Here is a 110571-nt window from a genome sequence, read left to right as displayed (position 1 = left end):
GCCAGCGCGCCATTGAGCCAGCGCACGCGCAGTTCGGCATCGACCGAGGCCACCCCGGTCGCCAGTTGCCCCGCCCACATCTGCCATGGCTGTCCGCTCATTGCACCATCTTGATGGTTGCCCCAATTTGGGGCAACAGGAGCGCGGCGTCTCCCGCCCCCCGTTGAAACGACGAAGGGGAAGGCTCGCGCCCTCCCCTTCGCAGGCTGTGCACGGCGCGTGCGTGCTTACAGCGCGTAGTACATCTGGAATTCCAGCGGATGCGTGCTGGCGCGGTAGCGGGTGACTTCCTGCATCTTCACGCCGATGTAGGCATCAATGAAGTCGTCGGTGAACACGCCGCCGGCCTTGAGGAAGTCGCGGTCCTTGTCCAGCGCTTCCAGCGCCTGGTCGAGGCTGGAGCACACCTGCGGGATGTTCTTCTCTTCTTCCGGCGGCAGGTCGTACAGATCCTTGTCGGCCGGCGCGCCCGGGTCGATCTTGTTGAGGATGCCGTCGAGGCCGGCCATCATCAGCGCGGTGAACACCAGGTAGCCGGAGTTCATCGGGTCGGGGAAGCGCACCTCGATGCGGCGGCCCTTGGGGCTGGCGACGTAGGGGATGCGGCAGCTCGCCGAGCGGTTGCGTGCGGAGTAGGCCAGCATCACCGGCGCCTCGAAGCCCGGCACCAGGCGCTTGTAGCTGTTGGTGGTGGAGTTGGCGAACGCGTTGATCGCCTTGGCGTGCTTGAAGATGCCGCCGATGTACCACAGCGCGGTCTGGCTGAGGCCGCCATACAGGTCGCCGGCGAACAGGTTCTCGCCGTTCTTCGCCAGCGACTGGTGCACGTGCATGCCCGAGCCGTTGTCGCCGACGATGGGCTTGGGCATGAAGGTGACGGTCTTGCCGTTCTGGTGGGCCACGTTCTTGATGACGTACTTCATCGTCAGCAACTCGTCGGCCTTCTTCACCAGCGTGTTGAACTTCACGCCGATCTCGCACTGGCCGGCGTTCGCCACCTCGTGGTGATGCACCTCGACGGTCTGGCCCAGCGACTCCAGCACCTTGCACATGTCGGCGCGCAGGTCACCCAGCGTGTCCACCGGCGACACCGGGAAGTAGCCGCCCTTCACCCCGGGACGATGGCCCATGTTGCCGTCTTCGTACTTGAAGCGCGTGCTCCACGCGGCCTCGTTCGACTCGATCTCGTAGAACACGCGACCCATGTCGTTCTGCCAGCGCACCGAGTCGAAGATGAAGAACTCCGGCTCCGGCCCGAAGAAGGCGGTGTCGGCGATGCCGGTGGACTTGAGGTAGGCCTCGCCACGCTTGGCGATCGAGCGCGGGTCGCGGCCGTAGGCCTGCAGGGTGCTCGGTTCCAGCACGTCGCAATGCAGGATCAGCTGGGTGTGCTGGCTGAACGGGTCGAGGTAGGCGGTGTCCGGATCGGGCATCAGGATCATGTCCGACTCGTTGATGCCCTTCCAGCCGGTGATCGACGAACCGTCGAACATCTTGCCGTCCTCGAAGGTCGACTCGTCGATGGCGTGGGCCGGGAACGTGACGTGGTGGTGCTTGCCGAGCATGTCGGCAAAGCGGAAGTCGACGAACTCGACCTCGTGTTCAACGATCAGGTCGAGCACTTTCTGGGCGGTCATGGCGGAACCTCGGTGGTGGTTGATGTCCGGTTGATAGCAAGGGCCATGCCATGCGCCCGGGGCCTTTGCGGACAAGGGGTTGCACATCGGAAGCAGCTCAAGAAACTCCAATATGGTGCAAAACCGAATCCCGTTGCACCACATTGGAAACCCAACAAGGGCCGGCACCTGCCGATCGGCGCTACCGCACCCCGCCAGGCCAGGACTCCGGGAAGTCACGAATCCCCTCTAAGCTACGCCAGTTTGCCGCGGCCTGTACGCGGCCCCCACCGACGGAACGCACCCGTGACCGACCTGCTCAACATCATCCTGCTCGGCATCATCGAAGGCATCACCGAATTCCTGCCGATCTCCTCCACCGGACACCTGCTGATCGCCGAACACTGGCTGGGCGCGCGTTCCGACCTGTTCAACGTGGGCATCCAGGCCGGCGCCATCCTGGCCATCACCCTGGTGTACTGGAAGCGCGTCTGGCAATTGCTGACGCAGTGGCGCGACCCGGGTACGCGCGACTACCTGTCCAAGCTCACGGTGGCGTTCCTGATCACCTGCGTGCTGGGCCTGGTCGTCACGCACTACGGCTTCAAGCTGCCGGAAACGGTGACGCCGATCGCCTGGGCGCTGATCATCGGCGGCTTCTGGATGATAGGCGCGGAAGCGCTGGCCGCGCGCCAGCCGGACCGCCGCGAGGTGACCTGGACGGTGGCGATCCTGGTGGGCATCGCGCAGATGGTGGCGGGCGTGTTCCCCGGCACCTCGCGCTCGGGCGCCACCATCTTCGCCGCGATGTTGTTCGGCACCAGCAACCGCGCCGCCGCCACCGAGTTCGCCTTCCTGGTCGGCATCCCCACCATGTACGCGGCCACCGGCTACGAGCTGCTGAAGGTATGGAAGGGCGGCGGCGCGGCGCACGAGGACTGGACCGCGCTGGGCGTGGGTTTCCTCGTCTCGCTGGTCGTCGGCTTCATCGCGGTGAAGTGGCTGCTGGGCTACATCCGCACGCACCGCTTCACGGCTTTCGCGGTCTACCGCATCGCGCTGGGCGCGGCCTTGCTCCTGCTGATGCCGGCAGGCGTCTGAGCGGCACCACTGTCGACATCGCAGGGCGTCTGGGCGGCGCCCTTGGGTGGCAGCGCCATGCCCAGCTTGCAGGCCGGCAGGTTGGTGCGCTCGAACAGCTCGTGCACCCACTCCAGGAAAGCCTGCACGCGCGCGGAAAGATGCTTCTTCTGCGGATAGACCAGCCACACCGGTGAGCCGGTGCAGATGGTGTCTTCCATGATCACCTGCAGCTTGCCCATGCCGATCGCGCAGGCGGCCAGCCAGTGCGGCACCTGGATGATGCCCAGCCCGGCCATCGCCGCCTGGATCACCGACTCGCCGTCGTTGATCAGCAGGTGCGCATCGATGTCCAGCGCGATGCGGCCGTCCGGGGTGTCGAACTGCCACTGGTAGGCACGGCCGCTGGTGGGGTAGACGTAGTTGATGCAGCGGTGCTGCGCGAGGTCGGCGATGGTGACCGGCGTGCCATGGCGCTCCAGGTAGCTGGGCGCGGCGCACAGCACGTTGCTGAAATAGCCGAGCTTGCGCGCGATCAGGTTGGAATCCTCCAGCTCGCCCATGCGGATCGCGCAGTCGATGCCTTCCTCGATCAGGCCGAGGTTGCGGTCGCTCATCGACAGCTCCAACCGGATGTCGGGGTAGCGCGCCTCGAAATCCGCGAGGTTGGGGATCAGCGCGGCGCGACCCACCGACACGTTCACCGCCACGCGCAGCTTGCCCTTGGGTTTGTTGCGCGCGTAATTCAACGCATCCACCGCCTCGCCGAGGTCAGCCAGGATCGCCTTGCAGCGCTGGTAGAACGACTCGCCGTCGTCGGTGAGCCGCAACGCCCTCGTGCTGCGGAACAGCAGACGTACGCCGATCTGCTCCTCCAGCCGTGACACCGCGCGGCTGACACCGGACGGCGTCATGCCCAGTTGCACGGCGGCAGCCGCGAAACTGCGCGCTTCCACCACGCGGACGAAGCTCGATATTGCTGAAAAATCTTCCATGCCTGTCATTGTGCCGCCATTCGTGACTGCTCGTCACTAGTGGAGTTCACGAAATGGGGTTTTTCTGTACCCATCGGTATACCTATTATTCGCCTCCCCCATCGTGCTGCATCGCCGCACGACCCCACTCCAGGGAGAGTGAACATGAAGAAGAACCTGATCCTGTCCGGCCTCGTCGTTGCGACCGTCGCCGGCAGCTGGGCCTTGCTCGGCGAGCATGGCGGCAGCCACGCCCAGGACATCGGCACCGGCACCGCCCTGCCCGAAGTGACCGTGGCCCGCGCCCTGCTGCGCCCGGTGAGCAGCAGCGCCGACTTCACCGGCCGCGTGCAGGCAGTGGACAGCGTGGAGCTGCGTCCGCGCGTAGGTGGCTATGTGGAATCCGTGGCGTTCAAGGAAGGCGCGCTGGTGCACAAGGGCGACGTGCTGTTCCGCATCGACCCGCGCCCGTTCCAGGCCGAAGTGGACCGACTCACCGCCACCCGCACCCAGGCACTGGCCGAGCGGGCGCTGGCCGAAACCGACGCCCAGCGCGCGAGCCGCCTGCTCGACCAGCGCGCGATCTCGCAGCAGGAGGCCGACCGCCTGGCCACCGCCGCGCAAAGCGCCAGCGCGGCACTCGCCGCCGCCGATGCCGCGCTGGCCACGGCCAAGCTCAACCTCGGCTACACCGAGGTGCGTTCGCCGATCGACGGGCGCGTCAGCAACGTGCGCATCACCTCCGGCAACCTGGTCGGCAGCGGCGACGTGCTGACCAGCGTGGTCTCGGTGAACCCGGTGTACGTGTACTTCGACGTGGACGAGCACACCTGGCTGAAGCTCGACCACCTGCGCGCCAACGCCACGCACGACGGCAACAGCCCGCGGATCGAAGCTTCGATGGAGCTGTCCGACGAGGAAGGCTACCCGCACAACGGCCGCATCGACTTCGTCGACAACCAGCTGCACACCGACTCCGGCACCATGCGGTTGCGCGCGGTGTTCGACAACAAGGACAGCCTGTTCACCCCCGGCCTGTACGCGCGCATCCGCCTGCAGAGCGGCCAGCCGCAGCCGCGCCTGCTGATCGACGACCGCGCCGTGGGCACCGACCTGGGCAACCAGTTCGTCTACGTGGTCGACGCCCAGCACAAGGTGCAGTACCGCAAGGTCAGCACCGGCGCCTTGTTCCACGGCTTGCGCGTGATCGACAGCGGCCTGCAGCCCAATGACGTCGTGGTGGTGAACGGCCTGCAACGCGTGCGGCCCGGTGCCGAGGTGAATCCGCAACAGGTGGCGATGGACTACCACCTCGATACGCAGGACAAGGCGGTGGTGGACGCTGGCGCGCATGACGATTCGCATACCGCGATGACCGCGCCGCCCAGGCACGAACCGCAAGGCTGAGCCCCCTCCCCTGCGTGCAGCAGGGGAGGGATGGGGTGGGGTGAAGCCCACCAGCAAAAGCCCCCCTCCCGACCTCCCCCTGCGATGCAGGGGGAGGAGCCAAGAGCCGCCCCTGGCAAGGCTCCCAAGGATTTCCCATGAAAAACATCGCCCAGTTTTTCGTCGACCGGCCCATCATGGCCGCCGTGCTTTCGCTGCTGTTCGTCATCACCGGCAGCATCGCGGTGTTCCAGTTGCCGATCAGCGAATACCCCGAAGTGGTGCCGCCCACCGTGGTGGTGCGCGCCAACTATCCCGGCGCCAATCCCAAGGTGATCGGCGAGACCGTCGCCACGCCGCTGGAGGAACAGATCAACGGCGTCGAAGGCATGCTCTACACCTCCTCGCAGGCCACCAGCGACGGCGTGATGACGCTTACCGTCACCTTCGCGCTGGGCACCGACCTCAACACCGCGCAGGTGGAAGTGCAGAACCGCGTGTCGCAGGCGCTGCCGCGTTTGCCGGAGGAAGTGCAACGGCTCGGCGTGACCACGCAGAAGAGTTCGCCCGACCTCACCATGGTGGTGCATCTCACCTCGCCCGACCAGCGCTACGACATGCTGTACCTGTCGAACTACGCGCGGCTGCACGTGAAAGACGTGCTGAACCGGTTGAACGGCGTGGGCGACGTGCAGATCTTCGGCGCCGGCGAATACTCCATGCGCGTCTGGCTCAACCCGGACCGGCTGGCCCAGCGCGGCCTCACCACCGGCGACGTGGCGGACGCGATCCGCGAGCAGAACGTGCAGGTGGCGGCCGGTGCGCTGAACGCACCGCCGGTGCACGGCAACGCCGACTTCCAACTCAACATCAACACGCAGGGTCGCCTCAGCACGGTGGATGACTTCCGCAACATCGTGCTGCGCACCGACGCCGATGGCGCCGTGGTGCACCTGGGCGACGTGGCGCGGGTGGAACTGGGCTCGGACCAGTACGCGCTGCGCAGCCTGCTGGACAACCAGCCGGCAGTGGCCATTCCGATCTTCGCACGGCCCGGCTCCAACGCCATCCAGATCTCCGACGAAGTGCGCGCCACCATGGCGCAGCTGAAGAAGGAGTTCCCGCAGGGCATCGCGTACCACATCGTGTACGACCCCACGGTGTTCGTGCGCGGCTCGATCGAGGCGGTGGCGCACACCCTGCTGGAGGCGATCCTGCTGGTGGTGCTGGTGGTGATCCTGTTCCTGCAGACCTGGCGCGCCTCGGTGATCCCGCTGATCGCGGTGCCAGTGTCGCTGATCGGCACCTTCGCGGTGATGTACGTGGTGGGCTTCTCGCTCAACGCGCTGTCGCTGTTCGGCATGGTGCTGGCGATCGGCATCGTGGTGGACGATGCCATCGTGGTGGTGGAGAACGTGGAGCGCCACATCGAGCTGGGCCAGTCGCCGAAGGAGGCTACGCGCAAGGCGATGCACGAGGTCACCGGGCCGATCGTGGCCACCGCCCTGGTGCTGTGCGCGGTGTTCATCCCCACCGCCTTCATCAGCGGCCTCACCGGCGAGTTCTACCGCCAGTTCGCGCTGACCATCGCGATCTCCACGGTGATCTCGGCGTTCAACTCGCTGACCCTGAGCCCGGCGCTGGCGGCGATCCTGCTGCTGCCGCACGGCGCGCCGAAGGACCGCCTCACCCGCGCCATCGACCGCCTGTTCGGCTGGCTGTTCCGTCCGTTCAACCGCCTGTTCCATCGCGGCGCGGAACGCTACGTGGAAGGTACGCGCAAGCTGCAGGGCAAGGGTGCGGCCGCGCTGGTGGTGTACGCGGCGTTGATCGGCCTCACCGCGTTCGGCTTCTGGCACGTACCCACCGGTTTCGTGCCGACCCAGGACAAGCAATACCTGGTGTCGTTCGCGCAACTGCCCGACGCCGCCTCGCTGGACCGCACCGAGGACGTGATCAAGCAGATGAGCGCGATCGCGCTGAAGCAGCCCGGCGTGCAGAGCGCGGTGGCCTTCCCCGGCCTGTCGGTGAACGGCTTCACCAACAGCAGCAACGCCGGCATCGTGTTCGTCACGCTGAAGCCGTTCGAGGAACGGCGCAGCGCGGATCTTTCCGCCGGTGCGATTGCCGGTGCGCTGAACGCGAAGTTCGCCGCCATCCAGGACGCCTACATCGCGATCTTCCCGCCACCGCCGGTGATGGGCCTGGGCACGATCGGCGGCTTCCGCATGCAGGTCGAGGACCGCGGCCAGCTCGGCTTCGACGAGCTGTACAAGCAGACACAGAACCTGATCGCGGCGAGCCGGAAGGAACCCGCGCTGGCCGGCCTGTTCTCCAGCTTCCAGGTGAACGTGCCGCAGGTGGACGTGGACGTGGACCGCGAGAAGGCCAAGGCCGAGGGCGTGAACCTGGGCGACGTGTACGAGACCATGCAGGCCTACCTCGGCTCGCTCTACGTCAACGACTTCAACCGCTTCGGCCGCACCTACCAGGTGAACCTGTCCGCCGAACCGTCGTTCCGCCACGACCTGGAGGACATCAGCCAGCTGAAGACGCGCAACGCGCACGGTGACATGGTGCCGCTGGGTTCCTTCGTCAGCGTGACGCACGGCGCCGGCCCGGACCGCGTGCAGCACTACAACGGCTACCCCACCGCCGAGATCAACGGCGGCCCGGCGCCGGGCTACAGCTCGGGCCAGGCACAGGCGGCGATGGAGAAGCTGGCGCAGCAGGTCCTGCCGAACGGCATGAGCTTCGAGTGGACCGACCTCACCTACCAGCAGATCCTCGCCGGCAACACCGCGATCCTGGTGTTCCCGTTGTGCGTGCTGCTGGTGTTCCTGGTGCTGTCCTCGCTGTACGAGAGCTGGTCGCTGCCGCTCGCGGTGATCCTGATCGTGCCGATGGTGCTGCTGTCCGCGATCGCCGGCGTGTGGCTGTCGGGCGGCGACAACAACATCTTCACCCAGATCGGCCTGATCGTGCTGGTAGGCCTGGCCTGCAAGAACGCGATCCTGATCGTGGAGTTCGCCCGCGAACGCCAGCATGAAGGCATGAGCCGCCACGAGGCGGTGCTGGAGGCGGCCAAGCTGCGACTGCGCCCGATCCTGATGACCTCGATCGCTTTCATCATGGGCGTGGTGCCGCTGGTGACCTCGCACGGCGCCGGCGCGGAAATGCGCCACGCGATGGGTGTGGCGGTGTTCTCCGGCATGCTCGGCGTCACCCTGTTCGGACTGATTTACACCCCGCTGTTCTACGTCGTGATTCGCGCCCTGGTGGAACGCCGCGAAGCGCGCAAGCACGCGCAGGCGAACGGCTTGCCGGCGCTGGAGGGTCATTGAGATGAAAAGCTTGCTTCGCAATACCGCGTTGTTCGCCGCCCTGGTGCTGGCCGGTTGCGCCAGCATCGGCCCCGACTACAAGGCGCCGGCCACGCCCGCACCGCAACTGCAGGGCATCGACGCGGCGCGCGAAAGCGCCGCGCAGTTCCAGGCGCAGTGGTGGAAGCAGTTCGGTGACCCGACGCTCGACGCGCTGATCCGGCGCGCCGCCGCCGGCAACCTCGACCTGCGCATCGCGCAAGCGCGGCTGGCCGAATCGCGCGCCCTGCTCGGCGGCGCCAAATCGCAATACCTGCCCGACGTGCAGGCCGGCGTTTCGTACAGCCGCAGCCGTGAGCAGACGCCGGGCTTCGATACCCAGCGCAGCACGGTCACCGCCTACCAGGCCGGCTTCGACGCCAGCTGGGAAATCGACGTATTCGGCGGCGTGCGCCGCTCGGTGGAAGCCGCGCGCGCCGACCTCGGCGCCAGCGAAGCCGGACTGCAGGACGCGCAGGTGAGCCTGTTCGCCGAAGTGGCGCGCAACTACTTCGACCTGCGTGGCACGCAGCAACGGCAGGCGATCGCCAACCGCGACATCGCCAACCAGCAGGACACGCTGAAGCTGATCCGCGCCCGCGCCGAAGTGGGCACGGCCTCCGACCAGGACGTGGCCAGCGCCGAGGCGCAACTCAGCGCGGCGCAGGCGCAGCTGCCCCTGCTCGACATGCAGGCGCATGCCGACGCGTACCGCCTCGCCGTGCTGCTGGGCGAACAGCCCGGCGCGCTGGACATCGACATCTCGCCACAGACCTTCAAGCCGATCGACGCCGTGCTGCCGATCGGCGCCGCCGGCGACGTGCTGGCGCGACGGCCCGACGTGCGCATCGCCGAGCGCGAATACGCCGCCGCCACCGCACGCATCGGCGTGGCCAAGGCGGATTTCTTCCCGCACCTCTCGCTGGGCGGCTTCCTCGGCTTCCTCGCCGGCCGCAGCAACGACTTCGGCGGCCCGTCTTCGCGGGCGTGGTCGATCGCGCCCAGCATCACCTGGAACGGCCTCAACGTGCAGCGCGTGCGCAGCGAACTGCATGCCGCCGAAGCCCGCACCGATGCCGCGCAGGCCAACTACCAGCGCACCTTGCTGGAGGCCATGGAGGACGTGGACAACGCCGTGGTCGGCTACAACCTGCAGCACGACCGCGTCGGGAAACTGGCCGCGCAGGCGCAGCAGAGCCGCCATGCCGCCGAGCTGGCCAGGGTGCGCTACGAACAGGGCGCCACCGGCTACCTCGAACTGCTCGACGCCCAACGCGTGCAACTCGCCGCGGACGATGCGCTGGCGCAGGCGCAGGCCGCCATCGACACCCGCGCAGTGGCGCTCTACAAGGCGTTGGGCGGCGGCTGGCAGGCCTGCGGCGACGACACGCATTGCACAGCGGTCGCCACGCCGGTGGCCGCCGTGCCATGAGCACTTGTATGCCGCACTCCAGGATCGCCAAAGCTCGTCATCCCGGCGAAAGCCGGACGAGCGCGCTGCGCGAAGAACGTCCGCAGGACGGCTCCGGAGGAGCGAGCGCAGCAAGTCATCCAGTGTCTTTCGTCGCGTTCCAATGGCACTGGATGACCAGACATTCGTCTGTTGAAAACCCGGCTTTCGCCGGAATGACGAGTCCGGAGTCCGGGGTATTGCCGTGAGCACGACGCGCCCCCGGCCGGCTGCGGAAGCGTCGCAGCCATCGCCCGTGCACCGCGTGGCCCTGGTCACCGGCGCAAACCGCGGGCTGGGTTTCGAAGTGGTGCGCCAGCTCGCCGTGCGCGGCTACAGCGTGCTGCTGGGTGCGCGTGACCTCGCCAAGGGAAAGCAGGCGGCCAGGCAGATCGGCGGCGACGTCGTCGCCGTACCGCTGGACGTCACCGACGCCACGCAGGTCGCCGAACTCGTCGCGTGGATAGAACGCGAACACGGCCGGCTCGACGTGCTGGTCAACAACGCCGGCGGGCACGCCGACAGCAGTGCGCGCGCCGAAAGCGCCACGGCCGCCGACGTACGCGCCGCGCTGGAAACCAACCTGATCGGCGCATGGCAACTCAGCAGTGCGCTGCTACCGTTGATGCGCCGGCATCGCTACGGCCGCATCGTCAACGTCACCAGCGGCTGCGCCAGCGTCACCGCACCCGACGCCATCGGCTATCCCGCCTACCGCGTCTCCAAGGCTGCGCTCAACGCCTATACCCGCGCGCTCGCCGCCGAGCTGGCCGGCAGCGGCATCGTGGTCAACGCGGTCTGCCCCGGCTGGCTCGCCACCGGCCTCGGCGGCCCCGGCGGCGGCCCGGTGGAACGCGGCGCCGCCAGTGTGGTCGCCGCCGCCTGCCTGCCCGAACCCGGCATCAACGGCGCGTTGTTGCGCGACGGTCAGCGCATCGCGTGGTGACCTCACTCCTTGCCTGATGCGGCATGCTGCGAATACAGCGCATGCCAGCGGCCGTCCATGTAGACGAACACGTCCGAGGAATACAGCTTGCCCCGGGTCGCGGGCACGCTGCTGACGAAGCTGAGGATCGCGGTGTCACCCTGCATCACGACCTGTTGCTCCACGGGATGAGCCTGCTGCCACGCGGCCACTTCCTGCTTCATCTTTTCCTGCGCCTGCGCGTCGCGGTTCTTCGCCGCGTGCGCCACGATGGCGGCTTTCGGCGTCGCCTTGCCGTCGGCGCCTATCGAGCGGTAGGACGGCAGCAACATGCCGTCCAGCCACGCGGCATCGCCGTGCGTCTCGGCTTCCAGCCAATGCTGGTCGACGGCTTTCACGGCCGCTGCCGTGTGCGCGGTTTCGTCCGGGTCCGCGGCAATGGTTGCCGTGGCCCACGCCAGCAACGGCACGATGACCAGAAGCGATGGAATGATCGGATGGCGCATGGCTTGCTCCCGCAGTTGATGGAGCCCGCAGCCTGCGCGATGCGGCCACCGCTTGCCGCACCGCGATGACAAGCGTGCGCAGGGCGATGACAGGCGGTCGGCGCACGCGGACAAGCGGCGGAACCGACACACGCCCGCGGCACGTCATGCTGCCGCCCATCCGCTCGTACAGGCCACTCGTCACACCTCTGCGCCGCTCGTCATCGCGATGGCGACGACGCGCAACGGTCGCGCCAGTCTTTAGCTGTCGAACCGACGGAGGCCCTCGATGCTTGTTTCCATCTTGTCCGCACTGCTCGCCACAACGACGGCTGCGGCACCGGCAAAGGCACCCTCCGGCCTGGACGCACTGGCCTGGTTCGCCGGCGACTGGCAATGCACCGGCCGGTTCGCCGACGGCCGCACCATCCGCTCGCACGAAAGCTTCGACATGGCGCTGGACGGACACTGGCTGCGCATGCGCCACGACGACGTGGCGCCGGGTCGCTATCGCGCCGAGGAATGGTGGGGCCCTGCCCCTGGCGCAAAGGGCTACATCGTGACGGTGTTCGACAATGGCGGCGGCCTGCGCCACTACGCCTCGGCCGGCTGGAACGGCGATGCGCTGGCGCTGGAAAACACCGCCGGCACCGGCTACATCGACCGCTTCGATTTCCGTCGCCTCGACGCCGCCACCTACCAGGTGGATTACAGCCACCGCGACAAAGCCGGTGCGTGGCGCACGGGCGACACGCTGCGCTGCACGAAGCCCGCCACGCCGCCACGCTGAAATACACGATGGCGCACCACCGTGCCGATGGACACTTCCGCGCGCCACGCCGCGCACGCACACTGCGCCGGTCGCGTCGGCAACGCGGCGAGGCGCAAACGATGGCCCGATTCCTTCCAGCACGCATGCGCGGCGCAGTCGTGGCGTTCGGCTTCTGGACGCTGCTGGCGCTGTCGTACGCGCTCAGCTCCGGGTTGTCCTCGATCGGCGAGGGCAATCCGCCGGCATGGCCGCGGCAACTGACGTGGAGCCTCGCCGACTACTGGCTGTGGATGCTGCTCGTGCCGCTGGTGGGCTGGCTGGGCCGGCAGGGCGCCACGCGCGGATGGCGGCGTTTCCTCGCCGTGCACGTGCCGGCCAGCCTGGGCGTGGCGCTGGCGCAACTGTTCGCGCACCTGCTGCTGTACTGGTGGCTGTGCGGCCCGGGCCGCATGCCGGTGCACACGCTGGGCGATTACCTGCGCATGCAGTTTGCCTACAACTTCCACTTCGCCCTGCTCACCTACTGGGTGGTGCTGGCGGTGCTGCGCGGGCTGGAGTCGCGCCGCCACCTGCGCGACGAGCGGCTGCGCAACGCGCGGCTCGAAACGCAACTGGTTCAGGCGCAATTGCAGGCGCTGCGCATGCAATTGCAGCCGCATTTCCTGTTCAACACGCTCAACGCTATCTCCGCGCTGGCGCTGGCCGACCCGCTGCAGGCGCGGCTGATGATCGCGCGGCTCAGCGACTTCCTGCGCCTCACGCTGGAGGAACGCCACGCGCCGCAGGTACCGCTGGCGCGCGAACTGGAGTTCCTGCGCTGCTACCTCGACATCCAGCAGGTGCGTTTCCAGGACCGCCTCAGCACGCGGCTCGACGTGGACGACGACACGCTGCACGCCGCCGTGCCCAACCTCATCCTGCAGCCCCTGGTGGAGAACGCACTGCGCCACGGCCTGCTGGCCAAGGCCGAACCCGGCAGCCTGCACGTGGCCGGCCGCCGCGACGGCGAGGTGCTGGTCCTGTGCGTGGACGACGACGGCCTGGGCCTGCCGCCCGAGGGCGCCAGCGAAGGCATCGGCCTCGCCAACACGCGCGCGCGGCTGGCGATGCTGTTCGGCGACGGGGCGCGGCTCGACCTGCGGCGGCGCGACGGCGGCGGCACGCGGGTGGAATTGCGCCTGCCCTTCCGCGAGCTGGCCGCATGAGCGCGCCGGCCATCCGCGCGCTGCTGGTGGACGACGAGGTGCTGGCGCGCCTCGCGCTGCGCCAAGCGCTGGCCGCGCACGCCGACGTGGAGATCGTCGGCGAATGCGGCCATGCCGACGAGGCGCTGCAAGCGCTGGCGGCGCTCGCGCCCGACCTGCTGTTCCTCGACATCCGCATGCCGGGCATGGACGGCTTCAAGCTGCTGCACCAGCTCAAGCCGCAGGCGTTGCCGATGGTGGTGTTCGCCACCGCCTACGGCCAGCACGCGCTGCGCGCGTTCGACGCCAGCGCGCTGGACTACCTGCTCAAGCCCATCGACCAGGCGCGCTTCGACCAGGCCATGGCGCGCGTGCGCCGGCACTGGCAGGGCTTTCAGTCGCCCGCCGCGACGGCGCCGCATGCCGCCCACCTGCAGCGCGTCAGCGTGCGCGTGGGCGAGCACATCCGGGTGATCGCCACCGAGCGCATCGACTGGATCCGCGCCGAGGGCAATTACGTGGAGATCCACGCCGACGGCGCCAGCCACCTGCACCGCGAAACGCTCAGCCACCTGCTGTCCGCGCTCGACCCGGCGCGCTTCCTGCGCATCCACCGCGGCACGGTGGTCAACGTGGAACGCATCCGCGAGGTGCATCCGCTGTTCAACGGCAACGCCGAGATCGTGCTGCGCGACGGCACCCGGCTGGACCTCAGCCGGCGCTTCCGCGCCGGCGCGCGCAGCGTGCTGGGCCTGCCCTGACCGTTCGCCACGCGTGCACGGCCGCTGGTCACGCGCCGCTGCCGCTGGTCACGAAACGGAAGAGGCGCGACGCGTCCGCGCGCAGGCTGCCGGCATCGCCCACCTGCAAGGAACGTCCATGTCCCTGCGTCATCTCGTTCTCGCCGCCTGCCTTGCCGCCCCGTTCGCCGCTCACGCACAAGCGCACGGCGAGCTGGTCGGCCCCGGCGTGATCTCCACCGGCCTGCAGGAAACCTCGGCCGCCGTGACGCCGGACGGCGACACGCTGTACTTCATGCGCTCGGACTTCGCCGAGCAGGACGACACCATCCTCGTCTCGCACCGCGCCGACGGGCACTGGGGCACGCCGCAGGTGGCTTCGTTCTCCGGGCAGTGGCACGACTCCGAGCCCACGCTGTCGCCGGACGGGCGACGCCTCTACTTCGTCTCCAACCGCCCCGTGCAGAGTGGCGGTGCGCCGGTGACGGCGGCGATGGACGGCCACCGCTTCACCGGAACCAACCTCTGGTACGTGCAGCGGCAGCCCGACGGGCATTGGGGTGCGCCGGTGCACGTGGACGGCGCGCTCAACGACGGCGCGATGATCTACAACCCCTCGGTGGCGGCCGACGGCGACATCTACTTCTCCGCGCACCGCGCCGATTCCGGCCCCGCCTACCAGATCTACGTGGCGCGCCGCACCGCGCAGGGCTACGCGACGCCGCAGCGGGTGGAGCTCGGCGACGTGGCGCACAACCGCATGGACCCGGCCATCGACCCGCAGCAACGCTTCCTCGTCTATGCCGGCAACGAGGGCGATTCGCTGGGCAGCGCCGACATCTACATCGCGTTCCGCGAGGCGGATGGCCGCTGGGGCAAGCCGCTGCATCTGTCCGGCGAGGTCAACAGCCCGTCGCTGGAGAACGCGCCTTCGCTGGGGCCGCATTTCGGCGAGCTGTACGTGTCCAGCAACCGGCGCGACGAAGTGGCCTTCCCCAAGCCGCGCGATACCGCGGCAACGCTGCAGCAGCGGCTGCAGGAACCGCTCAACGGCTCGCGCAACCTATGGCGCTTCGACATCGCCGACGTGCTGCGCGCGCACGGCATCGAACGTTGAGCGTCGCCGCGAACGGAGATCCCGCCATGGCCCGCCCTCTCGCGCTTGCCGGTGCCCTCGCGTTGGCGACGGCTCTTGCGCACCCGTCCGCCGCCGCCGACGTCGCGACGGCTGCACCGCAACCCGTCACGCTGGACGGCATCCTGCACGCCGACAGCGACGACACGCTGGCCTTCACGCCCGACGGCAACACGGTGTTCTTCGACCGCAGCGAGGGCCGGCGCAAGACCATCATGGTTTCGCACAAGGCCGGCGGCCGCTGGTCGCAACCCGAGGTCGCGGGCTTTTCCGGGCACTGGTTCGACCAGGATCCGGTGATGGCGCCCGACGGCAGCTACCTGCTGTTCGATTCGGATCGCCCGCCGACGTCCGGCGCGCAACCGCTGGTGCAGGACTATTTCGTCGGCGGCCGCGCCGCGGGCTCCAACCTCTGGCGGGTGGACCGCCACGGTGGCGGCTGGGGCGAGCCGGTCTGGCTGGGCCCGACGGTGAACAACGACGTGTTCGTCGATTTCGCCAGCATCGCCGCCGACGGCAGCCTGTATTTCATCCGCTGGGACAAGCAGGCCAAGACGATGCACACCTGGCGTGCGGAACAGCACGGTGGCCGCTACCTGGCGCCGGTGCGCGTCGGGCTGGGCGACCCCGATGTTTCCACCCACGATCCCGCGATAGCGCCGGACCGGTCCTTCATCGTGTTCGACTACGGCAAGACCAAGGGCGGCCTCGGAAGGCTGTGCATCGCCTTCCGCGAAGGCGACCACTGGAGCCGCCCGCTGGACCTCGGCGATGCCGTCAACAAGGACATGCCGTGGGGCGCGCACATCGCACCGGACGGCCACAGCGTGTACTTCACCGGGCAATCCGGCCTGTGGCGACTCGACCTGGCGCCCTGGCTGCAGCGGCACGCGGCCGGTGCGACCCGGTAACTAACGCTGCACCATGTGCCCGAACCACTCCCAGCCGCGCACGTGCTCCGCGATCAGCTTGACGCTGGTGAGCATGGGCACCGCGAGCAACGCGCCGGGGATGCCCCACAGCCAGCCCCACACCAGCAGCCAGACCAGGATGGCGATGGGGCTGAGGCGCATGCGGCGGCCGAGGATCAGCGGCGTCACCAGGTTGCCCTCGAACGCGGTGAGCCCGGCGAAGCACAGCGCGGGCAGCAAGGCGTGGGTGAGGTCGTCGAAATGCGCCAGGCCCACCAGCAGCAGCACGCTGGTGGTGACGATGGCGCCCACGTAGGGAATGAAGTTGGCGAGCATCGCCACCGCGCCCCACAGCAGCGGGTCGGGCATGCGCAGCTGCCACAGCAGCGCCGCGGTGAGCGTGCCCAGCGAAAAGTTGATGAGCAAGGTGGTGAGGATGTAGCGCGACACTTCCTGCTGGATGCCGCGCACCACCGACACCGCCTGCCGCTTGTGGCTGAAGCCGGGCGTGATCTCCACCAGGCGGCGCAGCAGCAACTCGCCATACACGAGGAAGAAGAACACCAGCAGCACCACGGTGAGCACCGCCGCCAGCACCTTGGGCGCGGTGGACACCACATCCCACGCGCTCACCGCCACGTCGACCGGCTCCGGCCTGGCACGCACGGGATGGCCGTTGACCAGGGTCTGCGTGGCGCGGTTGGCCGCTTCCAGCGGCTGGGTGAAGTGTTCGAGCTTGGGCACGAAGCTGCGGATGGTGGTGGGGGCGTCATGGAACCATTCCAGCGCCGGCGGCGTGAGCAGGCCGATGCCGGTGCCGATGCCGCCGATCAACGCCAGCATCAGCACGCTGGCGCCCAGCCAGCGCGGCAGGCCATGGCGGGCGACGCCGGCCACGATGGGGTTCAACGCCAGGCCGATGAAGGCCGCCAGCACCAGCGGGATCAGCAATGCCTTGCACAGCGTCACCGTATACAGCAGCGCCAGCAACAGGAAAGCATTGAGCAGCACGCGGATGGCGCGGAGATGGCGGCGCGTGCCCAGCACATTGCGGCGTTCGAAGCGGCCATGCGTGGGCGGTGCCACGATTTCACCCGACTCGGCAGCATCGGGCGTATTCATGCGGAAGCATCATCCGCGGCGTCGGCGCCCAGCGTCGCGAACAGGCGCACGCCTTGCGCCACGGCCTCGGCGAGTCCGCCGCGCAGCAGCGATTCCAGTCCCGGCACGCGCAACGGCGATGCATCGAGGCTGCCCAGCAGGAAACCCGCGCCGCCTGCCGCACCCAGCATCAGCGCCGGATGCCGCTGCCCGCGCGCCAGCAACGCCGCCGCGGGCGTGGCCAGCTCCGCGCGATGCGCGGCCACCCGTGCCTGCGCCGCGCGCACCTTGTCGAGTTGCCTGAACAGGCTCATGGCTTGCCCTCCCTTGCGCCTTCGCTGTCCGGCCCGGCGCGTTGCACTGTCTCGCGCATCATCGCATTCCATTCGTGGCGCGTGGCGGGCAGGCTCATCCAGTGCATGCAGCGGCGGAACAGCGCGACTGCGCCCGCGAGCAGCAGCACCTGCAGCAATGCCAGCGCCAGCAACGCCCAGATCCACGAATGGAACCACGACGCCAGCAGTGCGCCGACCAGGCCCAGCAAGGTCAGGCCCAGGGCCACGGCCGCCACGGTGGCGGCCAGCGCGGCCACCAGCAGCCACGACACCGCGCTGCGCGCCAGCCCCAGCTCGGCGGCGAGCAGGTGCAGCTGCGCGCCGGACAACCGTCGCACCGCACGGGCAAGCCCGTTCAATTCGTCCAGCAGAGACGAGGACGGCGCCGGGGACTCCGGCGCCGTCGCGCGATCCTGCCCGCGCGCGGGTTCCTCCTGCATGCGGGGTCAGCGCCGCAGCAGGCGGCCGAGCAGCCAGCCCGCACCCAGTGCGATGGCCACGGACTGCACCGGCTTCTCGCGCACGTAGTCGCGCACCTGCCCCAGCCACTCGTCCGCGCGATCCATCGTGGCGTCATAGGCGGCGCGGCCGCGCTCGCTGGCGTCGGCGAACTTGTCGCTGGCCTGGTGCGCGCCGGCGGCGACCTTGTCGGTGGCGCGGTGCAGGCTGGCCTCGATATGGTCGGCGGCGCGGCCCACCGCTTCCTTGGTGCCCGCCACCGCGCTGGACGTGGCCTGCTTGATGCGCTCGGCCCCGTCGTCGATGCGGCTGGAGCCGCCGTTGTCGGTAGTCGCCGGATGCTGGTTCATGTTGCCTCCTTGAAGCCATGCCATGGAATGTCGATTCACTTCGCGCGCCGCAGGAACGCGACGATCGCCAGGAGCAGGAACGCGACGAACAGGACCTTCGCGACCAGCGCCGCCACGCCCCCGATGAAACCGCCGAAGCCCAGCGCAGCGGCGACGACGGCGACGATCAGGAAAATCAGCGCGTAGTGAAGCATGGCCTTGCCCTCTTGAACGAATACCGACCACGGCATGCCGGCCGCGTGTCGCCATTCATCCACAACGGGCGCGTTCCGGACGTGAAGGCGCGGGCCCGCGGCGCCTCCACGCCTGCATTCACAACGGGGCGATCGTGTACGTGCCCATCAACTCCGCCTCCGCCAGCACGTGGCCGCGCATCGCCTCGCGCAACTCGGCCAGCGTGAAGCCGCCGCGCAGGTCCAGCTTCGCCACGTCCAGCGCGTGGATGCGGAAATGGTAGTGGTGCACGATGCTGTCGTTCCACGGCGGGCACGGGCCGTCGTAGCCGAGGTAGTCGCCGCCCATGTCGGCGTCGCCCGCGAACCAGCCGGTGTAGTCGTTCAAGCCCTGCACGCTGCCCGGCGGGCCGATGGGATCGCGCTTGCCGCGCGGCGTGATGCCGTCGCAGCAGGAACCCTCGCCCAGTTCGCCGCATTCCTCGGGAATGTTCGCCATCAGCCAGTGCACGAATTCCACGCGCGGCAGGTCGGCGGGCACCACGCGGCCCGCCTTGTTCACATCGTCGCCGCGGCTGGGCACGTCGGTGTCGATGCAGGTGAGCACGAAGGAGCGCGTGCCTTGCGGCGCATCCCTCCAAGCCAGGTGCGGGCTGCGGTTGTCCGACAACGCCACCGGGTGGCCGGGCTTGCCGAAGGCGTTGGCGGTGGGGATGGGCTGGTTCTCGCTGAGGTTGTCGCTGCGCAGTTGCATGGGGACTCCGGGATCGGGGATATGTGTCGCATGAAGAGGAAGTTCTTTCTGGATCGTGATTTGCGCTAGCTTGATGAATTAGTGAATACGATACAGATCAAAATGTAAAAAACCATTGAAACCATGGGAAGTATTGGTAGTTTCATGTAACTACCAATTCGCCAATTTCGAAGAGCCTCTTCTGGACTTGTTTTGTAAATTTCTTGCGAATTGAATTTGACATTCATGGCATACAAAATCGCACCGCGATTTGTATTTAGCGTTACCGCTGACACTTTAATATTACTACCCTCTGGGAGTTTAGAAAGTACAGCACATGGCGCACCACCACCTGAATAGGTTGCTCCACAATATAATCCTTTCCCATCGATTTGGCTTAAGCCAATACGCCCGATGGGAAGATATGAAGAAGGCCCGGATATATCTGTCGTTTGGCTGAAGCTCGACAGATTAGGCGCGAACTCCCTAACTTTCATTAGTTGATAAGCACCCACCATTAAGAAAATGGTCAGTCCAATTGAAATTTTTACCAGCAATGATCTTGTCATAACGCCCTCTTCCAAGCGAAAAACCCGATCCAGAGTGAACTGACCATTCTTTGCCTGTCATCCCGGCGCAGGCCGGGATCCAGTGGCGATCACGCATGACCGAGCCATGCCGTCACTGGATTCCGGCCTGCGCCGGAATGACGAGCAAAAACTAATCCTTCGCGTCGTACGTCACGCGGTAAACCGCACCCGCCAGATCGTCGCTCACCAGCACGCTGCCGTCGGGCAGCGGCTGCACGTCCACCGGGCGGCCCCAGGCCTGTTCGTCCTGTTCGAAGCCGGTGATCAGCGGCTGGTAGCTGGCCACCTTGTTGCCATCGAGTTGCACGGTCATCACGCGATAGCCGGATTTCTTGCTGCGGTTCCACGAGCCGTGTTCGGCGATCAGGATCGCGCCCCTGTAGCTGGCCGGGAACTGTTTGCCTTCGTAGAAGCGCATGCCCAGCGAGGCCACGTGCGCGCCGAGTTTCAGCACCGGCGGCGTGTAGTCCTTGCAGGAATGACCCTTGCCGAACTCGGGATCGAGGGTGTCGCCCTGGTGGCAATAGGGAAAGCCGAAGTCCTCGCCCACGTGCGAGAGGCGGTTCAATTTGTCGCTGGGCATGTCGTCGCCCATCATGTCGCGGCCGTTGTCGGTGAACCACAGCTGGTGCGAACCGGGACGCCAGTCGAAGCCCACGGTGTTGCGGATCCCGTAGGCGATGTCCTGCGCGCCGCTGCCGTCGGCATTCATGCGGGTGAGCTTGGCGAAGTCCTTGCCCTTGTCGCAGACGTTGCAGGGCGCGCCGATCGGCACGTAGAGCTTGCCGTCCGGGCCGAAGGCGATGAAGCGGCCGCCGTGATGGGTCTCGGTGGGCAGCTTGTCGGTGACCAGTTCGGGCTTCGGCGGGTCGTCGAGGTGGTCCTCGATGTCGCGCAGCACGTAGATGCGGCTCACCGCGGAGACATAGAGGTCGCCGTCGTGGAAGGCCACGCCGATCGGCATTTCCAGGCCGCTGGCGATCACCCGCACCTTGTCGGCGTGGCCGTCGTGCCGCGTGTCGGTGAGCGCGTAGACCTTGCCCACGCCGAACGAACCCACGAACACCGTGCCCTTCGCGCCCAGCGCGATTTCGCGCGCGTTCGACACCTGGTCGGAATACACCGCGATGTGGAAGCCCCTGGGCAGCGTGAGCTTGTCCAGCTGCACCGCGCCGAACGCGGGCTGGGCAAGCAGCAGCGGGGCAAGCAGGGACAGGAGCGATCGCAGGCGCATGGCACGACTCCGGGTCGACGGGTTGCCAAGCGTATACCCATGCCGTGCGGCGCGCCGACCCTGCTAACGTGCGCCAGCATGAGCGAACCGGATCAACTGCAAGGCGACGATCTCAAGCGGCTGGTGACCATGCGCATGCCGTTCGGCAAGTACAAGGGCCACCTGATCGCCGACCTGCCCGGCGCCTATCTCGCATGGTTCGCGCGCGAGGGTTTCCCGCGCGGCGAACTCGGCCGGTTGCTCGCGCTGATGCTGGAGATCGACCACAACGGCCTGAAGCGTTTGCTTGATCCGTTGCGGGAGCCGTAGGGCAGCGTGAGCGTTGCGGGTGAACCCCTCTCCCGCCTGCGGGAGAGGGTGCCCGACCTGCAGGCGCAGGATGCGCCTGCGGAACAGCGAAGCTGGCCCCGCAGGGGCGAGCGACAGGGATGGCGCGAGTCAGGGCGGGAGAGGGCTCGGCTTTCGCAAGATTGCAAAAGCGCCCGCTCCCCCAACCCCTCTCCCGCAAGCGGGAGAGGGGAATTGCGCAAGATCAGGCCTTCCCCAGCGTGCCGTCCGCCAGCGCGTTGAACCGCGTCGCGATGTAGTCGTCGGTGAAGCTGGTCATGTCGCGGCCGCGGATGAAGCCGCAATGGCCGCCGTAATCGGCGATGTCCAGCTCCACGTTCGGCGGCAGGCGCAGTTGCTCGAACGCGTCCACCGGGATCACCGGGTCGTCGCGCGCGGTGAGGATGGTGGCGGGAATCTGCATAGCCAGCATGGCCTCGCCGGCCACCGAGTAGCCGTCCAGGTACTGCTGCAGCGTCTTGAAGTCGGTATGCCGCAGCACCATCGCCTCGGTCAGGCCGCGCAGGTCCTGCTTCAGCTCGGACATCTCGAAATACTCGTGCTGCGGAAAGGCCTTCTGCTTGGCCTGCAGCGAATGGCGCCACTTGCGCATGAAGTACGCCTGGTAGAACCACGGCGCGGATTCCTCCAGCGAGAACAGGCCCTCGCTGGGATCGATGATCGGGCACACCGCCAGCACGTAGCCCAGCGGAATGCCGACGCGCGAGGTTTGCAACGCGGCGCGCAGGGCGAAGTTGCCGCCCAGCGAAAAGCCCATCAGCGCCATCGGGCGCGCCGGCCAGCGCTCGGCGATGTCACCCAGCGCATGCACCACCTCGTCGATGCGACAGGAATGAAACAGCGCCTCGTTGAGCCCGTGGCTGTCGCCGTGGTCGCGGAAATTCAGCCGGAAGATGTCCCAGCCATCGGCGAGCAGCCGGCTACCGGTCTGCAGCACGTAGGTGGAATCGACGCTGCCTTCCCAGCCGTGGAACAGCACGGCGAGTCCGCGCGCTTCGGGGCGGCTCTTTTGCGCGGTGAACGCGCCGGTGAGGCGCACGCCGCCGCCGCCATCCACCATCACCGCTTCGGCGCCTTCCTGCACCGCATGCGCGGTACGCGGCAGCAGCAGCCGGCGCACGCCGCTGGAGGAAAGCATGGTCTGGACATGCCCGCTGGTGAGCGGCCAGGGCGGACGGAAATCCTTTCCGCGCGGCAGGTTCATGCAGCGCGATCCTCCAACGCCGCGGCGATGCGTTCGCGCGACAGCTCGGCCATCTTGCGGCGCGCGTCGGGGCTGGCCGGCACGGGCTGCAGGAAGTGCACCTCCGCATCCATCGGCGCGCTGCCGAGCAGGCGCAGGAAATTGCCCATGAAGCTCTCGTGTTCGCGGAAGCCGGCGTCGACGATGCGCCTGCCGTCGCGCGCGAAGCGCAGCGCCACCGGCTGCAGTTGCGTCCCGGCATCCAGTGCGGCCTGGAAGATGCGCGCATGGAACACCTTGAGCACGCCGTCGTGGCCGGTGCCGCCCTCGGGGAACACCGCCACCGAACGGCCGGCGCGCAGGCGTTCCACCATCACCTGCATCACCGCGGCCAGCGAGTGGTTGCTGCCGCGACGATGGAAGATCGTGCCGCCGCTGGCCGCCAGCCAGCCCACCAGCGGCCAGCGCGCGATCTCCGCCTTGGCCACGAAACAGACCGCGCGCTGCGAATGCAGCAGCACGATGTCGATCCACGAGGTGTGGTTGGCCACGAACAGCACCGGGTCGGCCAGCGGCTGGCCCATGCGCACCGAACGCAGGCCGAAGATGCGCAGCAGGGCGGTGGACCACCAGCGGATCAGCTTGTGCGCGAACGGCTCGCGACCGTCCTTCATCACGCTGTTGCGGTTCCAGCTCATCACGAACGCGGCCAGCAGTATCGCCAGCACGATATGCAGCAGCAGCAACGGCACGCGCCACAGGTAGCGCAGCGGTTGCAGTGGGTTGCGCGGGGGCGCGGCGGGGGCGTCGGTGCTCATCAGTCGGCTAGTTTAGCCTCAGTCGGCGACGGGTTTGACCATGCCGATGCGCATGTTCCGCGACCGGCCGCTCAGCTGCCGAGGCTGGCCTCGATCAGCGCGCGCGCCACCTTGCCCAGCGCCTTCGCGGGGCCGCCGCGGCCGAAGGTCTGGCCGGACACGTAGCTGCCTTCGATCAGCAGCAGCAGGCCGTCCGCCAGGGTTTCCGCGTCGGCGGCGCCCATCGCGCGGCACAGCTCGCGCAGGCGCTTGCGCAGGGTGCGCTTGCTCTCCACCGCCACCTTGTGCGCGGGGTGCTCGCGCCCGGGGTATTCGATCACCGCGTTGGTGAGGCCGCAGCCGCGGTAGCCGTCGCTGGAGGCGCGCGAGGCCAGGCCGTCCAGGTAAGCCAGCAGCTGGGCCCTGGGGTCGCCGGGATGTTCCACCGACGGCGCCTCGAAGACGCGGCAGAAGCGCTCGTTGTAGTCGCGCAGGTAGTCCGCCGCCAGTTCGTCCTTGGATTCGTAGGCACGGTACAGGCTGGGCTTGGTGACGCCGGCGCGGCTGACGATCTCCTCCACGCCGACGGCGCGGATGCCCTCGCGGTAGAACAGTTCGAAGGCGGTGTCGCGGATGCGGTCGGCGGCGCGGGCAGGTGCTTCGGCGGCTGGTGCAGGCTTGGCTCGGGTGGACATGATCGGTGCTCGTTGACAATGTTACCGATCGGTACGTATGCTGCGCGAACCAAACCGTACCGATCGGTAACATGACTATAGCGCACCCCCGCCTTCGCGGCCAGAACTACGCCTTCGTGGTGGTGGCCGTGGTGTTCCTCGCCCTGCTGGTCTCCGCCGGCATGCGCGCCACCCCGGGCGTGCTGATGCTGCCGCTGGGCCGCGCCTTCGGCTGGAGCCGCGACAGCATCTCGGCCGCCGCCGCGGTGGGCATCCTGCTGTACGGCCTGATGGGACCGTTCGCGGCGGCGCTGATGCAGCGCTTCGGCATCCGCCGCGTGCTGATGTCGGCACTGGCGGTGATGGGCCTCGCCGCGGCATCCAGCGCGCTGATGACGCAGCCATGGCAACTGGTGGCGAGCTGGGGCGTGCTGTCCGGCATGGGTACCGGCTGCGTGGCGGTGGTGCTGAGCGCCACCGTGACGGGCCGCTGGTTCAGCACGCACCGCGGCCTGGTGATGGGCCTGCTCACCGCCAGCACCGCCACCGGCACCCTGATCTTCCTGCCCGGCCTCGCGGCGCTCTCGGAATACGCCGGCTGGCGCGCGGTGGTGCTGCTGCTCGCCGCGCTGTGCGTGGCGCTGATCCCGCTGGTGCTGTGGCTGCTGCCGGAGCGCCCGGCCGACATCGGCCTGACCCGCTACGGTGCACCGCCCGGCGAACCCGCCGACATCGGCATGCCCTCCGGCAACCTGCTCGCGCTCACGCTGGGTGCGCTGCGGCGGGCCAGCGGCAGCAGCGCGTTCTGGTTGCTGTTCGCCACCTTCTTCGTCTGCGGCTTCACCACCAACGGCCTGATCGGCACGCACTTCATCGCGCTGTGCGGCGACCACGGCATCCCCGAGGTGCGCGCGGCCAGCCTGCTGGCGATGATGGGCATCTTCGACCTGCTGGGCACCACGGCTTCGGGCTGGCTCACCGACCGCGCCGACCCGCGCAAGCTGCTGTTCGCCTATTACGGGCTGCGCGGCCTGTCGCTGATCTACCTGCCGTATTCGGATTTCTCGCTGCAAAGCCTGTCGCTGTTCGGCGTGTTCTACGGGCTGGACTGGATCGCCACCGTGCCGCCCACGCTGCGCCTCACCACCGAGGCCTTCGGCGAGCGCGACGCGCCGGTGGTGTTCGGCTGGGTGGTGGCCGGCCACCAGGTCGGCGCTGCCGTGGCGGCCTTCATGGCCGGCGTGCTGCGCGTGCAACTGGGCAGCTACCTGATGCCGTTCGTGATCGCCGGCGCGAGCGGTGTGGTGGCGGCCTTCCTCGCGTTGCGCATCCGCCGCGCGCGCAATGCGCTCGCGCCGGTCGCCGAGGCGGCCTAGCGCTCCAATTGCGCCAGTGGGAGCGACGACGAACGTTTCACCGTGCGCAGCACGAAGCTGGAATTCACGTCGGCCACGCCGGCGTCGTTGAGCAGGCGGTCGAGCAGGAAGCGCGAGAAGTCCGCGAGGTCGGCCACGAAGACGTGCAGCAGGTAATCCATGTCGCCGGTGAGCGCATGGCAGGCCACCACCTCGTCCCAGCCGCCGATGCGCTCCACGAAGCGCTCGATCATCGCCGCCTCGTGCTTCACCAGCTGCACGCGCACGAAGGCCTGCAGGCCCAGCCCCACCACCTGCGGATCGACCTGCGCGGCGTAGCCCGTGATGACTTTGTCCGCCTCCAGCCGCTGCAGGCGGCGCAGACAGGCCGAGGGCGACAGGTTCACCCGCTCGGCCAGCTCGGCATTGGTGATGCGGCCCTCGGTCTGCAGCACGGCGAGCAGGCGCAGGTCGATGCGATCCAGTGTGGTCATGCACGATACCTCGACGCCATTACCCTTGGGCGCACGAATATTGCGTCCATGGCCCGCCACTGCGCAACATCACAAACTTCGTGCGGCAACTCCGCCGTATGCTCTTGTCATCATCCACGCGATCGGCAAGCCCGGAGCCCGCCATGCAAGACACCACGCCCCGCAAGGTCGAACACCAGCAGACCGACCGCGGTTACATCCCGGTCTACGCGACCGGCGTGGTCGAGCAGCCGTGGGACAGCTACACGCGCACCGACCACGAGGTGTGGGACACCTTGTACAAGCGCCAGCGCGAACTGCTGCCCGGGCGCGCCTGCAAGGAGTTCCTCGCCGGCGTCGAGCGTTTCGGCCTGGGCGACGGTGGCATCCCGAAGTTCTCCGAACTCAACAAGGTGCTGGCCGAGGCCACCGGCTGGGAGCTGGTGGCGGTGGAAGGCCTGCTGCCGGACGAGGTGTTCTTCGACCACCTCGCCAACCGCCGCTTCCCGGTGAGCTGGTGGATCCGCAAGCCGGACCAGCTCGACTACCTCAGCGAACCCGACCTGTTCCACGACCTGTTCGGCCACGTGCCGCTGCTGCTCAACCCGGTGTTCGCCGACTACATGCAGGCCTACGGCCGCGGCGGCATGAAGGCGTTCCGCATCGGCCCCGAGGCGTTGATGAACCTCACGCGCCTGTACTGGTACACGGTGGAATTCGGCCTGATCGACACCGGTGAAGGCATGCGCATCTACGGCGCCGGCATCGTCAGCTCCAAGGGCGAATCCATCTACTGCCTCGACTCGCCCGCACCGAACCGCATCGGCTTCGGCCTGGAGCGCGTGATGAGCACGCGCTACCGCATCGACACCTACCAGCAGACCTATTTCGTGATCAACAGCTTCGAGCAGCTGTTCGAAGCCACCCATCCCGACTTCACGCCGATCTACGCGAAGCTCAAGACCGAGCCCGCACATGCGGCCGCCGACATGCTGGAGGGGGACCGCGTGTTCAATCGCGGCACGCGCGAAGGGTTCGCCACCGGCGCGGATACCTGAGCTGCATTTGCACACGCGCGAATCGAGCCGGCCCTGTGCCGGCTTTTTCGTATCGCGGCCTTGCATCGGATCGGCGACGCCTCCATGCGATGGACTTGTCCACCCGCCATGCAGGGAAACCATGCTCGTCGAATCGCTCGCCAGCCTCGACCTTGCCTCCATCGACACCCTGATCTTCGCCGGCGGCGGCAACCGCTGCTGGTGGCAAGCGGGCGCGATCTCGCATCTGCTGGCGCAGCACTGGCGATTGCCCACGCAACTCGTGGGTACCAGCGGCGGCGCCGCCGTGGCTGCCGCCTTCCTCACCGCCGGGCCGCAAGCTGCGCTTGCGAGCTGCCAGCGTCTGTATGCCGGGCAGGTTCGCATGTTCGAATGGCGCGGCCTGCTGCGCGGGCGACTGCACTATGCGCATCGCCGCATCTATCCGGCATGGCTGGCCAGTTTCGTCGATGCCGAGCATTTCCAGGCGCTGCGGCAGTCGAGGCATCGTCTGCAGGTGGCGATCACCCGGCCGGCGCGCTGGCTGGGACTGCGCGGCTCCATTGGAATCGCTACGCTGACCTACCTCGCGGACAAGTTCCTGCGCGGGCCATTGCATCCCAGGCTGCCGCGCCGACTCGGCCTGCGACAGGAATTCCGCGCGCTGCACGATTGCAGCAGCCTCGGCGACGCCCACGCATTGCTGGCGGCTGCAGGCGCCGCACTCCCTTTCATCCCTGCGCGATGCATCGATGGCGAATACGCCTTCGACGGCGGCTACATCGACAATGCGCCGCTGCCGCCGCAAAGCGACAGCGAGAAAGCGCGAACGCTCGTGTTGTTGACCCGCCACTATCCGAAGTTGCCTTCCCTGTTTCGCGTCAACGGGCGCAACTATTGGCAACCCGGCACGCGTGTACCTGTGGGCATGCTCGACTGCACGGTGCGCGCCACGGTGCTCGACGCATGGGCGCTGGGGGAGCGCAACGCGCAGGAAGCGCTCATGAGCGGCAGGCTAAGCATCGCGTGAGCGCGGCCGATGCCCCGCGCTTATCCAGGTGACAGGTGACGCTTCATTCAGCACCACCCTCGAGAGGCGCCTCATCGCTGACCGAACGGATGAAGCGCGCCGGATTTCCTGCCACGAAGCTATTCGGCGGTACATCCTTGGTAACGACGGAACCAGCAGCCACGACCGAGTTCTCGCCCACCGTCACTCCACCGATGATGATTGCGCCAGCCGCGACCCACACGTTTCGCTCGATCACGATGCGCTTTCCGACCGTGACGGATCTGCGCTGCGACGGGGCCAGCGGATGGCCTGCCGTGATGATGCTGACATTCGGTCCGATCATCACGTCGTCCCCGATGTGGATGCCGCCGAGGTCATAGAAGGTGCAGTTCTGATTCACGAAGACATTCCGGCCGACGCGAATTTCGTCGCCGCCGGCCGTGTAGAAAGGCGGGATGAGCATGAAGCTCTCGTCCACCGTCTGGCCTGTGAGTTCGCTGAACACGGCGCGGACTTCGTCGGCGTCGTTGAACGTCAAGCGGTTGAGCACGGCGGTGATCTGCGCTGCCCGTTTGACGTTGGCCACCATCTTCGCCGATTCCGGCGTTCGCCGGTGGACTACCTTGATGCGATGGTCGCCTTCCATTCGGTGCTCTGTATCCACGCTGCCCGCCATCATGGAATGATTTCGAAATATCGGTCCTGGGTCGAATGCAGAGTTCGCTAAAGCACGGTCAAATCTCGTGCGAGCCCGGCATCAATGCCCGTGCGCATCCACCCACGGCCGCACGATGCCTATCCACAACTCGTAGCCACTGCGATTCATGTGCAGCCCATCCTGAATGAACCATTTGGCTTGCGGCTGGCCGTCCTGGCCCAGCATCGGCGTGAAGATGTCCAGGTAGGCCACCTGCTTCTGCGTGGCTGCGTAAACGCGCACCAGGGCGTTCGCCTCGCGGATCTTCGGCAGCAGAGCCTTGCGCGCCATGCTGGGCTTGATCGCGATGAAAGCGATCGGCACATTGGGGTCGACCGCGCGTGCCTTGCGCACGAAGGCCGCGAAATCGTCGCGCACCTGTTGCGGGCTGTTGCCCGCCTCGATGTCGTTGTCGCCCGCATACATCACGATGGCGCGCGGGTGGTACGGCGCCACGATGCGATCGGCGAAGAACGTGCTGTCGGCAATCTCCGAACCGCCGAAACCGCGGTTGATCGTCGGCACTTCGGGGAAATCGCTTGCCAGCGTCTTCCAGAAGCGGATCGACGAACTGCCGATGAACAATACTGCGCCGGCTGGTGGCGGCTGTGCGCGGTCAGCCTGCTCGAATGCCGCGATATCGGCATTCCACTGCGTGTGATCGTTGGTCGTGCGCGCGAAAGCGCACAGCGGCAGCAAGGCGAACAGCAGGATCAGCCAGCGTTTCATCGTGTCTCCCTTGGAGTGTTTCGTGCGAGTTCCGACACTTCCAGCACCTGCGCGATGCGCGTGCCGTCCCAACGATAGATCAAATGCTGCGCCTGCACGCAGGGCGCCACCACGTCGGGCTGGAACGCGGCCACGCATTCGCCGCCACGGTCGCGCACGCTGTCGTAGACGATGCCGTTGGAGCCGCCCTCGCGCAGCGTGCGCGCGAGCCTGACGCTGGCTGTATAGACGCTTGCATCGTGTTCCTTCTTCCAGCCGCCGCGGACGTCGTGCAGGCGACTGTCGATGCGGGTGCGGTAGCAACGCATCTGGACGTCGCAGGCCGGCTCGCGGGTGGCGGCGAGGAAGCGTTCGCGGTGGTAGACGGTTTCCTCCACCGCCGTGGCCACGCTGTGCGCGGCGTAGAACACGCCCCAGCTGCCGTCGGAAAAGCGGCTGCCTTCCGGATTCAAGTGCGTGAACGCGGCCATCACCGGCGTCGAGCCCGGGCCGCTGATGCGGTGCTCGCGTGGCACCAGTTTCAAGGCGCCCGCTTCCTCGCGCAGGCGCGGATTGGTCAGCGCCTCGATCGCGAACACCGCGTCGAGATCGGCGGGATCGGCGATGCGGTCGTACACGCCCACCGGCGGAAAGCGGCTGGGCACGATGCGGTAGGCCTGGCTCCAGCGGATGCGGCGGACGGGTGGAAGATCGGCGGGCATGTGCGCTCCATGGCGTCAGGTAACTCCCTCCCCTGCTTGCAGGGGAGGGCTGGGGTGGAGTGCTTGTCCATGCAGCAACAGAGATCACCCTTTCCCAACCTCCCCCTGCATGCAGGGGGAGGAGGCAAGCATGACGATTCGCGATCTCGCGGAGCGCGATCGGTAGCCCGACACCACTTCAGCCGCGCTGCGCGTCCAGGTACTGACGCACCACGAACAGGTCGGCCACATTGCCCGACAGCATGCGTTCCAGCGCGGAGTGCCCACCGAACAGCGGTGCGGTATTCGGCTTGCGCAGCCACGCGTCGGCCTGCGCCGGATCGGGGAAAAGGATCTGCAGCGCCTTCCAGATGCCCAGCAGGTAGCTGATGCGCTCCAGCGTGTCGCGGCCAAGGCCGCCGGTCTGCTCGCGCTTCCACTTGTAGAACGTGGATTCGGGCGGATCGCCGAGCAGCTTGCGCTGTTCGGCAACGCGCAGGTCCCAGTGCCCGGCAAGACGGAAGAAGCTGCGCAGCGCGGGCGCGGCCAGCGCCGCGTCCGTTGGCAGGTAGCGCGGTGCGGCTTCGGCGATGCGACCGGCATGTGCGTTCATGTCGAAACTCTCCATGTGAAGCACATTGGCAATTTACTGTAAAACAGCAGCCTCGTCCAATGAAACCGCATTACCCGCGGTGATTGCCCGCCTGCCCGCAATCGCCCACCTGCATCCCGCGCAGGCCGAACCTGCCCGGATGCAGGTACACGCAAACCTTGCCGCCGCGCTGCACGGATTCGCAGAAGGAGCGCGGGACGTCCACAGGGTCCTTGTCGATATCCCTGGTTCCGACAACAGGCGCCGCCGACGGCCCGGACCTTATCCCGTCACCGTATCCAGAATCCCGTGGAAGAGCGAGGCACCGGCGATATTGCCGGTCCGCAGCGTCAGGAACCCCATGGCATAGCCCATGACGGCATGGTTGCAAAGTGCCGAGGCCAAGGTGAGTGCGATGTCCCCCCTCGCCATTGCATAGTCATTCGACAGATGCCATAGCCCGAAAAGCATCGCCTGGGCCAGCAAGGCAACGTTGTTGCTCATGAGTGTCCGAAAGCGTCCGAGCATGGCGCCCCGGAAAAGAAACTCCTCGGAGAATCCGTTCTGCAGCATGTTTCCGCCCAGGTTCCTGAATACACCCAAGGGTGGTGCGCTCCTGGCCACAAGGGCGAAGCACAGTCCTGCAACCGGTACGGCCAGCCAAGTCAGGGGGATCCGTCGTGAGCCGGGGTTGAATGGGCCGAGTCCCATGGCCCGCCATGGCACTCCGAGCAGCATGAGGGCGACGGCCGCGATCCCGAAGTAGTCGAGTACGTTCACGCATCCCAGGGCGATATCGCCGGGCATGACGCGGCCGAATGCAGCAAAGAGGGTGTGGTGAAGCGCCACCCAGTGCGGCACCACGCCGCCCGCGCCGTTCGAGGCGGTGAAATCGCCGCGGAAACTCATGGCAAGCGGCAATGCGAGACACAACCCAAGCTGCAGCGGAAGAAGCCTCCCGCGTACCGGGAAATCGCTTGCCGCGGGTGCCCATCGCGCCGTCAGCCAGCACAAGCCGCCGAGCACCAGCGCCTGCACCGCACAAGCAACGGCCATGAGCGGCATGCGCACGGCCATGTATGCCTCGGCAACGATCAAAAGGACGCTGACCGAAGCCACCAGCGGCCCCGGCTTGGAGAATTGCGTCATACCCGCGCCCCCCCTGTCCATGGCCGCCAATTATCCCCACTTCCCCGGCGGAACAAGCCAAGGACATGGAGAGCATCTTGGGCAACCAGGTCGCCCCGCGCAACCACAGGTGTGTTCCGCACGTGCACCTGCCTGCCGGCGTCTTCAGTCCTTGTCGAAATCCGGCTCCGGCCCACCCTCGGCGATGAAGCGGTCGATGCGCTGCTCCAGCACCGGCAGCGGCACCGAGCCGGTGGAGAGCACGGTGTCGTGGAAGGCACGGATGTCGAACTTGTCGCCCAGCGCCTTCTCTGCCTTGGCGCGCAGCCGCAGGATGGTGAGATAACCCAGCTCGTAGCTGTCGGCCTGGCCGGGCCAGCTGATGTAGCGGTCCACCTCGTTGGCGATTTCCAGCGGGCTGAGCGCGGTGTTGCCGGTGAGGTAGTCGATGGCCTGCTGGCGCGTCCAGCCCAGGTGGTGGATGCCGGTATCGACCACCAGCCGGCAGGCGCGCCACATCTGGTAGGTGAGGTAGCCGAACTGCTGGTAGGGCGTCTGGTAGATGCCCATCTCGTTGCCGAGGTATTCGGAGTACAGGCCCCAGCCCTCGCCATAGGCGGAGATGTAGCCGTCGCGGCGGAAGGCGGGGAAGTTGTGCTGCTCCTCGGCCAGCTCCAACTGCAGCGAATGGCCGGGGTAGCTCTCGTGCAGGGTCAGCGCGGGCATGTTGTACAGCGCGCGCGACTTCAGGTCGTAGGTGTTGACCAGGTACGCGTCGGCGCCGCCGCGGCCGGAGGTGTAATACGGCGCGATGTCGGCCGGCACCGGCACGATGGTGAAGCGCAGGCGCGGCAGGTGGCCGAAGAAGCGGGACATCTTGCCGTCCACTTCCTTCGCCACCCACGCGGTCTTGTCCAGCAGTTCCTGCGGCGTCCTGGCGTAGAACTGCGGGTCGGTGCGCAGGTAGTTGAGGAAGTCGGCGAAGCTGCCCTTGAAGCCGGTCTGCTTCATCACGTCCAGCATCTGCGCGTGGATCTTCGCCACCTGGTCCAGGCCGATCTGGTGGATCTGGTCGGGCGAGAGGTCGAGCGTGGTGTATTCGCGGATCTGCTGGCGGTAGTACGCCTTGCCGTTCGGCAACGCCTCGGCGGCCAGCGTGCTGCGCGCCTGCGGCACGTACTCCTCGTCGAAGAATTTCAGCAGGTTCGCGTAGGCGGGGATCACCTGGTCGCGGATGCGCTGCAGCGCCTCGCCGCGCAGCGCCTGCGCCTGGTCGTCGGGGATGCTCGCCGGCATCTGCTCGAACGGCGCATAGAAGCTGCTGGCCGTGGGGTCGGTGAGATCCGCCACCGCGGCGATGGATTTGTCGCGGCCCGTGAGTACCGCGCGTGGCACGCTGAAGCCGCGCTTGAGGCCCAGCCGCATGTTGTCGATCTGTTGCTGGAAGTAGTGCGGGACCTGGCCGAGGCGATCGAGGTAGCGGCGGTAGTCGTCCGCGCTGCGCAGGCGGTCGCCGCCCAGGTCGTCGCCGAGGTCGCTCCAGAACGCCGAATCGCTGTTGAACGGCATCTGCCAGTTCATGAATTTCTGGTCGGCAACGAAGTTGCGGATCTGCTCGCGGTACACCGCGTAGTTCACGCGGTCTTCCGGCGAAAGCTGGCCTGGATCGATGCCGTGGAGCTGCTTGAGCACGTTCAACCAGTAATCGAGGCGCTGCCGCTGGCTGGCGGCGTCCACGGCATCCAGGCGGCCGTCGTTCGGCTGCGCTTCGCCCGAGGCACTGATGCCCGCCTGCCCGGTGCGCCATGCCCATTCGTCGGTGTAGATCTGCTTGAAACGCGCATCGGCGTCCTGCCCCGCCCATGCCGGTGCGGCCAGCGCCATGCCAAGCGCCAGCCACTGCAGGTTCGTAACGATCTTCTTCACTGCGAGGGTGTCCCGTTCGGTTGCTGCGCGGAGATGGCAGTCGCCGTCGCGACGGCGTCCTCCACGCTCCAGTAATCAAGCGCCTGTGGCGGAAGCTGGGGCAGCGCCGCGCGCAACAGCAAATCATGCACCGTGTCCTTGAGGCGCGCCACCCGCAGCACGGTGCCGCGCGCGCCCAGCCATGCGGCGAAATCCGCCAGGGCCTCCAGCGCGGTGCTGTCCAGGTCGGGCGATTCCTCCAGGCTGAGCACCACCATCCGTGCGCCGGGATGGCTGGCGACCTGCTGCCGCGCCAGTGCCAGGATCGATTCCGCGTTGGCGAAGAACAGCGGCTCCTCCGGCCGCAGGATCAGCATGCCTGGCGGCGGCAGCGCGGACGGGTGTTCGCCGATGCCCACGAAATCATGGCTGCCGGGCAACTGGCCCAATTCGCTGAGGCGAGGCGTGGCGAGCTGGCGCAACAACATCACCAGACTGAAGGCGATGGCCACCAGCAAGCCGTTGAGGATGCCCAGCGCCAGCACCGCGACCACCGCGGCCAGCGCCACCAGCCGGTCGCGCCGCCACTGCAGATAGGGCTTGAACACCGACAGCCGCCACGACTTGCTCACCGCATGGATCACGATCGCCGCCAGCACCGGTTCGGGAATCCGCTCGATCCAGCGCAGCAGCAGCAGGACCAGCAGCAGCAGGGTGGCCGCGGCGACCAGCCCGGCCAGCCGCGAACGCGCGCCGACGGCCTCGTTCGCCGAGGTGCCGGAATAACCGGCGCCGACCGGCATGCCGTGCAGCAGGCCGGACAGCGCATTCGCCATGCCGATCACCAGCAGGTCGCGGTTCGCGTCCACCGGGTCGCCGTGCTTCAGCGCGAACGCGCGGATCGCGCCATACGATTCCGCGTAGAGCACCAGCAGCAGGGCCGCGGCCAGCTCGATGCTGGGTAGCCACTGGTTGCTCGTGGGCCACGTCGGCCAGCCCCAGGCTGGTGCGAGGTCGATCGCGCCGGTGAGCGCCACGCCATGCGCTGCCAGCCAGTTGGAGGCGGCCACGCCCAGCACGATCACCAGCAGGCTGCCGGGCAGGCGCCGCACACGCTCGCACAGGAACAGCAGCAGCAGCGCGACCACGCCCGCGCCCATCGTGGCCGGCTGGACGCGGCTGGCCGACTGCAGCAGCGTCGCCAGCAACAGCGGCACGAAGTCGCCATGCAGGCCCGGCAATCCGCACAGGTTCGGCAGCTGCTTCAACGCGATGACGCAGGCCAGCCCGAAGGTGAAGCCGCGCAGCACCGGCCGCGCGATCAGCTGCGACAAGCCGCCCAGGCGCGCGGCGCCCGCCACCAGGAAACAGCCACCGGTGAGCAGCACCAGAGTCGCCGCCACGGCTGCGCGCGAAGCCGCGTCCGGGCCGGCCAGCGCCAGCGTGCCGGCAGCCAGCACCGCGGCCGAGGACGAGGTGGCCGAGACGATGGCATAGCGGCTGCGGCCGAGCAGGCCGTAGCAGACCAGGCCGACGAACAACGCGATCACGCCGGCCTGCGGCAGCAAGCCGGCGATGCCCGAGTACGCCACCGCCTCGGGCAACAGCAGCCCGGCGATCGACAGGCCGGCCAGCACGTCCGCGCCGCGGCTGGCGCCCGGCGCGGCGGTGGCAGCCGGTGCCGCGTTCATTCGATCGTCCCGCTCCAACCCGGCAGGTAGGCCGTGTCCTGGCTGTGCGCGAACAGCAAAGCTTGCTGCATCGCCTTTGCACCGATCTTGCCGCCCGGCAGTTTCAGGTGGCGGCGATAGAAATCCGCCCACAGGAATTCCGCATAGGGCACGGCGTCCTTGGCGCAACCGCCGGCCATGCGCACCCGCGCGGCGAGCGTGCGGTAGGGGTCATCGGCCATCTGGGTCAGGCTGGTCGGGATCGCGGCGTAGTCCACGCGGGTGCCGTGCTGGTCGTACGGATGGGCCCAGCGGTTGAACTCCATGGTGCGCCAGAACACGTCCGGGATCAGCCATGAGAAATCGCGCTGGATCATCACCGGCACGTTCTTCACGCCCTCCTCCAGCAAGGCCAGGCCGAGATGGTGGTGGTCGACGATGTAGACCAGTTTCTTCGGCCCCAGCACGCCGGGGAACCAGTGCGTGGCGAGCAGCTCCTTGCGCTTCTTCTTGCCCAGTTCCTTCCACTGCGCGCGCTTGGCCGCGACCTCGGCCTTGCCCACGGTCAGCTGGGTCGGGCGCAACCTGGCCGGGGCGACCGACAACAGGGGATGACGTACGGCTGCCGACATCGCTCGATTCCTCCACGGACGTTGTGCCGCGAGCGTACCCGAGCCCGCGCGCCGACGGGGCCTCCGCTGCACGAAATTTCCTGCGCCGGCGCGGCTATTCCAGGCCGGTGTAGCTGCCGCCCACCGACTGCAGGTAAGCCTCGAGGTTGCGGCCCGGCCGGTCCTCGAAGCGCTCGCCAGAGGCGTTGCAGAGCACGATGCGATCCGGGCGGAAATTGCGGAAGCCTTCGCGCAGCCGGCACCACGCGCCCAGCGTCCACTTGCCACCCCAGAACGCCAGGCACAGCGGCTCGACCTCGCGCGTGCTGGCGTTGCCGGCCTCGTCGCCGTACTCCATCCGCAGCACCTGGCGCGCCTCGATCGCCGCGTGCAGCAGGTCGATCCGCGCGGCGAAATCGGCCTTGCCCTGGTCGCGCCACACCGGCGCGTAGATGCGCGTGCGCGCGGCGCGCTCGCGCAGCTCGGGAGGCAGCACCGCTTCGATCTTCAGCAACGCCGCCTGCGCGCCGGCGGCCAGCCGGTCGCCCGCGAAGGCGCGCACGAAGCGCGTGCCCACCACCAGTGATTCGAGTTCGTCGGCAGTGAACATCAGCGGCGGGATGTCCGAGCCCTTGCGCAGCACGTAGCCCACGCCGGCCTCGCCCTCGATGGGCACGCCGGAAAGCTGCAGGTCGGCCACGTCACGGTAGACCGTGCGCAGCGAGACGCCCAGCGTCTCGGCGAGGTTGCGCGCGGGCAGCGCGGTACGGCGCCCGCGCAGGGCGTGGATGATGAGGAACAGGCGATCGGCGCGACGCATCCGGACATGGTGGCTTGCCTGCACATCGATCGCCAGTGCCCGCTACTCGCCGTCCCAGTAATCGCAACCGTCGGCGAGCCGGCCGGCATGGCGGAAGCCCTGTGGCTTGCCGTCCGCGTCCTTGCCCGCGGCGTGCATGACGGCGAACTTGCCCGAATCCGGGTATTCGCAGATCTCCGGCGTCTGGCTGCTCGACACGGCGAGATAGCGCAGCGTGGTGTCGCCGGTATTGATGATCTGGTGCGCGGTTTCCGGACCGCCGGGCGGGCAGCCGATCACGTCGCCCGCGCGGATCGGCCAGGTCTCGGTACCGATGCGCACTTCGCCCGTGCCCTCGATCACGAAGAACATCTCCTCGTTGACGCGATGGCAGTGGAACGGAAACGCGCGCTTGCCCGGCGGCACCACCGTGAGGTTGTAACCGAGTTTCTGTGCGCCCAGCCGATGCCCGATCGGCGCCATGCCGCCGGCGAACTTCGCCGGCATCGGCCCGCCGCCGTATTGCTTGTTCAGCACGTCGAGCGGGATCGGTTCAAGCTCGTCGATGTTGAGGATGGGCCTGCTCATGATCGGCTCCTCAAAGATGCCGCGTCTCGGCGGGCGGGTTCATCCAGTTGTTCGCGCGGCCGTCGCACCAGCGCACGGGCGCATCGATCAGCTCCTGCGGCTCGACGTCGTCGAGGCAGGCGAGGTTGACCGAGACGTAGTCGCCACCGATCTGCTCCACGTAACCGCGTCCGAACGCGCGCACGCCGCAGTTCCGGCAGAACAGGTGGTGCGCGCTCAGCGTGCCGAACTGGTAGTCGGACAATGCGTCCTCGCCGCTCAGCAGGCGGAAATCCTGCGGCTTGATGCTGACGCCCCACCAGCGCGTCTTGGCGCAGATCGAGCAGTTGCAGCGGCCGGTACCGCTGGCCAGGTCGAGATCGGCTTCGTAGCGCACCACGCCGCAGTGGCAACTGCCGTGGTAGGTCTTCTTCATGGCTTGTCCCTCGTGGGCGAGACGATGTGGCGCAGGCCGGTCAACGCCGCCAGCAGCATGCGCCGGCGCTTCGCGGCGTGCTTGCGCACGTTGCTCGATGGCAGGCGGTACTGCCCGTCCAGCAGCAGGCCATGCAGGTAGAGCGGCCGATAAGCCATCAGTACCCTGTCGATTGCAGATTTCTTTGTCATGGCGTGGGCTCTTTTTGAAAGTGCGGCCATGGATGGCCGCGGTTGGACTTGCAGAACCGAACTGACTTCCTGAAACAGGGACTTGATCGAAGCGGCGCTCACGGACGAGCGCATGAATCAGGCCGCCGCCGCCATGGTGCCGGCCAGCCACGGCGGCGGCAGCGCGTGTTTGTAGAGACGGAACCAGTGCTCGCGGTCGCTGGCGTTGTAGAGATCCAGCGTGCGGATCACCTCGCGCGCGAACTCCACGCTGCCGAGCTGGCTGGCGGTGAGCGTGCCGCCGTCGCTCACCGCGAGCACGGTGGCGTCGTACTGCTCCGCGCCGCGGTAGTCGGGCACGTGCAGGTCGATGTGTCCGGCGTGGTTGCCGGTGTGCCGGCAGTGGTCGAGCAGGCCGGCGCGAGCCAGCGCCAGCACGCCGCCGTCGATGCCGGCCACCGGAGCACCGGCTGCGTGCACGCGACGCGCGGCGGCTACCGCGGCCAGGCCTTCGCCACGCGTCCACAGGTGGCCGCCGGGCAGGATCAGCAGCGCGGCGCGGGCAAGGTCGAGCTGGGCCAGCGTCAGCTCGGGCTGCACCACGAGGCCTGCCATCGAGGTCACCGGCGCCGTCGAGAAGCCCACCGCCTGCACCTGCCAGTCGCCGGGGCGGCGGATCTCGCACAACGCCAGCGCGGCCTGCCAGTCGGCGTAGCCGTCGAAAACGAGGAAATAAACCGTATCGCGCATATCGTTCCCTCCTTGATCGGAGGTACAGCTTGCGCGGGTGCTGCTGACACCCTTGTGTCAGCAGGCCAGAGCCTGTTCAGAGGCTCCCCATGGCTCGCGCCGGAAGCTGTTTGCGCGCAGGCCAAGGAAGAGCGAAGGAGTGGACGTCCGTCCACGACTGAGCGATGACGCTGGCCTGCGCGCAAACAGACCCGGCCCTTCGGGTTGCCCTGGTTTGGCCGCCATGCGGCAGCGCGAGGCTGGACTTGCCAGCCAGGCAAGCGCTGCGCCCCGCACTACCACCTGACAACCAAACCAAGGCAACGCGGGTCATGGGGAGCCTCTGCACAGGCTCTCAGGCATGGCGCGATTCAGCCGAAGCCCGGACAATGCGCACACCACCCCGCCCGCCACCCTGCCACGGACACCCCATGAAACCCGTTTCGCTCATCCAGTTCCTGATCGAGGAACGCCGCGCCGGCCACATCAACACCGAGCTTTCGCTGCTGATCGAAGTGGTCGCCCGCGCCTGCAAGCGCATCGGCGTGGCCACCGGCAAGGGCGCGCTGGGCGGTGTGCTGGGCGCGGCCGGCACCGACAACGTGCAGGGCGAGGCGCAGAAGAAGCTGGACGTGATCTCCAACGAGATCCTGCTGGAAGCGAACGCCTGGGGCGGCCACCTCGCCGCCTGTGCGTCGGAGGAGATGGAAGACCCGCAGCCCATCCCCGACATGTACCCGAAGGGCCAGCACCTGCTGCTGTTCGATCCGCTGGACGGCAGCTCCAACATCGACGTGAACATCTCGGTGGGCACGATCTTCTCGGTGCTGCGTTGCCCGGACGACGTGACCGATCCGAAGGCCGAGCACTTCCTGCAGCCGGGCACCACCCAGCTCGCCGCCGGCTATGTGGTGTACGGCCCCAGCACCCTGCTGGTGCTCACCTTCGGCCACGGCACGCACGAGTTCACGCTGGACCGCGAGATCGGCAGCTTCATCTTGAGCCGCCGCGACATCCGCATCCCGGAACAGACCGGCGAGTTCGCCATCAACATGTCCAACCAGCGCCACTGGGAAGCGCCGATGCAGCGCTACATCGGCGAGCTGCTGGCCGGCAAGGACGGCCCGCGCGGCCGCGACTTCAACATGCGCTGGGTCGCTTCGATGGTGGCCGACGTGCACCGCATCGTTACCCGCGGCGGCGTGTTCTTCTACCCGCTGGACGCCAAGATCAAGGACAAGGGCGGCAAGCTGCGCCTGATGTACGAGGCCAACCCGATGGCCTTCATCGTCGAGCAGGCCGGCGGCGCGGCCACCACCGGGCGCGAGCGCATCATGGAACTGCAGCCGGCCGGCCTGCACCAGCGCGTACCGGTGTTCCTCGGTTCCAGCCAGGAAGTGGCGCAGGCCACGCGCTACCACCGCGAAGCGGACAGCGCGCAAGGCTGACGCTTCGCCGCCTGTTCCGCGCCCCGCGTGCGCCACAAGCCGGTCATAGGCTTCCGGCACGTTCAACTTTCCCCGCAGGACGCCACCGATGCCGTTCCGCCGCCTGCTCCTGCCACTGCTCGCCACGCTCGCGCTGGGCGCCTGCACCCACGCGGCCAAACCCGTGCCTGCGCCGGTCGCACCGCTGCCTCCGCCACCGCCGCCGAAGCTGAAGATCGGCCTGGCGCTGGGCGGCGGCGCGGCCAAGGGCTTCGCGCACATCGGCGTGATCAAGATGCTGGAAGCCAGCGGCATCCATCCCGACGTGGTGGCCGGCACCAGTGCCGGCAGCGTGGTGGGCGCGCTGTACGCCAGCGGCATGGACGCGTTCCAGCTGCAGGAGACCGCGTTCGGCCTGGACGAGGCGAAGATCCGTGACGTGAAGTTGTTCTCCGACGGCCTGGTGCAGGGCCAGGCGTTGCAGGATTACGTGAACCAGCTGGTGCACAACCAGCCCATCGAGCGACTGAAGCTGCCGTTCGCGGCGGTTTCCACCCAACTGGAGACCGGCCAGCGCACGGTGTTCGTGAGCGGCAACACCGGGCAAGCCGTGCGTGCCTCTTCCAGCATCCCCGGCGTGTTCGCGCCGGTGGAGATCCGCGGCAGGCATTACGTGGACGGCGGCGTGGTGAGCCCGATCCCGGTGGATGCAACGCGCCAGCTCGGCGCGGATTTCGTGATCGCGGTGGACATCTCCGCCAAACCCGGCGGCACGAATCCGCAAGGCATGTTCAACATCATGGGCCAGTCCATCACCATCATGGGCCGCGAACTGGCCAAGCAGGAAATCGCCCGTGCCGACGTGGTGATCCGCCCCGACCTCAGCGGCATCGGCCCTGCCGACTTCGAGCAGAAGAACCTGGCCATCCTCGCCGGCGAGAAGGCCGCGCTGGCGGCGATTCCGGAGATCCGCGCCAAGCTTGCCGCGCGCGAGGCCGCGTTGGTCGCCGCCAAACCCTGACGATCCGCACATGGTGCGCCGCCGCCTGCGGTTGTAGCGTGGCGGTTTCCCCCGCACACGGGTTTGCACCATGCCGAAGTCATCGCGTCTTCTCGTTTCACTGGCCTTGTCCGCCACGCCCCTGCTCGCACTGGCGGCGGTGGACACGCCTGCCGTCCAGTCCGCTCCAAAGGCCGGGCAGCCGTTGCCCAAGCTCGACCGGATCCAGCGCATCGGCGACGTGGCGCTGTCGCCCGATGGCTCGCACCTGGCATGGGTGCAGGAAGGCAAGCAGCCGGTGATCGAACTGGCCGACGCCGATGGCCGGCACGCACAGGCTCTGGACCTGGGCACCAAGCTTGCCGATTGCAGCAAGGGCGACCTCGCCTGGTCGCCGGATTCGCACCAGCTCGCCTTCATCGCCAACTGCAGCCACGACCTCACCAATACCGAGGCGATGCACACGGACGTCTACCTCGCCGACGTGGCCGGCAAGGGCGCGCCGCGCGAAGTGGCCAAGCTCGCGGGTTATGCACGCGCATTGGCATGGACGGCCAACGGCCAGTCGCTGGGCTTCCTCTACGTGCCCGGCGCCACCCGCCACGCCAGCGCCACCGCCGCAGGCAAGCCCCAGGTGGGCGTGATCGGCGAGGAGCCCGAGGAAATCCAGCGCGTCGCCAGCCTGGACGTGGCCAGCGGCGCCGTGCACACGCTCACCCCGGCTTCGATCTACGCCTACGAATTCGGCTGGTCGGCCGACGGCTCGCGCATCGCCTACACCGCCGCGCCCGCGCCGGGCGACAACAACTGGTGGGTGGCGAAGCTCTACGTGCAGGACGCGAAGGAAGGCGCCGCGCCGCGCGTGGTGGTCGATCCTTCGACCGTCACCGGTTCGCTGCACGGCCTGCAGATGGCATTGCCGCGCTGGTCGCCGGACGACTCGCGCATCGCCTTCATCGGCGGCCTGATGAGCGACCAGGGTTCCACCGGCGGCGACCTCTACAGCGTCTCGCCCAGCGGCGGCGAACCGGTCAACCTCACTCCCGGCATCACCGTGACGCCGGAATGGTTCGCCTGGGCAAGCAAGGATGCGCTGACGGTGAGCCAGAACGCCAAGGGCAAGGTGCAACTGGCCCGTTACGACATCCATGGCGAACAGGCCACCGCGCAGGCGCCCTACTTCACCGTGCCCGCGATGATCGGCGCCGGTGGCGCGGTGCTGTCGGTATCACTGTCCGCCGACCACCAGCGCGTGGCCTTCGAGCAAAGCTCCTACGACCGTGCGCCGGAAGTGCACGCCGGCAAGCTCGCCGGCACGCCACCGCCCGCCGTCACCTCGCTCAATGCCGGGCTCAAGCCCGCCTGGGGCAAGGCGGTGTCGGTGGAGTGGAAGAACGAGGGTCGCGACGTGCAGGGCTGGCTGCTCTACCCGACCAACTACGACCCGCACAAGACCTACCCGATGATCGTGAACGTGCATGGCGGCCCGGCCTGGGGCGTGCTGTCCAGCTGGCCCGGCATGGGCGCGATGTATGCCAGCGAAGGCTATTTCCAGTTCATGCCCAACCCCCGCGGCAGCTTCGGCCAGGGCGAGGCCTTCGTGCAGGCCAACCGCAAGGACTTCGGCTACGGCGACCTGCGCGACATCCTCGCCGGCATCGACGCGGTGGAGAAGCTGGCGCCGGTGGATGACCACCGCCTCGGCCTCACCGGCTGGAGCTACGGCGGCTTCATGAGCATGTTCGCGCCCACCCAGACACAGCGCTTCCGCGCCGTGGTCGCCGGCGCCGGCATCTCCGACTGGGCGAGCTACTACGGCGAGAACCAGATCGACCAGTGGATGATCCCCTACTTCGGCGCCAGCCTGTACGACGACCCGGCGGCCTACGCCAAGAGCTCCGCGCTCAGCTTCATCAAGCAGGCGAAAACGCCGACGCTCATCATCGTCGGCGACCGCGACGAGGAATGCCCCGCGCCACAGTCCTTCGAGTTCTGGCACGCGCTGAAGACCCTCGGCGTGCCGGCGCAGCTGGTGGTGTACCCGAACGAAGGCCACCACTTCGCCAACCCCGAACACACCCGCGACCTGCAGCAGCGCTCGCTGGCGTGGTTCGCCAAGTACCTGCCGGCGACGCGCTGAACGATGGCAAGGCCGGCTTCTTCCAGACACGAAGAAGCCGGTCAACCCATCCAGAAATCTATTCACCAATCAAACCATATTCCACATAACAAATTGATATTATGAATATTTGACTTGAATTATCTATTCAAGTATCTATTCATATATGGTCAACCCAACCACCCTCACCGAGCGTCTGCTCGACACCCTGCGCCTGCGCCGGGTGGCCAGTTCACGGGAGCTGGGAGCGGCACTGGGCACCAGCCAACCCAGCATTTCGCGAGCCCTGGCCGCCGCCGGCTCGCGCGTGGTGCGCGTGGGCCAGGCGCGGCGCAGCCGTTATGCCGCCGTGCGCGAGGTGCGCGGGCTGGGCACGCACTGGCCGCTGTACCGCATCGACGAGCGCGGCCAGCCGCGTGAATTCGGCGAGCTGACGGCACTGCACGGCGACGGCTGCCTCGTCGCCACCGCCACGCCGCCCGACTGGTTCCAGGGCGAATTCGCCGATGGTCTGTTCCCCGGCCTGCCGTGGTTCCTCGACGACCAGCGCCCGCAAGGTTTCCTCGGCCGCCAGTTCGCCCAGCGCTGGTCGCGCGAACTGGGCCTGCCCACCGACGTGCTGCGCTGGAACGGGGACGCCGTGCTCACCGCCCTGCTGCTGCACGGCGACGACGCCCCTGGCGACTTCGTGCTGGGCGACACCGCGCTGGAACGCGCCCTGCGCAACGAACCGGAGGCCATCCCCGCCGCCGCGCGCGGCGAGTACTACGCGCAACTCGCGCAAGCTACGCTTGGCGGCGAGCTGGTGGGTTCTTCCGCCGCCGGCGAGCAGCCCAAGTTCACTACCTGCGTGCGTGAAGCCGACGACAGCCTGCGCCACGTGATCGTGAAGTTCGGCGAGCCCGCCGACGCCCATCCCGGCGCGCGCCGCTGGGCCGACCTGCTGGTGTGCGAACACCTCGCCGCCGAACTGCTCGCGGAACACGGCCATGCCAGCGCGCGCACCGAACTCGTCCAGTCGCAAGGCTGGCTGTGCCTGGAAACCACGCGCTTCGACCGCATCGGCGCACATGGCCGGCGCGGCTTCGTGAGCCTTGCCTCGTGGAGCGACGCCCGCGACGGCGAACGCGACGACTGGGCCGCCGCCGCGCAACGCATGCAACAAGCCGGCTGGATCAGTGCCGATGCGCTGGAACAGGTGCGCCTGCGCTGGTGGTTCGGCCGCCTGATCGCCAACACCGACATGCACTTCGGCAACCTCGGCTGCTTCCTCGGCGACACGCTGCCGCTGCCGCTCGCGCCCAGCTACGACATGCTGCCCATGCTCTACCGGCCCGCCAGCAGCGGTACCGTGATGACGCGTGCGTTCGACCCGCCACCGCCTACGCCCGCTGCACTGGCCAGCTGGTGCACGGCCGCAAGCTGGGCCGCGCTTTACTGGCAGCGCGTGGCACGACATCCGCTCGCAAGCGACGAATTCCACCGCATCGCCGACGCCAACCACGCCGCCGTGCAATGCCTGCGCCAACGCTTCGATACGGAAGTCACATGAACCTTGCCCTGTTCGACTTCGACGGCACCCTCACCACGCACGAGACGATGCCCGACTTCATGCGGCAGGCGACGTCGCCGCTGCGGCGCGCCTTGGGCATACCGGTGTTCGCACCGATGCTGGCCGGCTACAAGCTGGGCCTCGTCAAGGGCACGACGATACGCAACGCGGTGGCAATTTTCGGCTTCCGCGGCGTGCCTGCCGCGCACATCCACGCCGCTGGCGAACGCTTCGCCGTCGAGTACATTCCCAACGTGCTTCGCACCGAAGCCATGCAACGCCTCGCGTGGCATCAGGCGCAAGGCGACAAGGTGGTGCTGGTTTCCGGCGGCTTCGATTTCTACCTCGCGCCGTGGTGCAGACAGCACGGCCTCGACCTGATCTGTTCCACGCTGGAAACCCGTGGCAACCGCCTCACCGGCCGCTACCAAGGCGCCCAATGCGTGGGCGAGGAGAAAGCGCGCCGCGTGCGCGAACGCTACGCCCTCGCCGCCTACGACCAGTGCTACGCCTACGGCGATACGCACGAGGACGAAGCGATGCTGACACTGGCACAGCGGAAGTTCTATCGCGGGCTGGAAATCGCCTGACCGTTCAGAACAGCTCCCCCTGCGGCGACGGCTTGCGCGGGGGAACGAAGCGCGAGGTGTCGAGTCGCAATTCACGCGCACGACCAAAGCCGTGCCTGCGGCAAGCCAACTCGAAGCGCTTGCGCAGCAATTCCGCGAACACGCCCTGGCCGCGCATGCGCGTGGCGAAGTCGCTGTCGTAGTCGCGGCCGCCGTTCATCTGCTGCACCAGGCTCATCACGTGTGCCGCGCGCTGCGGCGCGTGCAACGCCAGCCACTCGCGGAACAGCTGCTTCAGTTCCCACGGCAGGCGCAGCACGGTGTAGCCGGCACAACGCGCGCCGGCTTCGTGCGCGCGCTCAAGCACCGCCTCCATGTACATGTCGTTGAGCGCGGGGATGATGGGCGCGACGAGCACGCCCACCGGCACGCCGGCTTCGGCCAGCGCGGCGACGGCCTTGAGGCGGCGATGCGGTGCGCTGGCGCGCGGCTCGAGCTTGGCGGCGAGGTGGTTGTCCAGCGAATTCACCGAGACGAACACCTGCACCAGCTTTTCGCGCGCCATCGGCGCGAGCAGGTCGAGGTCGCGCTCCACCAGGGCGTTCTTGGTGACGATGGTGCAAGGGTGACGGCATTCGGCCAGCACTTCCAGCGCGGCGCGGGTGAGCCGCCATTTTTTCTCGATGGGCTGGTATGGATCGGTGTTGCTGCCGATGTTGATGGGCTTGGGCACGTAGCCCGGCTTGGCCAGTTCGGCGCGCAGCACATCGGCAAGATTGGTCTTGGCGCGCAGCTTGGTCTCGAAGTCCAGCCCGGGCGAAAGGTTGAGGTAGCTATGCGAGGGTCGCGCGAAGCAATACACACACCCGTGTTCGCAACCTCGGAACGGATTGAGCGCCTGTTCGAAGGCAATGTCGGGCGAATCGTTGCGGGTGATGACGCTGCGCGCGCGTTCCTCGGTGACGCAGGTTCTCGGGCGAGGCGCGGCTTCGTCCAGCAACCGGCTTTGCCAGCCGTCGTCTTCGGCATGATGGCGGATGGTCTCGAAGCGGCCCTCCGGATTGGAGGCAGCGCCGCGTCCCTTGATCGCCTGCGATGGAATGGATGAATCGCCCATCCGCGCAGTGTGCCGCGCGCGCATCTCAGCACGCGCGACACTTGCATGCCTGCATCAACCGATCGGCAATACCGTGCGTTGCTGGCTGTCGTTGATGATCTCGGCGGCGGACAGGTAGAACGCGAGGATGGCGGTCAGCAGGCCCATGTAGCCGCCGGCCTCGTGCAACCCCGCCATGCCGGTCCATTCGCCCGCGGCGAGCAGGAAGAAGGTGATCCACAGCGCGAGGAAGATCAATTGCAGCGCGCGCGGCGCACGCAGCGTGCCCAGCCACATGTAGAAGGTGAACACGCCCCACAGGAACAGGTACCAGCCGACGAAGGCGGCGGGCACCTTGTCGTGCAGGAACAGCACGAACAGCGCGAACGACCACCAGAACGCGCCGTAGCTGAGGAAGGCGGTGGCGCCGAAGGTGTTGCCACGCGGCAGCTCCATCACGCCGGCGATGGCCTGGGCGGTACCGCCATAGGCCAGCGCGCAGGCCAGCACCATGCCCATGGCGTCGCCGCTGAACCAGCCGGCATTGATCATGCTCAGCAACCAGGTGGTCAGCGCGAAGCCGGCCAGGCCCAGTGGCGCGGGGTTGGAAAACTTCGTTTGCGTGCTTGCGTCGCTCATCGTGCGATTCCCCAATGGAAGGATGGCGATGATGGAAGCCATGTACAACGCGCGACGGGCCATCCACGCCGCGCCTCGGCGCGTGTGACCACGGGCAAGCCCGCGTTGGATCATCCATGCTGGCGCCGGTGTCGCCTGGCACCGGCGCCGTCAGGGTCAGAAGTGATACAGCGCGCTCAGGCTGACCTGGTTGCCGCTGGTGGTCTTGGTATCGACGCCGTTGGTAGTGCTGTCGAGCCAGCCATACAGCCACTCGACGCCGAGTTCGTAGTTGCCGGCCGCATAGGTGAGATCCATGCCGGTCTGGCGGCTGCGCAGCAGGCCGGTGGAGCCGTTGCCCATCCAGCGGATCACGTCGTCCTTGTTGGGCTTGCTGGAGGCGTAGACCGCGCTGAGGTTCCAGTTGGGCGTGAAGTTGTAGCCGGCCTGCAGGTAGCCGCCGGTGTCCTTGATGTCGCCGAACTGCGACAAGTCGCCGAACACCTCGCCCAGGCCCTTGCCGGTGTAGGCATTGGCGCGGAACACCCACGGGCCGGGCTTCCACTGGCCGCCCACTTCGTAGCCCACGCTCTTCACGTTGGACTGCACCGGTGTCGCCACGGTGCCGCTCACGCCGCGCAGGTCCACGGTGCTGTAATGCGCCACCACATAGGCCAGCCAGTCCGAACCTTGCGCATGCAGCCGCGCTTCCACCTGCGGCCGGAAGCCGACGTTGCCGGCGGTGAGGTAGTTGATGTTGTTGACGGCGGCATCCGGCCCGTTCCACGAACCTTCGAACGCGCCCACGTCCAAACGCCACTGCACGCCGCCACCGCCGTGGTTGAGATCCTGCATCCAAACCACACCGGGATAGCGCCAGCCGATCATGCCGGTACCGAAGCCCAGCGGGAACGCGATGTGCGACAGCGAGGCGGTGACGTTGTCGAGCGGGAACAGCAGATCCCACTGCTGGCCGATGCGTATCGTGCTGCCGCTGTCGGGGTTGACCAGGTCCATGTAGGCCTGGCGCAGGCGCGGGATCGGCTGCTGCTGCGCATAGGCGCCGGTGCCATTGTAGCCGCCGAAGAAATCCATCTCGATGCGACCGCCGCCGGTCCAGTCGCCGGCCAGCTGCGCACCGCTGAAGTCCAGCCAGAAGCGCGTGTTGCGCACGTCCACGCCGCTGAGCGTGCCGTTGGTGGAGGTGGACGACGGGTATTCCGCGTTCTGACCATTGCCGTAGACGAAGCTCTTGTTCTGGCTGAAGGCCGAGGCACTGATGAAGCCGTGCAGCGCCACCGACAGGCCCGGCGCACTACTGAACACCGGTTTGCCCGTGTTGGTGGCGGGCGCGGCGACGACGTTCTGCGTCCCGGCAGCGGGTGCGGGCTGGCTCGCGGCTTGCTGCTTCTGCGCCTGGATCATCGCCTTGAGCTGAGCCAGCTCCTGTTCCAGCTGGTCCACCCGCTGTTCCAGCTGTTGCTCGCGCGCGCTTTCGCCAGCGGTGCCGGCGGTTTGCGCCATAGCCGCCCACGGCAGCGACAACGCGATGGCAACGCCCAGCGCCAATGGCGCACGGCAACGACGAACGAGTGTCGGGCTCATGGCAGGCTTCCCCTCGGAATGGTGGAACCGAGCATGTCCATGCTTGCGCGCGCGCGGCTATTCGCCGATGGTCTTAACTTCGACCAAAGTCGATACACGGGGCACTTCGGCACTCTGGCGACATCGCTACACTCGAAGGCCTACCTACGCCGCCCGCACCCGCGCCTACAGGAGATCCGCATGTCCACGATCCATCCCGTCGATCCCGCGTTCGCCGCCAAGGCGCGCATCCGCCTGGACGACTACGAGCGGCTGTACACCGAGTCGGTGAAGGATCCCGAGGCCTTCTGGGCCAAGGCGGGCGAGCGGCTGGACTGGGCGAAGCAACCGACCCGGATCAAGGATGTCTCCTTCGATCCGAAGGACCTGCACATCCGCTGGTACGAGGACGGCACGCTCAACGTGGCCGCGAACTGCCTCGACCGCCATCTCGCCGAGCGGGGCGACAAGGTGGCGATCATCTTCGAGGGCGACGACCCGAACGAATCGCGCACGCTCACCTACCGCGAACTGCACGCCGAGGTGTGCAGGTTCGCCAACACGTTGAAGCACCTGGGCGTGGCCAAGGGCGACCGCGTGGCGATCTACCTGCCGATGATCCCCGAGGCCGCGGTGGCGATGCTGGCCTGCGCGCGCATCGGCGCGATCCATTCCGTGGTATTCGGCGGCTTCTCGCCCGACTCGCTGGCCGGGCGCATCGCCGACTCGCAGTGCAAGCTGGTGGTGACCGCCGACGAGGGCGTGCGCGGCGGCAAGAAGATCCCGCTCAAGGTCAACGTGGACGAGGCGCTCAAGCGCCCCGGCACCAACAGCGTGGAAACCGTGGTGGTGGTGCGCCGCACCGGCAGCGCGGTGCCGATGCAATCGCCGCGCGACCGCTACTGGCACAACCTGATGGACGGCCAGAGCGCGGACTGCCCGGCCGAGCCGATGGAGGCCGAGCACCCGCTGTTCATCCTCTACACCTCCGGCTCCACCGGCAAGCCGAAGGGCGTGCTGCATACCTCGGCCGGCTACCTCGTCTACACCAGCTACACCCACGAGTGCGTGTTCGACCTGCGCGACGACGACGTCTACTGGTGTACCGCCGACGTCGGCTGGGTCACCGGCCACAGCTACGTGGTGTACGGCCCGCTGGCCAACGGCGCCACCACGCTGATGTTCGACGGCGTGCCGAACTACCCCGACTTCAGCCGCTTCTGGCAGGTGGTGGACAAGCACAAGGTGTCGCTGTTCTACACCGCGCCCACCGCGATCCGCGCGCTGATGCGCGAAGGCGAGGCACCGGTGAAGAAGGCCTCGCGCGCCTCGCTGCGCGTGCTCGGCACGGTGGGCGAACCGATCAACCCCGAGGCCTGGGAGTGGTACCACCGTGTGGTCGGCGAGAGCCGCCTGCCCATCGTGGACACCTGGTGGCAGACCGAAACCGGCGGCATCCTGATCACCCCGCTGCCTGGCGCCATCGCCACCAAGCCCGGCTCCGCCACCAAGCCGTTCTTCGGCGTGAAGCCCGCCATCGTGGATGCCAACGGCGAAGTGCAGCAGGGCGCCTGCGTGGGCAACCTGCTGATCACCGACTCCTGGCCCGGCCAGATGCGCACCGTGTACGGCGACCACCAGCGCTTCATCGAAACCTATTTCAGCGCCTACCCCGGCAACTACTTCACCGGCGACGGCGCGCGCCGCGACGAGGACGGCTATTACTGGATCACCGGCCGCGTCGACGACGTGATCAACGTCAGTGGCCACCGCATCGGCACCGCCGAAGTGGAAAGCGCGCTGGTGGCGCACCCCAAGGTGGCCGAGGCCGCGGTGGTCGGTGCGCCGCACGAGATCAAAGGCCAGGGCATCTACGCCTTCGTCACGCTGATCGCCGGCGAAAACGGCAGTGACGAGTTGAAGAAGGAACTGGTGGCCTGGGTGCGAAAGGAGATCGGCCCGATCGCCACGCCGGATTTCCTGCAATGGGCGCCTGGGCTGCCGAAAACCCGCTCGGGCAAGATCATGCGCCGCATCCTGCGCAAGATCGGCGAGAACCAGCCCGACCAGCTCGGCGACATCTCCACCCTCGCCGATCCCAGCGTGGTGAAGAACCTCGTCGAGGAACGCCTGATCAAATGAGCCGGGGTTCGGGATGGCGGGATTCGGCAGAGCCGGCTTTTCCGAATCCCGAATCCCGCCATCCCGAATCCCGTCCATGACAGACATCCTGATCGCCGACGACCACCCGCTGTTCCGCGACGCCCTGCAGCGCGCGGTGCTCGCCGCGCTGCCGCGGGCGCAGGTACGCAGCGCCGAAAGCGTGCACGGCCTGTACTCGCTGATCGAGCAATACCCCGACGCCGACCTGCTGCTGCTCGACCTGCACATGCCCGGTGCACGCGGCTACTCCGCGCTGGCGCACATCCGCGGGCAATACCCCGGCCTGCCGATCATCGTGGTATCCGGCCACGAGGAGGCGCAGGTCGCGCGCCGCGCGCTCGCCCACGGCGCCGCCGCCTACATCCCCAAATCCACGGCGGGCGACGAGATCGTCCACGCCATCCGCGCCGTGCTCGACGGCGACGTGTGGCTGCCACCCCAGCTCGTCGGCGGCAGTGCCGAACTGCAGCCCGACGAAGCGGATATCGCGGCCCGCATCGCCACGCTCACTCCGCAGCAGTTCCGCGTGCTCACCATGATCGCCGAAGGCCTGCTCAACAAGCAGATCGCCTGGGAACTCGGTGTCTCCGAAGCGACGGTGAAGGCGCACATGACGGCCATCATGCGCAAGCTGGGCGTCAACAACCGCACGCAGGTCGCCCTCGCCGCCAGCCATCTCGCCGTGGAACCGGGCGCGACGCAGCCATTGCTGGTGGACGAGGAAGGCGAGTGAACCTGTATCCGGCTTGCCCGACGGCAGCGGCCGCACCTTGATGCTCTCCTGCACGGCCGGGTGCCCGCTGGCGTGACCCCGGCCAGGTGTCGCGCCAGGCCGTTCATCCAGGCGCGGTGACCACGCTATTCGCCGCTGCGTAGCGCGCGCTCCAGCGTCCATGCTTCCCTTTCCTGCTTCCTGACCAGCGCCGTCAACAGCGCCCGCAACGCCGCGGGCCTTACCGGCTTGTGCAGCAATGGATAGCCCAGCGCCCGCGCGCGCTGCTTGAGTTCGCTGCTGCCGTCGGCAGTGATGAGGGCGGCCGGGGGCAGCGTGCCGCACTCGGCGCGCAGTTGTTGCAGGGCCTGCAGGCCATCGGTGTCGTCGGCGAGATGGTAGTCGGCAAGGATGAGATCCACCGGGCCGCGCTGCAGCTCGGCGCTGGCGGCGGCCACGTCGCGGGCGGTGCGGCAATCCACGCCCCAGCGGCTCAGCAGGATGCGCATGCCGTCGAGGATGGCTGCGTCGTCGTCGAGGCACAACACGGTGAGCGGCAGTTGCTCGTCGCTGGCGCCAGTGGAGCGGCGCACGCCTTGCCGGCGTCCGGGCGCGGCGGCGATGGCCCACGGCACGATCACCGCGAAGCAACTGCCGTGGCCGGGTCGCGAGCGCAGGTCGAGCCGATGGTCGAGCATCGTCGCGATGCGGTCGCAGATCGACAGGCCAAGGCCAAGGCCTTTCTCGCCCCAGGGCGAGGGCTGCTCCAGCCGCTGGAACTCGCCGAAGATGCGCGCGCTCTGCTCGGCAGGAATGCCGGGGCCGCTGTCCCACACCTCGATGCGCACCATGCCGCCGACGCGGCGGGCGCCCAGCAGCACGCCGCCGTGGCGGGTATAGCGCAATGCGTTGGAAAGGAAGTTCTGCAGCACGCGGCGCAGCAGTTGCGGGTCGCTGCGCACGGCGAGCCGGGTGGGCGCCACGCGCAGACGCAAGCCGCGCTGTTCCGCCAGCGCGGCGAACTGGTTCTGCAGCGAATGGAACAGCTCGGCCAGTGCGAAGTCGGCAATCTCCGGCCGGTACGTGCCGGTGTCGAGTCGCGAGGTGTCGAGCAAGGCATCGAGCAAGTCCTCGGCGGCGCGGAAGGCGGCATCGATGCGTTCGGCCAGCTGGCGCGATTCCGCATCCAGCTGCGGTTGCTGACGCAACGCGGAGGTGAACAGGCGCGCGGCGTTGAGCGGTTGCAGCAGGTCGTGGCTGGCGGCGGCGAGGAAGCGCGTCTTCGATGCATTGGCGGCTTCGGCGGTGCGCTGCGCCTGTGCGGTGGCGGCCAGTGCCTCGCTCAGCTCGGCGGTGCGCTGGTCCACGCGCTGTTCCAGCGTCTCGTTCGCCTCGATCAGCGCCTGCTCGGCGCGCTTGTACGCGGTGACGTCGGTGTAGGTGGTGACGTAGCCGCCAGGCAGGGCACGTCCGCGCATTTCGATGGTGCTGCCGTCGGCGCGCACGCGCTGGAACACGTGCGGCGTGCCGGCGCGCAGGTGGGCGATGCGTTTCGCCACGTGGCCGCCCACCTCGCCGGGACCGCACTCGCCATGCTCGGCGTTCCAGCGGATCAGGTCGGCCACCGGCACGCCCACGTAGACCATGCCGTCGGGGTAACCGAACAGCTCCAGGTAACGCCGGTTCCACGCCACCAGGCGCATGCCGGCATCGACCACGCTGATGCCCTGCGAGACGTTTTCCAGCGTCGAGGAAAGCAGCTCGCGGTTGAAGCGCAGTTCCTGCGAGGCCTCGTCCATCAGCGCCATCGCCTCGGCGATGTCCAGGCCCGAGCCGGAGAGCATGCCCATCAGGATGCGCCGCGCGCTGGCCGCGCCCATCGCACCGGCAAGCAGGCGCTCGGTGTACTGGATCAATGCGCGATCGGCCGCTTCGCCGGGCTGCAGCGGATGGCCGCGGCGCTGTTCGTATTCGGCGAAGGCACGTTCGGTGCCGCGCTGGCCCACGATGCGCGCGGCGATGGTCCGCAGGTCGGCCACCGCCACGCGGCCACGCCAGTCCCCCGCGCCATCGCGGCTGGCCGCATGCGGGGCGACGAACAGGGCGGCGTGCAGGCGCTCTTCCAGATTCGGTCGCCAACGCAGGGAAACGAAGACCAGGCTGGCCACGTTGGCCAGCAGCGACCACAAGGTGCCGTACAGCAGCGGATCATCGCTGCCCAGACGGAACAGCATAAGCGGATGCCATCCGCCCCAGCCGGGTTGGCCGTCCAGCCGCCAGCCGTTTGCATGCTGCATCGCCGGCAACAGCAGGATCCAGGCCCATACCGCGAAACCGGCGACCAGGCCGGTGGCCACACCACGCCGGCTGGCACCGCGCCAGTACAGCGCCGCCACGATGGCCGGCGCCAGTTGCGCCACGGCGGCGAAGGCGAGCAGGCCGGTGGCGGCGAGGTTCTCCGCATCGGCCACCGTGCGGTAGTAGCCATAGGCCAGCGCCACCAGCACCACGATCGCCACGCGGCGCACGCGCAGCACCAGCCGCGACACGTCGTCCAGGTGCTCCAGTTGCAGCCGGCGCACGCGCAGCAGCGCCGGCATCACCAGGTCGTTGCTTATCATGGTGGACAGCGCCACCGCCGACACGATCACCATGCCGGTGGCGGCCGAGAAGCCACCGACGAAAGCCAGCATCGCCATGCCGTGGCTGCCCAGCGCCAGCGGCAGGTTGAGCACCCACGCATCGGCCATCCCGTCGCGCACCGCGGGCAACGCCATGCCGGCCGCCACGATGGGCAGCACCGCGAGGCTGATGACCAGCATGTAGAGCGGAAACATCCAGCGCGCGCGATGGAGGTCGCGCGGGTCCTCGCACTCCACCACGCCGATCTGGAACTGGCGCGGCAGGCAGAACATGGCCAGCAGCGCCAGCAACGTCTGCATGAGATAACTCGCCGACAACAGGTTCTCGCCCGGATGCCGCGGCAGCAGCTTCGCGCTGGCCAACAGACCCGGGCCGTGATGCAGGGCGAACAGCGCCAGCGCCACGAACGTGACCAGCTTGATGAGCGACTCCAGGGCAATCGCCAGCATCATGCCGTGATGGTGCTCGGTGGCGTCGATGCTGCGCGTGCCGAACAGGATGGCGAACGCGGCGAGCAAGCCGGCGCACCACAGCGCAGGATCCGTCATGACCGGCCCGGGCACGCCGGGTGCGCTGCCGCCCAGCACCGCGAACGACATCGCCACCGCCTTCAGCTGCAATGCGATGTACGGCAGCACCGCCACCACCGCGATCACCGCCACCAGCGCGGCCAACCCGTGCGACTTGCCGAAGCGCGCACCGATGAAGTCAGCGATCGAGGTGATGTTGCGCTGCTGCGCCACTTCCACCAGGCGGCGCAGCAGGCCGAAACCGAACACGAACAGCAGCACCGGACCGAGGTAGATCGGCAGGTAACCCGGGCCATGGCGTGCCGCCGTGCCCACCGCGCCGTAGAACGTCCACGACGAGCAGTACACCGCCAGCGCCAGCGCATAGACGATGGGCCGCAGTCGCGGCTGGCGCGGGTACAGCGGTCGCCGGTCGCCCAGCCATGCCACGCTGTACAGCAGGCCCACGTACAGCAGCGCGACGAGCAGCAGCAGCCAGCCTGCGATCAAGCGCACCCCCATTCTTCGACGATGCGAACCGCCGGCTTGTGCGCGACGGTGCGTGTCCGCCAGCATGCACGCATGCCATCGGCGGATTCCCAGCGGTGAAATTAGCAGAGCCCCTGCAGGCTGACGAGGTTCACGTCTGGCGCCTGTGCCGGCCCGCGGACAGCGGGCGCGGCCCGCTGCAGGCCTTGCTCGCCCGCTACCTCGGCATCGATGCGGCTGACGTCCGGCTGGTGGAAGGTGGACACGGCCGCCCCGCGCTGGACGCATGCCACGGCGATACGCTGGACTTCAACTGGTCGCACAGTGGCGAACAGGCCCTGGTCGCGCTGGCGCAGGGGATCACCCTCGGCATCGACCTGGAGCGGCAGCGCAGGCGTGCCAATGCGCTGGGCATCGCGCGGCGGTTCTTCACCCGGGGGGAAGCGGACTGGCTGGCTACGCTGGACGAGGAAGCACGATCCACGGCTTTCCTCGCGCTCTGGACGGCGCGCGAAGCCGTGCTGAAGGCGCTGGGCCATGGCCTCGCGTTCGGACTGGACCGGCTGTCGTTCGACTACGGCGCGGAAGGTCTCGTGCTGCGGCAACTCGACGGCGACGACCCTGTCCTGTGGCAATTGCACAGCCTGGACTGCGGCGACGACGTACTTGCCGCCCTGGCTTGGCGCGGTGCGCCACGCCGCATCCGCACGTTCATGCTTGCCGACGGCGACTGATCACGGCAGTGTTGTATCCCTTTCTTCACGACAGGTCGCCGGCATGACCCTGCTCAGCGTCAACCTCAACAAGATCGCCGTGCTGCGCAACTCGCGCGGCGGCGGCGAGCCCGACATCTGCCGCGCTGCGCAGACCTGCATCGAGAACGGCTGCGGTGGCATCACCGTGCATCCGCGGCCGGACATGCGCCATGTCCGGCCCGGCGACGTGCGCGCGCTGGCCGCGATGCTGCGCGGCCGCGTGGAATACAACATCGAAGGCAACCCGTTCGCCGCGCCACGCGGCGATTACCCGGGCCTGATCGAGCTGGCGCGTGAAGTGCGCCCCACGCAGGTGACCCTGGTTCCCGACAGCGACGGGCAGATCACCTCCGACCACGGCTTCGACCTCGCGCGCGACCTGGAACGGCTGCGCCCGCTGGTGGACGAGCTCAAGGCCATCGATTGCCGCGTCAGCCTGTTCGTGGACGCTGGCCCGCAAGACTTCGCGGCGGCCAGGGCGATCGGCGTGCAGCGCATCGAGATCTATACCGGCCCCTACGCCGAGGCCTTCGCCGAGGGCGAACCCGACGCCGTGCTCGCGGCTTGCACCGCCACCGCACGCATGGCGCAACAGGCGGGTCTCGCGGTGAACGCGGGCCACGACCTCAGCCAGGCGAACCTTGGCACGTTCAAGGCTGCGATCCCGGGACTGGCCGAGGTGTCGATCGGCCATGCGCTGATCGGCGAAGCACTGTACGAAGGGCTGGCCACCACGGTGCGTAACTACCTGCAGATCCTGAGATAGGGACGCATCCTGTGTGCGGCGGCAGCTCGACATGGCGCCGTCGCGTACTGCGTACTCAAGCGGGAGGTGCCATCGCGGGCGCCACATCCGCATCCAGATGTCGCTCCCCAAAAACGCAAACCCCCGCACCAGGCGGGGGTTTGCGCGGGTAACGCTTTCAGATTCGCCGATTCACTGGCCGTTGCTGTCGGTGAACCCGATCTTGACCAGGTTGTACTGCTTGGCATCGGCCAGCACGGTAGCGACGTACTGGTAGGCGACGGCATCAGCGGCCTTGATCTGGATTTCCGGCTGCTTGTCCTGTGCCTGCTGGGCGATCACCGCGAACTGCGCCTTGAGGCCCAGTTCGTCGACCGGCGTACCGTTCCAGGACAGGGAACCCGACTGGTCGATACTGAGGTTGACCGGCTCCGGCGGGTTCAGGTTGGTCGGCGGATTCGGATTCGGCTGCGGCAGATCGATCTTGATCTTCAGCAGCGGAATCGGTGCCGTCACCATGAAGATGATCAGCAGCACCAGCATCACGTCGATCAGCGGCGTGATGTTGATGTCGGCCATCGGGCCGCCCGAGCTATTGGTGGAGAAAGCCATGACTCGTTACTCCTTGCCCGGCGTAGGCGCCGTGGTCATGAAGCCGACGTGCACCATGCCCATGCTCTTGGCATCGCTGATGGACTTGAACACCGTCTTCCACTCGATGCCCTTGTCGGCGCGGATCTGCAGTTCCGGCTGCGGCGTTTTCTGCGCTTCCACCGCCAACTGGGACTTCAGCTCCGCTTCGCTGACCGGATGATCCTGGAAATACAGCGAGCCGTCTTCCTTGATGGCCAGATCCAGCGGCGGCACGTCATACTTCGTTTCGTCGCTCTTGGGAGCCGCAACCGGCACCGTGATCGTGACCGGATGCGACATCAGCGGTGCCGTGATCATGAAGATGATCAGCAGCACCAACATCACGTCCGCAAGCGGCGTGACGTTGATCTCCGAAACCGGACCGCCGGTATTGCCTCCGACGCTCATTGCCATGGGTCAAACCCTCACTTGCCTTCGACGCGCGAACCGGTCGCGAAGAAATCGTGCAGGTCGTGCGCGAATTCGTCGAAACGGGCGAAGATGATGCGGTTCGAGCGGTTGAAGAAGTTGAAGGCGAGCAGCGCGGGGATGGCGGCGCCCAGACCGATGGCGGTCATGATCAGCGCTTCACCCACCGGGCCGGCCACGGCGGTCATCGAGGCGTTGCCGCTGGCGGCGATGCCGGTCAGTGCGCCATAGATACCCATCACGGTACCGAGCAGGCCGACGAACGGAGCCGACGAACCCACGGTGGCGAGCAGGGTCTGGCCACCTTCGAGGCGCAGGCTTTCGCGAGCCACGGCCTGGCGCAGGGCGCGGTCGACGAACTCGGAGCGGGTCAGCGATTCAGCCAGGCCGCCCTTGTTGGCCTGCTGGTGGTGGGCCACCGCCGAGGCAGCGTCCAGGGCGATCTTCGAGAACGGTTCGCCCTTGGGCTGGGCTTCCAGCTCACGGATCGCATCCTGGGTGGAGGCGTTGTTCCAGAAGCCGTTGATCACCTTGTCAGCGCGGCCGCGCACCATCGAGTTGCGGATGGCATTGGCGATGATGAAGTACCACGACAGGAAGGACATCACCACGAGGGTGATGAACACAACCCAGCCCACCCAATTGAAGTGGGTCACGAGGTTGGCGAAGCCCATCTGCTTCATGGCTTCGGCGTTGGAGTTACCGGCCACCTGGGCGGCATCGGTCGTTGCAGGAGTCTGTAGGAACATAACGCTACCCTTGGGAAGTCAAGCGTGAACTGTGGGTGGTGACAGTAACGGGGATTACAGTTGATTGAGGTTGAAGGTGACTGGGACGCGTGCGTAACCCTCCACCTTCTGGCCGTTCTTGACCTCGGGATTGAAACGCCACTTCTGCGCCGTTTCGATCGCTGCGCGATCAAGCTCGTGGTATCCGCTGGACTTGTCGACCTTGATGTCCTTCGGCGAACCGTCGATGCCAACCAAGATCAGCAGGATCACCGTGCCCTCGTGCCGCTGGCGGATGGCCTGTGGCGGATAGCGCGGCGTGATTCGGCTGTTGTAGCTGAGATCCGAACCAGCAGAGATGTCGGCCGGCGGGGCCGGCGGAGCCGGGGGTGCCGGGGGCGCAGCAGGTGTCGCGTTCTGCGATACCTCTGCCACCGGCGGCGGCGGCTCCGGCGGCGGCGGATTCGGCGGCGGAACCACCTGCTTGATGATTTTCGGTGGCGGTTGCTTCGGCGGCTCCGGCGGCGGCGGCGGCGGCGGCGGCGGCGGCGGCGGCGGCTCGATGAAGTTCACCTGCACGATCTGCTCTTTCTTTTCGTGCTTCTGCCCCTGAGGCGCCAAGGGCGCGAGCAGGATCAGAAACGCGAAGGCGTGCAGACCAATGGCAAATGCCAACGCAAAGGTTCGTTTCCAACTGAACCCTTCTTCGCGTTCTGTATCTTCGGTACTAGAGGCCATCTGTCACTATCTGGAGCTGGGACGGAGAAAGCGTCGCCGCAGGCTCGGTATGTTCCGTCTGGCATATGGACGAAACGCACCGCTGGGGTTACGCAGGGAAGGTTTCAACGGTACAACAGCATCTGGCTTTTGTATAGCGCTGGCAGGACGCGCAGATGGACGTCCATCTGTCACACCTTACGACTTTGGTCTGGCTATCACTTGCCGGACTTTTGCAGCCAATCCTGGGCCTTGGCCGCGGTCTCCGGATCCTGTGCGGCCTGCTTCATCGCAGCGACCGCTCCGGCCTTGTCCTTGAGCTGGCGATCCGACTCGGCAAGCATCATGTAGGCGCGGCCCTTGTGCTTGACGCCCTTGGCGATGGCCTGGGTGAGGACCTTGCGCGCGTCGGAGAACTTCTGTTCCTGGAAGTAGGCACCGCCCAGCGACATGTCCACTTCACCGTCGGTGGCCAGCGGCGAACCCTTCTCGTAATAGCCGATGGCCTTGGCGTCGTCCTCGCCGATCATGGCGGCGTCGCCGGCCAGCTTGTAGTTGTCCGCACTGGGCTTGATCGCACCCTTGGCCACGCCGTCGTCGAACGCAGCCAGCGCCTTGGCGCTGCCGCTCTTGGTATCGCCGCCGTTCTGCGCCTGCAGCAGGTAGGCCTTGACCAGGTTGATCCAGTCACCCTCGTCCTTCAGCGCGCCATTCGCGCGACCCTGCTCCAGCACCTTGATCGCATCGGCGTAATCCTGCTGCTGCAGCAGGACGGCACTGGCGTTGTGCAGCATGCCGCTGTCGCTGGGGTTCTTTTCGTACTCCGCCTGCGCCATCTTGGCTGCATCGGCGCCCTGGCCGGACTCGGCGTAGCTGGCCATCAGGATCTGGTTCCAGGAATCCTGCGGCTTGTCGGTGAGTGTCTTGGCCTTCTGGATGGCAGCGATCGCATCCGGGTACTTCTCGAGACGGTAGTCGTCCATGCCGGCCAGGCCATAGGAATCGGCCGTTTCGCGCTTGCCCTCGGCGCGCCACTTGGCAATGGTGTCCAGCGAGGCCTGGTACTGCTGGTCGGCGGCGTACATCTGGGCCAGCTCGAACATCAGCTGGAAGTAGGTGTCGTTCGGCATCACGCCGTTGTCGATGGATTTCTGCAGCAGCGGGATTGCGCCCTTGATGTCGCCGGCGTTGTAGGCCACGTTGGCCAGGCCCTGCAGTGCAATCGCCTGCGCGTACTTGCTCTTGCTGCCGTCGACGATGGGCTGGAGGAGCTGCTGGGCCTTGGCCTTGTCGCCGCTGTTCACCGCATCCAGGCCTTCGTTGAGCGCCTTCTGTTCCTTCTCGCTGGTCAGGTCGAGCTTCGGTTCCGCACGCGTGGCATTCGGGTAAAGCGACGGCTGCTTGTCTTTCGACGCACTCGCCGCATGGGCGGGACTGGCGGCAAAGGTGAATGCCAGCGCGGTGCCGGCCAGCATCGTGAACAAGGGCGTGTGCTTCATGACGATCCTCGGTGTGTCCGGAGTTTTTACGCTATGCATCTTGCGCAGGGGATCGTGGAGACTACCCTGACCAATGTGTGAATGACAAGCTGCAGCGCGACAATAAAATCCATTCCAAATCAATGATTTGGCGAGGCACTTCCATACGTTGGCGAATCGTCGCGCGGCACGGGCGATTTGGGTCGGCGCGGTTCAACGAACCGCGCCGACGGGATCTCAGATATCGAGGTTGGCCACCTTGAGTGCGTTCGCTTCGATGAAGTCACGGCGCGGCTCGACGGCTTCACCCATCAGCATGGAGAACATCTGGTCGGCAGCGAAGGCATCCTCGATGCCCACCTGCAGCATGCGGCGGGTTTCCGGGTTCACCGTGGTCTCCCACAGCTGCTCCGGGTTCATTTCGCCCAGGCCCTTGAAGCGCTGGATGGTGCGACCCTTCTTGGCTTCGTCCAGTAGCCAGCTGCGCACGTCGGCGAAACGCGCAACGCCACGCGAGGCGTTGCCGCGACGAACCACTGCCTCGGCCTGGATCAAGCCGGCCAGTTGCTGGCTCACGTGCAGGATGGGACGGAATTCGGCGCCGGCGAAGAACGGTTGCGGCAGCAGCAGGGTATGGCTGAGTCCGTGTTGTTCGCGCACCACTTCGATCGCTGCCGGATGATCATCCTGTGCAGGGCGCAACGAAAGCTTGTAGCGCGGCTTGCCCAGCCCGCTGGCGGCGAGGCGGGTAGCGATGCCATCCAACCAGGCCTGCATGGCGGCCGCATCGGCCCACAGTTCCGGCGTGATCGGCGTGTGTTCCAGCAGCGCGGAAAGTACGCTGGTGTCGAAACGGTGGCCGAGGCGCTCGATCTGGTCCAGCGCTGCCTGGTAGTCGCGCAGCAGCTTCTCCAGCACCGTGCCGATGATCGCGGGCGCGACTGGATCGGCCACCAGTTCGGCGTTGTCCACCGCGCTGGAGATCAGGTAGGCGTTGAGCGCTGCGTCGTCCTTCAGGTACAGCTCCTGCTTGCCCTGCTTGAGCTTGTATAGCGGCGGCAGGCCGATGTAGACGTGGCCACGCTCGATCAGCTCGGGCATCTGGCGGTAGAAGAAGGTCAGCAGCAGGGTGCGGATGTGCGAACCGTCCACGTCCGCGTCGGTCATGATGATGATGTGGTGGTAGCGCAGCTTGTCCGGGTTGTAGTCCTCCTTGCCGATGCCGGTGCCGAGCGCAGTGATCAGCGTACCGACTTCGGCGGAGGACAGCATCTTGTCGAAGCGCGCCTTCTCCACGTTGAGGATCTTGCCCTTCAGCGGCAGCACGGCCTGGGTCTTGCGGTTGCGGCCCTGCTTGGCCGAGCCGCCGGCGGAGTCACCCTCGACCAGGAACAGTTCGCACAGCGCGGGATCCTTCTCTTGGCAGTCGGCCAGCTTGCCTGGCAGGCCGGCGATGTCCAGCGCGCCCTTGCGGCGGGTCATCTCGCGCGCCTTGCGGGCGGCCTCGCGGGCGCGCGCGGCGTCCACCACCTTGGAGGCGATGGCCCTGGCCTCATTGGGATGTTCCAGCAGGAACTCGCTGAGCTTTTCGTAGACCGCCTGCTCCACCACCGTCTTCACTTCGGAGGAGACCAGCTTGTCCTTGGTCTGCGAGGAGAACTGCGGGCCGGGCACCTTCACCGAGAGCACGGCGATCATGCCTTCGCGCATGTCGTCGCCGGAGAGTGCGACCTTGGCGTTCTTGGCCAGCCCCTCCTTCTCGATGTAGCCGGTGAGCGCGCGGGTAAGCGCCACGCGGAAACCGGTGAGGTGGGTGCCGCCGTCGCGCTGCGGGATGTTGTTGGTGAAGCAGAACATCGTCTCGTTGTACGAGTCGGTCCACTGCATCGCCACCTCCACGCTGATCTTGTCCTGCTGGGCGTACAGGCTGATCACGTTCGGATGCAGCGACGTCTTGAGCTGGGCCAGGTGCTGCACGAAGGAACGGATGCCGCCTTCGTACACGTAGGTGTCGTGCCGCCCTTCCCCGCGCTCGTCGCGCAACTCGATACGGACGCCGGAATTGAGGAAGGCCAGTTCGCGCAGGCGCCGGGCCAGCACGTCGTAGTGGAACTCGGTCAGCTTGAAGATCTGCGGGCTGGGCAGGAAGCGCACGGTGGTGCCGCGCTTGTCCGAAGTCCCCACTTCCTTCAACGGGTACTGCGGCTCGCCCAGCACGTATTCCTGCTGGTATTCGTGCCCGTCACGGCAAATGCTGAGCCACAGGTGGTCGCTGAGCGCATTCACCACCGACACACCCACGCCGTGCAGGCCGCCCGAGATCTTGTCGTCATCGAACTTGCCCCCGGCGTGCAGCACGGTCATCACCACCTCGGCGGTGGAGCGACCCTCTTCCGGATGCGTGTCCACCGGAATGCCGCGGCCGTTGTCGGTGACGCTGACCGAGCCATCCTCGAGGATGGTCACGGTCACGTGGTCGCAGAAGCCTGCCAGCGCTTCGTCGATGGAGTTGTCCACCACCTCGAACACCATGTGGTGCAGGCCCGTGCCGTCACCCACGTCGCCGATGTACATGCCGGGGCGCTTGCGGACCGCTTCCAGGCCCTTCAGCACCTTGATGTTGCTGGAGTCGTACTGCGAATCGTTGGTGGGTTCGTTCATGCGGCTACCGGTTCCTGTGCCTGCGCAGGCGTGGATGGCAGGCAAGCTGCCGTCCCTGCGGGGAATTGTCGATTATAGCAGGGGTGTCAGTTGCCCCTGTTCCACGTGGAACATGCGATGCGGCAACCCGCGCAAGGGTTCGGGCAAGCCGGTGCCGCTGACCAGCACCTGCGCTCCGCTATCGACGAGTTGGCCGATCACGGCTGTTTGATGCGCCTCGTCCAGCTCGGAGGCGAGATCGTCGAGGCAGATGATGGGCGAGTCGCCATGTTGGTCGGCATAGAGTCGTGCCTGCGCCAGCATGCAACCCAGGGCCGCGAGCTTTTCCTGGCCACGGGAAAGATGTTCGCGCTGCGGGGCATGCTCGAAGGCCAGCGACCAATCCGCGCGATGTGCGCCCAGGCTGGTATGGCCGCGGGCGAGATCCCTGCCCCGCTGTGCTTCCAGCTGTTCGCGAAGGTCCTTTTCCTCGGCCCAGCCTCGTCGGTAACGCAGCTCCGGCCCGCCGAGCTCGGGCAGCAAGGCGGTCAAGCAGGTCTGCAGGTGGGGCCGCAAGCGGTCAAGGTATTCGCAGCGCTGGTCATCCAGCCAATCCGCAAGCGTGGCCAGTTCGGTTTCCCATGGGGCATACAGCGGTGAACCAGGCTCGTTTCCCGCACGCAGCAAGCTGTTGCGTTGCTTCAAGGCACGTTGATAGCGGCGCCACGCATCCAGGAACGCATGTTCCACGTGGAACACGCCCCAATCGAGGTAGCGTCGCCGTTCTTCGGCCGCTCCGGCAATCAAGGCATGCGAGCCGGGTTCGAAGCAGGCCACCGCGCATTCGGCGATCAGTTCACCCAGACTGACGTTCTCTCCTTCCAACCGGGCTTCCCAGCGTGAGGCCTCTCGACCCAGTCCCAGCCGCATCACACGGTCTCCCGACTGGCGCAGTTCGGCGAAGACCGCCAGACGCACGGCACCGCGCGCCAGCAATGCCTCGCGCGCCCCGCTTCGGAAGGAACGGGCATGCGACAACAGGAAAACCGCTTCCAACACGCTGGTCTTGCCCGCCCCGTTGGCGCCCACGAAGACATTGATGCCGGGCGCCAACGCCAAGTCGACTTCCCGCAGGCAACGCAGGTTCTGGATACGCAGGCGATCCAGCCTCATGCCGACGACTGCCCAAAGCAAGAACGCCGGAGCGTCTGGCGACGGCTCCGGCGTTGCTTGAGGTCACGGTGTTTGCCGAGGGGCATCTGTCAGAGGCGCAAGGGCATGATGACGTGGCGAGCCTGCTCGCTGTCGTGTTCCTGCACCAGACAGCTGGACTGCGCGTCACGCAGGCTCAGTCGGGCCTGCTCGCCACGCAGTGCGGAAAGCGCATCCAGCAGATAGCCCACGTTGAAGCCCACCGCGAGGTCGGAGACATGGGTCTCGGCTTCCACCTCTTCCACAGCTTCTTCCTGCTCGGGGTTATGCGCCACGATGCGCAGCTTGCCCGGCGACAGCTCCAGCTTCACGCCACGGTATTTCTCGTTGGAAAGGATCGCCGCACGTTGCAGGGCACCGCGCAGCACTTCGCGATCCAGCGTGGCGGTCTTGTCGGCGCCCAGCGGGATCACTGCCTCGTAGTCGGGAAAACGACCGTCGATCAGCTTGGACGTGAAGGTGACGCCGCCGCGGCGCACGCGCAGGTGGTTGCGACCAAACTCCAGTTCCACCGTACCTTCGCCCGGCTCCAGCAGGCCGATCAGCTCGTTCACGCCCTTGCGCGGGATGATGATCTGCCGGCGTGCCTTCACCGAGGTGGTCAGGCTGGTTTCCTTCATGGCGAGGCGATGGCCATCGGTCGCCACGCAACGCAGGCTGTGTTCCTGCAGGTCCAGCAGCATGCCGTTCAAGTAATAGCGCACGTCCTGGTTCGCCATGGCGAACGCGGTGCGTTCCATCAGGTCGCGCAGGGCTTCTTCCGGCAAGCTGACCTTCTCCACCAGTTCGATCGAATCGATGGTAGGAAATTCGCTGGCAGGCAGGGTCGTCAGCGTGAAACGGCTGCGTCCGGCATTCAGGGCAACCCGGTCGCCGTTGAGCTTGAGCTCGACGTTGGCGCCATCCGGCAGTGCGCGCACGATATCGAAGAACTTGCGTGCAGGAATGGTGATTTCGCCTTCGACCAGCTTGTCAGCCGACGAGGTGGCGATCATCTCCACCTCCAGGTCGGTGCCGGTCAACGACAGTTGGCCATCGGCGACTTTCACCAGCAGGTTGGCCAGTACCGGCAGAGTCTGGCGGCGTTCCACCACGCCCACGACCTGCTGCAGTGGCTTGAGCAGAGCTTCTCGTTGGATGCTGAATTGCATGACGGCGCGACCCCTATGCCTGCTGTTCTGTCTTTAAAAGAAAGTTGGTTGTTGCTGTAGACGGCGTGGATAACTTTTTTCCGTCATTTATTCGTTTTGAATCAATTGCTTGGCTGATATCTTGGGTGTGCGGAAAGCAGTGCCTTCAACGTGGGCGATTTGTGGATAACTTTGCAGCCTCGTCCATCCACGCATTATCCACAGCTTCCCACCCAGCTTATCAAGAACTTGTGCTTCAGCCTGCGGAAAAACTCAACCGGTAAGGATACGGATCAGCTGCTCCCAATCTTGCCGCATGCGGGCATCGCCCTCGCACAGCTTCTTGATCGTGCGGCAGGCGTGCAGGACGGTGGTGTGGTCGCGTCCACCGAAAGCCTCGCCGATCTCGGGCAGGCTGTGGTCGGTCAGTTCCTTGGAGAGTGCCATCGCGATCTGCCGCGGCCGCGCCAGCGAACGCACGCGGCGTGTGGAGAGCAGGTCCTGCAGACGGATGTTGAAGTACTCGGCCACCATCTTCTGGATGTTCGGCACCGTCACCGCCTGCGCATGGGTGGCCAGCAGGTCGCGCAGCGTCTCTTCGGCGAAGTCCGTGGTGATCGGCTTGCCGTAGAAGTTCGCGCGCGCCGCCAGCGTGTTGAGTGCACCCTCGAGGTCACGCACGTTGGAGCGGATGCGTTTGGCCAGCAGCATCGCCACGTGCTCGTCCACCGCCACGCCCTTGTCCTGCGCCTTGGAAAGCAGGATCGCCGCGCGCGTCTCGAAATCCGGCGGCTCGATCGCCACGGAAAGGCCCCAGCCCAGGCGCGACTTCAGGCGCGGCTCCAGCTTGTCCACTTCCTTGGGGTAGCGGTCGCAGGTGAGGATGATCTGCTGCTTGGATTCGAACAGCGCGTTGAAGGTGTGGAAGAACTCTTCCTGGGTGGTGTCCTTGCCGGCGAAGAACTGGATGTCGTCGATCAGCAGCGCATCCACCGAGCGGAAACGCAGCTTGAACTGGTCCATGCTCTTGGTGCGCAGCGCTTCGATCATCGCGCCCACGAACTGTTCCGAGCGCAGGTACAGCACCTTGCAGGCCGGGTTGTTTTGCCGCATCAGGTTGCCTGCGGCGTGCATCAGGTGGGTCTTGCCGAGGCCGGTGCCGCCGTACAGCAGCAGCGGGTTGTAGGCGCGCCCCGGGTTCTGCGCCACCTGCATCGCGGCGGCCTTGCCCAGCTGGTTGGACTTGCCTTCCACGAAGGTCTCGAAGGTGTAGTGCGGATCGAGGTTGTGGTTGAAGGCCGGTGCCGGCGCCGGTTCGGCCACCGCGCTGGCAGCCGCGGGCTTGGCGGCCGGCTGCTTGGCCTGGTGCGGTACGCTGGAACCGACATCCAGCCGTACCGGCAAAGCGCGGCCGGCCAGTTGGGCCAGCAGGGTGCTGATCTGCGGCAGGTAGCGCTCGCGTACCGTTTCCAGGGTGTAGGAGTTGGGGGCGAAGAGCGCCAGTCCGGTCTCGTCCTCGCGGGCCTGCAACGGCATCAGCCAGGTGTGCAGATCCTCGGCGCTCAACTCGCCTTCCAGACGCCCAAGGCAGCGCCGCCACAACTCACTCATGAAGTCTCTCGTCCACAGGCTTGGGGCGCTTGCGCGCGGGGTGGATCGACAAGTCTAGCAGCAGGCTCGGGCGCGTCATCCCCAAACCATCCACATAGGCGCCCACAAGCTGCGGTACGACATCGGATTGGGGCTGGAACGCCTTGATTTGACAGCACGCTGCAGTGCAATGCATACTTTGCGGCCTTTTTCCCAACATTCATTCCCTTCGGAGCCTCGCCATGAAGCGGACCTTCCAGCCCAGCAAGCTCAAGCGCGCCCGTACCCACGGCTTCCGTGCCCGCATGGCCACCGCCGACGGTCGCAAAGTCATCAACGCCCGCCGCGCCAAGGGCCGCAAGCGCCTGATCCCGTAATCGGCGCGACCGCCATGCGCCCTGCCGGCTTGCCGCGCGAACTGCGGTTGCGTGTGGCCGGCGACTTCGCAGCGTTGCGCACCAGCAGCGGCCGCCTCGGTGGCCGCTGTTTTCATTTGCGCTATCGGCCGAACGGCCTGGCGCATGCGCGGCTGGGCCTGGCGATTTCCAAGCGGGCGTCCAAGCTCGCGGTGGAACGCAACCGCCTGAAGCGCCTGCTGCGCGAATCGTTCCGCCGCGTGCGCGACCAGTTGCCGCCGGTCGACGTGGTGGTGATGGCGCGCGACCAGGCCGTGCAGTTGTCCGGCGTGGAGCTGCTGGCCGAGGCCGACGCGCTGTGGCGCCGCCTCGCCGCGGTCCGGCTGGAACCGGTCGAGCCGGCATCCGATGTCATCCCACGCCATTGATGCCGGCCGAGGCCGCCGCCACAATCGTGCGTTGACCTTCCCTCTTCCCCTGTGGCCGCGTGCCGCGTGGCATCGTCCGGATCCGTGAGCCGATGAACCAAACACGCAACTTCCTCCTGTTCGCCCTGCTTGCCGTGGGCTACTTCCTGTTCATGGCCTGGGAGAAGGACTACATGGCGCCGCCGCCGGCCCCGGTTGCCGCCGCCAGCACGACAGAAGCACCGGGCGCACAGCCCGGCACCGCGCCAAGCGTCAGCAATGCCACCGCCGGCAGCGGGCCTTCGTCGCTGATCACCGTCACCACCGACGTGTTGCAGCTCACCATCGATACGCGCGGCGGCAGCATCGTGCGTTCCGAGTTGCTGGCTTACCCGGAGACGCCGCGCACGAAGAAGGACCCCGACCCCGCGTCGGTCACCCTGCTCGACAACAGCGATGCGCACTACTTCGTGGCGCAGAACGGCCTGGTCAGCAGCAGCGATGCCGATGCGGCCGACCAGCCCAACCACCTCGCCGTGTTCCAGGGCGTGCAGGCCGACTACAAGCTTGCCGCGGGCCAGAACGAACTGGACGTGCCGTTGACCTGGCAGGACGCCAAGGGCCTCAAGGTCACCAAGACCTACCATTTCGCCCGCGGCAGCTACGTGGTCGCGCTCGACCAGAAAATCGACAACGCCGGCAGCACGCCGTGGCAGGGCAACGCCTATACCCAGTTGCTGCGCGCCGAACCGCCGCATGACGGCAACTGGCTGACCACCATGTCCAACCCGGTGGCACGCAGCTTCCAGGGCGCGGCCTGGTACACCGGCGAGAAGTTCGAGAAGCTGCCGTTCAAGGATTTCGCCGAACCCAAGGACAAGCTGGACGCGTCGTTCAAGGGGGGCTGGGCCGCGATGCTGCGCTTGTACTTCTTCGCCGCGTGGATCCCGCCGGCCGACGAAGTCGCCGGCTACTCCACCGACACGGTGAACCCGGGCAGCGCCCACCCGCGCTACCTCATCCGCGCCATCGGTCCCACGATCAACGTGGCGCCGGGGCAGAGCGCGGATGCGAAGGCGCGCCTCTACGTCGGCCCCAACCTGCAGGGCCAGCTGGATGCGGTGGCGCCGGGGCTGGACCTCACCATCGACTACGGCATGTTCAAGGCCATCGCCGTGCCGATGCACGGCATCCTGTCGTTCCTGCATTCCATCGTGAAGAACTGGGGCCTGGCGATCATCCTGCTGGTGCTGCTGATCAAGGGCGCCACCTGGAAGCTCACCGCGATGCAGTACCACTCCAGCGCCAAGATGCGGAAGCTGCAACCGCGCATCCAGGCCCTGAAGGAGCGCTACGGCGACGACAAGGCGAAGCTGCAGCAGGCGCAGATGGAGCTGTACAAGAAGGAGAAGGTGAACCCGATGGCCGGCTGCCTGCCGGTGCTCATCACCATGCCGGTGTTCTTCGCCCTGCTCTACGTGCTGGAGTATTCGCTGGAACTGCGCCAGGCCTCGTTCCTGTGGATTCCCGACCTCAGCGCGCACGACCCGCTCTACATCCTGCCCGTGATCTACGCGGCGGTGATGCTGGGCACGCAGTGGCTCAACCCGGTCGCGGCGGGCATGGACCCGGCGCAGGCCAAGATGATGAAGGTGATGCCGCTGATCTTCTCGGTGCTGTTCGCCTTCTACCCCGCGGGCCTGTGCCTCTACTACGCGGTGAACGGCCTTGTCGGCCTTGGCCAGCAGTGGTGGATCACCCATCACGTGGAACGCGAGGAAGCGGCGGCCAAGGGGTAATGAGTGATTCTTGCGATCGTCCCTGATCGCGAAGATCAAACGGGCGGCCATCCTTGGCCGCACTTCTCGATAAAGCGGCCGCAGCGAACACCGTTGCGGCCGTCTTCGTTTACGCTCCTCGCATGAACCCATCCACCGACACCATCGCCGCCATCGCCAGCGCACCGGGTGCTGCCGGCGTGGGCGTGCTGCGCGTGTCGGGGCCGCTGGTGCCGGCGATTGCGCAAGCCTTGCTTGGTCGTGCGCCACGGCCGCGCCATGCACACTTCGCCACCTTCGATGATGCGCGGGGCGAGCCCATCGACCACGGCCTGCTGCTGCACTTCCCTGCCCCCGCCTCCTACACCGGCGAGCACGTGCTGGAACTGCAGGGCCACGGCAGCCAGGTGCTGCTCGATGCGCTGCTGCGCCGCGTCTGCGAACTCGGTGCGCGGCTGGCGCGCCCCGGTGAATTCACCGAGCGCGCCTTCCTTAACGGCAAGCTCGACCTCGCCCAGGCCGAAGCCGTGGCCGACCTGATCGCGGCACGTTCGCAGGCCGGTGCACGCGCCGCGCTGCGTTCGATGGAAGGCGTATTTTCGCGCAAGGTCGAAGCCTTGCTGCAGGCGCTGATCGCGTTGCGCGTGCACATCGAAGCCGCCATCGATTTCCCCGAGGAAGAAATCGACTTCCTCGCCGATCCCGCCATCGCGCAGCAACTCGACGCGCTGCGCACGCAACTGGCCAAACTGCTGCGCGAAGCGCAACGCGGCCTGCGCCTCAACGACGGCCTGCGCGTGGCCATCGTGGGCCGCCCCAACGCCGGCAAGTCCAGCCTGCTCAACGCGCTGGCCGGCAGCGACCGCGCCATCGTCACCGCCATCGCCGGTACCACCCGCGACGTGCTGCGCGAGAGCGTGGCGCTCGACGGCGTGGCGCTGGAACTCGCCGACACCGCCGGCCTGCGCGACACCGACGACGAAGTCGAGCGCGAAGGCGTGCGCCGCGCGCACGGCGAACTCACGCGCGCCGACGCCGCGCTGCTGGTCACCGATGCCGAGCACGCCGAAGCCGACCTCGCCCTGTTCGCACACCTGTCCGCCGGCGCCGAACGCGTGGTGCTGGTCAACAAGATCGACCTCGCCCACGCCGCGCCGCACGCGGAAACTCGCGACGGCATCCGCTGGCTGTGGGCCTCCGCGAAAACCGGCGAAGGCCTCGCCGCGTTGCGCGAACACCTCAAGCAACTCGCCGGCAGCGGCAGTGGCGAAGGCGCGTTCAGCGCGCGCCGCCGCCACGTGCTCGCACTGGAAGCGGTGCGCGAACACCTCGCCCACACCACCCACGCCCTCGCCAGCACCCGTGCCGGCGAACTTGCCGCCGAAGAACTGCGCCAGGCCCAGCAGGCGCTGGGCGAAATCACCGGCGACTACACCAGCGACGACCTGCTCGGCGCGATCTTCGGGTCGTTCTGCATCGGCAAGTGAGCCGCGGCGTCGCGCAGCCGAACCCAATGCCGCCACGACACCAGTGCATTGATCCAGTACACCGCATATAGCGCCGAGGTGAGGTACAGGCCGCGACTGGCGTACAGCGGCACGGCGATGGTGTTGACCAGCAGCCAGAATGGCCAGTTCTGCACGTGGCGGCGCATCATCAGCAGTTGCGCCACGATGCTGAAGGCGAGCACGGTGGAGTCGAGGAAGGGCGAGTAGGCATTGGTGAAGCGGCGCAGCAGCAGGCCGTAGCAGATGGCGCCGATCGCGCCGGACAGCAGTTGCAGCCACAGCTTGCGCACAGGCAGGTCGGTGACCGGGAGTTCCTCGCCGTGGCTGCCGTGCAGCCACTGCCACCAGCCCACGATGCTGGTGATCACGAAGAAGGCCTGCAATACGGTGTCGGCGTACAGGCGGCTGTCCAGGAACACGAAGGCGAACAGGCCGCAGCCGACGATGCCGGTCCACCAGGTGTGCACGCTGTTGCGCCCGGCGAGGATGATGGAGGCGCCGGCGAGCAGGTTGGCTGCGATTTCCAGCGGGCTCATGGGCGGGATCGATCGGCGAGGAAGGCGTCCAGCTCGGGCTGCCACGGCATGCCGCCCTGCGCGCCCAGCCTGGTCACCGACAGCGCGGCGGCGGCGCAGGCCTTGCGCACGGCCGCGGGCAAGCCTTCGTGCAGGAACACCGCAAGTGCGCCGTTGAAGGTGTCGCCGGCGCCGGTGGTGTCGATCGCGTCCACGGCGAAGCCCGGTTGCTGCGCGGGTTCGGGCTGCGCGTGGTCGCGGTACCACGCGCCTTCGCCGCCGCGGGTGAGCACCACAGGGCACGGCGCGCGGCGCATCAATTCGCGGAAATCCGTGTGCGCGTCTTCACCGAGCGCGGTGGCGAGTTCGTGCTGGTTCGGGGTGAGGTAGCTCGCGAGCCCGAGCCATTCGGCAGGCAGCTTCTGCGCGGGTGCGGGGTTGAGGATTACCGGCACGGCCAGCGCGCGACCGAGGCGCAGCGTGGCTTCGACGGCATCCAGCGGGATTTCGAGTTGCACCAGCACGGCATCGGCACGCGCGATGGTTTCGCGTGCGGCTTCCACCTGCGCCGGCGTGACGCGCGCGTTGGCGGCGGGCACCACGATGATCTGGTTCTCGCTTGCGGCCACGGTGATCGACGCGCTGCCGCTGCCTTCATCGTCGAGCCGGGCGACATGGGCGAGGTCGATGCCTTCACTCGCCAGCCCCGCATGCAACTGGTCACCGAACGCATCGCGACCGAGCGCGCCGACCATGCTCACGCTGGCGCCAAGGCGCGCCGCGGCCACCGCCTGGTTCGCTCCCTTGCCGCCGTGCGCAGTGAGGAAACGGCTGCCGAGCAGGGTCTCGCCGGGGCCGGGAAAGCGCGGCGCCAGCGTGACCAGATCCATGTTGATGCTGCCGACGACGACGATGCGGCTCATGCGGGTTTCCGTGGCGATGGAAGCCGCAGGGTAAACGGTGCCGCACCCGTTGTGGCAAGCCGGGCCTGATGCCGTCGACATCGCCACTGGACTCAGTGGCTGTCGGGCGAGTCCTGGCCGGATTGCTGCTGGGCCTGGCGGTGTGCCTGCATGGCCTGCTGCAGCTGCGCGTATTGCTGTTGCTGGGTCGGCGTGAGCAGCGCCTGTATCTGGCTTTCGCTGTCCTGGTGGATGGCAAGCAGCTTTGCCCTGCGGTCGTGTTTCGACAGCGTGGTGTCGGCACGGACGGCGGAGACCTGTTGCTGGCGATTGCCGAAGATCGCGGCCAGTTTCGATTGCTGGTCGGCATCGAGGCCAAGCTTGTGCGCCAGTCGATGGGCCTGCTTCTGCGGATCGGGCAGGCGGTGTGGCGCCGCCGTCGCCTCGGATGCGGACGGCGAGCTGTCCTGTGCCGATACGGCGCCGGACGGCGCGGCCATCAGCAAGCCAAAGGCCAGGGCGCAGGCAGTCAGTCGCAATGGGATCGTGTGCATGAAAGGTCTCCGTGGCAGGCGTGGATCGCGCAGGGATGCGTCGCAGCGGTGTCGCCTGCCCGGTAACGGGGCTGGCGAGGGCGGGTTTACCTGCGAATCACGCCGGGGAGTCCGTGGGATTCGCCCGGGCGAAAACGAAAACGCCCGCCGGATCAGCGGCGGGCGTCGTCACTTCGGCCGGGGAGGCGGGTTCAGTGCATGTGGCCGATGCCCGCGTCGCCGGGCTCCAGCGCGGGGGCGGGGCCGGCCACGGTAAGCAGGGCCTGGGCGTAGCCGTCGCCGATGCTGAGCGTGGAGACTTCGTCCCAGGCGAAGAACGAGGCCTGGCGCATCCACTCCGCATCGGGGCTGAGTTCCTGCAGGTAGAAGCCGTCGTCGTCGGTGCTGGTGAGGTGGCCGATGTAGCAGACTTCCTCTTCTTCCTCGGTGTCCACGTGCACGCCGATCACCTGCGACATCTCACCCGCGGCCTGTACCGCGTCGCGGATCGTATCCAGCGGGAAGCCCTGCGGCAGGCGCGGGGCGATGCCCTTCAGGGCCAGCGCCTTGGCCATGAAGGCATGGTGACGCTCCGGCGATTCCAGCTCGGTGATGTCGCGGTGCCGCATCACGTAGATGCCGTCGTCGGTGATGCCGTCGCCGATCACCCACAGCAGCACGAACTCGTTGCCCACGCCGCCCACGTAGCCACAGAAGCTGCCGTGCTCCAACTCGGTGCGCCACAGGCGCACCATGGTCCGTTGTTCCTGTGCCTCGCGCAGCTGGGCGCGCAGGCCGTTGGTCTTGAACTCGAGAATCTTTGCCATGGGGAACATTTTAGCAGAGCGGTGGCAATGGCTTGTTCAAGGGATGTTGACGGGAAATTTCGTCGAATATGCAGACAAAATTCTTCATCTTTCGTAATTGGCGCGTTTTGGTCAAAATGACGCCTTACAGGATGTAGCGGCTCAGATCCTCGTTATGCACCAGCATGCCGAGGTTCTTGTCCACCTGTTCGGCGTCGATAAGGTATTTTTCGCCGGATTTGTCTGCAGCTTCATAGGAAATGCTTTCCAGCAGCCGCTCCATCACGGTGTGCAGGCGACGGGCGCCGATGTTTTCGGTGCGCTCGTTCACCTGGCAGGCCACTTCGGCCAGGCGGTCGATGCCGCTGTCGGTGAACTCCAGGCTCACGCCCTCGGTACCCAGCAGGGCCACGTACTGCTTGGTCAGCGCGTTGTGGGGCTCGCGCAGGATGCGCTTGAAGTCGTCCACCGACAGGGCGCTGAGCTCCACCCGGATCGGCAGGCGGCCCTGCAGTTCCGGGATCAGGTCGGAGGGCTTGGCCAGCGAGAACGCGCCCGAGGCGATGAACAGCATGTGGTCGGTCTTCAGCGGGCCGTACTTGGTGGAGACGGTGGAGCCTTCCACCAGCGGCAGCAGGTCGCGCTGCACGCCTTCGCGGCTGACGCCGGCGCCGCCCCATTCGGAACGCTGCGCCACCTTGTCGATCTCGTCGATGAAGACGATGCCGTTCTGCTCGGCGGCTTCCACCGCCTGCGCGCGGATCTCCTCGTCGTTGAGCAGCTTGCCGGCCTCCTCCTCGACCAGCAGCGGGCGCGCCAGCTTGATCGCCAGCTTGCGGTGCTGGGTCTTGGCGCCGCCGATGTTCTGGAACATCTGGCGCAGCTGCGCGCCCATCTCCTCCATGCCCGGCGGCGACATGATCTCGACGCCCACGTTCATGGCGAAATCCAACTCGATCTCGCGCTCGTCCAGCGCGCCCTCGCGCAGCTGCTTGCGCAGCTTCTGGCGGGTATCGCTGTCGATCGCCGGCGTGGCGGCCTGGTCGTGGCTCCAGTCGCTGGGGGTCTGCCGGCGCGGCAGCAGCGCATCGAGGATGCGGTCCTCGGCGCGGTCCTCGGCCTGCGAGCGCACGCGCTTGATCGCGTTGTCGCGGGTCAGCTTGTAGGCCACGTCGGCGAGGTCGCGGATGATGGATTCCACGTCTTTGCCCACGTAGCCCACCTCGGTGAACTTGGTCGCCTCCACCTTCACGAACGGCGCATTGGCCAGCGTGGCGAGGCGGCGTGCGATCTCGGTCTTGCCCACGCCGGTGGGCCCGATCATCAGGATGTTCTTCGGCGTGATCTCGTTGCGCATCTCGGGCTGGAGCTGCATGCGCCGCCAGCGGCTGCGCAGCGCCACTGCCACGGCGCGCTTGGCGTCGTGCTGGCCGATGATGTAGCGGTCGAGTTCGTTGACGATTTCGCGGGGGGTCAGTTCGGACATGGGGTCACCGGGAAGTTGAATCTTGCTGAGCCGTCATTCCGGCGAATGCCGGGTTTTCAACAGACGAATGTCTGGTCATCCAGTGCCTTTGGGACCAAGTCGCTGGATCCCGGCTTTCGCCGGGATGACGATGAAGGGCCTTGGGCGCGTTGCGCCTACAGCTCTTCGATCGTGGTGTTGTGGTTCGTATAGATGCAGATGTCGCCGGCGATCTTCAGCGCGCGCTCCACCACGCCGCGCGCATCGAGGTCGGTGTTTTCCATCAGCGCCAGCGCGGCGGATTGCGCATACGGGCCGCCGGAACCGATCGCGATCAGGCCATGCTCGGGTTCGAGCACGTCGCCGTTGCCGGAGATCAGCAGCGAGGCCTCCTTGTCGGCCACCGCCAGCATCGCCTCGAGGCGACCGAGGCGACGGTCGGTGCGCCATTCCTTGGCCATCTCCACCGCGGCGCGGGTGAGGTTGTTGCCGTGCTTGTCCAGCTTCTGCTCGAACAGCTCGAACAGGGTGAAGGCATCGGCGGTGGCGCCGGCGAAACCGGCCAGCACGTCGGCGTTGCGGCCGAGCCGGCGGATCTTGCGCGCGTTGGCCTTGGCCACGATGTTGCCCAGCGTGACCTGGCCGTCGCCGCCGATCACGACCTTGCCGTTGCGGCGCACGCTGACGATGGTGGTGGCGTGGAAGGATTCCATAAAAGCTCCAGAGTGGAGCGCACGAGATGGGGCCGGATTGCCGGGGCTTCAATGCGGGGCGAACCTGCTTGGCCCGTTTGCTCGCTCTCCCCGCCGGGGGCGAAGCCATGCTGCTTGCGAGCCATTGGCTCGCGCATGGCCGAGCGCCCGAGCGCTGGCGCGAGGGCCGGGGGTTGCTTGGCGAGGAACGAGCCTAGCAACGGGTTGGGGAGAGGGGCACTCTCGCGAAGGATCTTGTCGAAGCGAGCTTCGATGAAGGCTCCCGCGAGCACCCGCCCCTCATCCCAACCTTCCTCGCTCCTCAAAGCCGACGCCATCCATGGCGTCTCCCCGCGTGCTCCCCAAAGGGGAGAAGGGGCAAACGCAACAAGCGCGTTACTTTCTCCGAGCCCGCGGATGCGCCGCGTCATACACCTTCGCCAGGTGCTGGAAATCCAGGTGAGTGTAGATCTGCGTGGTGGCGATGTCGGCGTGGCCCAGCAGCTCCTGCACCGCGCGCAGGTCGCCGGAGGATTCCAGCATGTGGCTGGCGAAGGTGTGGCGCAGCAGGTGCGGATGCACATGCTTGGCGAAGCCGTTGGCGAGCGCGAGCTTGCGCAGCCGCACCTGCACGGTGCGCGGGTTGATGGCGGCGCCGCCGCGGCCGCGGAACACCGGCGATTCCGGCGCCTTGCCGGTGGTTTCGCCCAGCGCACGCAACGCGGCCACGGCGTGCCGGCCCACCGGCACGATGCGCATCTTGCGGCCCTTGCCCAGCACGCGCACTTCGCCGCCGTCGAGATCGAGGTCGCCCCAGCGCAGGCCGACCAGTTCGGACAGGCGCAGGCCGCTGGAATAGAACAGTTCCAGCATCGCGCGGTCGCGCGGGGCCAGCGCGCCGTCGCCGCCGGCTTCCACCAGCGTGCTGGCTTCGTCCACGTCCAGCACCACGGGCAGCTTGCGATGCACCTTGGGGCCGCGCACGCCGGCCAGCGGGTCGTGCGCCAGCGCGCCTTCGCGGGTCAGCTGGCGGAACAGGCTGCGGCAGGACGAAAGCAGGCGCTGCAGGCTTTTCGGCGAGAGGCCGGCGCGATGTTGCGTGGCCACGAACTGGCGCAGGCGGTTCGGCTCCAGGGCGTCGAAGCCGGCGATGCCCTGTGCTTCCATCCATGCGGTGAGCTTGGCGAGGTCGCGGCGATAGCCATCCACCGTATGCGGTGAAGCCTGTCGCTCGCCGGCGAGGCGGTCGAGCCAGGCTTCGACCTGTTGCGCGGGTGTCATGCGCCGCTCAGGCGATGTCCCGCGCCCGCGCCAGTGCGGCGGTGACGGTGGCGGCGATCATCTTGAGGAACAGCGTGCCCATGCCGGGCTGGAAGCGATCGGGGTCGTGGCTGCCGATGGCGAGGATGCCGGCGTTGCCCAGCGGTATCAGCGCCGTCGAGCGGATCGATGCCGCCTCGTCGCCGAACAGCTGCGCCAGCTTGTCGGGCGACAGGCGGCCGGAAACGGGCTCGTGCCGTTGCAGCAGCTCGGCCAGTTCGGGCAGCTCGGCGGCCCCGCCGCCCACCTGGCGCAGCCAGGCCGAACGCGGCAGGTCGGCGTGGCGGCCGAACAGCAGCAAGCGCACCTGCTCGGTGTGGAAATTCTCGTTGAGCTTGGCGATCACGGTGCGCGTGGTCACCTCCAGCGTGTTCGCGCGCAGCAGCGCCACGGTGAGCGCGTGCACGCGCTCCATCAGCTTTTCGTTGTCGGCGGCGATGGCGGTGAGCTCGGCGAGGCGGCGCTCCAGCTCCGCGTTCTTCTCGCGCAGTTGCTGCGACTGGTATGCGGCCAGCGAGGACACCGTGCCCTGCTCGCGCGGCATGGTGAGTTGCGCGGCCAGCTCGGGATAATCGGTGAGGAAGGAAGGGTGCCGCTTCAGGTAAGCCGCGACGGCGACGGCATCGATGGTGTCGTCGGACAAGGGGGCGTTCATGCGCGGTTTCCTGCTGCGGTCATGCGGCGAGTGTGCGATGGACGCGCGGTGGGATCAATCCGGTAGCCCGAGCGGCTTCTGCCGCTCAGGCTCCCGGCCATTCGCCTTCGAACGCGAACGCCGCCGGGCCGGTCATCCACAGCGTGTGGCCTGGACCCTGCCAGGCTATGCGCAGCGCGCCGCCGGGCAAGTCCACGCGCACCTGCCCGTCCACCTCGCCACGCTGGCGCAGGACCGCCATCGCCGCGCAGGCGCCGGTGCCGCAGGCGAGCGTCCAGCCCACGCCGCGTTCGTGCACGCGCAGTTTCAGGTGGTCGCGGGAAAGGCGTTCGACGAAGCCGGTGTTCGCGCCCTGGGCGAAACGCGGATGCGTGGTGAGCGCCGGGCCCAGCCGTTCCGCGGCACCGTCGGCCAGCCCGTCTGCCGGCACCACCGCATGCGGATTGCCCATCGATACCGCGCCGATCTCCAGCGTCGTGCCATCGACCTCGATCACGTAACGCATCGCTTCGTGTTCTGCCGCGAACGGAATCCGCGCCGGATCGAACCGCGGTTCGCCCATGTCCACGGTGACTTCGTGCGCGGAAAGCAGGCGTACCGCCACCGGGCCGGACGGGCTTTCCAGCCGGACAGGCTCGCCTGCCGCCAGCGCGCCGGCGCGATGCAGCCACGCCGCCACGCAGCGCACGCCGTTGCCGCACTGGCGCGCGGGCGAGCCGTCGGTGTTCCAGATGCCGTAGTAGAACGCGCAGGACGGATCGCGCGCCGGCTCGACGCTAAGCAACTGGTCGAAACCCACGCCGGTGCGGCGGTCCGCCAGCGCCCGGATGCCCGCTTCGTCCAGCGCGAACGGCGTGGCGCGGCAATCGAGCACGACGAAGTCGTTGCCCAGGCCGTGCATCTTGGAGAAGCGCAGCATCGGCGAAGCTCAGTGCGTGGCGCTGCTGCTGGCCGAGATGGGGGCGCTGCCCGTCGCCGTCGGGGCATCCGGCGCCGGGCCGGTGGCCGTGGCGGACGGTGCCGGTGCGGGCCTGGGCGGCACATGCACCGGCGGATTCGGATTGTTCGGCAGGTACAGCGGGCCCTTGTTGCCGCAGCCGGCGAGCATGGCGATGGCGAGGCAAAGCAGCGGCAGCAACGGACGGCGCATGGGCGTACACCTGTGGGAAACGTGATGCCGCAGTATAGCGAGCGCATCGCGGCGGCTTATCATGCGCGCCTTTCCCCACGGAAACCCCGATGAACCCGATCGAGCTGTTGCGCCTGCCCGCGACCGTGCTGCTGGTGCTCGCCGCGATCCTGCTGCTGGCCTGCCTGCTGCAACTGGTGATGCTGCGCCGCCGCCTCGATGCCGGTGCGCGCCTGGCCGCCGGCTGGCACGGGCTGCTGTGCGCGGTGTGCCTCGTGCTCAGCGTGCTGCTCGGCGTCGGCGGCTGGGCCTTGCGCGGCTATCGCCTGCTGGACGAGGAAACGCCGGTGGTGGAGATCGACGCGCACATCCTTTCGCCGCAGCGCTGGGCCGTCACCCTGGCCTGGCCCGACGGCGCCACGCGCCAGGTACAACTGGCCGGCGACGACTGGCGCGTGGAAGCCGTGGTGCTGAAGTGGAAACTGCTCGCCGGCCTGCCGCCGCTGTATCGCCTCGACCGCATCGACGGCCGCTACGACGACGCGACACAGGAGCAGTACGCGCCGCGCACCGTGGTGGCGCTCGGTTCCGCCGATGGTTTCGACCTGCTCGACCTGCACCGGCAATACCCGCGCGCGTTGCCGATGGTGGACGCGGTCTACGGCAGCGGCGCCTTCCTGCCGCTGGTCGACGGCGGCCACTACAGCCTGAGCCTTTCGGGTGCCGGCGCACTGGTGGCGCGACCGGATGCGGCCACCGAGCGGCGCATCGGTTCGCCGCTGGGCGGCTAGCGCCGGGGATCGGGCAAAGGCCGTCGCAGGAACTTGTACGGCGTCCGCGCTAGATTCGCCTCGCCACGGCGGCGCGACCTTGGCGGGCCGCCGTCCCGTGGCGTTCACTCAACCCGGGAGAGGCCCATGAACAAGCTCACGCAAGCCATCTTGACCGCCGCGCTGGCGGCCACCGCCGCCAGCGCCTTCGCCGCGCAGCCGGTGCGCGACGTCAGCGGCAGCCGCCATCCGAACATCGCCGCCGCGCAGAAGCTCACCGACAAGGCCTACCAGCGCATCGTCGCCGCGCAGCAGGCGAACGAATGGGACATGGACGGCCACGCGGCGAAGGCGAAGGACCTGCTCGACCAGGCCAACCGCGAGCTCAAGGCGGCGGCGGAAGCGGCGAACCAGAACCACAAGTAACGCCTGCACGGCCGGCACGCGGCCTCGTCGCGCTGGCGACGGGGCCGTGGCGCTTTCAGTCCAGCGGCTTTTCGTAGCGCCATCCGTCGGCGCCATCCTCGTAGTACTTCGCGAGCGCGCACAGGCGGCGGTAGCCAAGGCGCTCGTAGAGGCGGACCGCGCCGGTGTTGTCGGCGCGCACTTCCAGCCGCAATGCGCGGCAACGGCGCCGGCGCGCGAGTTGTTCCACGGCATCGAGCAGGGCCGAGCCCACGCCCTGGCCGCGCGTGGCATGGTGGGTGGCGATGGAGTACAACCGCGCCACGCCGCTGCGCTTGCGGAAGAACACCACGGCCGTGCCGAGGAAGCGATGCGGCCCGGTGCTGGCCACCAGCACCTTCGCGCTGTCGCTGTCGAGGTGACGACGGAACTGCGCGCGGCTCAACCGGTCGCTGGTGAAGCTGTGCTCTTCCAGCGCGACCAGGTCGTCGAGGTCGGAAAGCTCGGCGGAGCGGACGCGCACGTTGGTTGGCGGCATGTCGATGGATTCCCTTGATCGGACGCGCGCACGGCGGCAAGCCGGCGGACTGTAGTGGCCCGGCGACGCTGCGGCAATCGCGGCGGGTCGCATGCTTAGCAAGGATTCAGTGCCACGCCCCGGTGTGCGTTCGTGCTGTGCGACACTGCGCGCTCATCGCCTTGCCTGCAGGGCGCCCCTGCAATCGCAAGCCTGAGTGGTGACATGGCCCGTCTGGTCATCGTGGTCGAGAAAGCCTCCGACTGGGGCGTCTATTACCCGTCCGCCGACGTGGTGACCGCAGCGGACTACCTGCGCGAAACCGTCGGCGTCGACGACGAGCGCACCCACGTCATCAACCTCTGCCGCAGCTACAAGTACCTCGGTACCGGCTACTACGTGTCGCTGCTGGCCGAGGCGCGCGGGCACAAGGTGATGCCGTCGGTGCGCACGGTGAACGACCTGCGCCGCCGCTCGCTGTATGGCCTGGAGATCGAGGACCTCAACACCAAGCTCACCCGTTTCCTGCCCGCGGGCGGGCGCGACACCACCGACTTCGGCATCCTCGTCTACTTCGGGCAGACCTCGCAGCCGGCGCTGCAGGACCTGGCGCGGCAGGTGTTCGAAATGTTCCCCTGCCCGCTGCTGCGCATCGAGTTCGAGCGCGACCGCGTGTGGCAGACCAGCGCGATCAAGCCGGTGGGCCTGCACACGCTGGACGATGCGCAGGAAGACGCCTTCGCCGAGGAACTCGACCGCTTCAGCAAGAAGCTGTGGCGCAAGCCCAAGGCGCGCAAGCAGTTCCGCTACGACATCGCCATGCTGGTCGATCCGCACGAAGCCATGCCGCCGTCGAACAAGCGCGCGCAGAAGGCGTTCATCGCGGCCGGCAAGGAGCTGGGCATCGAAGTCGACCCCATCGGCAAGAACGACTACCAGCGCCTCGCCGAATACGACGGCCTGTTCATCCGCGAGACCACCGCCAGCGACAACCACACCTACCGCTTCGCGCACCGCGCGGAGAAGGAAGGCATGGTGGTGATCGACGATCCCACCTCGATCCTGCGCTGCACGAACAAGATCTTCCTCAACGACCTGATGGTGTCGCGCAAGCTCGCCGTGCCGCGCACCGAGATCCTCTACCGCGACGACGCGCGCGGCCTGCGGGACGTCGCGGGGAAACTCGGCTACCCGCTGGTGCTGAAGATTCCCGATGGCTCGTTCTCGCGCGGGGTGGTGAAGGTGGAGGACGAGACCGCGCTGGCCAGGGCCACCACGGAGCTGTTCCAGCACAGCGCGCTGCTGCTGGCGCAGGAATTCGTCTACACCGAATTCGACTGGCGCATCGGCGTGCTCAACGGCGAGCCCCTGTATGCCTGCAAATACTTCATGTCGCGCGGCCACTGGCAGATCTACAACCATGGCGCCAAGGGCGCGTCGAGGACCGGCGAGTCGGAGACCCTGCCCATCGGAAACGCCCCATCCGACGTGGTGAAGCTGGCGCTCAAGGCCACCCAGGCCGTGGGCAACGGCTTCTACGGCGTGGACATCAAGCGCGTGGGGGACAAGCCGGTGGTGATCGAGGTGAACGACAATCCTTCCATCGACGCCGGCGTCGAGGACGAGTGCCTCGGCGACGAGCTGTACCTCAGCGTTATGCGCGAATTCCTGCGCCGTATGGAACGCAAGCGGCAGGGCGTCGGCGCCTGAGGTGCACCGGGCGCCGCTTCCCTGCGGCGACGGGCCCTTCCACTGCCAGATGGAATCAATGGCGCCGCGCGCGTCGCAGCGTGAGCAGCGCGCGCGGCAGGCCGGGTTCGAGGATCAGCAACAGCGTCAGTGGCGCTGCGGACAGCCAAAGCAACGGCGCCCAGCCCAGCAGCGCGTTATGCGCCGGCACCAGGGTGGTCAGGAGCAACGTGCTGCCGACGGCGAGCCACGACAGGGCGATGGCCAGCAGGTGTTCGTGGCGGTGGCGGTCGATGGTGGCGATGCGCATGGCGGTTTCCTCGCGGCGATGGATGCAGCATGCCGGCGGCGCATCTCACGGCTTGCGACTGCTGGAAATTCCCGCTCCCCCGACCCTCTCCCGCAAGCGGGAGAGCGGAGTCAGAATGGCCGTCCATTCCAGGAGCATTGCATGAGCCAGCCTTTCCAGTTCGCCGTGTTCGGTCATCCGATCGCGCATTCGCTGTCGCCGCGCATCCACCAGGGTTTCGCGCGGCAGTTCGGCATCGCGTTGGAGTACCGCACCATCGACGCGGCGCCGGAGGCTTTCGCCGAAGCGGTGCGCGCGTTCTTCGCCGCGGGTGGCGTCGGCGCCAATGTCACCCTGCCGCACAAGGGCGCGGCCTTCGCGCTGGCAGACGAGCGCAGCGTGGCGGCCACGCGCGCCGGCACGGCGAACGTGCTCACCCGCCTGCCCGACGGCCGGCTGGCCGCGCACAACACCGACGGCGCCGGCCTGGTGCGGGACCTCACCGAACGCCACCGCGCGGACCTGCGCGGCCACGACGCGCTGCTGCTGGGCGCCGGCGGCGCGGCGCGCGCGGTGGCGTGGTCGCTGCTGGATGCGGGCGTGCAGACGCTCACCATCGTCAACCGCACGCCGGAAACCGCCGATGCGCTGGCCGACGCGATCGGCGAACCGGCACGCGTGCATACCCGCTACTGGGACGACCTCGCCGACCTCGGCAGCTACGACCTGATCCTCAACGCCACCTCGGCCGGCGTGCTGGGCAGCGGGCTGAAACTGCCGATGTCGCTGGTCGGCGCGCGCGCGCTTTGCTACGACCTCGCCTACGGCACGGCGGCGATCGATTTCGTCGCCTGGGCGAAGGCCGCCGGTGCGCGCCACGCCTGGGATGGCCTCGGCATGCTGGTCGAACAGGCGGCCGAGGCATTTGAGCTGTGGCATGGCCGGCGGCCCGACACCGAGCCGGTGTACCAGTCGCTGCGCGCCGGCTGAGCGCTTCTTTTGCCCGTCATTCCGGCTTTCGCCGGAATGACGAGCCAGGCTTCCTGAAGCGCCGCAAGAAAACACGTGGCCGGATTTGACCCCGTCTAAAAATCCCGGTGCCAGCATCGTCGATGCAGGGGGTGGCAGGGCTTGTCCAGGACCACGCGATGGTTGCCGGCAGGCCCGCAAGCGAGGGGAAACAGCATGCTGCGGATGGGAATGTTGAGTCGTTGCCTGGCCATCGCCGGGCTGTCGTGGTTTGCCAGCAACGCATTCGCCGCCACCGGCGGCAATCCGGTCGGTTCGACCAATGTGACCACCGCCGACCCGGCGGTGCCGCGCCCGCCGGGCACGCCCTGCGTGGTGCAACTGTTCCAGAACGACGTGTTCAACGATTTCGGCACCCGCCCCTACAGCTACACGCCGCCTGCCGGTTGCGGCACGAAGTGGGCCAAGGTGGTGCTGGAGGCGGATTTCTCGGTGACCGCGGGCGTGCAGTACGACCGCACCGCCTCGATCTGGCTGGGCGGCGTGAACCTGTTCTTCGGCACCACCGAAGAGCCTTCGTCCACGGTGGCGCCGAGCTGGCACGTGGAGCGCGACCTCACCGACTACAGCGCGCTGTTGCAGAACGCGGGCCAGGGCCAGGCGATCCTGTGGAACCTGGTGGACAGCACCTATACCGGCGTGATCAACGGCAGCGCGAAGCTGCTGTTCTATCCGGCCTCGGCACGCGCACCCGCACCGCGCGTGCCCGACCAGGTGATTCCGCTGGGCAGCGACCCGGTGGGCAGCGTCACCAACCTGTCCTCCTCCACTGACCAGTTGTCGAAGACGCTGGCCCTGCCGCGCAACGTGGAACACGCCTACCTCGACGTGTTCGCGCAAAGCCAGAACGCCGACGAGTTCTGGTACACCTGCGTGCCCGACCAGTACGCCGTCGCGGTGAACGATTGCGGCGGCGGCAATTTCCGCGAGGCCGAGGTGAGCATCGACGGCCAGCCCGCAGGCGTGGCGCCGGTGTATCCGTGGATCTTCACCGGCGGCATCGATCCCTTCCTGTGGCGGCCGGTCACCGGCGTGCAGACGCTGAACTTCATGCCGTACCGCGTCGACCTCAGCCCGTTCGCGGGCGTGCTCAGTGACGGCGCGCAGCACACGGTGGCCTTGAGCGTGGCCGGCGCGAACAACTACTTCTCCACCGCCGCTACCCTGCTGGTGTACCAGGACAGCCACAGCAAGCAGGTCACCGGCAGCGTGACGCGCAACACCCTGGCCGGCCAGTCGCCCACGTCCACCATCAGCAGCACGCTGGACAGCACCGGCAACGGCGACATCACCACCCGGCTCTCGCGCCACTTCGTGATCCAGGGCTACGCCAACACCTCGCACGGCCGCGTGCAGAACACGGTGGACCAGACCGTGGGCTTCAGCAACGCGCAGGCCTTCACCAACAACGCGACCGCCTACGTGCAGGTCATCGACCAGCACACCTCGATGGACGGCACCAGCAGCAGCAGCGATGGCACCTCGTACACGCAACACGTGCGCTATCCCTTCCACCTCGACTACAACGAACAGGTTGCCGCGGATGGCAGCGCGACCGTGGCTACCACGGTGAAGCAGGGTTACCGGCTGGACCGCGCCAGCGGGTTCTACGGCTTCCCGCTGTATGCGGACAAGGTGGAGAACACGGTAAACAGCGCCGACACGCTGGACTTCGACGCCAGCGGCAACTTCACCGGTCATACCGGCCAAGCCAGTTCGCAGACGTTTGCGTTCCGCGATTCGCTGGGCAGCTGCTACCGCGCCGACGTGGCGTCGGCATCGGGCGCAGTGACGGCGTATGGCACCGGCAAGGGTTGCCCCGGTGGGCAGAACGGCGTGTCCTGGTTCAGCCATCCGGACGGTTCGCCTTGGCAGGGCGATACGCCCGGCTGGTGAGCGCGCGAGTCATCACGTTGACATGATGCGCCGCTAGCTTGCCGTCAACGTCGCGGCCGTTCTTCGGGACGGCCGCGACCGCGGTTCCGGTCAGGCACGGGTGTCATGCAAAATCTCGCTTCGTTCTTCTCGCGCCGCCCGGTCTGGCTGGGCGGCGTTCTGCTCTTGATGCTGGCCGGCGGCGGCTGGTGGCATTGGAATGCCCGTGCCGCCACGGCGTCGTCGCCCGACGACAACGGCGTGCACATCCTGCTCGGCCTTGCCGCCGACGCGCGGCACGACGGCCGACGCGTGGCGCCGGTGGGCAGCAATGCGTTCGAGTTCTACTTCAGCGTGCTGCAGCTCGAACCGGGCAACCGCACCGCGCTGGGTGCGCTGCGCGACCTGTTCAAGCCGGCCTGCGAGGATGTCGAGCACACCATCGCCGCGGGTGACCTCGACGAGGCGCAGCGCGAGCTGCAGCTGCTGCGCGCCTACGATGCCGGCAACTACAGGTACGACCCCGCGCACGACGAGCTGAATGCCAGCGACTACAAACTCGCCCTGCTCGGCGGCTACCTCGATGCCCAGCGGGCGCTGCTGGGCCGCAAGCATGCCGAGCAAGCCGCGGCGATGGCCGCACGGCAGGCGCCGGCTTTGCAGTGAGGTCGTTCAGCCGGCGAGGTAATCGTCCTTCACCCGCACGTAGTGCGCGGCGGAGTAGATCAGCTGCTCGACCTGCGCGTTGCTGAGCACACGCACGAACTTCGCCGGGTTGCCCAGCCACAGCTCGCGTTCGCCCACCACCTTGCCCGGCGGGACCAGCGCGCCGGCGCCGACGAAGGCATGCCTTTTCACCACCGCGCCGTCGAGCACGCTGGCGTGCATGCCGATCAGGCAGCCGTCCTCGATGGTGCAGGCATGCACCACCGCGGCATGGCCGATGGTGACGTCAGCGCCGATCAGGCAGGGGTAGCCCGGGCCATAGGGGCCGGCGTGCGCCACGTGCACGATCGCGCCGTCCTGGATGTTCGTGCGCGCGCCCACGCGGATGTGGTTCACGTCGCCGCGCAGTACCGTGCCGGGCCAGAGCGACACGTCGTCGCCCAGTATCACGTCGCCGATCACGGTGGCGGCGGGGTCGATGTAGACGCGTTCGCCGAGGACAGGGACGATGCCCTTGTAGCTGCGCAGGCTGTTCATGCGCGCATTGTAGGGAACACCGGATGGCCCCGCTCCCCGCTCGTCATCCCGGCGCAGGCCGGGATCCAGCAACGGCATGGTTCGAACGAGCGGGATCGCCACTGGATGACTCGCTGCGCTCGCCCCTTCGGGGCCGCCCTTCAGGCATCCTGCGCGCTTCGCGCTTGTCCGGCCTGCGCCGGAGTGGCCAACGAGGTGGCTTGCTTTCGCCCCTCCCGCTCGCCACGCTTTGCGTCGAAAAGGAGCCGCCATGAACCAAGACAACCCGCTGCTGGCCGACGACACGCTGCCGGCGTTTTCCCGCATCCGCCCCGAGCATATCGCGCCGGCCATCGCCGAGATCCTCGCCGCCGACGATGCGGCGATCGCCGAGCTCACCGCCCCCGGCGCCCCGCGTGACTTCGCCCACGTGATGCTGGCGCAGGAGCGCCTGGGCCAGCGCCTTGCACGCGCCTGGGCGCCGGTGTCGCACCTGCATTCGGTGGTCGACGGCCCAGCGTTGCGCGAGGCCTATGGCCCGGCCGAGGAGAAACTCACCGAGCATGCGATCGCGCAGGGCCAGAATCGCGATCTGTATGCCGCCGTGCAGGCGGTGGCCGATGCGCCGGCTTTCGCCACGCTACCGCGCCCCGAACGCGTGCTGGTGGAACACGCACTGCGCGACTTCAGGCTTTCCGGCGTGTCGCTGGAAGAACCCGCGCGCACGCGCTTCCGCGAGATTGGCGTGGAGTTGTCGAAGCTTTCCACCGAGTTCTCCAACGCGGTGCTGGACGCCACCGACGCCTGGCACGAGCACGTCACCGACGAGCGCGACCTCGCCGGCATCCCCGAATCCGGCCTTGCGGTGCTGCGCCAGTACGCCAGGGAGCAGGAGCTGGACGGCTACCTGGTCACGCTGAAGCAACCCAGCGTGCAGGCCGTACTCACCTACGCCGACAACCGCGGCCTGCGCGAGCGCGTGTACTGGGCCTACCAGACGCGCGCATCCGACCAGGGGCCGCACGCCGGCAAGTACGACAACTCCGCGCGCATCGAGCAGATCATGGCGCTGCGCCACGAGGCCGCGCAGCTGCTCGGCTTCGCCAACGCGGCGGAGGAATCGCTGGCCACCAAGATGGCCGGCTCGCCGGCCGGGGTGATGGAGTTCCTGCACGACCTCGCGGTACGCGCGAAGCCGGTGGCGCAGCGCGAGCTGGCCACGCTGCGCCAGTTCGCGCACGAGGAACTCGAGCTGGACAACCTGGAATCCTGGGACGTCGGCTACGCCTCCGAGAAGCTGCGCCAGAAGAACTACGAACTGGACGAGGAACAGCTCAAGCCCTACTTCCCGCTGCCCGCGGTGATGGACGGCCTGTGGGCGATCACGCACAAGCTCTACGGCATCACGCTTGCCCAACGCGAAGGCGTCGACGTGTGGCATCCCGACGTGCGCTACTACGACGTGAAGGATGCCGACGGCCGCGTGTTCGCCGGCGCCTACGTCGACCTCTACGCGCGCAACGGCAAGCGCGGCGGCGCGTGGATGGACGTCTGCCGCGCCCGCTTCGACGACGGCGAGGCGAAGCAGTTGCCGGTGGCCTTCCTCACTTGCAACTTCGCGCCGCCCACCGAAGGCCGTCCCGCGCTGCTCACCCACGACGACGTGCTGACCCTGTTCCACGAATTCGGCCACGGCCTGCACCACCTGCTCACCGAAATCGCCCTGCCCTCGATCGGCGGCATCGACGGCGTGGAATGGGACGCGGTGGAACTGCCCAGCCAGTTCATGGAGAACTTCGGCTGGAACCGCGAGGCGCTGGACCTGTTCGCGCGCCACTGGCAGACCGGCGAAGCGCTGCCGGAGGAACTGTTCCAGCGCATGCTTGCGGCGCGGCACTTCCACGCGGGCCTGTTCCTGGTGCGCCAGCTGGAGTTCGCGCTGTTCGACTTCAGCCTGCACCTCGGCTACGACCCCGCCGAAGGCGCGCGCGCGCTGGCCGTGCTCGAACAGGCGCGCAAACAGGTGGCGGTGCTGCACCCGCCGGCGTGGCAGCGCTTCCCGCATGCGTTCTCGCACATCTTCGCGGGCGGCTACGCGGCGGGTTACTACAGCTACCTGTGGGCCGAGCTGCTCAGCGCCGACGCGTTCGGCGCGTTCGAGGATGCGTCGAAACTCGGCGGCAGCGTGATCGATCCCGACACCGGTGCGCGCTTCCGCCGCGAAGTGCTCTCCGTGGGCGCCAGCCGCCCCGCGCTGGAAAGCTTCGTCGCTTTCCGTGGCCGCAAACCGGAGCCGGAAGCCCTGCTGCGCAGCCACGGCCTGCTACCCGTTTGATTCTCGCGATCAGGGATGATCGCAAAAAGAAAAAGCCCGCCTTGCGGCGGGCTTTCCTAGGCGGCGGAGTGCAGAAGGCTCAGGCCTTCTGCACTTCCTCGGCCTGCAGGCCCTTCGGGCCCTTGGTGACGACGAAAGTGACGCGCTGGCCTTCCTGCAGCGACTTGAAGCCGTTGCCCTGGATCGCGCGGAAATGCACGAACAGGTCTTCACCGCTTTCCGGCGTGATGAAGCCGAAGCCCTTGGCATCGTTGAACCACTTGACCGTACCGCTCTGACGTTCCGACATGACACATACCTTTGAAACATGAATGAATCGCGGCCGGACGAGTGCGCCTGGCCGCAACATGGAGCAGGAAATCCGAGTCCTCCCCGGCCCTTGCCGTCGCGAGCATACATGGAAAACGCCCGTGGTGACGGCTTCGGCGCCCGCCGGTTCAGCCGCGAGGCATCCCTTGGGCCTGCCCAGGGGTCTCCAGGCGCCCCGCGCCGGGAGCTGTTTGCGTGCCGCCAAGGTGGGACGAAGGCACCCGGGGAGAGTCCATGGATGGACTCGGTCATGAGGGGCGGGGAGTGGGCATCCGTCCACGACGGGGTGGTGACGCCGGCATGCGGGCGAACAGGCGCCACCCAGCGGATTGCCCTGCCCTGGCCGCCGGCCAACCGATGCCGCCCGGTGGCAACCCGGGTGTTTGGAGATCATGGACAGGCTCTTACAATGCCTGCATGAAGATCGCCTCGTGGAACGTGAACTCGCTGAAGGTGCGCCTGCCGCAGCTTCTGCAGTGGCTGGCGGACGCGCGGCCGGACATCGTGGCGCTGCAGGAAACCAAGCTGGAGGACGCGAAGTTTCCGGTCGCCGAGCTCGCCGCGGCGGGTTATCGCGCGGTGTTCTCCGGGCAGAAGACCTACAACGGCGTGGCCCTCCTTGCGCGCGCGGAACTGGGCGATTTCGCCGACGTGGTCACCGACATCCCGGGGCTGGACGACCCGCAGCGGCGCATCCTCGCCGCCAGCATCGGTGGCTTGCGCGTCGTCGATCTCTACGTGGTCAACGGCAAGGCGGTTGGCGACGAGAAGTATGCCTACAAGCTGCACTGGCTGGCGCGCGTGCACGCGTTCCTCGCGGGCGAGATCGCACGCGACCCGAAGCTGGTGGTGCTGGGTGACTTCAACATCGCACCCGACGACCGCGACGTGCACGATCCCGTGGCATGGGGCGAGGACATCCTCTGCTCGCCGCCCGAGCGCGCGGCGCTCAAGGCGATCACCGACCTCGGGCTGCACGACAGCTTCCGGCTGTTCCAGTCCGAAGGCGGCCACTTCAGCTGGTGGGACTACCGACAGGCCGCGTTCCGGCGCAACATGGGCCTGCGCATCGACCTGATCCTGCTCGGCGAAGCCCTGAAACCCGCCGCCGTCGCCGCGGCGATCGATCGCGAACCGCGCCGCTGGGAACGACCGTCCGACCACACGCCGGTGACGCTGGAACTGGATACGCAATGACTACAAGCAAGACCGACTGGCCCAGCTCGCTCGCCGACGAGGAACTCGACGAGCTGGATCGCTACCTGCGCGCCCACGTGCAGGAGGGCGACGGCCGCCTGCTGCTGGACGGCGTGCACGGCCTGCTCAGCGCGCTGGCGGTCGGCCCCTTGCAGGTGCTGCCGGACGAATGGCTGCCCGAAGTGCTGCATGAACCCTTCGCCGACGAGGCCGAGGGCAACCGCGTGCTGGCGCTGCTGGCCAAGCTCAACGACTCGATCAGCGCCGAACTCGACGTGGACGCCTACGAGCCCATCCTCGGCGAGATCGATACCGACACCGGCCCGGCGCTGTCGGCCGCCGGCTGGTGCGAAGGGTTCAGCCGCGGCATCGACCTGCGCGCCGCGCTGTGGGAAAGCCGCCTCGCCGACGACCCGCAGCTGATGGAACTGCTCGGCCCCGTGATGGCGCTGGCGGTGGACGACGGCGTGCTCAGCGCCGAGGCCGAGTTCGAGAAACTCAGCGAGGAGGAATACGACGACTGCCTGGCGCAGATCCCCGCCGTGCTCGACGCCGTGGGCCAGTACTGGCAGGCCAAGCCGGTCAGCGAGGCCGAGCTGGAAGCGATGGTGCAGCGGCACAGTGAACCGGAAGTCCACGAGGGTGCGGCGCCGCGCCATCGCAGCGGGCATTGGGTGCACTGAAATCCCGGCACGGATCGCAGCCTGCCAATGACGACATCCTTCCTGTGCCGGACCTGTGGCGAAACCCACGAAGGGTTACCCACCGATTACGCCTGGAAACTTCCTGACGAGGTGTGGGCCATTCCCGAGCCGGATCGGGCGCAGCAGGCTCGTTGGGACGCAGATTGCTGCCAGTTGGGCGAGCGTTGTTTCATCCGCTGCGTTCTGCGCATTCCTTTCCAGTCGCGCACTGGCAGCTATGGCTGGGGAATCTGGGTCGAAGTGTCCGAGCGGGACTTTTACCGTTACGTCGAGCTGTACTCGGAGGATGCACGTTCGGAGCCGCCCATCGACGGCATCGTGGCCAACGGGATTCCATGCCATGACGGCTCGTTGGGTCTGGCGGTGTCGGTCCAGTTTGGTACGGCCCAGCATCGACCAACAGTCATTGCTTCACCGGATGGTGGCCACTCGCTCGCCATCGAGCAGAAGCAAGGCATGTCGAACGAGCGTTACCACGAGGTATTGGTGGCCACAGGAGCCATCCGGTAGCCGGTAGCAAAAAAGCAGGCGGGGGTATCTCACGAGGCGTTTCTACCGCTTTCCGCGAACAATCCGTTCCCGCCGCGACGCTTGGATAACGCACGTCGCGCGCGCATCTTGGCGGCATTCCTTCCATCGGAGCATTGCCATGAGCGAACGACGCATCCTCCGCCGCATCCGCGGCATCGACACCGCCGACGGCGCGGGCGTGAAGCTGAAGCGCATCATCGGCCAGCCCGGGCTGGACATGCTCGACCCCTTCCTGCTGCTGGACGAGTTCCGCTCCGACAGCGCCGACGACTACATCGCCGGCTTCCCCGAGCACCCGCACCGCGGCTTCGAGACGGTCACCTACATGCTGGCCGGCCACATGCAGCATGGCGACAACCACGGCAACCGCGGCGACCTCGTTCCCGGCAGCGTGCAATGGATGACCGCCGGCCGCGGCATCCTGCATTCGGAAATGCCGCAGCAGGAAAACGGCCTGATGTGGGGCTTCCAGTTGTGGGTGAACCTGCCTGCCAGCGACAAGATGACCGCGCCGCGTTACCAGGACATCGGTCCGGAGCGCATCCCCGTGGTGCATCCGGCCGACGGCGTGACGGTGAAGGTGATCGCTGGTGAGCTGGCCGACGCCACCGGGCCGGTGGCCGGCATCGTCACCGCGCCGGTGTACCTGGACATCGCGGTCGAGCCGGGTGCGCAGGTGGAGATTCCGCTGCCGGCCGGCCACCACGCCTTCGCCTACGTGTTCGAAGGCACCGACGCGCAGGTGGCTGGCGACAAGCTCGCGCGCAGCGAGTTGGCGGTGCTGTCGACGGGCGAGAGCGTGCGCATCGGCGGCAGCGAGGCGCCGGCGCGCGTGCTGCTGGTCGCGGGCCGGCCGCTGGGCGAATCGGTGGCGCGCTATGGGCCGTTCGTGATGAACACGCCCGAACAGATCCACGAGGCCATCGCCGACTTCCGCGCCGGCAAGTTCTGACGCACCGCGTCCGCAATTGCCCCGGCCATGCTGGCCGGGGCTTGGCCGTGCGTGACGCACATGGCCGCGGCGACCGGTGCGCCGCGATGAAAAGTGGACCGGCGGGCCTGCAATGTGTGATCGCCAGCCCAGCTGCGCGTCATCCCGGTTGGTGCGTGCCTCCGATGGCATCCACTGGTACGGCTGATGCTTACCCTTCAGCAAAGTCAGCCGGTGCCGACAAAAGTCGCGGATTCAGGGGCTTGCAAGTTACTCGGCATGGGCGTTAAATAAAAATTAAGCTTCAAGCTTCAACTGGCTGTATCATCAACTTCCAGTCAAAGCGCAACAATACACCCATAACTCACTGATTTTCCTTGCCATGTCTGCCCTGATTCTCGCCGCCATCTGCCTGTCCTCGCTCGCCATCCTCGCGGTGAAGCGCGTGCCGGCCGGACAGGTCTGCAGCCTCTACCGCCGCGGCAAGCCGGTGCGCCTGCTGCAGCCGGGAATCCATCTGGTGCTGCCGTTGCTGGACCGGGTGGGGCATCGCATCGACCTCGGTGGTCGCGTACTGCGTTTCGAGGAACCAATGGTCGACGCGGGCGACGTGCGCGGCACGGTGTACTGGCAGGTGCTGGAGCCCGAGCGCGCCGATGCGGTGATCGAGCAGGCCGACCAGCTGATCCGCCGCGGTGCGCTGGAAGCGCTGCAGGGTAAGGTCGAGGCGGCCGCCGACCAACGCGCGCTGGGCCAGCAGCTCAAGCAGAGCCTCAACGGCATGCTGCGCCCGCGTGGCGTGATGGTGACCCGCGTGGAACTGGATCTCGCCGCCTGAATCCGATGCCATACCGCGCAGGGCCGCCCGAGAGCGTCCGCGCACAGGGGAGTTGAGCAAGCCTTGAACCCGCCACCCGGCGGGTTTTCCTTGTGTGCAGCCACCATCCGGCAACCGCCCTGCCGGCCATTGCCGGCCCGGCGTGATGGCCGCCGCAGGCGATTTTTCCCGGGCGACACTGGATACTTGCCCACCCATCACCGTTCCAAGGGACACCGCATGACCGCCCGCGCCACCCTGCAGCAACGCCTGGAACAGGGCATCGCCGCGCTCGGCCTTGCCCTGCCTGCGGATGCGGTGGAACGCCTGCTGGATTACCAGGTCCTGCTGGAGCGCTGGAACGCGGCCTACAACCTCACCGCGATCCGCGACCCGGCCGAGATGGTCACCCGCCACCTGCTCGACTCGCTGGCGATCCTGCCCTACGTCCGGGGCGGGACGCTGGCCGACCTCGGCACCGGCCCCGGCTTGCCCGGCATCCCGCTGGCCATTGCCGCGCCGGAGCGGCAGATCCTGCTGGTGGATTCCAACGGCAAGAAGGTGCGCTTCCTGCGCGAGGCGATCCGCGCGCTGAAGCTCGACGGCGTGCGCGCCGTGCAATCGCGGGTGGAAGAGGTGGAAGGCGCGTTCGACTGCATCACCGCACGCGCCTTCGCCAGTCTTGCAGACATGCTCGGCTGGGGCGGCCACCTGCTGGCGCCGGACGGCACCTGGCTGGCGATGAAGGGCAAGGCGCCGGACGAGGAATTGCCCGGCGTGCCGCCCGGCTTCGCGGTGCGCGGCATCCACGCGCTCGCCGTGCCGGGACTGGACGCCGAGCGCAGCCTGGTCGTGCTCGGTCGCAGCGCAAGCTGAATCCGGCTGCTAATCTAGGTCCCCTTTCGCGCACACGAAACGACGACATGGCACGCATCATCGCTGTCGCCAACCAGAAGGGCGGCGTCGGCAAGACCACTTCGGCAGTGAACCTCGCGGCGGCGCTGGCCGCGGCGAAGCGCCGCGTGCTGCTCGTCGACCTCGATCCGCAGGGCAATGCCACCACGGCCTCCGGCGTGAACAAGCACGAGGCGCGGCCGAACGGCTGCGCGGTGCTGCTGGAAGAAGCCACGGTGGCCGATGCGGTGGTCGCCACCGACGCCCACTACGACCTGCTGCCCGGCAACGGCGACCTCACCGCTGCCGAGCTGAAACTGATGGACACGCTGGCGCGCGAGCATCGGCTGAAGGAACAGCTGGCCCCGGTGGCCGGCCGCTACGACACCATTCTCGTCGACTGCCCGCCCACGCTGAGCCTGCTCACGCTCAACGCGCTCACCGCGGCGGACGGCGTGCTGATCCCGGTGCAATGCGAATTCTTCGCGCTGGAAGGCCTTTCCAGCCTGCTGGAAACGGTCAAGGCGGTACGCCAGCGACTCAATCCCAGGCTGGAAATCGAAGGCCTGCTGCGCACCATGTACGACGTGCGCAACAACCTCGGCAACGAAGTGTCGGCGCAGCTCACCGCGCACTTCGGCGACAAGGTGCTGCGCTCCATCATCCCGCGCAACATCCGTCTCGCCGAGGCGCCCAGCCACGGCCAGCCGATCCATCTGTACGACCGCAGTTCGCGTGGCGCGATCGCCTACATCGGCTTGGCCGGCGAGATCATCCGCCGCGAGCGCGGGCTGCCGCCGATGCCGGTGCCGGTCGAAACCAGCGATGCGGCCGAACCCGACGACTCCACCGAGCCGCCCACTCCGGGCGTGCATGGCATGGCGCTCAAGGCGCCCGCCGCCAACCATCAGGACTAAGAGCCTGTTTATGGTTTCCAAGCACCCCGCGTTGTCATCCAGTGGTCGTCAGGTGGTAGTGCGTGGCGCGGGCCTGACTGGCGGTCAGGCCAAGCCGCGCGCTGCCGCTTGGCGGCCACTGGATGACAACCCTTCGGGCCGGATCTGTTTGCCCGCATTCCTGCGTCATCATTCGGTCGTGGACGGACGTCCACTTCCTCACTCTTCCTTGGCCTGCGCGCAAACAGCTTCCGGCGCGGGGTGCTTGGAAACCATAAAAAGGCTCTAGGCATGGCTGCAAAGAAGCGTGGGCTGGGACGTGGGCTGGACGCACTGCTGGGTGGCGATGGCGCCGCCGCGCCGGTGCTGGAACAGGAAGGCGAGCTGCGCACCCTGCCGATCCAGCAGATCCAGCCCGGCAAGTACCAGCCGCGCCGCCACTGGAACGACGAGGCGCTGGACGAGCTGGCCGCCTCGATCAGGGCTCAGGGCCTGATCCAGCCGGTGGTGGTGCGTGCCATCGGCAAGCAGCAGTACGAACTGATCGCCGGCGAGCGCCGCTGGCGCGCTGCCCAGCGCGCGCAGATGAGCGAGATCCCCGCGCTGGTGAAGGAGGTGCCGGAGGTCGCGGTGCCCGCGATGGCGCTGATCGAGAACATCCAGCGCCAGGACCTCACCCCGCTGGAGGAAGCCGACGCGCTGAAGCGCCTGATCGGGGACTTCGAGCTCACCCACCAGCAGGCCGCCGATGCGGTGGGTCGCTCGCGCGCCGCGGTGTCCAACCTGCTGCGCCTTACCGAGATGCCCGAGCCGATCAAGAAGCTGCTCGACGAGGGCAAGCTGGAGATGGGCCACGCGCGCTGCCTGCTCACCCTCGACGAGGTCGTCGCGGTGCCGCTGGCCCGCCAGGCAGTGACGCTGGGCTGGTCGGTGCGCGAACTGGAGGACGCCGCGCGCCGCGCCCAGGCGGCTCCCAAGGGCAAGGCCAAGCGCGCCCCGGCGCGCGATCCCAACATCGACGCGCTGGAACGCGAGCTGGCCGAACGCTTCGCCACCAGGGTGGAGGTGGCCCATGGCGGCGGCGGTCGCGGCAAGCTGGTGATCCACTACCACAGCAACGACGAGCTGGAAGGCATCCTCGGCAAGCTGCGCTGAGCCGCTGCTTGTAGGAGCACCCTGTGCGCGAATGCTCTTGCTTCGATCAGCATCAGAGCATTCGCGCACAGGGTGCGCTCCTACACAGGGTGGATCGGCGATAATCGTCGCCTGATCGTTTCCGGACTGGCCCCATGCCCCAGCTTTCCGTCGTCGTCCCCGTGTTCAACGAGCGCGACAACATCCCGCCCCTGCTCGCCGAGATCGCCGCCGCGCTGCGCGGCAAGGTCGATTACGAGGTGGTTTACGTCGACGACGATTCCAGCGACGACAGCCGCGCCGTGCTGGATGCGCAGAAGGCGCAGCACCCCGAGCTGCGCGTACTGCACCACGTCACCCGCAGCGGGCAGAGCACGGCCGTGTGGAACGGCGTGCGCGCGGCGCGTGGCACGTGGATCGCCACGCTGGACGGCGACGGCCAGAACGACCCGGCCGACATTCCGAAACTGCTCGCCGCGCGCGATGCCGCCGCGCCCGAGGTGAAGCTGTTCGCCGGCTGGCGCACCACGCGGCGCGACAGCTTCAACAAGCGCATTTCCTCGAAGATCGCCAACGCGGTGCGTTCGCGCATGCTCAGGGACGCCACGCCCGATACCGGCTGCGGGCTCAAGCTGTTCGAGCGCGAGGTGTTCCTGCGCCTGCCCTACTTCGACCACATGCACCGTTACCTGCCCGCGCTGGTGAAGCGCGCCGGTTTCCAGAGCACCAGCGTGCCGGTGGGCCATCGCCCGCGCACCGCCGGCGTGTCCAAGTACGGCATGCTCGACCGCCTGTGGGTGGGCCTGGCCGACCTGCGCGGCGTGGCGTGGCTGATGCGCCGGGGCAAGGTCACCAGGGTCGAGGAGCTTTGACCCGGATCACGCCCGTGTGATGGCGCGGGCGTATGCTGGAACGCATCCCCCTGCGGGAGTTGCGCGCATGAGCATCGCCGTGAAACGTGTCTACGAGCCGCCGGCAAAATCCGACGGCTACCGTGTGCTGGTCGACCGTCTGTGGCCGCGCGGCCTGAAGAAGGATGACGTCCCGCTGGCCCTGTGGGCCAAGGAGCTCGCGCCTTCCACCGCGTTGCGCCAGTGGTTCGGCCACGATCCCGCGCGCTGGGAAGGTTTCCGCCAGCGCTATGCCGGCGAACTGGACAAGCATGCCGAGTACTGGCACCCGCTTGCCGAACACGCCGCGAAACACGTTGTCACCCTGCTCTACGGTGCCCGCGACGAGGAGCACAACAACGCGGTGGTGCTGAAGTCCTATCTGGAAAACTGGTTGCGCACGCACGGGCCGCGGTAGGAACGCACCCTGTGCGCGATGGCCTTGCGCTTCGATCAGAGTGAAAAGCAATCGCGCACGGGTGCGCTCCTACGATGAGGTGGCGGCGTGCGGCGGCCAGTGCGCCAGCGCCTCGCGTGCCTGCAGCCGGCCCAGTTCGATCAATTCGCGGGCACGGTAGAACTCGTAGGGGCTGGCCATGTTGCGCGGCAACTGGATCAGCAGGTCCGGCTCGTAGGCGGAGAGGCGCAGCCGCGCGAGATTGGCCTGCATCAGGTCCATCGCCTGCGTGAGCAGTTCGAGCGCACCGGGTTCGCGCGGGGCGTCGCCGTTGCCGCCGTGCGGCATCAGGCGGCCGATGAAGGTGCCGATGCGTTGGCGATAGCCCGGCGTGCCGTCCGTTTCCGCTTCCGCCGGCGGCGCGGGCGCGGCTTCGACGGCCGCGCCGTCCACGCTCACCGCCATCAGGTAGTCCGCCTGCTCGCGGATCAGCGGCGTCACCGGCAGTGGGTTGAGCAGGCCGCCGTCCACCAGCCGCCGGCCGTCGATGTGGTGCGGGCGGAACACGGTGGGGATGGCGATGGATGCGCGGATCGCGTCGAACAGGGAGCCGCGCGACAGCCACACCTCGCGCTCGCGGTCGATGTCCACCGCCACCGCGGTGAAGGCCAGCGGCAGTTCCTCGATCAGCACGTCGCCGACCAGGGCGCGCAGCGTCTCGATGATCTTCTCGCCCTTGATCAGGCCGCCGCCGGAGAAGGTCCAGTCCACCAGCCTGAGCACGTCGAACTTCGCCAGCGAACACACCCAGTCGCGGTACACGCCGAGCTTGCCCGTCGCATGGATGCCGCCGATCAGGGCGCCCATCGAGCTGCCGGCGATGGCGGCGATGCGGTAGCCCTGCGCCTCCAGCTCCTCGATTACGCCGATGTGCGCGAGGCCCTTGGCGCCACCCGCGCCCAGCGCCAGCGCCACGGTGGGCTGGCGTGCCGTGCCGGCAGGTCCGGTGGAGAGTGGCGTGTTCATCCCTGCATTCTGCCCCGATCGCGATGAACGTGCCGTGCGGTTTTGCGCACGCGCCGCCGTCGCGTAGCATGCGGGTGGAGCCGCTGGGGATAGCCGATGCAGACACCGTCGCCGATCGCACGAACCGGAGCCTGCGCGTGAGCTGGCAGGCCTGGGCGGTGGTGGCCATCATCGCGGTGGCGATGGTGCTGTTCGCCAGCGAGAAGCTGCGCGTCGACCTGGTGGCGCTGCTGATCCTCGCCGCGCTGGTGGTGCTGGGCATCGTCAGCCCGGACGAGGCCCTGTCGGGCTTCAGCAACGAGGCCACGGTGACGGTGGCGGCGATGTTCGCGCTCAGCATAGGCATCGAGCGCTCGGGCGTGCTGGAGCCGTTGAGCCGGTTGCTGATGCGCATCCGCCAGCCGTGGCTGCTGACGCTTACCATGATGCTGGTGATCGCGCCGCTGGGCGCCTTCGTGAAGAACATCGCGCTGGTCGCCACCTTCCTGCCGCTGGCGCTGCGGGTATGCCAGCGCACCGGTACGTCGCCGGCGCGCGTGCTGATGCCGATGGCCTACGCCGCGCAGATGGGTGGCGTGTGCACCCTGATCGGCACCTCGTCCAACCTGCTCGCTGATTCGCTGGCGCAGAAGAGCGGCCTGCCCGGCTTCGGCGTGTTCGAGTTCACCGGCATGGGCATGTTGCTGGCGGTGGCCGGCATCGCCTACCTGATGCTGGTGGGGCGCTGGCTGCTGCCGCGCCACATCGAGGCCGACGACATCGAGGAAGTGGAGATCGGCAAGTACGTCACCGAGCTGGCGCTCACCGCGCAGTCGCCGCTCGTGGGCAGGAGCATCGGCGAGGCGCAGCTGGGCGAACGCTACGGCGTGTACCCGCTGGAGCTGCTGCGCGGCGAGCGGCGCATGTGGTCGCCGCGCTCGCAGCAGATGGAGGCCGGCGACGTGCTGCTGGTGCGCGGCAACTGGGAGAAGATCGAGGACTTCCAGCGGCGCGCCCACCTCACCAACGTGCCGGAAAGCCGCTACGTGCGCGACGCCAACCATCCGCGCGTGCTCGCCGAGATCATGGTGGCGCCGGCCAGCCTCGCCGAAGGCCGCCGGCTGGACGAGACCGACCTGGGCCGCCGCCCCGGCGCCGTGGTGCTGGCGATCCACCGCCGCGGCCAGGTGCTGCGCGACAAGCTCAGCGACACCAGCCTCGCGGTGGGCGACGTGCTGCTGGTGCTGGTGGACGAGGACGGCATGCCGCAACTGCGCAACGACGACGCCTTCATCGTGCTCAGCGAGCGCGACGACTCGCGCCGCATGTCGCGCAAGGCCATCGTGGCGGCGGCGATCATGGCCGGGGTGGTGGTGGTGTCCGGCCTGCGCTGGCTGCCGATCCCGGTGGCCGCGATCTGCGGCGCGGCGATGATGGCGCTCACCGGCTGCTTCGGCCGCAAGGACGTCTACGAAGGCATGGACTGGAAGATCATCGTGCTGCTCGGCGCGATCCTGCCGCTGGGCACCGCGATCGAGAAGACCGGCCTCTCGCACGCGGTGGTGCATGCGGGCATCAGTCTCATCGGCAACCACGGCCCGCTCGCCGCGCTGCTGATGGTGTACCTGCTCACCGCCCTGCTCACCGAGCTGATGGGCCACAACCCGTCCGTGGTGCTGATGGTGGGCATCGCCATCAGCGTGGCCCACGCCATGCATGCCGACCCGCATCCCTTCGTGGTGGCGGTGGCCTTCGCCGCCGCCACCTCCTTCGCTACCCCGGTCGGCTATCCCACCAACACCATGGTGTATTACGCCGGCGGCTACCGCTTCACCGACTTCATGAAGGTGGGCATCCCGCTGATCGCGCTGTTCTGCACGCTGTCGATGTGGCTGATCCCGCGATTCTGGCCGTTCTATCCCGGCTGAGCCCGCCAGCCGGGAGGGTGCGGTTGGAACGGGGGCCTACTTCGGCTCGCCCTTGATCGCATGCCCGCCGAATTCGTTGCGCATCGCCGACAGCAGCTTGTCGGTGAACGATTCGGTGTCGCGCGAGCGCAAGCGCTCGATCAGCGAGGCGGTGATGATCGGGGCGGGCACGTCGAGGTCGATGGCTTCGCTCACGGTCCAGCGGCCTTCGCCGGAATCGACCACGTAGGGCGCGATGCCGTCCATCGTGGGGTTCTTGCCCAGCGCGTCGGTGGTGAGGTCGAGCAGCCAGGAGCGCACCACGCTGCCGTAGCGCCAGATCTCGCCGATCTGGTGCAGGTCCAGGCCGAATTCCTGCTTGTGGCCGAGGATGGAGAAACCCTCGGCATAGGCCTGCATCAGGCCGTACTCGATGCCGTTGTGGACCATCTTGGTGAAGTGGCCGGAAGCCACCGGGCCGACGCGGCCCCAGCCCTGGTCGGCCGCGGGCGCCAGCGTCTCGAAGATGGGGGCGAGAGCCGCCACGGTCTGCTCGTCGCCGCCCACCATCATGCTGTAGCCCTCCTTGAGGCCCCAGATGCCGCCACTGGTGCCGGAGTCCACGTAGCCCAGGCCGCGCCCGGCGTAGAGCGCGGCGCGGCGCATCGTGTCCTTGTAGTTGGAGTTGCCGCCGTCGATCACGGTGTCGCCCTTCGCGAGCAGTGGCAGCAGCGCATTGACGGTGTCGTCGGTGATCTTGCCCGCGGGCACCATCAGCCACAGCACGCGCGGCGCGGGCAGCGCCTGCACCAGCGCGGCCAGCGAGTCCGCGCCCGCCACGCCCTTGTCCGCCACCGCCTTGCGCGCATCGGCGCTGGGATCGTAGCCGGTGACCTGGTGGCCGCCCCGCGCCAGCCGTTCCGCCATGTTGGCGCCCATCTTGCCGAGACCGATCATGCCGAGTTGCATCGCTTGCTCCTCTGATTCAACAAAAAGTCGTTTGGTATGGATGCGCCATCGCGCAGGTGCCGTGAAGGGGCCGGGTCAATCGTCGTAAGGGCTGATCAGGCCGTGCGCCGACCAGCGCTTGTATTGCCACTGGTACTGCGCAAAGGCCAGTGCCACGCATGACTCCACGCCGCGGTTGAGCGCGCCGCAGGCGATGGCGAGGTCGGCGTCGGCCAGTCCGTCCGGCGCGGGCAGGAGGTGGATGCGGTAGCCGGCGCCCCGCGGCAGGCGCTCGGCGAAGGCGTACAGCACGGTGGCGCCGGTACGCGCGGCCAGCCGCGGCAGCAGCACCATGGTCAGCGCGTCGCGGCCGAAGAACGGCGCGAATTCGCCCTCGCCCGCGCGCGGCTTCTGGTCGGGCAGGATGCCCACCGTGCCGCCGGCGGCGAGCCGCTTGTACAGCGTGCGCACACCGGCGCCCTCGGCGCGCACCTGCTCCGGCGCCAGCGCACCGCGCACCTTGCGCAGCAGGCCCTCCACCGCGGCGATGCGCGGCGGGCGATACAGGATCGCCATCGGCGTCCTGCGGCACAGCCAGTAATTGAGCAGTTCCCAGCAGCCCAGGTGCGGTGCGGCGATGATGACGCCCTTGCCCGCGGCCAGCGCGGCGTCGAACAGCGCCGCGCCGCGCACCTCGCGTACCAGCCGCAGCGCACGCTCCGCCCCCGCGCCCCAGATCTTGATGATCTCGGTGGCCGACTTGCCGCTCTCGGCCAGTGCCTCGCGCAGCAGCGCGGTGCGCGCAGCCTCATCCAGGCCGGGGCGGGCGACGGCGAGGTTCACCGCCACGTGGTGCGCGGTGCGCGTGCGCCGCCACAGCGCGATGCGGCCCAGCAGGGCGCCGGCGGCATGCAGCGCGCGCAACGGCAACAGGGCGAGCAGGCGCAGCAGCAGGTAGATCAGGAACATGTCGGCACGCATCCGCGCAGTGTACGGGATTGCCCGCTGCCGCCCGCAGGGCGAGGCGCTATGCTGCGCCTTCCGCTCGCCCATGAGTCGTCATGATCGCCCTGATCCAGCGTGTGCTCTCCGCCCGTGTCGAGGTCGAGGGCGAAATCGTGGGTGCCATCGGCCCCGGCTTGCTCGCCCTGGTGGCGGTGGAGCCGCACGACGGCGAGCGCGAGGCGCAGCGGCTGCTGCAGCGCCTGCTTGGCTACCGCGTGTTCGGCGACGACGCCGGCAAGATGAACCGTTCGCTGGCCGATACCGGTGGCGGCCTGCTGCTGGTGAGCCAGTTCACCCTCGCCGCGGACACCCGTTCCGGCATGCGTCCCAGCTTCACCGGCGCGGCGGCGCCCGAGCATGGCCGGCGCTGGTTCGAACGGTTGCTGGAACTGGCGCGCGCCGCGCATCCGCAGGTGGAAACCGGACGCTTCGGTGCCCATATGGTGGTGAGCCTGGTGAACGACGGCCCGGTGACGTTCCGGCTCGACACGGGCTGAACACCTTGCCTCGAAGGCTGCGCAAGCCCGCGATCTGGCGCGATTTTTGCGTCCCGTCCGGCGAACTTTTCCAGCTTGAAAACTGGTCAAAAAAGCAGCATGTCGCTATAATGTCCGGTTCTTGAACCCTGCGGCGGTCAGTGAATGAACAACAAAGTCCACGAGCAACAGTCCGAAATCAAGGCGCTGATCGCCAAGGGCCTTGAGCAGGGCTACCTGACCTACGCCGAGATCAACGACCACCTCCCCGACGACATCGTCGATGCGGAGCAGATCGAAGACATCATGGCCGTGCTCAAGGGCGTCGGCATCGAGGTGCACGACGCCGCGCCGGACGCCGACCCGCTGGCCGACAACGCGCCCGCGGCCAGCGGCGACGACGAAGCCGCCGCCGAGGAAGCCGTCGCCCTGCTCTCCGCCGTGGACGCCGAGGTGGGTCGCACCACCGACCCGGTGCGCATGTACATGCGCGAGATGGGCACGGTGGAGCTGCTCACCCGCGAGGGCGAGATCGCCATTGCCAAGCGCATCGAGGAAGGCCTCGCGCAGGTGCAGCAGGCCTTGGCCAGCTTCCCGCTGACCATCGAACTGCTGCTGGAGGAGTACGACCAGCACCTGGACGGCAAGCGCCGCCTCAGCGAGATCCTCGCCGGCTTCCTCGACCTGGAAGCCGCCGCCGACGCCGCGCGCCTCGAAGCCGAGGAAGCCGCCGCCGCGGCCGCCGAGGAAGGCGAGGGCGAAGGCGACGAGGAAGACGAGGAAACGGGCGACTCCGAGGAAGAGGAAGCCGGTTCCAGCGGCCCCGACCCGGAAGAGGTCAAGCGCCGCATGGAACTGCTGCGCGACCACTACGGCAAGTTCCAGAAGGCCGCGCCCAAGGCCGCCGGCATCACCGACAAGAAGATCGTCAAGCTGCGCGACCAGATGGCCGAGGAGTTCCTCAAGCTCAAGCTGCCCAGCGCGCTGATCGACGGCTTCGTCAAGAAGCTGCGCGAGGTGGTGGGCGACATCCGCCACCACGAGCGCGTGCTGATGGAGATCTTCGTCAAGCAGGTGAAGATGCCCAAGGCCGAATTCCTGAAGGCTTTCCCCAGCAACGAGGGCAACCTCGAGTGGGCCGCCGAGCTGGGCCGCAAGCGCCAGAAGTGGTCGCCCAACATCAAGGACCACCGCACGGCCATCGACGCCGAGCAGGAGAAGCTCGCCGCGATCGAGCACAAGCTGTTCCTGCCGCTCACCGACATCAAGGAAATCAACCGCGCGATGGCCTCGGGCGAAGCCAAGGCCCGCCGCGCCAAGAAGGAAATGGTCGAGGCCAACCTGCGCCTGGTGATCTCCATCGCCAAGAAGTACACCAACCGCGGCCTGCAGTTCCTCGACCTGATCCAGGAAGGCAACATCGGCCTGATGAAGGCCGTGGACAAGTTCGAATACCGCCGCGGCTACAAGTTCTCGACCTACGCCACCTGGTGGATCCGCCAGGCGATCACCCGCTCGATCGCCGACCAGGCACGCACCATCCGCATCCCGGTGCACATGATCGAGACGATCAACAAGCTCAACCGCATTTCCCGCCAGATGCTCCAGCAGTACGGCCGCGAGGCCACGCCGGAGGAGCTGGCCAAGGAAATGGACATGCCCGAGGACAAGATCCGCAAGGTGCTGAAGATCGCCAAGGAGCCGATCTCGATGGAAACGCCGATCGGCGACGACGAGGATTCCCACCTCGGCGACTTCATCGAGGACAGCAACGCCTCCTCGCCGATCGACTCGGCCACCGAGACCGGCCTGATGGAAACCGTGCGCGACGTGCTCGCCGGCCTCACCCCGCGCGAGGCCAAGGTGCTGCGCATGCGCTTCGGCATCGACATGAACACCGACCACACGCTGGAAGAAGTCGGCAAGCAATTCGACGTCACCCGCGAGCGCATCCGCCAGATCGAGGCCAAGGCGCTGCGCAAGCTGCGCCACCCCAGCCGCTCGGAGCAGCTGCGCTCGTTCCTCGACGTGGATTGATGTTCCTTGCCTCTCTCCCGCTTGCGGGAAAGGGGGCGGACAGAGGGCAACGAGACGGCCGCGCAAGCGGCCGTCGTCGTTTCCGCGCCGCTCAGTCCATGTCGTAGAAGAACTGCTCGCTGACCACCTTGCCGTCGCGCACGCGGTACACGCAGATCTCGGCCATCTGCACGCGCCCGCGGCCCTTGAACGTGATGTCCATGCTCGCCGCCACGCTGAACCAGTGGCCCGCGACCACCGGGTCGCTGACGGAACCGCCATGCACGGTTTCCACCATCGCTCCCCACTGGCGACCCTTCTCGTAGATCGCCGCCAGCCCCTTCGCGTCGCCCAGCGCACCCGGCGGCAGGCCCGGCATCTCGATGCTCACCGCATCCTCCGCGTACAACTCCCGTTGCGCCTGCTCGTACTCGCCCTTGCGGCACAACTCGACCAATCGCTTCGCCACGGCTTCGGTGTTCATGCGTAAATCCCCACAGGATGGAGCGGACAGCCTACGCCCGTCTGCTGACACCGCACTGTCAGCAGCCTTGAGCGGCTCGACGCCCACATTCCCTGCCGCTACCATGCCTAGCTCGCCGCGGCGCGCTTGCAGGCACCACGGTGATCATTCCTGCGTCTTCGTGGGCCTGTAGCACAGCGGTTAGTGCAGGGGACTCATAATCCCTTGGTCGAAGGTTCGAATCCTTCCGGGCCCACCATCTTTCCAAGCCAATCCTCCAGCTGCATCAGCACCTGGGTCCGGCTTGGCTCGGACTCGTTGAACAGCTCGTGGTACAGGTTCGCGAAGTAGCGCGTGGTGAGCTGTTTCGTGCGCGCGGCGGCGGCGGAGAAATCGCGGCTGCCGCTGGCATCGACCAGCGCATCGTCGCCGGCCACCAGCAACAGGGTGGGACCTTCGAGGCGGCCGGCATCGGCGATGCAGGAAGCGCCGGCGCGGAAGATGAAGTCGGCGAGGCGCGGGCTGACGCGGTCGTGGCACAGCGGATCGTCGCGATAGGCCGCCACCACCTGCGCGTCGTGGCTCAGCCGCGGCAGGTCGAGGCCGTTGCGCAGGCGCAGGTTGGGCAGTACGTGCGCCAGCGTCGCGGCCAGCCGCCGCAGGCCCGGCGAGGCGTGGCTGCGCAGCGCCGGCGAGGAGAGCACCAGCGCCCTGGGCGTGATGCGCTCGTCCAGCACGGCGCGCAATGCGACCAGGCCCCCCATGCTGTGGCCCAGCAGCAGCGGTGCGGCGCCTAGCGTGCGGGCGTAATCCGCATGCACCACGGCGAGGTCGGCGAGCAGGTCATCGGGGTGGCTGAGCACGCCGCGCGGCCCCGGGCTTTCGCCGTGGCCGCGCTGGTCGTAGCCGCGCACCGCGTAGCCGCGTGCGTTGAACCAGCGCGCCAGCGCCTGGTAGCGGCCGGCATGTTCGCCCAGCCCGTGCACGATCAGCACGCCGCCGCGTGGTGCCTGCGGCAGCGGCCAGTCGTGCAGGCGCAGCGGTTGGCCGTCGGGCATCGCCAGCCGTATCGCCGCGCCTGCCATCGCGCTCAATGCTCCGTCACTTGCAGGTCCTTCGTGAGCAGGTCGAGTTTGCCCTTCATGAAGTCCTGGGGTTGCGTGCCCGCCGTGCCGTAAAGAGCGCTGTACAGCACCGTGGGCGGCTGCTTGCCGACAGCCGTCGGCGCAATCACGGTGACGATCTTCATCAGGTCGTTCTCGGAGCTCGCCACCGCGTTGTAGGGATACAGGCGTTCCGACAATTTCTTCCAGCGGCTGCTCATGTCGTCGTCCAACCCGTCCGGCGGCGCGATGAAGCGCTGGACGTTGACGCGGTCGTGGTCATCGGAAGCGGTGTCCTTCCAGACCTCCACGTCGCCCACGTCCCACGTCGGCGCCTTGCCGTCGGTGAAGAAGCGGAAGCCCAGCCACAGCAGGTTGTCCGGCCCGATCAATTGCAGCGAGGACGGGTAGGAGAACGCCACCCGCTGCGAGGCGTAGCTGAAGCGCTGGTCATAGCCGTAGTCGATGCGGATGTTGCGGAACGCGGCCGGTTGCAGTGCCGGGTTGCCGAGGAAATCCTTCCACTGTGCCAGCGTGCCCTCGTAGGTGAGGTACACGAAACTGCTGAGTTCGTCGAAGTCCAGCCGCGTGTCGTGCAAGCCCGCCGGCGGCACGAAGCGCACCAGCATCACGCAGCCGTCCGGCGTCGGCAACGTATAGGTCGCCACGAGGGTGTTGGCGTAGGGCAACGGCCAGACGGCGATGCGCCACGGGCGCTGCCAGCGGTCGACATGGGTTGCTTCGAGCGTCGGCTTGCCCAGCGAGGTGATCTTGATCTTCTCGCTGCCCACCGTGCGCTGGAACAGGCCGGCACGCGCCAGCAGGTCCATGCGCGTTTTCGCATCGCCGTAGAACTTCGCCGCGTCGAGTCCATCGGGACGGCGTATGCGGACCAGGCCGTTGTGCCCGGCTGCACCGACGCGCACATAGCCCTTGCCGTCCAGTTCGAAGTAGCGCGACTCGGAATCCGTGCGGCCCCACTGGCCGTCGCTGCCGCGCACGATCAGCGAGGGGAAGCCGTTGAATGTCGTCTGCTCGTGCAGCAGGCGCGCCGAGCCGGCGCCGTTCGGGAACAGGTTGGCGGATTCGCGGTCCAGTAGCGCCTTCTGCTGCCCGTCCTCGTTCGCGTCGAAGCGCGTCTGGTAGTCGCGGTAGAAATCGCCAAGGCTTTCGGGCAACGCGAACTGCGCCTTGAATTCGTCGTTCTGCACCGTGTCGAACAGGTCGATCCGGTAGCCGGTGCGCGCGTCGAGCACGGCCTTGCCATCCGGCGCATCCAGCACGTCGCGGATCGGCAGCGCGTAGTTGAGGTTCTCGTTGGCCGACTTCATCAGCACCACGCCGATCAGCTTGCCGTCCTTGTCCAGCAGCGGGCCGCCGCTGTTGCCGGGCGAGGCCGCGGCGGAGAAGCGCATCCACTTCCACGCGCCGTCCTGTTCCTCCGGCGTGTCGGAGGTGTATAGCCCGTCGCGGATCACCACGCCGGTGCCCAGCGCGTTGCCCACGGCGTAGACCACCTGGTTGAGCGCAGGCGTGCGGTCGATCTCCAGCGCGGCGTCGCCGGGCGGTTGCTGCGCCAGCGTGAACACCACGAAGTCCTGGCGCAGCGAGAACTTCTCGACCTTGGCGATCGGATAGACATGGCCGGCGCCGTCGCGCAGCTCGGGCGGTCCCCACAGGCTGCCCATCCCGGCCATCAGCACGTGGCCCGCGGTGACGTAGCGGCCATGGCCGATCGCGAACGCGGTGCCGATGGAGTAGTACTTGTCGGTACGCTCCTGGTAGGGCAGCAGGTCCAGCGGCAGCGGCTTCTCGTAAGTCAGCGGATCGCCGGTCGGCTTGGCCTGCACCACCTCGAAGGTGGCCGCCTGGATCTTCGGCAGCAGGGCGGCATCGAGGCTCGCCGCCTGCACCGTGGTTATGCCGAGTCCCGATACCAGCATGAGCACGCCGATCCGGCCGAGACGGCGGACCGTCCATTTGCACCAGGTACGCATACGTGTCCTTCGCATGAGCGCGCGGCCCGCGGACTCCCCTCGGCATCCTCGCGGGCGGCGGCGATGCGCATCTTGGCACGCCGGCGCACCGGCGTGCATGGCGATTTGCGGGCGGATCGGGGCGCGTAGAATCGGGAGTCCCTGCCGCCGTCGCACCCAGCCTGCATGCATGCGGATGCCGCCCCGTTGAATGGATTCCACCCCGCCGTCGCCGCCTGGTTCGTGGGCCGTTTCGACGCGCCCACCGCGGCGCAGGCGCAGGCGTGGCCGGCGATCCGCTCCGGCGGCCACGTGCTGGTGGCCGCGCCCACCGGCTCGGGCAAGACGCTCACCGCCTTCCTCGCCGCGCTCGATGCGCTGGTGCGCGAGGGCGTGGCGAACGGCGGCGCGCTGCCGGACGAGACGCGGGTGGTCTACGTGTCGCCGCTGAAGGCGCTGTCCAACGACATCCACCTCAACCTGGAAGAGCCGCTGGCAGGCATCCGCGCCGAGCTGGGAAAACGCGGGCTGCCCGACGTGGCCATCCGCACCGCCGTGCGCACCGGCGACACGCCGCAGGCCGCGCGCGCGTGGATGCGCAAGACGCCGCCGCACGTCCTGGTCACCACGCCGGAGTCGCTGTACATCCTGCTCGGCTCGGCCTCCGGGCGGGAGATGCTGAAAAGCACACGCAGCGTGATCGTGGACGAAATCCACGCCGTCGCCGGCAGCAAGCGCGGCGCGCACCTGGCGTTGACGCTGGAACGGCTGGAATCTCTGTGCGGACGGCGGCTGCAGCGTATTGGTTTGTCGGCAACGCAAAAGCCGATCGAGGAGGTGGCGCGGTTCCTGGTCGGTGTCGTGCCGTCCCCTCTCCCTTTGGGAGACAAACCGGCAGGATTGCCGATTTGCACGGCGGATGCCGCCCACGGAGTGAGGCACATGGATGTGTCGAATGAAGGTGCCCGAAGGGCGGATGAGGGTTCGGTCGAAGCGGGGCGTCACGCAGGCACCGGACCCACTCCCCAGCTCCTCTCCCGGGAGTGGGGCTCAATCAGCGGCGTCGCGATCATCGACACGGGCCACGTGCGGGAACGCGACCTCGCGCTGGAACTGCCGCCGCTGCCGCTGGAAGCGGTGATGTCCAACGATGCGTGGGAGCTGGTCTACAACCGCATCGCGCAGCTGGTGCAGGCGCATCGCACCACCCTAGTGTTCGTCAACACGCGGCGGCTGGCCGAGCGCGCGGCGCGGCACCTCTCCGAGCGACTGGGCAAGGAAGCCGTGGCCGCGCACCACGGCAGCCTCGCCAGGGAGCAGCGCCTCGACGCCGAGCAGCGCCTGAAGCGCGGCGAGTTGTCGGTGCTGGTGGCCACCGCCTCGCTGGAACTCGGCATCGACATCGGCGACGTGGACCTGGTCTGCCAGCTCGGCTCGCCGCGCTCCATCGCCGCCTTCCTGCAGCGCGCGGGCCGCTCCGGCCACCACGTCGGCGGCACGCCCAAGGCGCGCCTGTTCCCCACCACGCGCGACGACCTGGTGGAGTGCGCCGCCCTGCTCGACGCCGTGCGCCGCAATGAGCTCGACGCGCTGGTGCAGCCACCGCAACCGCTGGACGTGTTGGCGCAGCAACTCGTCGCCGAGGTGGCCTGCCGCGAGTGGGACGAGGATGCGCTGTACGCGCTGGTGC

110 protein-coding genes and 1 tRNA gene (2 of these 111 cut by a window edge) are annotated in these 110571 nt (G+C 67.6%); 49 read left to right on the top strand and 62 right to left on the bottom strand.

The window, feature by feature from the left end; genetic code table 11:
* Both IHE47_RS17505 and glnA read right to left on the bottom strand, forming a co-directional pair.
* Nucleotides 1–101: the 5' portion of an ATP-binding protein gene (locus IHE47_RS17505; protein ID WP_192108231.1), read on the bottom strand. The gene continues 910 nt to the left of window position 1, outside the view; 101 of the gene's 1011 nt are visible here — the first part of the coding sequence; its start codon is at nt 99–101; the stop codon falls past the left edge of the window.
* Between the two features lie 126 nt (nt 102–227).
* Nucleotides 228–1637: a type I glutamate--ammonia ligase gene (glnA, locus tag IHE47_RS17500; RefSeq protein WP_192108229.1), complete on the bottom strand. Its 1410-nt coding sequence runs from the start codon at nt 1635–1637 to the stop codon at nt 228–230.
* Nucleotides 1638–1922: 285 nt separating this feature from the next.
* Here glnA and IHE47_RS17495 point away from each other — a divergent pair, with 285 nt between their 5' ends.
* Complete coding sequence (locus IHE47_RS17495; RefSeq protein WP_192108227.1) at nt 1923–2717, top strand: undecaprenyl-diphosphate phosphatase; 795 nt, start codon at nt 1923–1925, stop codon at nt 2715–2717.
* Here IHE47_RS17495 and IHE47_RS17490 read toward each other — a convergent pair.
* Nucleotides 2663–3691 carry a LysR family transcriptional regulator gene (locus IHE47_RS17490; RefSeq protein WP_192108225.1) on the bottom strand — a complete coding sequence of 343 codons (1029 nt, stop codon included), beginning with the start codon at nt 3689–3691 and terminating at the stop codon, nt 2663–2665. The two genes, IHE47_RS17495 and IHE47_RS17490, sit on opposite strands and share 55 nt — an antisense overlap.
* Nucleotides 3692–3835: 144 nt before the next feature.
* On the opposite strand from IHE47_RS17490, the gene IHE47_RS17485 reads away from it, so the two are divergent.
* From IHE47_RS17485 to IHE47_RS17470, 4 genes are all read left to right on the top strand, one after another.
* Nucleotides 3836–5077, top strand: coding sequence for an efflux RND transporter periplasmic adaptor subunit (locus IHE47_RS17485; RefSeq protein ID WP_192108223.1), 1242 nt, complete (start codon nt 3836–3838; stop codon nt 5075–5077).
* 137 nt (nt 5078–5214) lie between these two features.
* Complete coding sequence (locus tag IHE47_RS17480; RefSeq protein WP_192108221.1) at nt 5215–8400, top strand: efflux RND transporter permease subunit; 3186 nt, start codon at nt 5215–5217, stop codon at nt 8398–8400.
* 1 nt (nt 8401) lies between these two features.
* Entirely contained in the window at nt 8402–9850 is a 1449-nt protein-coding gene (locus tag IHE47_RS17475) for an efflux transporter outer membrane subunit (RefSeq protein ID WP_192108219.1), read from the top strand.
* A 223-nt stretch (nt 9851–10073) separates the two neighbouring features.
* A complete protein-coding gene (locus IHE47_RS17470) occupies nt 10074–10814 on the top strand; it encodes an SDR family NAD(P)-dependent oxidoreductase (RefSeq protein WP_192108217.1) in 741 nt (246 codons plus the stop codon).
* 2 nt (nt 10815–10816) lie between these two features.
* Here the strand turns inward: IHE47_RS17470 and IHE47_RS17465 are convergent, their stop codons facing one another.
* Nucleotides 10817–11299 (bottom strand): nuclear transport factor 2 family protein, encoded by a 483-nt coding sequence (locus IHE47_RS17465; protein WP_192108215.1) that lies wholly within the window; start codon nt 11297–11299, stop codon nt 10817–10819.
* A 268-nt stretch (nt 11300–11567) separates the two neighbouring features.
* Between IHE47_RS17465 and IHE47_RS17460 the strand changes: the two genes are divergently transcribed.
* From IHE47_RS17460 to IHE47_RS17440, 5 genes are all read left to right on the top strand, one after another.
* Nucleotides 11568–12068, top strand: coding sequence for a hypothetical protein (locus tag IHE47_RS17460; protein WP_192108213.1), 501 nt, complete (start codon nt 11568–11570; stop codon nt 12066–12068).
* 125 nt (nt 12069–12193) lie between these two features.
* On the top strand, nt 12194–13255 hold the full coding sequence (locus IHE47_RS17455) for a histidine kinase (protein ID WP_225562044.1): 1062 nt from the start codon (nt 12194–12196) through the stop codon (nt 13253–13255).
* Nucleotides 13252–13995 carry a response regulator gene (locus IHE47_RS17450; RefSeq protein ID WP_192108209.1) on the top strand — a complete coding sequence of 248 codons (744 nt, stop codon included), beginning with the start codon at nt 13252–13254 and terminating at the stop codon, nt 13993–13995. Before IHE47_RS17455 ends, IHE47_RS17450 begins: the two co-directional genes overlap by 4 nt.
* A gap of 118 nt (nt 13996–14113) precedes the next feature.
* Nucleotides 14114–15091 (top strand): PD40 domain-containing protein, encoded by a 978-nt coding sequence (locus IHE47_RS17445; protein ID WP_192108208.1) that lies wholly within the window; start codon nt 14114–14116, stop codon nt 15089–15091.
* Between the two features lie 26 nt (nt 15092–15117).
* Nucleotides 15118–16020 (top strand): hypothetical protein, encoded by a 903-nt coding sequence (locus IHE47_RS17440; protein ID WP_192108206.1) that lies wholly within the window; start codon nt 15118–15120, stop codon nt 16018–16020.
* Here IHE47_RS17440 and IHE47_RS17435 read toward each other — a convergent pair whose 3' ends face one another.
* The 8 genes from IHE47_RS17435 to IHE47_RS17400 form a co-directional block, all read right to left on the bottom strand.
* The gene (locus tag IHE47_RS17435; protein WP_192108204.1) at nt 16021–17142 is read right to left on the bottom strand and encodes an AI-2E family transporter; all 1122 of its coding nucleotides are present in this window, start codon (nt 17140–17142) and stop codon (nt 16021–16023) included. It lies immediately after the preceding gene.
* The gene (locus IHE47_RS17430; protein WP_192108202.1) at nt 17139–17435 is read right to left on the bottom strand and encodes a hypothetical protein; all 297 of its coding nucleotides are present in this window, start codon (nt 17433–17435) and stop codon (nt 17139–17141) included. Before IHE47_RS17430 ends, IHE47_RS17435 begins: the two co-directional genes overlap by 4 nt.
* On the bottom strand, nt 17432–17896 hold the full coding sequence (locus IHE47_RS17425) for an ABC transporter ATP-binding protein (protein WP_192108200.1): 465 nt from the start codon (nt 17894–17896) through the stop codon (nt 17432–17434). The genes IHE47_RS17430 and IHE47_RS17425 overlap by 4 nt, the downstream gene beginning before the upstream one ends.
* Before the next feature lie 6 nt (nt 17897–17902).
* Nucleotides 17903–18265 carry a DUF883 family protein gene (locus IHE47_RS17420; protein WP_192108198.1) on the bottom strand — a complete coding sequence of 121 codons (363 nt, stop codon included), beginning with the start codon at nt 18263–18265 and terminating at the stop codon, nt 17903–17905.
* Nucleotides 18266–18300: 35 nt separating this feature from the next.
* Nucleotides 18301–18459, bottom strand: a complete 159-nt coding sequence (locus IHE47_RS17415) for a DUF1328 domain-containing protein (protein WP_192108380.1) — start codon at nt 18457–18459, stop codon at nt 18301–18303.
* 118 nt (nt 18460–18577) lie between these two features.
* Nucleotides 18578–19192, bottom strand: a complete 615-nt coding sequence (locus IHE47_RS17410) for a YbhB/YbcL family Raf kinase inhibitor-like protein (protein ID WP_192108196.1) — start codon at nt 19190–19192, stop codon at nt 18578–18580.
* A 65-nt stretch (nt 19193–19257) separates the two neighbouring features.
* On the bottom strand, nt 19258–19755 hold the full coding sequence (locus IHE47_RS17405; RefSeq protein ID WP_192108194.1) for a hypothetical protein: 498 nt from the start codon (nt 19753–19755) through the stop codon (nt 19258–19260).
* A 136-nt stretch (nt 19756–19891) separates the two neighbouring features.
* Nucleotides 19892–20995 carry a PQQ-dependent sugar dehydrogenase gene (locus tag IHE47_RS17400; RefSeq protein ID WP_192108192.1) on the bottom strand — a complete coding sequence of 368 codons (1104 nt, stop codon included), beginning with the start codon at nt 20993–20995 and terminating at the stop codon, nt 19892–19894.
* Nucleotides 20996–21091: 96 nt separating this feature from the next.
* Here IHE47_RS17400 and IHE47_RS17395 point away from each other — a divergent pair, with 96 nt between their 5' ends.
* On the top strand, nt 21092–21304 hold the full coding sequence (locus IHE47_RS17395) for a DUF3820 family protein (protein ID WP_192108378.1): 213 nt from the start codon (nt 21092–21094) through the stop codon (nt 21302–21304).
* 223 nt (nt 21305–21527) lie between these two features.
* Here IHE47_RS17395 and IHE47_RS17390 read toward each other — a convergent pair whose 3' ends face one another.
* The 3 genes from IHE47_RS17390 to IHE47_RS17380 form a co-directional block, all read right to left on the bottom strand.
* On the bottom strand, nt 21528–22547 hold the full coding sequence (locus tag IHE47_RS17390; protein WP_192108190.1) for an alpha/beta fold hydrolase: 1020 nt from the start codon (nt 22545–22547) through the stop codon (nt 21528–21530).
* The gene (locus tag IHE47_RS17385) at nt 22544–23344 is read right to left on the bottom strand and encodes a lysophospholipid acyltransferase family protein (protein ID WP_192108188.1); all 801 of its coding nucleotides are present in this window, start codon (nt 23342–23344) and stop codon (nt 22544–22546) included. Before IHE47_RS17385 ends, IHE47_RS17390 begins: the two co-directional genes overlap by 4 nt.
* 71 nt (nt 23345–23415) lie before the next feature.
* Nucleotides 23416–24018, bottom strand: coding sequence for a TetR/AcrR family transcriptional regulator (locus tag IHE47_RS17380; RefSeq protein WP_192108187.1), 603 nt, complete (start codon nt 24016–24018; stop codon nt 23416–23418).
* 71 nt (nt 24019–24089) lie between these two features.
* Here IHE47_RS17380 and IHE47_RS17375 point away from each other — a divergent pair, with 71 nt between their 5' ends.
* The gene (locus IHE47_RS17375) at nt 24090–25373 is read left to right on the top strand and encodes an MFS transporter (protein ID WP_192108185.1); all 1284 of its coding nucleotides are present in this window, start codon (nt 24090–24092) and stop codon (nt 25371–25373) included.
* On the opposite strand, the gene IHE47_RS17370 is transcribed toward IHE47_RS17375, so the two are convergent.
* On the bottom strand, nt 25370–25846 hold the full coding sequence (locus IHE47_RS17370) for an Lrp/AsnC family transcriptional regulator (RefSeq protein WP_192108183.1): 477 nt from the start codon (nt 25844–25846) through the stop codon (nt 25370–25372). The two genes, IHE47_RS17375 and IHE47_RS17370, sit on opposite strands and share 4 nt — an antisense overlap.
* Before the next feature lie 143 nt (nt 25847–25989).
* On the opposite strand from IHE47_RS17370, the gene phhA reads away from it, so the two are divergent.
* Together phhA and IHE47_RS17360 are read left to right on the top strand one after the other, a co-directional pair.
* Nucleotides 25990–26883, top strand: a complete 894-nt coding sequence (gene phhA / locus IHE47_RS17365; RefSeq protein ID WP_192108181.1) for a phenylalanine 4-monooxygenase — start codon at nt 25990–25992, stop codon at nt 26881–26883.
* 121 nt (nt 26884–27004) lie between these two features.
* Complete coding sequence (locus IHE47_RS17360; RefSeq protein WP_192108179.1) at nt 27005–27892, top strand: patatin-like phospholipase family protein; 888 nt, start codon at nt 27005–27007, stop codon at nt 27890–27892.
* 43 nt (nt 27893–27935) lie between these two features.
* On the opposite strand, the gene IHE47_RS17355 is transcribed toward IHE47_RS17360, so the two are convergent.
* From IHE47_RS17355 to IHE47_RS17295, 13 genes are all read right to left on the bottom strand, one after another.
* A complete protein-coding gene (locus tag IHE47_RS17355; protein WP_225562043.1) occupies nt 27936–28553 on the bottom strand; it encodes a sugar O-acetyltransferase in 618 nt (205 codons plus the stop codon).
* Between the two features lie 78 nt (nt 28554–28631).
* Entirely contained in the window at nt 28632–29300 is a 669-nt protein-coding gene (locus tag IHE47_RS17350; RefSeq protein WP_192108177.1) for an SGNH/GDSL hydrolase family protein, read from the bottom strand.
* A complete protein-coding gene (locus IHE47_RS17345) occupies nt 29297–30001 on the bottom strand; it encodes an RES family NAD+ phosphorylase (RefSeq protein ID WP_192108175.1) in 705 nt (234 codons plus the stop codon). Before IHE47_RS17345 ends, IHE47_RS17350 begins: the two co-directional genes overlap by 4 nt.
* A 178-nt stretch (nt 30002–30179) precedes the next feature.
* Complete coding sequence (locus IHE47_RS17340; RefSeq protein ID WP_192108173.1) at nt 30180–30593, bottom strand: MbcA/ParS/Xre antitoxin family protein; 414 nt, start codon at nt 30591–30593, stop codon at nt 30180–30182.
* Between the two features lie 261 nt (nt 30594–30854).
* Nucleotides 30855–31721 (bottom strand): CPBP family intramembrane glutamic endopeptidase, encoded by an 867-nt coding sequence (locus IHE47_RS17335; RefSeq protein ID WP_192108171.1) that lies wholly within the window; start codon nt 31719–31721, stop codon nt 30855–30857.
* A gap of 144 nt (nt 31722–31865) precedes the next feature.
* A complete protein-coding gene (locus IHE47_RS17330) occupies nt 31866–33584 on the bottom strand; it encodes a DUF885 family protein (protein ID WP_192108374.1) in 1719 nt (572 codons plus the stop codon).
* Between the two features lie 38 nt (nt 33585–33622).
* Nucleotides 33623–35296: a SulP family inorganic anion transporter gene (locus tag IHE47_RS17325; RefSeq protein ID WP_192108169.1), complete on the bottom strand. Its 1674-nt coding sequence runs from the start codon at nt 35294–35296 to the stop codon at nt 33623–33625.
* Complete coding sequence (locus IHE47_RS17320; RefSeq protein WP_192108167.1) at nt 35293–35907, bottom strand: ParB-like protein; 615 nt, start codon at nt 35905–35907, stop codon at nt 35293–35295. Before IHE47_RS17320 ends, IHE47_RS17325 begins: the two co-directional genes overlap by 4 nt.
* Before the next feature lie 94 nt (nt 35908–36001).
* The gene (locus IHE47_RS17315) at nt 36002–36706 is read right to left on the bottom strand and encodes a YafY family protein (RefSeq protein ID WP_192108165.1); all 705 of its coding nucleotides are present in this window, start codon (nt 36704–36706) and stop codon (nt 36002–36004) included.
* Nucleotides 36707–36748: 42 nt separating this feature from the next.
* Nucleotides 36749–37273: a cupin domain-containing protein gene (locus IHE47_RS17310; RefSeq protein WP_192108163.1), complete on the bottom strand. Its 525-nt coding sequence runs from the start codon at nt 37271–37273 to the stop codon at nt 36749–36751.
* Nucleotides 37274–37283: 10 nt separating this feature from the next.
* Nucleotides 37284–37688, bottom strand: coding sequence for a GFA family protein (locus IHE47_RS17305; protein ID WP_192108161.1), 405 nt, complete (start codon nt 37686–37688; stop codon nt 37284–37286).
* The gene (locus IHE47_RS17300) at nt 37685–37879 is read right to left on the bottom strand and encodes a hypothetical protein (RefSeq protein WP_192108159.1); all 195 of its coding nucleotides are present in this window, start codon (nt 37877–37879) and stop codon (nt 37685–37687) included. Before IHE47_RS17300 ends, IHE47_RS17305 begins: the two co-directional genes overlap by 4 nt.
* A gap of 117 nt (nt 37880–37996) precedes the next feature.
* Nucleotides 37997–38608, bottom strand: coding sequence for a DJ-1/PfpI family protein (locus tag IHE47_RS17295; protein WP_192108157.1), 612 nt, complete (start codon nt 38606–38608; stop codon nt 37997–37999).
* Between the two features lie 410 nt (nt 38609–39018).
* On the opposite strand from IHE47_RS17295, the gene IHE47_RS17290 reads away from it, so the two are divergent.
* The 5 genes from IHE47_RS17290 (at nt 39019) to IHE47_RS17270 (ending at nt 45275) form a co-directional block, all read left to right on the top strand.
* Entirely contained in the window at nt 39019–40035 is a 1017-nt protein-coding gene (locus IHE47_RS17290; RefSeq protein WP_192108155.1) for a class 1 fructose-bisphosphatase, read from the top strand.
* Nucleotides 40036–40123: 88 nt separating this feature from the next.
* The gene (locus IHE47_RS17285) at nt 40124–41035 is read left to right on the top strand and encodes a patatin-like phospholipase family protein (RefSeq protein WP_192108153.1); all 912 of its coding nucleotides are present in this window, start codon (nt 40124–40126) and stop codon (nt 41033–41035) included.
* Nucleotides 41036–41105: 70 nt separating this feature from the next.
* The gene (locus IHE47_RS17280) at nt 41106–43154 is read left to right on the top strand and encodes a S9 family peptidase (RefSeq protein WP_192108151.1); all 2049 of its coding nucleotides are present in this window, start codon (nt 41106–41108) and stop codon (nt 43152–43154) included.
* Nucleotides 43155–43299: 145 nt separating this feature from the next.
* On the top strand, nt 43300–44685 hold the full coding sequence (gene yjjJ / locus IHE47_RS17275; RefSeq protein ID WP_192108149.1) for a type II toxin-antitoxin system HipA family toxin YjjJ: 1386 nt from the start codon (nt 43300–43302) through the stop codon (nt 44683–44685).
* Nucleotides 44682–45275, top strand: a complete 594-nt coding sequence (locus IHE47_RS17270) for an HAD family hydrolase (protein ID WP_192108147.1) — start codon at nt 44682–44684, stop codon at nt 45273–45275. Before yjjJ ends, IHE47_RS17270 begins: the two co-directional genes overlap by 4 nt.
* Nucleotides 45276–45279: 4 nt before the next feature.
* Here IHE47_RS17270 and IHE47_RS17265 read toward each other — a convergent pair whose 3' ends face one another.
* The 3 genes from IHE47_RS17265 to IHE47_RS17255 all read right to left on the bottom strand — a co-directional run bounded on the left by IHE47_RS17265 (nt 45280) and on the right by IHE47_RS17255 (nt 48573).
* Complete coding sequence (locus tag IHE47_RS17265) at nt 45280–46371, bottom strand: PA0069 family radical SAM protein (RefSeq protein WP_192108145.1); 1092 nt, start codon at nt 46369–46371, stop codon at nt 45280–45282.
* A 54-nt stretch (nt 46372–46425) separates the two neighbouring features.
* Nucleotides 46426–46989: an acetate uptake transporter gene (locus IHE47_RS17260; RefSeq protein ID WP_192108143.1), complete on the bottom strand. Its 564-nt coding sequence runs from the start codon at nt 46987–46989 to the stop codon at nt 46426–46428.
* A 156-nt stretch (nt 46990–47145) separates the two neighbouring features.
* Complete coding sequence (locus tag IHE47_RS17255; protein ID WP_225562042.1) at nt 47146–48573, bottom strand: hypothetical protein; 1428 nt, start codon at nt 48571–48573, stop codon at nt 47146–47148.
* A gap of 180 nt (nt 48574–48753) precedes the next feature.
* On the opposite strand from IHE47_RS17255, the gene acs reads away from it, so the two are divergent.
* Complete coding sequence (acs, locus tag IHE47_RS17250; RefSeq protein WP_192108141.1) at nt 48754–50694, top strand: acetate--CoA ligase; 1941 nt, start codon at nt 48754–48756, stop codon at nt 50692–50694.
* Nucleotides 50695–50770: 76 nt separating this feature from the next.
* Nucleotides 50771–51448 (top strand): response regulator transcription factor, encoded by a 678-nt coding sequence (locus IHE47_RS17245; protein WP_192108139.1) that lies wholly within the window; start codon nt 50771–50773, stop codon nt 51446–51448.
* Between the two features lie 125 nt (nt 51449–51573).
* On the opposite strand, the gene IHE47_RS17240 is transcribed toward IHE47_RS17245, so the two are convergent.
* Nucleotides 51574–55089 carry a PAS domain-containing hybrid sensor histidine kinase/response regulator gene (locus tag IHE47_RS17240; protein WP_192108370.1) on the bottom strand — a complete coding sequence of 1172 codons (3516 nt, stop codon included), beginning with the start codon at nt 55087–55089 and terminating at the stop codon, nt 51574–51576.
* 95 nt (nt 55090–55184) lie between these two features.
* Between IHE47_RS17240 and IHE47_RS17235 the strand changes: the two genes are divergently transcribed.
* Nucleotides 55185–55802 carry a 4'-phosphopantetheinyl transferase superfamily protein gene (locus IHE47_RS17235; RefSeq protein ID WP_343227503.1) on the top strand — a complete coding sequence of 206 codons (618 nt, stop codon included), beginning with the start codon at nt 55185–55187 and terminating at the stop codon, nt 55800–55802.
* 43 nt (nt 55803–55845) lie between these two features.
* Entirely contained in the window at nt 55846–56589 is a 744-nt protein-coding gene (locus IHE47_RS17230) for a pyridoxine 5'-phosphate synthase (protein WP_192108136.1), read from the top strand.
* Nucleotides 56590–56760: 171 nt separating this feature from the next.
* Here IHE47_RS17230 and IHE47_RS17225 read toward each other — a convergent pair whose 3' ends face one another.
* The 9 genes from IHE47_RS17225 to dnaA all read right to left on the bottom strand — a co-directional run bounded on the left by IHE47_RS17225 (nt 56761) and on the right by dnaA (nt 67146).
* The gene (locus IHE47_RS17225; RefSeq protein ID WP_192108135.1) at nt 56761–57180 is read right to left on the bottom strand and encodes a biopolymer transporter ExbD; all 420 of its coding nucleotides are present in this window, start codon (nt 57178–57180) and stop codon (nt 56761–56763) included.
* Between the two features lie 6 nt (nt 57181–57186).
* Entirely contained in the window at nt 57187–57615 is a 429-nt protein-coding gene (locus IHE47_RS17220) for a biopolymer transporter ExbD (RefSeq protein WP_192108133.1), read from the bottom strand.
* Nucleotides 57616–57626: 11 nt separating this feature from the next.
* Nucleotides 57627–58379: a MotA/TolQ/ExbB proton channel family protein gene (locus IHE47_RS17215; protein WP_192108131.1), complete on the bottom strand. Its 753-nt coding sequence runs from the start codon at nt 58377–58379 to the stop codon at nt 57627–57629.
* 54 nt (nt 58380–58433) lie between these two features.
* Entirely contained in the window at nt 58434–59096 is a 663-nt protein-coding gene (locus IHE47_RS17210) for an energy transducer TonB (RefSeq protein ID WP_192108129.1), read from the bottom strand.
* Between the two features lie 197 nt (nt 59097–59293).
* Nucleotides 59294–60574 carry a tetratricopeptide repeat protein gene (locus tag IHE47_RS17205; protein ID WP_225562041.1) on the bottom strand — a complete coding sequence of 427 codons (1281 nt, stop codon included), beginning with the start codon at nt 60572–60574 and terminating at the stop codon, nt 59294–59296.
* Nucleotides 60575–60790: 216 nt separating this feature from the next.
* Nucleotides 60791–63214 (bottom strand): DNA topoisomerase (ATP-hydrolyzing) subunit B, encoded by a 2424-nt coding sequence (gene gyrB / locus IHE47_RS17200; RefSeq protein WP_192108127.1) that lies wholly within the window; start codon nt 63212–63214, stop codon nt 60791–60793.
* Between the two features lie 72 nt (nt 63215–63286).
* On the bottom strand, nt 63287–64366 hold the full coding sequence (recF, locus tag IHE47_RS17195; RefSeq protein WP_192108125.1) for a DNA replication/repair protein RecF: 1080 nt from the start codon (nt 64364–64366) through the stop codon (nt 63287–63289).
* Nucleotides 64367–64455: 89 nt separating this feature from the next.
* Nucleotides 64456–65556: a DNA polymerase III subunit beta gene (gene dnaN, locus IHE47_RS17190; RefSeq protein ID WP_192108123.1), complete on the bottom strand. Its 1101-nt coding sequence runs from the start codon at nt 65554–65556 to the stop codon at nt 64456–64458.
* Nucleotides 65557–65808: 252 nt separating this feature from the next.
* Entirely contained in the window at nt 65809–67146 is a 1338-nt protein-coding gene (dnaA, locus tag IHE47_RS17185; RefSeq protein ID WP_192108121.1) for a chromosomal replication initiator protein DnaA, read from the bottom strand.
* A gap of 221 nt (nt 67147–67367) precedes the next feature.
* On the opposite strand from dnaA, the gene rpmH reads away from it, so the two are divergent.
* The 4 genes from rpmH to mnmE all read left to right on the top strand — a co-directional run bounded on the left by rpmH (nt 67368) and on the right by mnmE (nt 71153).
* The gene (gene rpmH, locus IHE47_RS17180; protein ID WP_007809828.1) at nt 67368–67502 is read left to right on the top strand and encodes a 50S ribosomal protein L34; all 135 of its coding nucleotides are present in this window, start codon (nt 67368–67370) and stop codon (nt 67500–67502) included.
* Nucleotides 67503–67516: 14 nt separating this feature from the next.
* A complete protein-coding gene (gene rnpA / locus IHE47_RS17175; protein WP_192108119.1) occupies nt 67517–67909 on the top strand; it encodes a ribonuclease P protein component in 393 nt (130 codons plus the stop codon).
* A 92-nt stretch (nt 67910–68001) separates the two neighbouring features.
* The gene (gene yidC / locus IHE47_RS17170; protein ID WP_192108118.1) at nt 68002–69687 is read left to right on the top strand and encodes a membrane protein insertase YidC; all 1686 of its coding nucleotides are present in this window, start codon (nt 68002–68004) and stop codon (nt 69685–69687) included.
* A gap of 122 nt (nt 69688–69809) precedes the next feature.
* The gene (gene mnmE, locus IHE47_RS17165) at nt 69810–71153 is read left to right on the top strand and encodes a tRNA uridine-5-carboxymethylaminomethyl(34) synthesis GTPase MnmE (protein WP_192108116.1); all 1344 of its coding nucleotides are present in this window, start codon (nt 69810–69812) and stop codon (nt 71151–71153) included.
* Here the strand turns inward: mnmE and pnuC are convergent.
* The 10 genes from pnuC to IHE47_RS17115 form a co-directional block, all read right to left on the bottom strand.
* On the bottom strand, nt 71096–71710 hold the full coding sequence (pnuC, locus tag IHE47_RS17160) for a nicotinamide riboside transporter PnuC (RefSeq protein WP_192108114.1): 615 nt from the start codon (nt 71708–71710) through the stop codon (nt 71096–71098). The genes mnmE and pnuC overlap by 58 nt on opposite strands.
* Nucleotides 71707–72612, bottom strand: coding sequence for a ribokinase (gene rbsK / locus IHE47_RS17155; protein ID WP_192108112.1), 906 nt, complete (start codon nt 72610–72612; stop codon nt 71707–71709). The genes pnuC and rbsK overlap by 4 nt, the downstream gene beginning before the upstream one ends.
* A 92-nt stretch (nt 72613–72704) precedes the next feature.
* Nucleotides 72705–73145, bottom strand: a complete 441-nt coding sequence (locus IHE47_RS17150; RefSeq protein WP_192108110.1) for a hypothetical protein — start codon at nt 73143–73145, stop codon at nt 72705–72707.
* Nucleotides 73146–73336: 191 nt separating this feature from the next.
* Nucleotides 73337–73951, bottom strand: a complete 615-nt coding sequence (locus IHE47_RS17145) for a hypothetical protein (RefSeq protein ID WP_192108108.1) — start codon at nt 73949–73951, stop codon at nt 73337–73339.
* A 124-nt stretch (nt 73952–74075) separates the two neighbouring features.
* Nucleotides 74076–75416, bottom strand: coding sequence for an ATP-dependent protease ATPase subunit HslU (hslU, locus tag IHE47_RS17140; protein ID WP_192108107.1), 1341 nt, complete (start codon nt 75414–75416; stop codon nt 74076–74078).
* Between the two features lie 155 nt (nt 75417–75571).
* On the bottom strand, nt 75572–76108 hold the full coding sequence (gene hslV / locus IHE47_RS17135) for an ATP-dependent protease subunit HslV (protein ID WP_192108105.1): 537 nt from the start codon (nt 76106–76108) through the stop codon (nt 75572–75574).
* 375 nt (nt 76109–76483) lie between these two features.
* A complete protein-coding gene (xerC, locus tag IHE47_RS17130; protein ID WP_192108103.1) occupies nt 76484–77368 on the bottom strand; it encodes a tyrosine recombinase XerC in 885 nt (294 codons plus the stop codon).
* Nucleotides 77369–77375: 7 nt separating this feature from the next.
* Nucleotides 77376–78062, bottom strand: a complete 687-nt coding sequence (locus IHE47_RS17125; RefSeq protein WP_192108101.1) for a DUF484 family protein — start codon at nt 78060–78062, stop codon at nt 77376–77378.
* Between the two features lie 85 nt (nt 78063–78147).
* Complete coding sequence (gene dapF / locus IHE47_RS17120) at nt 78148–78981, bottom strand: diaminopimelate epimerase (RefSeq protein WP_192108100.1); 834 nt, start codon at nt 78979–78981, stop codon at nt 78148–78150.
* A gap of 9 nt (nt 78982–78990) precedes the next feature.
* A complete protein-coding gene (locus IHE47_RS17115; RefSeq protein WP_192108097.1) occupies nt 78991–79212 on the bottom strand; it encodes a lipoprotein in 222 nt (73 codons plus the stop codon).
* Nucleotides 79213–79301: 89 nt separating this feature from the next.
* On the opposite strand from IHE47_RS17115, the gene IHE47_RS17110 reads away from it, so the two are divergent.
* Nucleotides 79302–79982, top strand: a complete 681-nt coding sequence (locus IHE47_RS17110; protein ID WP_192108095.1) for a hypothetical protein — start codon at nt 79302–79304, stop codon at nt 79980–79982.
* Between the two features lie 126 nt (nt 79983–80108).
* Nucleotides 80109–80387 (top strand): hypothetical protein, encoded by a 279-nt coding sequence (locus IHE47_RS17105; RefSeq protein WP_192108093.1) that lies wholly within the window; start codon nt 80109–80111, stop codon nt 80385–80387.
* 55 nt (nt 80388–80442) lie between these two features.
* On the opposite strand, the gene IHE47_RS17100 is transcribed toward IHE47_RS17105, so the two are convergent.
* Nucleotides 80443–80904: a GNAT family N-acetyltransferase gene (locus IHE47_RS17100; RefSeq protein WP_192108091.1), complete on the bottom strand. Its 462-nt coding sequence runs from the start codon at nt 80902–80904 to the stop codon at nt 80443–80445.
* Nucleotides 80905–81108: 204 nt separating this feature from the next.
* On the opposite strand from IHE47_RS17100, the gene IHE47_RS17095 reads away from it, so the two are divergent.
* Nucleotides 81109–82593, top strand: coding sequence for a RimK family protein (locus IHE47_RS17095; protein ID WP_192108089.1), 1485 nt, complete (start codon nt 81109–81111; stop codon nt 82591–82593).
* A 55-nt stretch (nt 82594–82648) separates the two neighbouring features.
* Here IHE47_RS17095 and IHE47_RS17090 read toward each other — a convergent pair whose 3' ends face one another.
* Entirely contained in the window at nt 82649–82882 is a 234-nt protein-coding gene (locus tag IHE47_RS17090; RefSeq protein ID WP_192108087.1) for a hypothetical protein, read from the bottom strand.
* A gap of 141 nt (nt 82883–83023) precedes the next feature.
* On the opposite strand from IHE47_RS17090, the gene aroE reads away from it, so the two are divergent.
* The 3 genes from aroE (at nt 83024) to IHE47_RS17075 (ending at nt 86431) form a co-directional block, all read left to right on the top strand.
* Nucleotides 83024–83851 (top strand): shikimate dehydrogenase, encoded by an 828-nt coding sequence (gene aroE / locus IHE47_RS17085; RefSeq protein ID WP_192108085.1) that lies wholly within the window; start codon nt 83024–83026, stop codon nt 83849–83851.
* Nucleotides 83852–84064: 213 nt separating this feature from the next.
* Nucleotides 84065–85786, top strand: coding sequence for a peptide-N4-asparagine amidase (locus IHE47_RS17080; RefSeq protein ID WP_225562039.1), 1722 nt, complete (start codon nt 84065–84067; stop codon nt 85784–85786).
* A 105-nt stretch (nt 85787–85891) separates the two neighbouring features.
* Nucleotides 85892–86431, top strand: a complete 540-nt coding sequence (locus tag IHE47_RS17075) for an energy transducer TonB (protein ID WP_192108081.1) — start codon at nt 85892–85894, stop codon at nt 86429–86431.
* 6 nt (nt 86432–86437) lie between these two features.
* Here IHE47_RS17075 and IHE47_RS17070 read toward each other — a convergent pair whose 3' ends face one another.
* Nucleotides 86438–86968 (bottom strand): gamma carbonic anhydrase family protein, encoded by a 531-nt coding sequence (locus tag IHE47_RS17070; protein ID WP_192108079.1) that lies wholly within the window; start codon nt 86966–86968, stop codon nt 86438–86440.
* A gap of 250 nt (nt 86969–87218) precedes the next feature.
* Between IHE47_RS17070 and IHE47_RS17065 the strand changes: the two genes are divergently transcribed.
* The gene (locus IHE47_RS17065; protein WP_192108077.1) at nt 87219–89282 is read left to right on the top strand and encodes a M3 family metallopeptidase; all 2064 of its coding nucleotides are present in this window, start codon (nt 87219–87221) and stop codon (nt 89280–89282) included.
* A gap of 79 nt (nt 89283–89361) precedes the next feature.
* Here IHE47_RS17065 and IHE47_RS17060 read toward each other — a convergent pair whose 3' ends face one another.
* Nucleotides 89362–89571 carry a cold-shock protein gene (locus IHE47_RS17060; protein WP_192108075.1) on the bottom strand — a complete coding sequence of 70 codons (210 nt, stop codon included), beginning with the start codon at nt 89569–89571 and terminating at the stop codon, nt 89362–89364.
* Nucleotides 89572–90008: 437 nt separating this feature from the next.
* On the opposite strand from IHE47_RS17060, the gene xth reads away from it, so the two are divergent.
* The 10 genes from xth (at nt 90009) to IHE47_RS17010 (ending at nt 98003) form a co-directional block, all read left to right on the top strand.
* Complete coding sequence (xth, locus tag IHE47_RS17055; RefSeq protein ID WP_192108073.1) at nt 90009–90788, top strand: exodeoxyribonuclease III; 780 nt, start codon at nt 90009–90011, stop codon at nt 90786–90788.
* A complete protein-coding gene (locus IHE47_RS17050; protein WP_192108071.1) occupies nt 90785–91471 on the top strand; it encodes a YecA family protein in 687 nt (228 codons plus the stop codon). Before xth ends, IHE47_RS17050 begins: the two co-directional genes overlap by 4 nt.
* Nucleotides 91472–91498: 27 nt before the next feature.
* The gene (locus tag IHE47_RS17045) at nt 91499–92002 is read left to right on the top strand and encodes a DUF2199 domain-containing protein (RefSeq protein WP_192108069.1); all 504 of its coding nucleotides are present in this window, start codon (nt 91499–91501) and stop codon (nt 92000–92002) included.
* Between the two features lie 139 nt (nt 92003–92141).
* Nucleotides 92142–92975, top strand: coding sequence for a pirin family protein (locus IHE47_RS17040; protein ID WP_192108067.1), 834 nt, complete (start codon nt 92142–92144; stop codon nt 92973–92975).
* Nucleotides 92976–93336: 361 nt separating this feature from the next.
* Nucleotides 93337–93792: an SPFH domain-containing protein gene (locus IHE47_RS17035; protein ID WP_192108065.1), complete on the top strand. Its 456-nt coding sequence runs from the start codon at nt 93337–93339 to the stop codon at nt 93790–93792.
* A gap of 219 nt (nt 93793–94011) precedes the next feature.
* Nucleotides 94012–94647, top strand: a complete 636-nt coding sequence (gene rsmG / locus IHE47_RS17030) for a 16S rRNA (guanine(527)-N(7))-methyltransferase RsmG (protein WP_192108063.1) — start codon at nt 94012–94014, stop codon at nt 94645–94647.
* 47 nt (nt 94648–94694) lie between these two features.
* Nucleotides 94695–95582: a ParA family protein gene (locus IHE47_RS17025; protein ID WP_192108061.1), complete on the top strand. Its 888-nt coding sequence runs from the start codon at nt 94695–94697 to the stop codon at nt 95580–95582.
* Nucleotides 95583–95852: 270 nt separating this feature from the next.
* Nucleotides 95853–96716: a ParB/RepB/Spo0J family partition protein gene (locus IHE47_RS17020; protein WP_192108059.1), complete on the top strand. Its 864-nt coding sequence runs from the start codon at nt 95853–95855 to the stop codon at nt 96714–96716.
* Between the two features lie 134 nt (nt 96717–96850).
* Nucleotides 96851–97567: a glycosyltransferase gene (locus tag IHE47_RS17015; protein ID WP_192108057.1), complete on the top strand. Its 717-nt coding sequence runs from the start codon at nt 96851–96853 to the stop codon at nt 97565–97567.
* Between the two features lie 67 nt (nt 97568–97634).
* Nucleotides 97635–98003 (top strand): DUF488 domain-containing protein, encoded by a 369-nt coding sequence (locus IHE47_RS17010; protein ID WP_192108055.1) that lies wholly within the window; start codon nt 97635–97637, stop codon nt 98001–98003.
* Nucleotides 98004–98072: 69 nt separating this feature from the next.
* Here IHE47_RS17010 and IHE47_RS17005 read toward each other — a convergent pair whose 3' ends face one another.
* A complete protein-coding gene (locus IHE47_RS17005; RefSeq protein ID WP_192108053.1) occupies nt 98073–99008 on the bottom strand; it encodes a patatin-like phospholipase family protein in 936 nt (311 codons plus the stop codon).
* 137 nt (nt 99009–99145) lie between these two features.
* Here IHE47_RS17005 and IHE47_RS17000 point away from each other — a divergent pair, with 137 nt between their 5' ends.
* A complete protein-coding gene (locus tag IHE47_RS17000; protein WP_192108051.1) occupies nt 99146–100915 on the top strand; it encodes an SLC13 family permease in 1770 nt (589 codons plus the stop codon).
* Nucleotides 100916–100951: 36 nt separating this feature from the next.
* Here the strand turns inward: IHE47_RS17000 and gnd are convergent, their stop codons facing one another.
* Both gnd and IHE47_RS16990 read right to left on the bottom strand, forming a co-directional pair.
* Nucleotides 100952–101905: a phosphogluconate dehydrogenase (NAD(+)-dependent, decarboxylating) gene (gene gnd / locus IHE47_RS16995; protein WP_192108366.1), complete on the bottom strand. Its 954-nt coding sequence runs from the start codon at nt 101903–101905 to the stop codon at nt 100952–100954.
* 33 nt (nt 101906–101938) lie between these two features.
* Complete coding sequence (locus IHE47_RS16990; protein ID WP_192108049.1) at nt 101939–102823, bottom strand: lipid A biosynthesis acyltransferase; 885 nt, start codon at nt 102821–102823, stop codon at nt 101939–101941.
* An 80-nt stretch (nt 102824–102903) separates the two neighbouring features.
* On the opposite strand from IHE47_RS16990, the gene dtd reads away from it, so the two are divergent.
* Nucleotides 102904–103344 (top strand): D-aminoacyl-tRNA deacylase, encoded by a 441-nt coding sequence (dtd, locus tag IHE47_RS16985; protein ID WP_192108047.1) that lies wholly within the window; start codon nt 102904–102906, stop codon nt 103342–103344.
* Nucleotides 103345–103488: 144 nt separating this feature from the next.
* Nucleotides 103489–105360 carry an RNA polymerase sigma factor RpoD gene (gene rpoD, locus IHE47_RS16980; protein WP_192108045.1) on the top strand — a complete coding sequence of 624 codons (1872 nt, stop codon included), beginning with the start codon at nt 103489–103491 and terminating at the stop codon, nt 105358–105360.
* A 91-nt stretch (nt 105361–105451) separates the two neighbouring features.
* Here the strand turns inward: rpoD and IHE47_RS16975 are convergent, their stop codons facing one another.
* On the bottom strand, nt 105452–105823 hold the full coding sequence (locus tag IHE47_RS16975; RefSeq protein WP_192108043.1) for a nuclear transport factor 2 family protein: 372 nt from the start codon (nt 105821–105823) through the stop codon (nt 105452–105454).
* Between the two features lie 162 nt (nt 105824–105985).
* On the opposite strand from IHE47_RS16975, the gene IHE47_RS16970 reads away from it, so the two are divergent.
* Nucleotides 105986–106061, top strand: a tRNA-Ile gene (locus IHE47_RS16970).
* On the opposite strand, the gene IHE47_RS16965 is transcribed toward IHE47_RS16970, so the two are convergent.
* Both IHE47_RS16965 and IHE47_RS16960 read right to left on the bottom strand, forming a co-directional pair.
* Nucleotides 106018–106860, bottom strand: a complete 843-nt coding sequence (locus IHE47_RS16965) for an alpha/beta hydrolase (protein ID WP_225562118.1) — start codon at nt 106858–106860, stop codon at nt 106018–106020. The genes IHE47_RS16970 and IHE47_RS16965 overlap by 44 nt on opposite strands.
* 32 nt (nt 106861–106892) lie before the next feature.
* Nucleotides 106893–108848, bottom strand: coding sequence for a serine protease (locus tag IHE47_RS16960; protein ID WP_225562037.1), 1956 nt, complete (start codon nt 108846–108848; stop codon nt 106893–106895).
* Between the two features lie 219 nt (nt 108849–109067).
* Here IHE47_RS16960 and IHE47_RS16955 point away from each other — a divergent pair, with 219 nt between their 5' ends.
* A protein-coding gene (locus IHE47_RS16955) for a DEAD/DEAH box helicase (protein WP_192108039.1) crosses the window boundary here: on the top strand, nt 109068–110571 show its 5' portion. The gene runs 3206 nt beyond the window's last position; only the first 1504 of its 4710 coding nucleotides appear in the window; its start codon is at nt 109068–109070; the stop codon falls past the right edge of the window.

The organism is Rhodanobacter sp. DHB23 (genome assembly GCF_014842975.1).
GTDB lineage: Bacteria > Pseudomonadota > Gammaproteobacteria > Xanthomonadales > Rhodanobacteraceae > Rhodanobacter_A.
Note: the sequence above shows the minus strand (reverse complement) of the source record. Positions and strands in the feature narration are given on the sequence as shown.

Excerpts from the sequence above, each read along its gene's own strand:
- glnA (WP_192108229.1), bottom strand. The coding sequence starts at position 1,637 with ATGACCGCCCAGAAAGTGCTCGACCTGATCGTTGAACACGAGGTCGAG.
- IHE47_RS17490 (WP_192108225.1), bottom strand. The coding sequence starts at position 3,691 with ATGGAAGATTTTTCAGCAATATCGAGCTTCGTCCGCGTGGTGGAAGCG.
- IHE47_RS17485 (WP_192108223.1), top strand. The coding sequence starts at position 3,836 with ATGAAGAAGAACCTGATCCTGTCCGGCCTCGTCGTTGCGACCGTCGCC.
- IHE47_RS17480 (WP_192108221.1), top strand. The coding sequence starts at position 5,215 with ATGAAAAACATCGCCCAGTTTTTCGTCGACCGGCCCATCATGGCCGCC.
- IHE47_RS17475 (WP_192108219.1), top strand. The coding sequence starts at position 8,402 with ATGAAAAGCTTGCTTCGCAATACCGCGTTGTTCGCCGCCCTGGTGCTG.
- IHE47_RS17465 (WP_192108215.1), bottom strand. The coding sequence starts at position 11,299 with ATGCGCCATCCGATCATTCCATCGCTTCTGGTCATCGTGCCGTTGCTG.
- IHE47_RS17460 (WP_192108213.1), top strand. The coding sequence starts at position 11,568 with ATGCTTGTTTCCATCTTGTCCGCACTGCTCGCCACAACGACGGCTGCG.
- IHE47_RS17455 (WP_225562044.1), top strand. The coding sequence starts at position 12,194 with ATGCGCGGCGCAGTCGTGGCGTTCGGCTTCTGGACGCTGCTGGCGCTG.
- IHE47_RS17450 (WP_192108209.1), top strand. The coding sequence starts at position 13,252 with ATGAGCGCGCCGGCCATCCGCGCGCTGCTGGTGGACGACGAGGTGCTG.
- IHE47_RS17445 (WP_192108208.1), top strand. The coding sequence starts at position 14,114 with ATGTCCCTGCGTCATCTCGTTCTCGCCGCCTGCCTTGCCGCCCCGTTC.
- IHE47_RS17440 (WP_192108206.1), top strand. The coding sequence starts at position 15,118 with ATGGCCCGCCCTCTCGCGCTTGCCGGTGCCCTCGCGTTGGCGACGGCT.
- IHE47_RS17435 (WP_192108204.1), bottom strand. The coding sequence starts at position 17,142 with ATGAATACGCCCGATGCTGCCGAGTCGGGTGAAATCGTGGCACCGCCC.
- IHE47_RS17430 (WP_192108202.1), bottom strand. The coding sequence starts at position 17,435 with ATGAGCCTGTTCAGGCAACTCGACAAGGTGCGCGCGGCGCAGGCACGG.
- IHE47_RS17425 (WP_192108200.1), bottom strand. The coding sequence starts at position 17,896 with ATGCAGGAGGAACCCGCGCGCGGGCAGGATCGCGCGACGGCGCCGGAG.
- IHE47_RS17420 (WP_192108198.1), bottom strand. The coding sequence starts at position 18,265 with ATGAACCAGCATCCGGCGACTACCGACAACGGCGGCTCCAGCCGCATC.
- IHE47_RS17415 (WP_192108380.1), bottom strand. The coding sequence starts at position 18,459 with ATGCTTCACTACGCGCTGATTTTCCTGATCGTCGCCGTCGTCGCCGCT.
- IHE47_RS17410 (WP_192108196.1), bottom strand. The coding sequence starts at position 19,192 with ATGCAACTGCGCAGCGACAACCTCAGCGAGAACCAGCCCATCCCCACC.
- IHE47_RS17400 (WP_192108192.1), bottom strand. The coding sequence starts at position 20,995 with ATGCGCCTGCGATCGCTCCTGTCCCTGCTTGCCCCGCTGCTGCTTGCC.
- IHE47_RS17390 (WP_192108190.1), bottom strand. The coding sequence starts at position 22,547 with ATGAACCTGCCGCGCGGAAAGGATTTCCGTCCGCCCTGGCCGCTCACC.
- IHE47_RS17385 (WP_192108188.1), bottom strand. The coding sequence starts at position 23,344 with ATGAGCACCGACGCCCCCGCCGCGCCCCCGCGCAACCCACTGCAACCG.
- IHE47_RS17380 (WP_192108187.1), bottom strand. The coding sequence starts at position 24,018 with ATGTCCACCCGAGCCAAGCCTGCACCAGCCGCCGAAGCACCTGCCCGC.
- IHE47_RS17375 (WP_192108185.1), top strand. The coding sequence starts at position 24,090 with ATGACTATAGCGCACCCCCGCCTTCGCGGCCAGAACTACGCCTTCGTG.
- IHE47_RS17370 (WP_192108183.1), bottom strand. The coding sequence starts at position 25,846 with ATGACCACACTGGATCGCATCGACCTGCGCCTGCTCGCCGTGCTGCAG.
- phhA (WP_192108181.1), top strand. The coding sequence starts at position 25,990 with ATGCAAGACACCACGCCCCGCAAGGTCGAACACCAGCAGACCGACCGC.
- IHE47_RS17360 (WP_192108179.1), top strand. The coding sequence starts at position 27,005 with ATGCTCGTCGAATCGCTCGCCAGCCTCGACCTTGCCTCCATCGACACC.
- IHE47_RS17355 (WP_225562043.1), bottom strand. The coding sequence starts at position 28,553 with ATGATGGCGGGCAGCGTGGATACAGAGCACCGAATGGAAGGCGACCAT.
- IHE47_RS17350 (WP_192108177.1), bottom strand. The coding sequence starts at position 29,300 with ATGAAACGCTGGCTGATCCTGCTGTTCGCCTTGCTGCCGCTGTGCGCT.
- IHE47_RS17345 (WP_192108175.1), bottom strand. The coding sequence starts at position 30,001 with ATGCCCGCCGATCTTCCACCCGTCCGCCGCATCCGCTGGAGCCAGGCC.
- IHE47_RS17340 (WP_192108173.1), bottom strand. The coding sequence starts at position 30,593 with ATGAACGCACATGCCGGTCGCATCGCCGAAGCCGCACCGCGCTACCTG.
- IHE47_RS17335 (WP_192108171.1), bottom strand. The coding sequence starts at position 31,721 with ATGACGCAATTCTCCAAGCCGGGGCCGCTGGTGGCTTCGGTCAGCGTC.
- IHE47_RS17330 (WP_192108374.1), bottom strand. The coding sequence starts at position 33,584 with ATGGCGCTGGCCGCACCGGCATGGGCGGGGCAGGACGCCGATGCGCGT.
- IHE47_RS17325 (WP_192108169.1), bottom strand. The coding sequence starts at position 35,296 with ATGAACGCGGCACCGGCTGCCACCGCCGCGCCGGGCGCCAGCCGCGGC.
- IHE47_RS17320 (WP_192108167.1), bottom strand. The coding sequence starts at position 35,907 with ATGTCGGCAGCCGTACGTCATCCCCTGTTGTCGGTCGCCCCGGCCAGG.
- IHE47_RS17315 (WP_192108165.1), bottom strand. The coding sequence starts at position 36,706 with ATGCGTCGCGCCGATCGCCTGTTCCTCATCATCCACGCCCTGCGCGGG.
- IHE47_RS17310 (WP_192108163.1), bottom strand. The coding sequence starts at position 37,273 with ATGAGCAGGCCCATCCTCAACATCGACGAGCTTGAACCGATCCCGCTC.
- IHE47_RS17305 (WP_192108161.1), bottom strand. The coding sequence starts at position 37,688 with ATGAAGAAGACCTACCACGGCAGTTGCCACTGCGGCGTGGTGCGCTAC.
- IHE47_RS17300 (WP_192108159.1), bottom strand. The coding sequence starts at position 37,879 with ATGACAAAGAAATCTGCAATCGACAGGGTACTGATGGCTTATCGGCCG.
- IHE47_RS17295 (WP_192108157.1), bottom strand. The coding sequence starts at position 38,608 with ATGCGCGATACGGTTTATTTCCTCGTTTTCGACGGCTACGCCGACTGG.
- IHE47_RS17290 (WP_192108155.1), top strand. The coding sequence starts at position 39,019 with ATGAAACCCGTTTCGCTCATCCAGTTCCTGATCGAGGAACGCCGCGCC.
- IHE47_RS17285 (WP_192108153.1), top strand. The coding sequence starts at position 40,124 with ATGCCGTTCCGCCGCCTGCTCCTGCCACTGCTCGCCACGCTCGCGCTG.
- IHE47_RS17280 (WP_192108151.1), top strand. The coding sequence starts at position 41,106 with ATGCCGAAGTCATCGCGTCTTCTCGTTTCACTGGCCTTGTCCGCCACG.
- yjjJ (WP_192108149.1), top strand. The coding sequence starts at position 43,300 with ATGGTCAACCCAACCACCCTCACCGAGCGTCTGCTCGACACCCTGCGC.
- IHE47_RS17270 (WP_192108147.1), top strand. The coding sequence starts at position 44,682 with ATGAACCTTGCCCTGTTCGACTTCGACGGCACCCTCACCACGCACGAG.
- IHE47_RS17265 (WP_192108145.1), bottom strand. The coding sequence starts at position 46,371 with ATGGGCGATTCATCCATTCCATCGCAGGCGATCAAGGGACGCGGCGCT.
- IHE47_RS17260 (WP_192108143.1), bottom strand. The coding sequence starts at position 46,989 with ATGAGCGACGCAAGCACGCAAACGAAGTTTTCCAACCCCGCGCCACTG.
- IHE47_RS17255 (WP_225562042.1), bottom strand. The coding sequence starts at position 48,573 with ATGAGCCCGACACTCGTTCGTCGTTGCCGTGCGCCATTGGCGCTGGGC.
- acs (WP_192108141.1), top strand. The coding sequence starts at position 48,754 with ATGTCCACGATCCATCCCGTCGATCCCGCGTTCGCCGCCAAGGCGCGC.
- IHE47_RS17245 (WP_192108139.1), top strand. The coding sequence starts at position 50,771 with ATGACAGACATCCTGATCGCCGACGACCACCCGCTGTTCCGCGACGCC.
- IHE47_RS17230 (WP_192108136.1), top strand. The coding sequence starts at position 55,846 with ATGACCCTGCTCAGCGTCAACCTCAACAAGATCGCCGTGCTGCGCAAC.
- IHE47_RS17225 (WP_192108135.1), bottom strand. The coding sequence starts at position 57,180 with ATGGCTTTCTCCACCAATAGCTCGGGCGGCCCGATGGCCGACATCAAC.
- IHE47_RS17220 (WP_192108133.1), bottom strand. The coding sequence starts at position 57,615 with ATGGCAATGAGCGTCGGAGGCAATACCGGCGGTCCGGTTTCGGAGATC.
- IHE47_RS17215 (WP_192108131.1), bottom strand. The coding sequence starts at position 58,379 with ATGTTCCTACAGACTCCTGCAACGACCGATGCCGCCCAGGTGGCCGGT.
- IHE47_RS17210 (WP_192108129.1), bottom strand. The coding sequence starts at position 59,096 with ATGGCCTCTAGTACCGAAGATACAGAACGCGAAGAAGGGTTCAGTTGG.
- IHE47_RS17205 (WP_225562041.1), bottom strand. The coding sequence starts at position 60,574 with ATGAAGCACACGCCCTTGTTCACGATGCTGGCCGGCACCGCGCTGGCA.
- gyrB (WP_192108127.1), bottom strand. The coding sequence starts at position 63,214 with ATGAACGAACCCACCAACGATTCGCAGTACGACTCCAGCAACATCAAG.
- recF (WP_192108125.1), bottom strand. The coding sequence starts at position 64,366 with ATGAGGCTGGATCGCCTGCGTATCCAGAACCTGCGTTGCCTGCGGGAA.
- dnaN (WP_192108123.1), bottom strand. The coding sequence starts at position 65,556 with ATGCAATTCAGCATCCAACGAGAAGCTCTGCTCAAGCCACTGCAGCAG.
- dnaA (WP_192108121.1), bottom strand. The coding sequence starts at position 67,146 with ATGAGTGAGTTGTGGCGGCGCTGCCTTGGGCGTCTGGAAGGCGAGTTG.
- rpmH (WP_007809828.1), top strand. The coding sequence starts at position 67,368 with ATGAAGCGGACCTTCCAGCCCAGCAAGCTCAAGCGCGCCCGTACCCAC.
- rnpA (WP_192108119.1), top strand. The coding sequence starts at position 67,517 with ATGCGCCCTGCCGGCTTGCCGCGCGAACTGCGGTTGCGTGTGGCCGGC.
- yidC (WP_192108118.1), top strand. The coding sequence starts at position 68,002 with ATGAACCAAACACGCAACTTCCTCCTGTTCGCCCTGCTTGCCGTGGGC.
- mnmE (WP_192108116.1), top strand. The coding sequence starts at position 69,810 with ATGAACCCATCCACCGACACCATCGCCGCCATCGCCAGCGCACCGGGT.
- pnuC (WP_192108114.1), bottom strand. The coding sequence starts at position 71,710 with ATGAGCCCGCTGGAAATCGCAGCCAACCTGCTCGCCGGCGCCTCCATC.
- rbsK (WP_192108112.1), bottom strand. The coding sequence starts at position 72,612 with ATGAGCCGCATCGTCGTCGTCGGCAGCATCAACATGGATCTGGTCACG.
- IHE47_RS17150 (WP_192108110.1), bottom strand. The coding sequence starts at position 73,145 with ATGCACACGATCCCATTGCGACTGACTGCCTGCGCCCTGGCCTTTGGC.
- IHE47_RS17145 (WP_192108108.1), bottom strand. The coding sequence starts at position 73,951 with ATGGCAAAGATTCTCGAGTTCAAGACCAACGGCCTGCGCGCCCAGCTG.
- hslU (WP_192108107.1), bottom strand. The coding sequence starts at position 75,416 with ATGTCCGAACTGACCCCCCGCGAAATCGTCAACGAACTCGACCGCTAC.
- hslV (WP_192108105.1), bottom strand. The coding sequence starts at position 76,108 with ATGGAATCCTTCCACGCCACCACCATCGTCAGCGTGCGCCGCAACGGC.
- xerC (WP_192108103.1), bottom strand. The coding sequence starts at position 77,368 with ATGACACCCGCGCAACAGGTCGAAGCCTGGCTCGACCGCCTCGCCGGC.
- IHE47_RS17125 (WP_192108101.1), bottom strand. The coding sequence starts at position 78,062 with ATGAACGCCCCCTTGTCCGACGACACCATCGATGCCGTCGCCGTCGCG.
- dapF (WP_192108100.1), bottom strand. The coding sequence starts at position 78,981 with ATGCTGCGCTTCTCCAAGATGCACGGCCTGGGCAACGACTTCGTCGTG.
- IHE47_RS17115 (WP_192108097.1), bottom strand. The coding sequence starts at position 79,212 with ATGCGCCGTCCGTTGCTGCCGCTGCTTTGCCTCGCCATCGCCATGCTC.
- IHE47_RS17110 (WP_192108095.1), top strand. The coding sequence starts at position 79,302 with ATGAACCCGATCGAGCTGTTGCGCCTGCCCGCGACCGTGCTGCTGGTG.
- IHE47_RS17105 (WP_192108093.1), top strand. The coding sequence starts at position 80,109 with ATGAACAAGCTCACGCAAGCCATCTTGACCGCCGCGCTGGCGGCCACC.
- IHE47_RS17100 (WP_192108091.1), bottom strand. The coding sequence starts at position 80,904 with ATGCCGCCAACCAACGTGCGCGTCCGCTCCGCCGAGCTTTCCGACCTC.
- IHE47_RS17095 (WP_192108089.1), top strand. The coding sequence starts at position 81,109 with ATGGCCCGTCTGGTCATCGTGGTCGAGAAAGCCTCCGACTGGGGCGTC.
- IHE47_RS17090 (WP_192108087.1), bottom strand. The coding sequence starts at position 82,882 with ATGCGCATCGCCACCATCGACCGCCACCGCCACGAACACCTGCTGGCC.
- aroE (WP_192108085.1), top strand. The coding sequence starts at position 83,024 with ATGAGCCAGCCTTTCCAGTTCGCCGTGTTCGGTCATCCGATCGCGCAT.
- IHE47_RS17075 (WP_192108081.1), top strand. The coding sequence starts at position 85,892 with ATGCAAAATCTCGCTTCGTTCTTCTCGCGCCGCCCGGTCTGGCTGGGC.
- IHE47_RS17070 (WP_192108079.1), bottom strand. The coding sequence starts at position 86,968 with ATGAACAGCCTGCGCAGCTACAAGGGCATCGTCCCTGTCCTCGGCGAA.
- IHE47_RS17065 (WP_192108077.1), top strand. The coding sequence starts at position 87,219 with ATGAACCAAGACAACCCGCTGCTGGCCGACGACACGCTGCCGGCGTTT.
- IHE47_RS17060 (WP_192108075.1), bottom strand. The coding sequence starts at position 89,571 with ATGTCGGAACGTCAGAGCGGTACGGTCAAGTGGTTCAACGATGCCAAG.
- xth (WP_192108073.1), top strand. The coding sequence starts at position 90,009 with ATGAAGATCGCCTCGTGGAACGTGAACTCGCTGAAGGTGCGCCTGCCG.
- IHE47_RS17050 (WP_192108071.1), top strand. The coding sequence starts at position 90,785 with ATGACTACAAGCAAGACCGACTGGCCCAGCTCGCTCGCCGACGAGGAA.
- IHE47_RS17045 (WP_192108069.1), top strand. The coding sequence starts at position 91,499 with ATGACGACATCCTTCCTGTGCCGGACCTGTGGCGAAACCCACGAAGGG.
- IHE47_RS17040 (WP_192108067.1), top strand. The coding sequence starts at position 92,142 with ATGAGCGAACGACGCATCCTCCGCCGCATCCGCGGCATCGACACCGCC.
- IHE47_RS17035 (WP_192108065.1), top strand. The coding sequence starts at position 93,337 with ATGTCTGCCCTGATTCTCGCCGCCATCTGCCTGTCCTCGCTCGCCATC.
- rsmG (WP_192108063.1), top strand. The coding sequence starts at position 94,012 with ATGACCGCCCGCGCCACCCTGCAGCAACGCCTGGAACAGGGCATCGCC.
- IHE47_RS17025 (WP_192108061.1), top strand. The coding sequence starts at position 94,695 with ATGGCACGCATCATCGCTGTCGCCAACCAGAAGGGCGGCGTCGGCAAG.
- IHE47_RS17020 (WP_192108059.1), top strand. The coding sequence starts at position 95,853 with ATGGCTGCAAAGAAGCGTGGGCTGGGACGTGGGCTGGACGCACTGCTG.
- IHE47_RS17015 (WP_192108057.1), top strand. The coding sequence starts at position 96,851 with ATGCCCCAGCTTTCCGTCGTCGTCCCCGTGTTCAACGAGCGCGACAAC.
- IHE47_RS17010 (WP_192108055.1), top strand. The coding sequence starts at position 97,635 with ATGAGCATCGCCGTGAAACGTGTCTACGAGCCGCCGGCAAAATCCGAC.
- IHE47_RS17005 (WP_192108053.1), bottom strand. The coding sequence starts at position 99,008 with ATGAACACGCCACTCTCCACCGGACCTGCCGGCACGGCACGCCAGCCC.
- IHE47_RS16990 (WP_192108049.1), bottom strand. The coding sequence starts at position 102,823 with ATGCGTGCCGACATGTTCCTGATCTACCTGCTGCTGCGCCTGCTCGCC.
- dtd (WP_192108047.1), top strand. The coding sequence starts at position 102,904 with ATGATCGCCCTGATCCAGCGTGTGCTCTCCGCCCGTGTCGAGGTCGAG.
- rpoD (WP_192108045.1), top strand. The coding sequence starts at position 103,489 with ATGAACAACAAAGTCCACGAGCAACAGTCCGAAATCAAGGCGCTGATC.
- IHE47_RS16975 (WP_192108043.1), bottom strand. The coding sequence starts at position 105,823 with ATGAACACCGAAGCCGTGGCGAAGCGATTGGTCGAGTTGTGCCGCAAG.
- IHE47_RS16965 (WP_225562118.1), bottom strand. The coding sequence starts at position 106,860 with ATGCCCGACGGCCAACCGCTGCGCCTGCACGACTGGCCGCTGCCGCAG.
- IHE47_RS16960 (WP_225562037.1), bottom strand. The coding sequence starts at position 108,848 with ATGCTGGTATCGGGACTCGGCATAACCACGGTGCAGGCGGCGAGCCTC.